This window comes from Vibrio sp. HENC-03 (genome assembly GCF_000305755.2).
Classification (GTDB): Bacteria; Pseudomonadota; Gammaproteobacteria; order Enterobacterales; family Vibrionaceae; genus Vibrio; species Vibrio owensii.
Genome location: NZ_JH976125.1, coordinates 1 through 115,343, shown reverse-complemented (window position 1 = coordinate 115,343; position 115,343 = coordinate 1). Strand labels below are relative to the sequence as shown.

Annotated in this window: 101 protein-coding genes, 4 tRNA genes and 1 other annotated feature (1 of these 106 running past the window's edge); of the genes, 59 read left to right on the top strand and 46 right to left on the bottom strand. The window is 45.5% G+C overall.

The features are described from left to right. Positions 1 to 274, top strand: the 3' end of a protein-coding gene (gene metE, locus VCHENC03_RS07960) for a 5-methyltetrahydropteroyltriglutamate--homocysteine S-methyltransferase (protein ID WP_009706928.1). 2,009 nt of this gene lie to the left of the window's left edge; the window shows 274 of its 2,283 coding nt (coding positions 2,010–2,283); its start codon lies beyond the left edge, outside the window; the stop codon is at positions 272 to 274. Between the two features lie 93 nt (positions 275 to 367). On the opposite strand, the gene VCHENC03_RS07965 is transcribed toward metE, so the two are convergent. The 15 genes from VCHENC03_RS07965 to VCHENC03_RS08035 all read right to left on the bottom strand — a co-directional run bounded on the left by VCHENC03_RS07965 (position 368) and on the right by VCHENC03_RS08035 (position 15,324). Continuing rightward, complete coding sequence (locus tag VCHENC03_RS07965; RefSeq protein ID WP_009706927.1) at positions 368 to 769, bottom strand: GspS/AspS pilotin family protein; 402 nt, start codon at positions 767 to 769, stop codon at positions 368 to 370. A 3-nt stretch (positions 770 to 772) separates the two neighbouring features. Continuing rightward, positions 773 to 1,069: a YciI family protein gene (locus VCHENC03_RS07970; RefSeq protein ID WP_005434977.1), complete on the bottom strand. Its 297-nt coding sequence runs from the start codon at positions 1,067 to 1,069 to the stop codon at positions 773 to 775. A 120-nt stretch (positions 1,070 to 1,189) separates the two neighbouring features. After that, the gene (gene yciA, locus VCHENC03_RS07975; protein WP_009706926.1) at positions 1,190 to 1,585 is read right to left on the bottom strand and encodes an acyl-CoA thioester hydrolase YciA; all 396 of its coding nucleotides are present in this window, start codon (positions 1,583 to 1,585) and stop codon (positions 1,190 to 1,192) included. 143 nt (positions 1,586 to 1,728) lie between these two features. Continuing rightward, positions 1,729 to 2,301 (bottom strand): septation protein A, encoded by a 573-nt coding sequence (locus tag VCHENC03_RS07980; RefSeq protein ID WP_009706925.1) that lies wholly within the window; start codon positions 2,299 to 2,301, stop codon positions 1,729 to 1,731. Between the two features lie 130 nt (positions 2,302 to 2,431). Further along, positions 2,432 to 2,674 carry a hypothetical protein gene (locus VCHENC03_RS07985; protein ID WP_009706924.1) on the bottom strand — a complete coding sequence of 81 codons (243 nt, stop codon included), beginning with the start codon at positions 2,672 to 2,674 and terminating at the stop codon, positions 2,432 to 2,434. A gap of 94 nt (positions 2,675 to 2,768) precedes the next feature. Next, positions 2,769 to 5,318: a quorum-sensing autoinducer 1 sensor kinase/phosphatase LuxN gene (luxN, locus tag VCHENC03_RS07990; RefSeq protein ID WP_009706923.1), complete on the bottom strand. Its 2,550-nt coding sequence runs from the start codon at positions 5,316 to 5,318 to the stop codon at positions 2,769 to 2,771. Further along, on the bottom strand, positions 5,311 to 6,510 hold the full coding sequence (locus tag VCHENC03_RS07995) for an acyl-homoserine-lactone synthase (RefSeq protein ID WP_009706922.1): 1,200 nt from the start codon (positions 6,508 to 6,510) through the stop codon (positions 5,311 to 5,313). The genes luxN and VCHENC03_RS07995 overlap by 8 nt, the downstream gene beginning before the upstream one ends. Before the next feature lie 162 nt (positions 6,511 to 6,672). Further along, positions 6,673 to 7,932, bottom strand: a complete 1,260-nt coding sequence (locus VCHENC03_RS08000) for a dicarboxylate/amino acid:cation symporter (RefSeq protein ID WP_009706921.1) — start codon at positions 7,930 to 7,932, stop codon at positions 6,673 to 6,675. 337 nt (positions 7,933 to 8,269) lie between these two features. Next, complete coding sequence (trpA, locus tag VCHENC03_RS08005; protein ID WP_009706920.1) at positions 8,270 to 9,076, bottom strand: tryptophan synthase subunit alpha; 807 nt, start codon at positions 9,074 to 9,076, stop codon at positions 8,270 to 8,272. After that, positions 9,076 to 10,266 (bottom strand): tryptophan synthase subunit beta, encoded by a 1,191-nt coding sequence (trpB, locus tag VCHENC03_RS08010; RefSeq protein WP_009706919.1) that lies wholly within the window; start codon positions 10,264 to 10,266, stop codon positions 9,076 to 9,078. Before trpB ends, trpA begins: the two co-directional genes overlap by 1 nt. 64 nt (positions 10,267 to 10,330) lie before the next feature. Continuing rightward, positions 10,331 to 11,770: a bifunctional indole-3-glycerol-phosphate synthase TrpC/phosphoribosylanthranilate isomerase TrpF gene (trpCF, locus tag VCHENC03_RS08015; RefSeq protein ID WP_032802903.1), complete on the bottom strand. Its 1,440-nt coding sequence runs from the start codon at positions 11,768 to 11,770 to the stop codon at positions 10,331 to 10,333. A gap of 13 nt (positions 11,771 to 11,783) precedes the next feature. Then, on the bottom strand, positions 11,784 to 12,794 hold the full coding sequence (trpD, locus tag VCHENC03_RS08020) for an anthranilate phosphoribosyltransferase (RefSeq protein ID WP_005530485.1): 1,011 nt from the start codon (positions 12,792 to 12,794) through the stop codon (positions 11,784 to 11,786). A gap of 37 nt (positions 12,795 to 12,831) precedes the next feature. Further along, positions 12,832 to 13,440, bottom strand: a complete 609-nt coding sequence (locus tag VCHENC03_RS08025; protein ID WP_009706917.1) for an aminodeoxychorismate/anthranilate synthase component II — start codon at positions 13,438 to 13,440, stop codon at positions 12,832 to 12,834. A gap of 16 nt (positions 13,441 to 13,456) precedes the next feature. Continuing rightward, positions 13,457 to 15,022, bottom strand: a complete 1,566-nt coding sequence (locus tag VCHENC03_RS08030; protein WP_009706916.1) for an anthranilate synthase component 1 — start codon at positions 15,020 to 15,022, stop codon at positions 13,457 to 13,459. A 126-nt stretch (positions 15,023 to 15,148) separates the two neighbouring features. Beyond that, positions 15,149 to 15,252: a sequence feature (Trp leader region), on the bottom strand. Continuing rightward, positions 15,199 to 15,324 (bottom strand): tryptophan operon leader peptide family protein, encoded by a 126-nt coding sequence (locus tag VCHENC03_RS08035; protein ID WP_009706915.1) that lies wholly within the window; start codon positions 15,322 to 15,324, stop codon positions 15,199 to 15,201. Its footprint overlaps the feature before it by 54 nt. Positions 15,325 to 15,419: 95 nt before the next feature. On the opposite strand from VCHENC03_RS08035, the gene rnm reads away from it, so the two are divergent. Beyond that, positions 15,420 to 16,298, top strand: a complete 879-nt coding sequence (gene rnm, locus VCHENC03_RS08040) for an RNase RNM (protein ID WP_009706914.1) — start codon at positions 15,420 to 15,422, stop codon at positions 16,296 to 16,298. 38 nt (positions 16,299 to 16,336) lie between these two features. After that, positions 16,337 to 16,957, top strand: a complete 621-nt coding sequence (locus tag VCHENC03_RS08045) for an L-threonylcarbamoyladenylate synthase (RefSeq protein ID WP_005434958.1) — start codon at positions 16,337 to 16,339, stop codon at positions 16,955 to 16,957. 95 nt (positions 16,958 to 17,052) lie between these two features. On the opposite strand, the gene VCHENC03_RS08050 is transcribed toward VCHENC03_RS08045, so the two are convergent. Then, positions 17,053 to 17,763 (bottom strand): calcium-binding protein, encoded by a 711-nt coding sequence (locus tag VCHENC03_RS08050; protein WP_009706913.1) that lies wholly within the window; start codon positions 17,761 to 17,763, stop codon positions 17,053 to 17,055. Positions 17,764 to 18,109: 346 nt separating this feature from the next. Here VCHENC03_RS08050 and rluB point away from each other — a divergent pair, with 346 nt between their 5' ends. After that, entirely contained in the window at positions 18,110 to 19,048 is a 939-nt protein-coding gene (gene rluB, locus VCHENC03_RS08055; protein WP_005434955.1) for a 23S rRNA pseudouridine(2605) synthase RluB, read from the top strand. Positions 19,049 to 19,214: 166 nt separating this feature from the next. Here rluB and VCHENC03_RS08060 read toward each other — a convergent pair whose 3' ends face one another. Both VCHENC03_RS08060 and efpL read right to left on the bottom strand, forming a co-directional pair. Further along, a complete protein-coding gene (locus VCHENC03_RS08060) occupies positions 19,215 to 19,535 on the bottom strand; it encodes an HI1450 family dsDNA-mimic protein (RefSeq protein ID WP_005431208.1) in 321 nt (106 codons plus the stop codon). Between the two features lie 2 nt (positions 19,536 to 19,537). Next, complete coding sequence (gene efpL, locus VCHENC03_RS08065) at positions 19,538 to 20,104, bottom strand: elongation factor P-like protein EfpL (protein WP_005431209.1); 567 nt, start codon at positions 20,102 to 20,104, stop codon at positions 19,538 to 19,540. A gap of 187 nt (positions 20,105 to 20,291) precedes the next feature. On the opposite strand from efpL, the gene VCHENC03_RS0126085 reads away from it, so the two are divergent. Next, positions 20,292 to 21,059, top strand: coding sequence for a nucleotidyltransferase (locus VCHENC03_RS0126085; protein ID WP_032802900.1), 768 nt, complete (start codon positions 20,292 to 20,294; stop codon positions 21,057 to 21,059). Between the two features lie 39 nt (positions 21,060 to 21,098). On the opposite strand, the gene VCHENC03_RS08070 is transcribed toward VCHENC03_RS0126085, so the two are convergent. Beyond that, the gene (locus tag VCHENC03_RS08070; RefSeq protein ID WP_009706911.1) at positions 21,099 to 23,462 is read right to left on the bottom strand and encodes a DNA polymerase II; all 2,364 of its coding nucleotides are present in this window, start codon (positions 23,460 to 23,462) and stop codon (positions 21,099 to 21,101) included. 433 nt (positions 23,463 to 23,895) lie between these two features. On the opposite strand from VCHENC03_RS08070, the gene uvrY reads away from it, so the two are divergent. The 10 genes from uvrY to nspC all read left to right on the top strand — a co-directional run bounded on the left by uvrY (position 23,896) and on the right by nspC (position 34,356). After that, the gene (gene uvrY, locus VCHENC03_RS08075) at positions 23,896 to 24,540 is read left to right on the top strand and encodes a UvrY/SirA/GacA family response regulator transcription factor (RefSeq protein WP_005434947.1); all 645 of its coding nucleotides are present in this window, start codon (positions 23,896 to 23,898) and stop codon (positions 24,538 to 24,540) included. A 1-nt stretch (position 24,541) separates the two neighbouring features. Further along, on the top strand, positions 24,542 to 26,374 hold the full coding sequence (uvrC, locus tag VCHENC03_RS08080) for an excinuclease ABC subunit UvrC (protein WP_071226582.1): 1,833 nt from the start codon (positions 24,542 to 24,544) through the stop codon (positions 26,372 to 26,374). Positions 26,375 to 26,420: 46 nt separating this feature from the next. Then, entirely contained in the window at positions 26,421 to 26,978 is a 558-nt protein-coding gene (pgsA, locus tag VCHENC03_RS08085; RefSeq protein ID WP_009706909.1) for a CDP-diacylglycerol--glycerol-3-phosphate 3-phosphatidyltransferase, read from the top strand. Positions 26,979 to 27,379: 401 nt separating this feature from the next. Beyond that, positions 27,380 to 27,453 (top strand) — tRNA-Cys (locus tag VCHENC03_RS08090). A gap of 21 nt (positions 27,454 to 27,474) precedes the next feature. Further along, positions 27,475 to 27,550 (top strand) — tRNA-Gly (locus VCHENC03_RS08095). An 80-nt stretch (positions 27,551 to 27,630) separates the two neighbouring features. Continuing rightward, a tRNA-Leu gene (locus tag VCHENC03_RS08100) sits at positions 27,631 to 27,717 on the top strand. A 10-nt stretch (positions 27,718 to 27,727) separates the two neighbouring features. Beyond that, a tRNA-Gly gene (locus VCHENC03_RS08105) sits at positions 27,728 to 27,803 on the top strand. A 916-nt stretch (positions 27,804 to 28,719) separates the two neighbouring features. Next, positions 28,720 to 31,611 (top strand): pyridoxal phosphate-dependent class III aminotransferase, encoded by a 2,892-nt coding sequence (locus VCHENC03_RS08110; protein WP_009706908.1) that lies wholly within the window; start codon positions 28,720 to 28,722, stop codon positions 31,609 to 31,611. Positions 31,612 to 31,629: 18 nt separating this feature from the next. Continuing rightward, positions 31,630 to 32,883: a carboxynorspermidine synthase gene (locus tag VCHENC03_RS08115; RefSeq protein ID WP_009706907.1), complete on the top strand. Its 1,254-nt coding sequence runs from the start codon at positions 31,630 to 31,632 to the stop codon at positions 32,881 to 32,883. Between the two features lie 339 nt (positions 32,884 to 33,222). Next, entirely contained in the window at positions 33,223 to 34,356 is a 1,134-nt protein-coding gene (nspC, locus tag VCHENC03_RS08120; RefSeq protein WP_009706906.1) for a carboxynorspermidine decarboxylase, read from the top strand. 81 nt (positions 34,357 to 34,437) lie between these two features. Here the strand turns inward: nspC and VCHENC03_RS08125 are convergent, their stop codons facing one another. Next, on the bottom strand, positions 34,438 to 34,950 hold the full coding sequence (locus VCHENC03_RS08125; RefSeq protein ID WP_005444052.1) for a glycine cleavage system protein R: 513 nt from the start codon (positions 34,948 to 34,950) through the stop codon (positions 34,438 to 34,440). A gap of 241 nt (positions 34,951 to 35,191) precedes the next feature. Beyond that, positions 35,192 to 36,094: a DUF3943 domain-containing protein gene (locus VCHENC03_RS08130; RefSeq protein ID WP_005444051.1), complete on the bottom strand. Its 903-nt coding sequence runs from the start codon at positions 36,092 to 36,094 to the stop codon at positions 35,192 to 35,194. 199 nt (positions 36,095 to 36,293) lie between these two features. Between VCHENC03_RS08130 and VCHENC03_RS08135 the strand changes: the two genes are divergently transcribed. Then, positions 36,294 to 37,526, top strand: a complete 1,233-nt coding sequence (locus VCHENC03_RS08135; protein ID WP_009706905.1) for a CinA family nicotinamide mononucleotide deamidase-related protein — start codon at positions 36,294 to 36,296, stop codon at positions 37,524 to 37,526. A gap of 77 nt (positions 37,527 to 37,603) precedes the next feature. On the opposite strand, the gene yfaE is transcribed toward VCHENC03_RS08135, so the two are convergent. From yfaE to ubiG, 4 genes are all read right to left on the bottom strand, one after another. Beyond that, positions 37,604 to 37,882 (bottom strand): class I ribonucleotide reductase maintenance protein YfaE, encoded by a 279-nt coding sequence (yfaE, locus tag VCHENC03_RS08140; protein WP_005443370.1) that lies wholly within the window; start codon positions 37,880 to 37,882, stop codon positions 37,604 to 37,606. Further along, on the bottom strand, positions 37,882 to 39,015 hold the full coding sequence (nrdB, locus tag VCHENC03_RS08145) for a class Ia ribonucleoside-diphosphate reductase subunit beta (RefSeq protein ID WP_009706904.1): 1,134 nt from the start codon (positions 39,013 to 39,015) through the stop codon (positions 37,882 to 37,884). The genes yfaE and nrdB overlap by 1 nt, the downstream gene beginning before the upstream one ends. Positions 39,016 to 39,097: 82 nt before the next feature. After that, positions 39,098 to 41,380 (bottom strand): class 1a ribonucleoside-diphosphate reductase subunit alpha, encoded by a 2,283-nt coding sequence (nrdA, locus tag VCHENC03_RS08150; protein ID WP_005443373.1) that lies wholly within the window; start codon positions 41,378 to 41,380, stop codon positions 39,098 to 39,100. Between the two features lie 500 nt (positions 41,381 to 41,880). Next, positions 41,881 to 42,588 (bottom strand): bifunctional 2-polyprenyl-6-hydroxyphenol methylase/3-demethylubiquinol 3-O-methyltransferase UbiG, encoded by a 708-nt coding sequence (gene ubiG / locus VCHENC03_RS08155; RefSeq protein ID WP_009706903.1) that lies wholly within the window; start codon positions 42,586 to 42,588, stop codon positions 41,881 to 41,883. A gap of 309 nt (positions 42,589 to 42,897) precedes the next feature. Here ubiG and gyrA point away from each other — a divergent pair, with 309 nt between their 5' ends. The 3 genes from gyrA to VCHENC03_RS08170 all read left to right on the top strand — a co-directional run bounded on the left by gyrA (position 42,898) and on the right by VCHENC03_RS08170 (position 46,879). After that, on the top strand, positions 42,898 to 45,537 hold the full coding sequence (gene gyrA, locus VCHENC03_RS08160) for a DNA gyrase subunit A (protein WP_009706902.1): 2,640 nt from the start codon (positions 42,898 to 42,900) through the stop codon (positions 45,535 to 45,537). Between the two features lie 121 nt (positions 45,538 to 45,658). Further along, complete coding sequence (locus VCHENC03_RS08165) at positions 45,659 to 46,282, top strand: TPR domain-containing protein (RefSeq protein WP_009706901.1); 624 nt, start codon at positions 45,659 to 45,661, stop codon at positions 46,280 to 46,282. A 42-nt stretch (positions 46,283 to 46,324) separates the two neighbouring features. Further along, positions 46,325 to 46,879: a hypothetical protein gene (locus VCHENC03_RS08170; protein ID WP_009706900.1), complete on the top strand. Its 555-nt coding sequence runs from the start codon at positions 46,325 to 46,327 to the stop codon at positions 46,877 to 46,879. Positions 46,880 to 47,001: 122 nt separating this feature from the next. Here the strand turns inward: VCHENC03_RS08170 and nrfA are convergent, their stop codons facing one another. Next, positions 47,002 to 48,429 carry an ammonia-forming nitrite reductase cytochrome c552 subunit gene (gene nrfA / locus VCHENC03_RS08175; RefSeq protein ID WP_009706899.1) on the bottom strand — a complete coding sequence of 476 codons (1,428 nt, stop codon included), beginning with the start codon at positions 48,427 to 48,429 and terminating at the stop codon, positions 47,002 to 47,004. Between the two features lie 451 nt (positions 48,430 to 48,880). Here nrfA and nrfB point away from each other — a divergent pair, with 451 nt between their 5' ends. From nrfB to VCHENC03_RS08245, 15 genes are all read left to right on the top strand, one after another. Beyond that, positions 48,881 to 49,483, top strand: coding sequence for a cytochrome c nitrite reductase pentaheme subunit (gene nrfB, locus VCHENC03_RS08180; protein ID WP_009706898.1), 603 nt, complete (start codon positions 48,881 to 48,883; stop codon positions 49,481 to 49,483). A gap of 1 nt (position 49,484) precedes the next feature. Then, positions 49,485 to 50,171: a cytochrome c nitrite reductase Fe-S protein gene (gene nrfC, locus VCHENC03_RS08185; RefSeq protein ID WP_009706897.1), complete on the top strand. Its 687-nt coding sequence runs from the start codon at positions 49,485 to 49,487 to the stop codon at positions 50,169 to 50,171. After that, the gene (gene nrfD / locus VCHENC03_RS08190; RefSeq protein ID WP_005443386.1) at positions 50,168 to 51,139 is read left to right on the top strand and encodes a cytochrome c nitrite reductase subunit NrfD; all 972 of its coding nucleotides are present in this window, start codon (positions 50,168 to 50,170) and stop codon (positions 51,137 to 51,139) included. The genes nrfC and nrfD overlap by 4 nt, the downstream gene beginning before the upstream one ends. A gap of 9 nt (positions 51,140 to 51,148) precedes the next feature. Further along, a complete protein-coding gene (locus tag VCHENC03_RS08195) occupies positions 51,149 to 53,056 on the top strand; it encodes a heme lyase CcmF/NrfE family subunit (protein ID WP_009706896.1) in 1,908 nt (635 codons plus the stop codon). Then, entirely contained in the window at positions 53,034 to 53,567 is a 534-nt protein-coding gene (locus VCHENC03_RS08200) for a DsbE family thiol:disulfide interchange protein (protein ID WP_009706895.1), read from the top strand. Before VCHENC03_RS08195 ends, VCHENC03_RS08200 begins: the two co-directional genes overlap by 23 nt. Beyond that, on the top strand, positions 53,554 to 53,964 hold the full coding sequence (gene nrfF / locus VCHENC03_RS0126080) for a heme lyase NrfEFG subunit NrfF (protein WP_020196500.1): 411 nt from the start codon (positions 53,554 to 53,556) through the stop codon (positions 53,962 to 53,964). The genes VCHENC03_RS08200 and nrfF overlap by 14 nt, the downstream gene beginning before the upstream one ends. A gap of 146 nt (positions 53,965 to 54,110) precedes the next feature. After that, complete coding sequence (locus VCHENC03_RS08205) at positions 54,111 to 54,287, top strand: hypothetical protein (protein WP_009706892.1); 177 nt, start codon at positions 54,111 to 54,113, stop codon at positions 54,285 to 54,287. A 228-nt stretch (positions 54,288 to 54,515) separates the two neighbouring features. Then, positions 54,516 to 55,163, top strand: coding sequence for a GTP cyclohydrolase II (locus VCHENC03_RS08210; protein WP_171371056.1), 648 nt, complete (start codon positions 54,516 to 54,518; stop codon positions 55,161 to 55,163). A gap of 175 nt (positions 55,164 to 55,338) precedes the next feature. Then, the gene (locus VCHENC03_RS08215; RefSeq protein ID WP_009706890.1) at positions 55,339 to 56,601 is read left to right on the top strand and encodes an imelysin family protein; all 1,263 of its coding nucleotides are present in this window, start codon (positions 55,339 to 55,341) and stop codon (positions 56,599 to 56,601) included. 92 nt (positions 56,602 to 56,693) lie between these two features. Continuing rightward, positions 56,694 to 58,076 carry a di-heme oxidoreductase family protein gene (locus tag VCHENC03_RS08220; protein ID WP_009706889.1) on the top strand — a complete coding sequence of 461 codons (1,383 nt, stop codon included), beginning with the start codon at positions 56,694 to 56,696 and terminating at the stop codon, positions 58,074 to 58,076. Between the two features lie 10 nt (positions 58,077 to 58,086). Further along, positions 58,087 to 59,124: an imelysin family protein gene (locus VCHENC03_RS08225; RefSeq protein WP_005386819.1), complete on the top strand. Its 1,038-nt coding sequence runs from the start codon at positions 58,087 to 58,089 to the stop codon at positions 59,122 to 59,124. Continuing rightward, the gene (locus VCHENC03_RS08230; RefSeq protein WP_032802897.1) at positions 59,105 to 60,187 is read left to right on the top strand and encodes a DUF1513 domain-containing protein; all 1,083 of its coding nucleotides are present in this window, start codon (positions 59,105 to 59,107) and stop codon (positions 60,185 to 60,187) included. The genes VCHENC03_RS08225 and VCHENC03_RS08230 overlap by 20 nt, the downstream gene beginning before the upstream one ends. Positions 60,188 to 60,291: 104 nt before the next feature. After that, positions 60,292 to 61,884 carry a L,D-transpeptidase family protein gene (locus VCHENC03_RS08235; RefSeq protein WP_032802896.1) on the top strand — a complete coding sequence of 531 codons (1,593 nt, stop codon included), beginning with the start codon at positions 60,292 to 60,294 and terminating at the stop codon, positions 61,882 to 61,884. Positions 61,885 to 62,054: 170 nt separating this feature from the next. Continuing rightward, complete coding sequence (locus VCHENC03_RS08240; RefSeq protein WP_009706886.1) at positions 62,055 to 62,603, top strand: DUF882 domain-containing protein; 549 nt, start codon at positions 62,055 to 62,057, stop codon at positions 62,601 to 62,603. A gap of 130 nt (positions 62,604 to 62,733) precedes the next feature. Continuing rightward, positions 62,734 to 63,390, top strand: a complete 657-nt coding sequence (locus VCHENC03_RS08245; protein WP_005430620.1) for an MBL fold metallo-hydrolase — start codon at positions 62,734 to 62,736, stop codon at positions 63,388 to 63,390. Positions 63,391 to 63,402: 12 nt separating this feature from the next. On the opposite strand, the gene VCHENC03_RS08250 is transcribed toward VCHENC03_RS08245, so the two are convergent. Beyond that, positions 63,403 to 64,071 (bottom strand): DUF2982 domain-containing protein, encoded by a 669-nt coding sequence (locus VCHENC03_RS08250; protein ID WP_009706885.1) that lies wholly within the window; start codon positions 64,069 to 64,071, stop codon positions 63,403 to 63,405. Between the two features lie 271 nt (positions 64,072 to 64,342). On the opposite strand from VCHENC03_RS08250, the gene VCHENC03_RS08255 reads away from it, so the two are divergent. From VCHENC03_RS08255 to VCHENC03_RS08280, 6 genes are all read left to right on the top strand, one after another. Beyond that, the gene (locus tag VCHENC03_RS08255) at positions 64,343 to 64,705 is read left to right on the top strand and encodes a hypothetical protein (RefSeq protein WP_005438876.1); all 363 of its coding nucleotides are present in this window, start codon (positions 64,343 to 64,345) and stop codon (positions 64,703 to 64,705) included. A gap of 415 nt (positions 64,706 to 65,120) precedes the next feature. Then, positions 65,121 to 66,215 (top strand): TRAP transporter substrate-binding protein, encoded by a 1,095-nt coding sequence (locus VCHENC03_RS08260; protein ID WP_009706884.1) that lies wholly within the window; start codon positions 65,121 to 65,123, stop codon positions 66,213 to 66,215. 131 nt (positions 66,216 to 66,346) lie between these two features. Beyond that, on the top strand, positions 66,347 to 66,886 hold the full coding sequence (locus VCHENC03_RS08265) for a TRAP transporter small permease subunit (protein ID WP_009706883.1): 540 nt from the start codon (positions 66,347 to 66,349) through the stop codon (positions 66,884 to 66,886). A gap of 12 nt (positions 66,887 to 66,898) precedes the next feature. Continuing rightward, on the top strand, positions 66,899 to 68,185 hold the full coding sequence (locus tag VCHENC03_RS08270; protein ID WP_005438870.1) for a TRAP transporter large permease: 1,287 nt from the start codon (positions 66,899 to 66,901) through the stop codon (positions 68,183 to 68,185). Between the two features lie 116 nt (positions 68,186 to 68,301). Beyond that, positions 68,302 to 69,657 (top strand): cache domain-containing protein, encoded by a 1,356-nt coding sequence (locus VCHENC03_RS08275; RefSeq protein WP_009706882.1) that lies wholly within the window; start codon positions 68,302 to 68,304, stop codon positions 69,655 to 69,657. Then, positions 69,650 to 70,288 (top strand): response regulator, encoded by a 639-nt coding sequence (locus VCHENC03_RS08280; RefSeq protein WP_009706881.1) that lies wholly within the window; start codon positions 69,650 to 69,652, stop codon positions 70,286 to 70,288. The genes VCHENC03_RS08275 and VCHENC03_RS08280 overlap by 8 nt, the downstream gene beginning before the upstream one ends. 50 nt (positions 70,289 to 70,338) lie before the next feature. Here VCHENC03_RS08280 and cosR read toward each other — a convergent pair whose 3' ends face one another. Then, entirely contained in the window at positions 70,339 to 70,815 is a 477-nt protein-coding gene (gene cosR / locus VCHENC03_RS08285) for a MarR family transcriptional regulator CosR (RefSeq protein ID WP_005438864.1), read from the bottom strand. Between the two features lie 396 nt (positions 70,816 to 71,211). Between cosR and VCHENC03_RS08290 the strand changes: the two genes are divergently transcribed. Both VCHENC03_RS08290 and VCHENC03_RS08295 read left to right on the top strand, forming a co-directional pair. Then, positions 71,212 to 72,783: a BCCT family transporter gene (locus VCHENC03_RS08290; RefSeq protein ID WP_009706880.1), complete on the top strand. Its 1,572-nt coding sequence runs from the start codon at positions 71,212 to 71,214 to the stop codon at positions 72,781 to 72,783. A gap of 227 nt (positions 72,784 to 73,010) precedes the next feature. Further along, complete coding sequence (locus tag VCHENC03_RS08295; protein WP_009706879.1) at positions 73,011 to 74,894, top strand: methyl-accepting chemotaxis protein; 1,884 nt, start codon at positions 73,011 to 73,013, stop codon at positions 74,892 to 74,894. A gap of 102 nt (positions 74,895 to 74,996) precedes the next feature. Here the strand turns inward: VCHENC03_RS08295 and VCHENC03_RS08300 are convergent, their stop codons facing one another. Together VCHENC03_RS08300 and VCHENC03_RS08305 are read right to left on the bottom strand one after the other, a co-directional pair. Next, a complete protein-coding gene (locus VCHENC03_RS08300) occupies positions 74,997 to 75,716 on the bottom strand; it encodes a 3'-5' exonuclease (RefSeq protein WP_009706878.1) in 720 nt (239 codons plus the stop codon). Positions 75,717 to 75,724: 8 nt separating this feature from the next. Further along, the gene (locus tag VCHENC03_RS08305; RefSeq protein WP_005438856.1) at positions 75,725 to 77,614 is read right to left on the bottom strand and encodes a DUF294 nucleotidyltransferase-like domain-containing protein; all 1,890 of its coding nucleotides are present in this window, start codon (positions 77,612 to 77,614) and stop codon (positions 75,725 to 75,727) included. A 218-nt stretch (positions 77,615 to 77,832) separates the two neighbouring features. Here VCHENC03_RS08305 and VCHENC03_RS08310 point away from each other — a divergent pair, with 218 nt between their 5' ends. Continuing rightward, complete coding sequence (locus tag VCHENC03_RS08310; RefSeq protein ID WP_009706877.1) at positions 77,833 to 78,474, top strand: outer membrane beta-barrel protein; 642 nt, start codon at positions 77,833 to 77,835, stop codon at positions 78,472 to 78,474. 119 nt (positions 78,475 to 78,593) lie between these two features. On the opposite strand, the gene VCHENC03_RS08315 is transcribed toward VCHENC03_RS08310, so the two are convergent. From VCHENC03_RS08315 to VCHENC03_RS08330, 4 genes are all read right to left on the bottom strand, one after another. Beyond that, positions 78,594 to 79,784 carry an amino acid aminotransferase gene (locus VCHENC03_RS08315; RefSeq protein ID WP_009706876.1) on the bottom strand — a complete coding sequence of 397 codons (1,191 nt, stop codon included), beginning with the start codon at positions 79,782 to 79,784 and terminating at the stop codon, positions 78,594 to 78,596. A gap of 182 nt (positions 79,785 to 79,966) precedes the next feature. Beyond that, the gene (locus tag VCHENC03_RS08320) at positions 79,967 to 81,433 is read right to left on the bottom strand and encodes an HD domain-containing phosphohydrolase (protein ID WP_032802919.1); all 1,467 of its coding nucleotides are present in this window, start codon (positions 81,431 to 81,433) and stop codon (positions 79,967 to 79,969) included. 523 nt (positions 81,434 to 81,956) lie between these two features. Further along, on the bottom strand, positions 81,957 to 83,678 hold the full coding sequence (locus VCHENC03_RS08325; protein ID WP_009706874.1) for a solute:sodium symporter family transporter: 1,722 nt from the start codon (positions 83,676 to 83,678) through the stop codon (positions 81,957 to 81,959). Between the two features lie 133 nt (positions 83,679 to 83,811). Next, entirely contained in the window at positions 83,812 to 85,914 is a 2,103-nt protein-coding gene (locus VCHENC03_RS08330; protein ID WP_032802893.1) for an alpha-galactosidase, read from the bottom strand. Between the two features lie 232 nt (positions 85,915 to 86,146). Here VCHENC03_RS08330 and VCHENC03_RS08335 point away from each other — a divergent pair, with 232 nt between their 5' ends. Continuing rightward, positions 86,147 to 87,208: a LacI family DNA-binding transcriptional regulator gene (locus VCHENC03_RS08335; RefSeq protein ID WP_009706872.1), complete on the top strand. Its 1,062-nt coding sequence runs from the start codon at positions 86,147 to 86,149 to the stop codon at positions 87,206 to 87,208. A 143-nt stretch (positions 87,209 to 87,351) separates the two neighbouring features. On the opposite strand, the gene VCHENC03_RS08340 is transcribed toward VCHENC03_RS08335, so the two are convergent. Both VCHENC03_RS08340 and VCHENC03_RS08345 read right to left on the bottom strand, forming a co-directional pair. Continuing rightward, on the bottom strand, positions 87,352 to 87,651 hold the full coding sequence (locus tag VCHENC03_RS08340; RefSeq protein ID WP_005438842.1) for a hypothetical protein: 300 nt from the start codon (positions 87,649 to 87,651) through the stop codon (positions 87,352 to 87,354). 200 nt (positions 87,652 to 87,851) lie between these two features. Continuing rightward, on the bottom strand, positions 87,852 to 88,082 hold the full coding sequence (locus tag VCHENC03_RS08345) for a hypothetical protein (RefSeq protein ID WP_020196940.1): 231 nt from the start codon (positions 88,080 to 88,082) through the stop codon (positions 87,852 to 87,854). Positions 88,083 to 88,258: 176 nt separating this feature from the next. Here VCHENC03_RS08345 and VCHENC03_RS08350 point away from each other — a divergent pair, with 176 nt between their 5' ends. From VCHENC03_RS08350 to VCHENC03_RS08360, 3 genes are all read left to right on the top strand, one after another. Beyond that, entirely contained in the window at positions 88,259 to 89,662 is a 1,404-nt protein-coding gene (locus VCHENC03_RS08350) for an aminotransferase-like domain-containing protein (RefSeq protein ID WP_009706871.1), read from the top strand. An 84-nt stretch (positions 89,663 to 89,746) separates the two neighbouring features. Beyond that, complete coding sequence (locus VCHENC03_RS08355) at positions 89,747 to 89,968, top strand: hypothetical protein (RefSeq protein ID WP_009706870.1); 222 nt, start codon at positions 89,747 to 89,749, stop codon at positions 89,966 to 89,968. Between the two features lie 31 nt (positions 89,969 to 89,999). Next, a complete protein-coding gene (locus VCHENC03_RS08360) occupies positions 90,000 to 90,383 on the top strand; it encodes a hypothetical protein (RefSeq protein WP_009706869.1) in 384 nt (127 codons plus the stop codon). 49 nt (positions 90,384 to 90,432) lie between these two features. Here the strand turns inward: VCHENC03_RS08360 and asnS are convergent, their stop codons facing one another. Next, a complete protein-coding gene (gene asnS, locus VCHENC03_RS08365) occupies positions 90,433 to 91,833 on the bottom strand; it encodes an asparagine--tRNA ligase (RefSeq protein WP_009706868.1) in 1,401 nt (466 codons plus the stop codon). Positions 91,834 to 92,019: 186 nt separating this feature from the next. Next, on the bottom strand, positions 92,020 to 93,645 hold the full coding sequence (locus VCHENC03_RS08370) for a methyl-accepting chemotaxis protein (RefSeq protein WP_009706867.1): 1,626 nt from the start codon (positions 93,643 to 93,645) through the stop codon (positions 92,020 to 92,022). Positions 93,646 to 94,176: 531 nt separating this feature from the next. On the opposite strand from VCHENC03_RS08370, the gene queD reads away from it, so the two are divergent. After that, positions 94,177 to 94,539, top strand: coding sequence for a 6-carboxytetrahydropterin synthase QueD (gene queD / locus VCHENC03_RS08375; protein ID WP_005376896.1), 363 nt, complete (start codon positions 94,177 to 94,179; stop codon positions 94,537 to 94,539). A gap of 131 nt (positions 94,540 to 94,670) precedes the next feature. Here queD and VCHENC03_RS08380 read toward each other — a convergent pair whose 3' ends face one another. Then, positions 94,671 to 95,456, bottom strand: coding sequence for a response regulator transcription factor (locus VCHENC03_RS08380; RefSeq protein ID WP_009706866.1), 786 nt, complete (start codon positions 95,454 to 95,456; stop codon positions 94,671 to 94,673). A gap of 265 nt (positions 95,457 to 95,721) precedes the next feature. Here VCHENC03_RS08380 and VCHENC03_RS27840 point away from each other — a divergent pair, with 265 nt between their 5' ends. Continuing rightward, entirely contained in the window at positions 95,722 to 95,859 is a 138-nt protein-coding gene (locus tag VCHENC03_RS27840) for a hypothetical protein (protein ID WP_009706865.1), read from the top strand. Positions 95,860 to 95,914: 55 nt separating this feature from the next. Here the strand turns inward: VCHENC03_RS27840 and VCHENC03_RS08385 are convergent, their stop codons facing one another. The 5 genes from VCHENC03_RS08385 to VCHENC03_RS08405 form a co-directional block, all read right to left on the bottom strand. Beyond that, positions 95,915 to 96,382 carry a GNAT family N-acetyltransferase gene (locus VCHENC03_RS08385; RefSeq protein ID WP_009706864.1) on the bottom strand — a complete coding sequence of 156 codons (468 nt, stop codon included), beginning with the start codon at positions 96,380 to 96,382 and terminating at the stop codon, positions 95,915 to 95,917. Between the two features lie 107 nt (positions 96,383 to 96,489). Beyond that, positions 96,490 to 98,205 (bottom strand): cyclic di-GMP phosphodiesterase TpdA, encoded by a 1,716-nt coding sequence (gene tpdA, locus VCHENC03_RS08390; RefSeq protein ID WP_009706863.1) that lies wholly within the window; start codon positions 98,203 to 98,205, stop codon positions 96,490 to 96,492. Positions 98,206 to 98,435: 230 nt separating this feature from the next. Then, positions 98,436 to 99,797, bottom strand: coding sequence for an L-serine ammonia-lyase (locus VCHENC03_RS08395; protein WP_005438813.1), 1,362 nt, complete (start codon positions 99,795 to 99,797; stop codon positions 98,436 to 98,438). A 97-nt stretch (positions 99,798 to 99,894) separates the two neighbouring features. Next, entirely contained in the window at positions 99,895 to 101,148 is a 1,254-nt protein-coding gene (locus VCHENC03_RS08400) for an aromatic amino acid transport family protein (protein WP_009706862.1), read from the bottom strand. A gap of 346 nt (positions 101,149 to 101,494) precedes the next feature. After that, positions 101,495 to 102,094: a CoA pyrophosphatase gene (locus tag VCHENC03_RS08405; RefSeq protein ID WP_009706861.1), complete on the bottom strand. Its 600-nt coding sequence runs from the start codon at positions 102,092 to 102,094 to the stop codon at positions 101,495 to 101,497. 124 nt (positions 102,095 to 102,218) lie between these two features. On the opposite strand from VCHENC03_RS08405, the gene VCHENC03_RS08410 reads away from it, so the two are divergent. Together VCHENC03_RS08410 and VCHENC03_RS08415 are read left to right on the top strand one after the other, a co-directional pair. Further along, positions 102,219 to 102,758 carry a heme NO-binding domain-containing protein gene (locus tag VCHENC03_RS08410; protein ID WP_009706860.1) on the top strand — a complete coding sequence of 180 codons (540 nt, stop codon included), beginning with the start codon at positions 102,219 to 102,221 and terminating at the stop codon, positions 102,756 to 102,758. A 6-nt stretch (positions 102,759 to 102,764) separates the two neighbouring features. Next, positions 102,765 to 104,465 (top strand): ATP-binding protein, encoded by a 1,701-nt coding sequence (locus VCHENC03_RS08415; RefSeq protein WP_009706859.1) that lies wholly within the window; start codon positions 102,765 to 102,767, stop codon positions 104,463 to 104,465. Between the two features lie 115 nt (positions 104,466 to 104,580). Here VCHENC03_RS08415 and pabB read toward each other — a convergent pair whose 3' ends face one another. Beyond that, positions 104,581 to 105,951 (bottom strand): aminodeoxychorismate synthase component I, encoded by a 1,371-nt coding sequence (gene pabB / locus VCHENC03_RS08420; protein WP_009706858.1) that lies wholly within the window; start codon positions 105,949 to 105,951, stop codon positions 104,581 to 104,583. Positions 105,952 to 106,224: 273 nt separating this feature from the next. Between pabB and VCHENC03_RS08425 the strand changes: the two genes are divergently transcribed. From VCHENC03_RS08425 to VCHENC03_RS08460, 8 genes are all read left to right on the top strand, one after another. Further along, on the top strand, positions 106,225 to 107,742 hold the full coding sequence (locus VCHENC03_RS08425) for a fumarate hydratase (protein WP_009706857.1): 1,518 nt from the start codon (positions 106,225 to 106,227) through the stop codon (positions 107,740 to 107,742). Positions 107,743 to 107,916: 174 nt separating this feature from the next. Further along, complete coding sequence (locus tag VCHENC03_RS08430; protein WP_009706856.1) at positions 107,917 to 108,102, top strand: hypothetical protein; 186 nt, start codon at positions 107,917 to 107,919, stop codon at positions 108,100 to 108,102. Positions 108,103 to 108,258: 156 nt separating this feature from the next. Then, complete coding sequence (locus VCHENC03_RS08435) at positions 108,259 to 109,635, top strand: YcjX family protein (protein ID WP_009706855.1); 1,377 nt, start codon at positions 108,259 to 108,261, stop codon at positions 109,633 to 109,635. After that, on the top strand, positions 109,632 to 110,672 hold the full coding sequence (locus VCHENC03_RS08440; RefSeq protein ID WP_009706854.1) for a YcjF family protein: 1,041 nt from the start codon (positions 109,632 to 109,634) through the stop codon (positions 110,670 to 110,672). Before VCHENC03_RS08435 ends, VCHENC03_RS08440 begins: the two co-directional genes overlap by 4 nt. Before the next feature lie 100 nt (positions 110,673 to 110,772). Further along, positions 110,773 to 112,317 (top strand): transcriptional regulator TyrR, encoded by a 1,545-nt coding sequence (gene tyrR / locus VCHENC03_RS08445; protein ID WP_009706853.1) that lies wholly within the window; start codon positions 110,773 to 110,775, stop codon positions 112,315 to 112,317. Between the two features lie 65 nt (positions 112,318 to 112,382). Beyond that, positions 112,383 to 112,967: a ribosomal protein S5-alanine N-acetyltransferase gene (gene rimJ / locus VCHENC03_RS08450; protein ID WP_009706852.1), complete on the top strand. Its 585-nt coding sequence runs from the start codon at positions 112,383 to 112,385 to the stop codon at positions 112,965 to 112,967. Beyond that, positions 112,968 to 113,555 carry an HD domain-containing protein gene (locus VCHENC03_RS08455; RefSeq protein ID WP_009706851.1) on the top strand — a complete coding sequence of 196 codons (588 nt, stop codon included), beginning with the start codon at positions 112,968 to 112,970 and terminating at the stop codon, positions 113,553 to 113,555. A 13-nt stretch (positions 113,556 to 113,568) separates the two neighbouring features. Continuing rightward, a complete protein-coding gene (locus VCHENC03_RS08460; RefSeq protein ID WP_009706850.1) occupies positions 113,569 to 114,042 on the top strand; it encodes a DUF2947 domain-containing protein in 474 nt (157 codons plus the stop codon). 58 nt (positions 114,043 to 114,100) lie between these two features. On the opposite strand, the gene VCHENC03_RS08465 is transcribed toward VCHENC03_RS08460, so the two are convergent. Continuing rightward, positions 114,101 to 115,063, bottom strand: a complete 963-nt coding sequence (locus VCHENC03_RS08465; protein WP_032802892.1) for an integron integrase — start codon at positions 115,061 to 115,063, stop codon at positions 114,101 to 114,103. Between the last annotated feature and the right edge of the window lie 280 nt (positions 115,064 to 115,343).

Genomic DNA, 115,343 nt, shown 5'->3' with positions numbered 1-115,343 from the left:
GACATCTCGCTCGAATATGGAATTACTGAAAGCGTTTGAAGAGTTTAATTATCCAAACGAAATTGGCCCTGGCGTTTACGACATTCACTCGCCGAACATTCCAACACAAGAGTGGATTGAAGGTCTGTTGAAGAAGGCAGCAGAGAAGGTGCCAGTACAGCGCTTATGGGTGAATCCAGACTGTGGTTTGAAGACGAGAAACTGGGCAGAGACAGAAGTGGCGTTAGCAAACCTGGTCTCAGCCGCGAAAAAGTTACGCACTGAGCTCGCTTAATGATTACTAGCGAATGGAAATAAAAAAGCGAGGACATTGAGCCTCGCTTTTTTTATCTGATTTCTTACTCATTCTAGTGAACGAGTAAGCGCATTACTGTGGCTGTTGAGTCGCAGTACAAGTTTGCTCTGATACTAGCTCATCTGCCATTAATTGGCCGCGAGAGTTACGGATCTTAATGCGGTACATCAAGCCCATATTGATTTGCTCACGAACTGAAGGCGTATTGCAGTAGGTGTAAATGCTGGTATTCAAAACTTGGTTTAACGGCTTAGCACCCAGTGCATCGTCGTTGTAGATCATCATCATCTCAACCACATTCTTATTGGATGAGATGCGTAAAATCTTAAGAGGGCCGTATTCAAGCGGTAAGCCCGCAGAAAGAACACCCGCACGGTTTGACGCCATCAATTCGAGCTGGCGCTGTTTATCATCGTTCGATGAACAGCCAGCTAAGGCACCAAATGCGAGGAATAGACACAGTAATTTTTTCATAACTTAAAACACTTTCTTGAACGGTTTTACGATGACATTTTCGTAAACACCCGCCGCGATATAAGGATCGGCATCAGCCCATGCTTGAGCATCTTCCAAAGAAGCAAACTCTGCTATAACGGTTGAGCCTGTAAAGCCCGCTTCACCTGGATTATCAGAATCGATCGCTGGCATTGGACCCGCTGTGAGTAGTCGACCTTCGTCTTGAAGCTGTTGTAAGCGCTCAAGGTGTTGCGGTCTAACACTCATACGTTTTTCCAATGAATTCTCGACGTCCTGAGAAAAGATGACGTACCACATAGCATATTTCCTTAATTGGTAGGGTAAAGTCTTAATTTAACGCCTTTTTTGTGTCACTCACAAGCGAACATGAAAAATTGTGAGGTTCTTCCTAGCATTTATTGGTTATGGCGTACTTGATTACTTCTGAATTGGGCGTGGTTTGCCTTCAGTATCGATCGCAACGTAGTTGAAGGTTGCGTCACAAACCATGAAACGGTCTTCAATGCCGTGTTCTTTGATTGGTTTAACCCAAACTTCTAAATCGATGCTCATTGAAGTGCGACCGATTTTAGTACATTCGCCGTAACAACACACAACGTCGCCGACTCGAACGGGTTTTTTAAAAGTGATACTTGATACTGAGACCGTTACGATTCGACCAGAAGAGATTTCTTTAGCAAGAATACCGCCCGCTAAATCGAGCTGAGACATGATCCAGCCACCGAAAATATCGCCATTGGCGTTAGTGTCGGCAGGCATAGCGAGGGTACGGAGCAGCAGTTGGCCGCGAGGGGATTGAATTTCCTGACTCATTTTGACATCCATTAACTCTAGCAAAGCTAGTCTGGGTGGATTGCAATAAGGCAACACCAAAAGTCCAGACAGCAAGAACAAAACAGCGACCCAAAGGTCGCTGTGAATAATCAATATGAGCGAATTATAGCAAAACTGAGTTTTTAATCATCAACCGACACATCGGATGAGTTCTCTTTTTGCTCTTTCTGTTCTTTTGGCATGTGTTTATAGATGTAGAAGCCCGTTGCAATCATGTAAGCGAACGTCGCAATCAACAAACCAAACACTTTGAAGTTCACCCAAACATCTAATGGGAGTTCGAACGCAACGTATACGTTCAAGCCTGCGCAGAACGAAAAGAAGCCGACCCACGCCCAGTTAATCTTGGTCCAAACCGCATCTGGCAGCGTTATCTCTTTGCCTAACATGCCTTTGATTGCTGATTTGCCCATCGCGTGACTTACCGCTAAGCCTATAGCAAATATCACGTAAACAATGGTCACTTTCCATTTGATGAAGTTCTCATCGTGGAGGAATATCGTCATACCGCCAAAGATGGCCACCATGGCGAAAGTGATCAGCTGCATCTTCTCTACTTTTTTGTACAGTACAAACGTCAACACAATCTGGATGGCAGTCGCGGCAATAAGAGCACCAGTCGCAACGTAAATGTCGTACATCTTATAAAGTGCAAAGAAGACGATGAGTGGAATAAAGTCAAGGATTTGCTTCATGCTGCAAAAATACCGAGTTGTTGAGTTGAGGACAGTCTAGCGAAATCTGCGGCAATGTGAACATTTATAGCTTAGTGGAAACAAAAATTGCCGTAATCAATACGGCAATTTTGGGGGGGAGGAGTAGTGGCTACGCGACGTTTTGGTAGCGCGTGATTAATGTCTTAACGTCTTCTAGGTAACCCTCTCTCAGAAGGTTATCAACGGTCGCCTCTAACTCATCATGAGACATGGTAAAACACGTTGATTTTCCGGTCATTAGGCTTAGGTACTGATGGTATTCTTCTTCAGTGTAATGACCGACGCGATCAAGCAACAGTGTTTTGATACCGTGGTGAATCAAGCCGTAATATGTGTGTCGATGAAGCATCATGTTCACTCCTTATCAAGCTGCTCCTCCATCCTGTAGAGGACTTGAATCTGTGGATAATTCGATTTGTACTTCAGCAATGCATATCAGATGCCAACTATTCGTTCTCTTTTTCAAAAGAGTTAGACGCGGCATCTTTATTCAACCAGTTGTTCAAAACATGACGCAAAGCGTTCAATGTCGTTGGCTTTTCTAGTCTCCCGTCCATTAGCTTTTTGATCATGTCTAATTCTCGTTCACCAGACTCACCCGACAAAGCAATGATAGGCGTTTGAGAAGAGAGCGCTTTGATTCTTTGGCTTGCATCAAACCCGTTCATAACAGGCATTTGCACATCCATTAGAACCAAATCTACGTGGTTGTTTTTAAATACTTCTACTGCGTTTTCACCGTTATTCGCTTGTAAGCTGTTGACGCCCAATTGGTTCAAATACATTTGTACAAGCGCACGTTGCACCTCTTTATCGTCGACAATGAGCACTGTTGGTGCTTGGCTATCTATTTGTACGTTGGCCGTGACTTTATGTTCAGTGCTTCGTTTACTGTGTTTCCAGTCATTGAAGTAAGGCGTGCGTAAGGTTTCTGCTTTTGGTGCATTTGGCACAACAGGGAAGTACAAATGAAACTCGGTAAATTCGCCAAGTTTAGATTCGCACTCAATTCTGCCGCCAAATGAACGCATTACACGCTGACAATAACCTAAACCTAAGCCACTACCACCGCTCTTTTGGTAAGAGAAAAAGTCATCAAAGATCTTGTGAGATATCGTCTCGTCGATGCCTGGACCAGTGTCACGGAACACGAGAATGTTTTCGTAAGGACCCGTTTTGGTGCTTATCTCAATTTGACTGTCTGGATACGATTCAAAATAGTAAATTGCATTACGAATCAGATTGAAAATGACAAAGTTAAATAAGGTCTCGTTAAGTTTTGCAACAAAGTCAGTGTGTTGCGGTAAGCGAATTCTTTCAATTATCTTCTCATTTTCAAAACCGTAGTGACTGACGGCTTGGTCGACGGCTTTGTGAATCGAGGTCATCGCGGTAGGTTCATGCTCCGGAGAGCTGTCGCTCACTTCTCGCAAAATGATATCGATAAGTTGTCGGCCACGTTGAATCGCCGCTTGGCCATTCTCTATATCCAATTTGATCTGCTCGACGGAGGCCTGATCTTCGATATGCTGCTTTAGAGCCTCAAATTGTAATTGAACTTGAGCAAGAGGGTTACGCATCTCATGGGCAATTGAGTTTGCTAAAGCGCGACTTTGACGAATGCGGCGGTCGGCCTCAATGGTACTTTGGACTCGCGTGAGCAAGGTCTGCAGTGCGGAGATCTCCTCATTAGAGAACATTTGATTGTTGCTCTTATGTGGAGAAACCAATAAATGCGTCACCGATTTTCCTTGACCAAATAAAGGCATGACCAAAGCTGTGTTGTTCGAGCTCATCTTGTCGTAGAGGGCTTTGAGCGAGCCTTTTGCGGAAACCTTGTAATCCAACTCTTCAGAAAGCTCATCAAGGACCAGCACCGACTTGTTAGAGGAAAGGTAATCTTCGTAGAAGGTCTCGTTGTAGTTACTGGTTACGAGGCGCAACTTGTCATTTGGAATTTGCAGTAGATTCCCAAGGTGACGCATAGCCTCATCGATCGACAGTTTAAAATCTTCTTCTAGCGCTAGGATTTGTTGAACCGGCGTCTTTTTGTTGCCGTAAATCAGGAAAGAAGCGTAACGACTCACTCGTTTGTAGAGTAAATGCCATGTGATACCGATGAGTGCGCAGATTGGTGTGGCGATAAGCCATTGGTTGCTGTCCGTTAGCGGAATGAATATTGCCCCCAGCGGAAGAACAAATATCGCACAAACGAGCAATGCACTCAGGCACATGTAAGCCAGATATTTCACGCTGTAGAAGCGAGAGGTCAACAATGCATAACCGACAAACAACATCTCACTAATGGACAAGGCTGGTGGTAACCAAGTAAGTGAGAAATCCCCCATGAAATAGGTCATTCCAAGGTGAATGGTTGCGGTAGACAGCATGAACACCAAGATACCGGCGATCATGTAATTCGTCTTCGCTAAGGTTAACTTGCTGCTGTTGGCTCTCATCGCAACAAGGTTTACTAGCGTGAGGACAACAAAGCTGACAAGACCAATAAAGAAGTACGAGGTATGAGGCCCAAACTCAATGACGAATTGGCTTGGTCCTACGATGTCCACATGTTCAACCGTCAAATCGGGACGCAAATTGATAAACAGTGAGTAGACCGTAAGAGTAACGAAAATCGCCTGCTGCCATAGATGGACTTTGCCTTTTCGCTGTTCTGCCGCGAGTTGACAAGAGAAGTAGTACGCAAACGCAAAGGCGAAAAACGAGGCGAGGTTGGCAAACTTTGCCATGAATATGCCGGCCTTTGCACCAAGCTGAGGCAATAAGTCGGTATGGAAGTAAGCGTTGCTACTGATCCACGCAATGATACACACTGAATACGCGATGTAAGGCGCGTGGTGTGTACCGAAGATCACTTCATTTTTTTGTTTCAGGCGATAGCAATAATAGAAGAGCCACATCATAACCACGGCGACGGTCGCGAGGAGCGTCACGGCCTTGGCGTAGATTATTGCCTCTAAGCTAAAATCAAACATGCTCATCTCTTTCTAGGGAACCACGTTTTCTGATCTCTCGAACGGCACGTTTATAGCCTCGAAAGTCGGTATCACTGAATGCTTTGACCATCATTTCAAAATTCCAGAATCCACGGTACGTCTCTTTGCCATCGTTATTTAAGTCGCAATAACCTGAATGGAAATACGCTTTTGCGTCGATGGCTTGATAAAAGTTGAGCATGAAAGGTTGCTCGATAATGGTGAAGCCGATTTTATAGCCTGTTTGATGCAACACACTCATCAGTTCTTTTTGAGCGAGGTAGAGGAAGTAGAGTTTTTGTTGAGCATTTCCACTTACTGTCAGGCGCAGCACTTCACATACGGCTTGCGTATCTGCCAATTGTAACTTGAATTCACTATCAAATTCTGGGAGAGAGTAACATTTTAACAGTGCAGATGGTGTAAATAGCTGTAAACGCGTGAATTCGGAGTAGCCATAACTAGGAAAGCAGTAATTCCACTGTTCGTTACTAAACTGCGGCGCGTAGCTGAGCCAAGTATCATGAATGGACCAATCTTGGATAAGTGCAGAAGCAACAAGAGTAGGGCAAGGTTCTTGGTCTGGGTGCTTTAACACGATGAAGTGTTTACCAACTTGGGACAAAAACAGCAGTGGCAGCATTTCGTACCACTTTTCACCTTGTATAAAAAGCTCAAGATTGCTGAGTGCAATCGCATCACTCAATGGCATTGCCTGCGGATGGCTCGGAGCTTGTACCATAAGTTGAGCATCTTCTACGCGCTCAATTAGCGCACCGTAATAAGCGCTGTCTTCAAAGGGAAGTTTGGGCGCTGTTGAAGCGTATTCTTCTAATGGAAACTTGGCTTTAATCGCAGCGATCTCACACTCACACCAAAAGTCCAACCAATGCATATAGCACTGTCCCACAACGCCTTCAAGTAGAGCAATTTCTTCTGATAGTGTGCTTGGATAGCGTTGAATAAGATCGCGATAATCCATTAACTCAAAGAGAACGGAATAGCTTTTATGCTGATGCTCTGGGAAGAGAGAGGTGAGTTGGTTTTTACGGTAATCCGTAATGGTTTGAAAAAGCGCGGTGCGCTCATGTGGTTCATAAGCGTTGATCACAAGATCGAGCAGTGCTTGCTGTTTTTGTTCGATAGACAAACTGTTAGCCGACAGTGAGCCTAAAGATAAGGTTAATTTCATGGGACAACCTAGCCTAGGTTTATTGATTTTTTATGTTTGTGTCGTCCTTATATCACTAAAGAAAAAATATGCTACCGGTTTCTATTTAAACGGTTACGTAAGGCAAGTTTGAGATGAAAAAAAGCCGCTCTTTTGAGCGGCTTGTTTAAATTGCATTCAGGCTTAAGCTTCTTGCTTTTGAAGCTCAACTTGTTGTGCTTCTTCTTCTACTAGAGCATCAACGATAACGGCACATGCTGCGTCACCTGTGATGTTTAGTGCCGTACGAATCATATCGAAGATACGGTCAAGAGCGAACAGTAGTGGTAGACCTTCAATTGGGATACCTGCCGCTAGAAGTACAGCCACAACAAGGAATGAAGGACCAGGAACACCTGCTTGGCCTACTGCGCCTAGTGTAGAAGTTACGATGATCGCAATGTAAGCACCCATGCCTAGGTCGATGTTGAACAATTGCGCGAAGAAAATGGCTACTAGGCCGTAGTAAATCGCGTTACCAGACATGTTGATGGTCGCACCAAGAGGCAGAACAAATGATGCTGTTGAGTTGCGAACACCTAGCTCTTTCTCACACGTATCCATTGTTACTGGCAGTGTCGCCATTGAAGAAGCTGTAGACAGTGCAACTGCTTGTGGCTTTTTCATTGCTGAAACGAACTTCTTCGCCGATGTCTTAGTGAACACGTGCACCATCGCTGGGTAAACCACGAAGCCGAACACTAGGATTGCCGCTACGTAAACAACGAACAGTTTGAATACCACCATCAGAGCACCAAAACCGAACGTGCCTACTGCTTCAGCCATCAGGCCAAATACACCGATAGGAGCGATGATCATCACCTTGTTGATCATCCAAACCATAGCGTCAACGATGCAGTTAACACCATTGATGATTGGCTCGCGACGTGATTTTTCTTGTTTTGAAATCGCGATACCGAAGAACATACAGAACACAAGGATCTGAAGGATGTTGGCTTCGTTTAGTGATTGGAAAACGTTAGTTGGGATCATACCAGTGATGGTTGCCCAGAAAGTAGGTAGCTCACCTTTTGAAGCGTATTCTGCTGAGAACATGCCCTCAACGCCTGAGACGTCGATGCCCATGCCCGGTTGGAATACTTCACCCATGACTAGCGCAAGTGCTACTGCTAGAGCGGATGTCAGGCCAAAGTAACCTAGGGTTACCAAGCCCACTTTACCTGCAGATTGGCTGTTGCCTAGACCTGCCGCACCTGAGATAAGTGCTACTGCGACCAAAGGGATCACAAGCATCTTGATCAGGTTGATAAAGATTGCACCAAGTGGCGCGAATACAGTCGCACTTTGACCCATAAAGGCACCAACGGCAGTACCTACGATCATTGCAATGACGACTTGCACGCCAATGTTGTTTAGCAAACTCTTTTGTTTTAACACTTCCATAACCTCTGTGCTGATAAAATGTAAAATCCTAAAATTACCCACCAATCTAAAGTTGTTATTTGGATAATTATATCGCCTTGCTTTTTACACTTATCATTCACAATTAGCAATACAATTCCGGTACAAACTCACCGACTAATTAGGAATTTCTTGATTAATGATAGTTTTTTAATCAATAGCAATCGTTTGCTATTGCTCGAGGTAATGATTTTGATTGGTGTTGTTTATAAAATGGATGGTAATGGAAGGGCGGTTTTAGAAACTGAATGTTAAAAAAAAGATCGATTCCGAATGTTTAATAAGGAATCGATCTCATATTTTTCAAATCAGTGATACGTTATTTTTGTGTTGCAGCTTTCATTGCTGAAACGAATTCACCTAGCTTGTCGAGCATAATTTGTGGCTGCTCAACGTTCGCTTCAATGATTTTTACCACGGCTGAACCAGAAATTGCACCAGCCGCACCAGATTCTAGTGCTTGTTTCACCTGTGCAGGCTCAGAGATGCCAAAACCAAGTAGCGCTGGTGGTGCATCAAATTGGTTCAGTCTATCGAGCATATGACCTACAGGCATGTTTGCTTTGGTTTCTGCGCCAGTAACACCTGCACGAGAGAGTAGGTAAGTGTAGCCGCCACCCAACTCTGATACTTGCTTCAGTGTTTCATCACTTGCCGTTGGTGGTGCGATGAAGATTGGGTGAATACCAAACTTTTCTGCAGCAGCAACAAATTCAGCACTTTCATTAGTTGGTACGTCTGCAATCAAAACAGAATCGATACCTGCTTTTGCACAACGCTCATAGAAGTTCTCGATACCACGAGAGTAAACAAGGTTCGCGTACATCAGAAGACCAATAGGCAACTCTGGGTATTTAGCACGGATCTTACCGATTTGCTCGAAACAGATATCTGGTGTTGCACCTGACTCTAACGCGCGAATGTTAGCGCCTTGGATGGTTGGGCCATCGGCTAGTGGATCTGAGAATGGAATACCAAGTTCAAGGGCATCTGCGCCAGACTCAACCAGTGTTTCCATGATTTTGTAAGACTGCTCTGCGTTTGGATCGCAAACCGTTACGAACGGTACAAATGCGCCTTGGTTCTTTTCGTTTAGGCGCGCAAACATCTTCTCATAACGGCTCATTAGATCGCTCCTTTTTCTTCTAGGATGGCATGTACAGTGAAGATATCTTTATCACCACGACCTGATAGGTTAACAACCAGCAATTGTTCTTTTTTTGGGTTCTCACGAGCCATACGCAGTGCGTGTGCCACGGCGTGAGAAGATTCAAGTGCAGGGATGATGCCTTCATGGCGGGCAATCTCTTGGAATGCTTCTAGCGCTTCATCGTCTGTCACGTTGTCGTATTCAGCACGGCCAATTGCGTTTAGGTGTGCGTGTTGTGGACCAACTGAAGGGAAATCAAGGCCAGCAGATACCGAGTAAGATTCTTCAACTTGACCGTTAGGATCTTGCATCAATGGCGCTTTCATACCGAAGAAGATGCCTGTTTTACCATGCTTAAGTGGCGCGCCGTGCTGGTCAGTATCGATACCTTTACCTGCTGGCTCAACACCAATTAGGCGAACGCTTTCTTCTTCGATGAAGTCAGCAAACATACCAATCGCGTTTGAACCACCGCCCACACATGCGATAACCGCATCAGGAAGACGGCCTTCACGTGCCAAAATCTGATTCTTCGTTTCTTCACCAATCATGCGTTGGAAGTCACGCACGATCGTTGGGAATGGGTGAGGACCTGCCGCTGTACCTAGTAGGTAGTGCGCATCTTCATAAGTTGCAGACCAGTCGCGTAGCGCTTCGTTACATGCATCTTTAAGTGTCGCTGAACCCGAGTGGACAGGAATAACTTCTGCGCCCATTAGCTTCATACGGAATACGTTCGGGCTTTGACGCTCAACGTCTTTTGCACCCATGTAAACGCGACACTTAAGGCCAAGCAGCGCACACGCTAGTGCCGTTGCAACACCGTGTTGACCTGCGCCTGTTTCAGCGATGATTTCGTTTTTACCCATGCGTTTCGCAAGCAGAGCTTGACCTAGCACTTGGTTGGTCTTGTGCGCGCCACCGTGAAGCAGATCTTCGCGTTTTAGGTACAGTTTGGTTTTCGTACCTTTGGTTAGGTTACGAGTTAGAGTCAAAGCCGTTGGACGGCCCGCATACTCTTGAAGAAGCGTCATGAACTCACTGCGGAATTCTGGGTCTTCTTGCGCGTCGATAAACGCTTGCTCTAGTTGCTCCAGTGCTGGAACTAGAATTTGCGGAACGTACTGACCGCCGTATTCGCCAAAGTAGGCATTCAGTTTTGCCATCGTTATATTCCTTCTCGTATTTTTCGCTACGAATAGCTTTAAATTTTTTAGCTGATATCCAGCTTTAGTAGTTGCGAATAGCGGTGAATGCCGCGAGCAACTTCTGTGAATCTTTTTTGCCTGGTGCGCTTTCTACACCAGAGTTTAAATCTAATCCCAAGCAACCTAGTGTCGCTGCTTGTTGAGCATTTTCTGGCGACAGTCCACCCGCTAGCATAATTTGACTTGGGTCGCCGATCAGTGACCAGTCGAACACTTGACCAGTTCCGCCAGTTTGAGTGCCAACTTGCGCATCTAATAAATGGCGATCAATGTTGTCTGCTAGCAGTTCTGGCTTGGCATTAGTCACGCCGTAAGCTTTCCAAATTTCTACTGTTGTTGGCAGTTCGGCTTTGAGTTGGTTTACGTAAGCTTGGTCTTCTTGACCGTGCAGTTGCACCGCTTTTAAACCCAAAGAGGTCACGACAGAAGCAACAAAATCGATATCGTGATTTTGGAAAACACCTACGTAGTTCAGTGGAGCACCGCTCATGGTTAAGCGAGCACCTTCAAGGTCAACCGCACGCTTCGACTTCTCGACAAAAATCAGGCCACCAAATACCGCGCCAGCTTGATATGCTTTTGCTGCGTCATCTTGATGCGTTAAGCCACACACTTTGTTTTCGCCTAAGGTCACTTTACGTACAGCAAGTTCTAAGTTGTCTTCCGCCATCAGTGAACTGCCAATCAAGAAGCCGTCTGCGTATTCCGCTAAATCACGAACTTGTTGATGTGTATAAATGCCAGATTCTGAGATTACTGTTGCGTTAGGATCCAGTTCGCGAATTGTCGGTGCCAGTTCTTTCGTACGATTCAAATCAGTACTTAGGTCGCGAAGGTTACGGTTATTGATGCCGATAACGCGTGCGCCTAGTTTAACTGCACGATGAAGCTCTTCTTCGTTGCTGACTTCGGTCAAGATACCCATGTTCAGGCTGTGTGCTGCTTCCTCTAGCGCTTTGTACTCTTCGTCATTTAAGACAGAAAGCATCAGTAGCACGGCATCAGCACTGTAATGACGTGCTAGGTAAACTTGGTAGGTATCTACCATGAAGTCTTTGCACAGAACCGGTTGTTTGACTTGACCGCGCACTTGAGGAAGAAAGTCAAAGTTACCTTGGAAGTACTTTTCGTCTGTTAGGACTGAAATTGCATCTGCGTGGTTGTTGTAAACCGACGCAATGTAATCCAAGTCGAAGTGATCACGAATCAAACCTTTAGAAGGAGATGCCTTCTTACATTCGGTGATGAACGCCGTCTTTTCACCACTCAGAGCGTCGTAGAAGCTGCGGTCCGATGGCAGCAAATCAGACTGAAATGTGCTTAGCGGTTGAGACACCTTACGGTCTGCTACCCATTGATATTTATCGCGGACAATTTTCGCCAGTACTTCTGCCATTTCTGCTTCTTTTTTAGAAACGTGCTCAGACAGGTTGTCAGCTTGCTGAGTGTTGAAGTCAGTCATCTTCTTCAATTCCTTAAGCGTGTGCGGCAAGTTGTTGTACCAAATGGTACGCTTTGCCTGAATTCATTGCCTCAATCGCTTGTTGCGTGTTGGCTTTTAAATCTTCGTGGCCGAATAGACGCATTAGCAGAGCAACGTTTACTGCCACTGCACCCAATTGTGCGTCTGTACCTTTACCCGTCAGAATATTGGTAATGATCGCTTTGTTTTCTTCAGGATCGCCACCTTTGATCGCTTCTAGTGGGTGTGCTTCAAGACCGAAATCTGCAGGCGTTAGTTTGTATTCTGTGATCTTACCGTCTTTGATTTCGGCAACGGTTGTTTCACCGTGAATCGCCACTTCATCCAAGCCACTGCCGTGTACTACAGCTGCGCGCTTCATACCCATTTGTAGCATGGTTTCTGCGATAGGACGAACCAGTTCTTCACTGTAAACGCCCATCAATTCGATGTTAGGACGAGCAGGGTTAATCAGTGGGCCAAGAATGTTAAAGATGGTGCGTGTTTTCATGGTTTGACGCACTGGCATCGCATGGCGCACACCACCGTGGTACTGGGGTGCAAATAGGAAAGCAACACCGATATCGTCTACCGCTTTGCGCGTATCTTCTGCGCTCATAGCTAGGTTGATACCAAATGAATCAAGAAGGTCAGAAGAACCAGATTTGCTCGAAACGCTTCGGTTACCGTGTTTCGCTACTTTTAGACCACATGCTGCAGCAACAAATGCCGCAGTGGTTGAAATGTTGATGGTGTTGTGACCGTCACCGCCAGTGCCTACGATATCTGCGAAATCGTAATCTGGGCGAGGGAATGGGTTTGCATTTGCTAGCAGCGCTTTTGCCGCACCTGCAATTTCATCCGGCGTTTCGCCTTTGATTTTTAGTGCAGTCAGTGCTGATGCCATCAAAATTGGGTCTAGCTCACCACGGATAATGATGTCGAATAGCTGTTGGCTCTCTTCCTGAGTAAGCGATTCTTGCTCGTACAGTTTGGTAATAATAGGGTTGATGATTGCTTCCATATTTCCTCTCCTAAATTTCTTATGTGCCAAGTGCTTTTTAAGCAGTGAGTGGGTTCGTTGAAGTTTGTTCTTCAAGTGCCCATTCAATGGCATTGGCCAACAGTGTTGCTCCGTAGGTCGTCATAATAGATTCCGGGTGGAACTGGAACCCGCAAACTTTATCTTCTTCATGTACAACAGACATTACCAAGTCATCCACTTCTGCTGTGATGGTTAGGCTCTCAGGAACCTTGGTCGCAACCAGCGAGTGGTAACGTGCAATTGCAAGTGGTGATGGTAGGTTTTGGTAAATCGCATGGTTTTGGTGCTCCATCATAGAGACCTTACCGTGAATGATTTCGCCCGCGCCAGCAACAGTACCGCCGTACGCTTCAACAATCGCTTGGTGACCAAGACAAATGCCGATCATCGGCACTTTGCCTTTCATACGTTGGATAAGCTCTGGCATTGAGCCTGCCTCTGACGGTGCACCAGGACCTGGTGATAGCAGAACCACTGGGTTTTCAAGCTCGTTTACCGCTTGTTCAATGGTTTGTGCTGGGATGTTATTTCGGTAAATCTTGACTGAGTGACCTAGTGAGCGGAATTGATCCACAAGGTTGTAGGTGAACGAGTCAAAGTTGTCGATAAAAATGATATTAGCCATCTCTGAACCCTATTCCTTATTGTGACTTATGCGCTGCTTGGATAGCAGAGATTACCGCTTGTGCTTTGCCGCGCGTTTCGTCTGCTTCCGCTTGTGGATCAGAATCGAACACCACGCCTGCACCAGCTTGAACTTGAGCAATACCGTTCTCAACGTACGCTGAGCGAATTACGATACATGTGTCGAGTGTGCCTTCACCAGTTAGGTAGCCCACAGCACCGCCGTAGCTACCGCGTCGTGCGCCTTCTACATCGCGAATCAACTGCATTGCACGAATCTTTGGTGCACCAGTGAGCGTGCCCATGTTCATACAAGCTTGGTATGCGTGCAGCGCGTCTAGGTCTTCACGTAGTTGACCAACCACACGAGAGACCAAGTGCATTACGTGGCTGTAGCGGTCGACTTTTAGAAGGTCTGCTACGTGGCGAGTGCCAGCTTGAGCAATACGAGCGACGTCGTTACGTGCTAAGTCAACCAACATCATGTGTTCTGCGTTTTCTTTCATGTCGGTACGCAGTTCAAGTTCGATGCGGCTATCTAGGTCGAAATCAATCTCGCCGTTAGGACGCTTGCCACGGCGACGAGTGCCTGCGATAGGGTAGATTTCAATTTGGTTAGTGTCGGTTTCGTACTTAAGCGCGCTTTCTGGTGATGCGCCAAACAGAGTGAACAGCTCATCTTGCATGTAGAACATGTAAGGGCTTGGATTACTTTGTTTCAGTTCTTTGTAAGCCGCGAGTGGAGAAGGGCAAGGTAGAGTGAATCGGCGAGATGGTACGACTTGGAATACATCGCCTTTCACTACAAACTCTTTTAAGTCGCGAACAGTTTGGCAGAAGTCTGCATCAGATACGCTAGGTTCTACCGTTACGTCAGCGATTTGTTTTGCACTTGGCAGTAGCTTTGGCGCTGCACACTGAGCGCTGATTTCTGCAATACGAGTCTCTAACGCTGATTTCTCTGAACCATCAACAAACAACGTCGCTTGAAGCTGGCAAGATTCCGTTTGATGGTCGACAACAAGCAGTGTTTCCGCGACGTAGAAAACGTAATCTGGGCACTGATTTGTTGCTTCTGCATTACCAAGCGGCTCGAAGTTGGCGACTAAGTCGTAGGCAAACAGGCCACCAAGGAAAATTGCGTGTTTGTCTTGCTGTGAAATATCAAAACTATGCTGAACCAAACGCAGGGCATCGAAAGAAGAGGCTTCACGTAGGCGAGAATCTTCATCTAACGTGTCGCATGGCTGGTCAAATTCTAAAGTTAGCGTTTCGCCATCGAACTTACTCTCAACGTCACCACGGATGTTCTGGTTTAGGTGAGACAGTAGGTTTTTACCGTTGTTGGTCAAGGCGTGCATGCTAACGGTATGGCCGTAGCAGACAATGCGAACCGCTGAATCTACGATCAGCAGGGATTTCAAATCTTGCTTCGAATCGATCTCAGCAGATTCCAGCAACAGGCTGTCAGTTTTGTTCTCACATAAAGTGTGGAACAAACGAGTCGGGTCTTGAGTATAAGGGACGGAAGCCGTTAGCACTTCAAGCTGTCCAAGTTTCTTAATTTCAATGGCCTTGTTCACAAGACCTCCTTATAGCTGTTTTACATCTTCCTGCCGTACATAGTCGCATAAAGCAAACGTTCACCCAATCAAGTTTTGGTCATATCCGATGAATGTTTGAGCAGTTGAATGTGAGATGGACGACAAAACAAAAAGCCCGCTGAAGTAGCGGGCTTTGTGACATTTAATTCTCTAAACTAGAAGTACACGTTCGCCCACCAAGAACTTGTCCAAGTGCGCCACCAAGCAAGGTCAGCAGATTTCATCTTATTCAGACGAACTGCAACTTTCGCTTCCTGGTTTTGGTTAAATTCTTGTAACATGGTGAGCCTTAAATTAGGTACTTCGTATTTGTGTACTAGTTAACTAGTGCAGGGATAAAAAGTCAACCCCAAAACAGCATTAAAACGACAAAAAGATGAGAATTGATTTACACAGTCACACCACCGCGTCAGATGGTCGATTTGCACCACACGATTTAGTGGATAGGGCATTGAGTTTTGATATCGAGGTTTTGGCGATCACGGATCATGATACGGTTGACGGCTTAGCTCCGGCCAAGCAATACGTTGAAGAGAATAGTCTGCCGATAAAAATCATCAACGGTATAGAAATTTCGACTGTTTGGCAGAACAAAGACATCCATATTGTTGGATTGAACATCGATCCAGAAAGTCCTGCGCTGGCTGAGCTGATTCAACAGCAAAAAGCGCATCGTGTTGCCAGAGCAGAGATGATTGCTGAACGTTTGCAAAAAGCGACTCGCGAAGGTGTGCTAGAAGAAGTTCAGCAAATCGCGGGTGATGCGCCGATCACTCGTGCACACTTTGCCAAGTGGTTGGTGGATAATGGTTATGCCAAAAACATGCAGATGGTGTTCAAGAAATTTCTAACCCGCTCTAACCCAGGTTACGTGCCACCAAATTGGTGCTCCATGAAAGATGCGGTTGATGCGATTCATGCTGCTGGAGGCTCTGCTGTTCTTGCGCATCCGGGTCGTTATCAACTGACTGCGAAGTGGGTGAAACGCCTATTAGCCGCGTTTGTCGAGGCGGGTGGGGATGCAATGGAAGTGGCACAGCCTCAACAAGCGCAACAAGAAAGGCGCAACTTGGCTGATTATGCTATACAATACAAACTATTAGCTTCTCAAGGCAGCGACTTTCACTACCCATCTCCGTGGATGGAATTGGGAAGAAACCTCTGGTTACCCGCGGGCGTAGAACCAGTTTGGAAAGATTGGGGTATTGATCCTTCGTTGGATAACGCTCAACAAGACGAAATCGAGAACCGATAAAAATATAGAGCCGAGAGGTTCGATAATGAGGAATTACAATGAGCCAGTTTTTTTACGTTCACCCAGAAAACCCACAGGCTCGCTTGATCAATCAAGCAGTAGCAATCATTCGTAGCGGCGGTGTAGTGGTTTACCCAACCGACTCAGGTTACGCACTAGGCTGTCAGTTAGAAAACAAACAGGCGTTGGAACGTATTTGTCAGATCCGCCGTCTGGATGATAAGCACAACTTTACTTTGTTGTGTCGTGATTTGTCGGAGCTTTCTTTGTATGCACGCGTAGACAACGCGGCATTCCGACTACTGAAAAATAACACGCCGGGTCCTTACACTTTCATCTTCAAGGGAACAAAAGAAGTTCCGCGTCGTTTGATGAATGCAAAACGTAAGACCATCGGTATTCGTGTACCCGATAACCGCATTGCACTAGACCTGTTGGAAGCACTTGGTGAACCAATGATGTCTACGTCACTTATCCTACCGGGTAGCGATGTGACGGAATCGGACCCAGAAGATATTCGTGACAAACTAGAGCATGCTGTAGACGTGATTCTTAACGGTGGCTACTTAGGTGAACAACCTACAACGGTTATCGACTTCAGCGAAGGTGAAGCGGTTGTTGCTCGTGTTGGCTCTGGCGACCCTGCACCATTTGAGTAACTGCTTTTACTCTTAACAAAACAAGAAAGGGAGGCGTGAATGCCTCCCTTTTGTTTTGAATCCGTTTATTTTTGATTCAATGGAATGGTATCAATTTAGGCGAAATCGAAGATGTCGATGCCGTGATGCTCAATGTAGTTGATGTAGCCTGCATCAATACCTTTCAGTGTCACTTCTACATTAAACTCGTCACTTGAGTAGACTGCCCAACCAAAGTCGTTGTAAGACAGTGTTAAGTCGTCTGCCGAGTCCAAGAACGTATCGCGAATACCATCGTTGTTAGTATCTAAACCCATATCAAAGACAAGCTTGTCGTGACAAATGTTAAAATCGAGAATTTCTGATTTCACTTCGATGTCGTTTGAAGAAACAGGCTGATCGGGAACGCCAACAGCAAGACGGTTGGTCATTACGAACGTGTCATCGCCGCAACCGCCCGCAATCACAGAATGACCATCGCCGACAACTACGGTGTCGTCACCCCATCCGGCATTGATAAAGTTGTTGCCTGAGTAGTCGAAAATTGTATCGTCACCACAACCACCAAATAACAGGTCATTACCTAAGCCGCCAGACAAGTAATCATCGCCTGAACCGCCTGAGAGTAGGTCATTCCCTCTGCCACCTAGTAGGGTATCGTCACCACGACCACCGAAGACATAGTCGTTTCCACCAAAGCCAACAAACTTATCGTCGCCGCCAAAGCCGACAAAAATATCAGTCGTGTCCGAGCCTTTTGTGCCGGTCATATTGTCATCTTCTGAGGTGCCAAATATCCAATTTAGGTCAAGATTTGTATGAGACATTTATTATTCCTTTTCATCTGATTAAGGGAGCTAGCAAGCTGTAGGGTTATCTTTCTTATAGCCCTGACAATTTTATCAGGTAGGGGATTTTTTAAGAGGTGGACACAGACCCATAATAGTGCGGTTCTAATACCAATGAGTCTGGTACTAAGTTGGAGAAGATGATGAGTTTAGTGTGAGTTTCCGAAGGACATTCTGCAGTGACAATATCGACGATTTTGCTTACATTAAATCAGAGAATCTCGTATAATGTCCGACCGAAAAAATCCCAATAGGTTGGGTAACTTGCACAATTGAAGACCAATTCTGGTCTCGACGTCTGTGAAGACGACACATAGGTAGATAAATGAGCGAAAAGTTACAAAAAGTATTAGCACGTGCTGGACACGGTTCTCGTCGTGAGATTGAATCGTTAATTAAATCTGGTCGCGTTAGCGTGAACGGAATCGTAGCTAAACTTGGTGAAAGACTAGAAGATGAGAACAGCGTAGTTCGTATCGACGGTCACATTGTGTCTGCAAAGGCACAAGAAGAAGTGATCTGTCGTGTATTGGCTTACTACAAGCCAGAAGGTGAACTATGTACTCGTCACGACCCTGAAGGTCGTCGCACTGTTTTCGATCGTCTGCCAAAAATTCGTGGCTCTCGTTGGATTTCAGTTGGTCGTCTTGATGCGAACACATCTGGCCTGCTGCTTTTCACAACGGATGGTGAGTTGGCAAACCGCCTAATGCACCCAAGCCGCCAGGTTGAGCGTGAATACCTAGTACGCGTATTTGGTGAAGTGAACGAAAAGAAAGTTCGCAACCTAGTAAGTGGTGTTGAACTTGAAGATGGTATGGCTCGTTTTGAAGACGTAGTACATGCGGGTGGTGAAGGCATGAACCACACGTTCTACGTAGTGATTAACGAAGGTCGTAACCGTGAGGTTCGTCGTTTGTGGGAATCTCAAGAATGTACGGTTAGCCGTCTAAAGCGTGTTCGTTACGGTGATATCTTCCTAGACAAGAAACTGCCTCGTGGCGGTTGGATGGAACTAGACCTGAAAGAAGTAAACTACCTGCGTGAGCTTGTAGAACTTCGTCCAGAGAAAGAAACCATGCTTGATCTAAACAAAGACAACACATCACGTAAGCGTGAACGTGCTCGTAGCCAAAAAATTCGTCGCGCTGTTAAGCGTCACGAAGAGCGTGTTAACACACCAAAGGGTCGCAGCAACAACCCTTCTCGTCGTAAGCCGAAGAAGGCTGCCGGTGACCAAGGCGCACGTAACAAGCATCGTTAATCGATAGCAGAAAATCAGAAAGGCTTGCCACATTGGCAAGCCTTTTTCTTATCTAGCGTTTCGCGTTTGCGATCTTTCTTGTTTGCCAATCACAAGTAACTTTGACTTACAGATATAAAAAAACACCAGCGCGAGGCTGGTGTTTTTGATCATGATGAGGAAATCGTTAATCACGTTTCCAAAGCATATGACAGAACTTATGTTCTGGGTCTCGACTGATTAGCATACGAGCAAAAACGTCATCAAGTACGTCATTTTCCTCGTTTACTAAGCCGATTCGAACTTCTGCATACACTTCTTTGTCGATATCGAAGCCAACGTGTTCAACCCAGTCATCACCAGTTTCAACAAGTTCTGCGGCACCACGATCTTCAAATTGCGCAGTAAACAGAATGACATCAGCTGGCTCTAGGTTGTCTGGAGCCATCTCAAGGAAGATGTCGTACGCAGCGTCGATAACGTCGTCGTAAGAAATCAAATCAGACATACTTATGCTCGGCTCATGTATTTACGTTCAGTCGTGTTGATGATTACACGGTCACCAGTCGCGATGTACTCAGGAACTTGAATAACAAGACCTGAAGCAAAGCGTGCAGGCTTAGTACGTGCAGATGCAGATGCACCTTTAATTGAAGGATCAGTTTCTTCAATCACTAGCTCAACAGAAGAAGGAAGCTCGATACCAACAGCAGAGCCGTTGATTAGGATAAGGTGAATACCTTGAGTGTCTTCGTTGATGAACAGAAGCTCATCTTCAACTTCGTTGTGCTTGAATGTGTATTGTGAGTAGTCTTCGTTATCCATGAAGATGTGCTCATCGCCATCAGCGTATGAGTACACAACTGCACGTTTGTTCATTTCTACAGTTTCAACAACGTCATCAGACTTGTAACGCTCGTCTACACGCGCACCAGTGTTTAGATCTGTACAGCGCATTTTGTAGATTTTAGCGCCGCCACGACCACCTGGAGTGGTTACTTCGATGTCTTTTACTAGAAGAGTTTTACCATTAGACTCGATTGCGAAGCCTTTTTTGATTTCACTTGCCTTTGGCATTGTATTTTCCTATTTACACTTATTAAGCAAAACTTGGTGATTATAGCGCTAAGTTGCTTGTCTGGCATCAAAATTCCGCACAGTAATTTGCACGTCAATAAGGGCTTTAATGGGCTTGATTCAAACGCTAGGCTAGTGGATCATATAGCCCATCGTCCGTTAAAAGCTTGAGATCCCGTTTTCTTCAATGTCTCTCCCTGTCATCGACCCAAAGCATCCATTCCAACCTGAATTTGAACCTCTGCTAAGAGAAGTTCTGGCGTGCCTTAAAGGCGGGCTAGGGGCCAATCTTCATAGCGTCTACGTCTACGGCAGTGTGGCACGCAAGTTGGCGGTTGCAGGAAAATCGAATCTCGATATGGTTGTTGTCACCAAGTCGAGTTTTGAAAACAATCGCGCTACTTTGTTGAACACCATCAAATGGCGTGCTCAACAGGGGCACCCTCACGTTAAAGGGGTATCGATTCGTACCGCTTTGGTGAGTGAAGTCGCAAACCTAGACAGCATTTTTACTTGGGGCTTTATGCTCAAACACTGCTGCGTGTGCGTTTACGGAGATGATCTGGCGGATTGTTTTGGCGATTATGTGCCAAGTTGGGAGATTGCGAAGCACTGGAACATGGATGTCGAAGACTGGCTATCGGTGTATCGAACTAAGATAGTACAAGCACAAAGCATTGAAGAGCTGGTCAGTGCCCAAGTAACTATCGCTAAGAAACTGCTTCGTGCGTCGTACTCGCTTGTCATGTATCGAGACAAACGTTGGTTTGATGACCCGCTTGAATGTGGGGAGCAATTTCTACGATACCACCCAGAAAAGCAGCTTGAGATAGAACGCCTTGGCATTTTGCTCTCTGGTCGTGCTATCCCGAAACGTTCTGTGATTGGTTTAATTGACGGTTTTGGTGAATGGTTGGTGGCTCAGTACCAAAAGACCGAATTTCGTATTGGGTAACGTCAGCTAGCGTTAACTCCATTCAATCTAGAATCTGATTTAGAACAGCCCCATCTGCGGCGCAGATAACTGCTCGAAGTCTGTGCCAATGAACGGCAATATCGCATCCGCAACCGGCTTTAGCTGTTTATCAATGTAGTGCTGGTAGTCTATAGGGCTATTGAGGTACTCGTGTGGCTCAGGTCCATTCACAGTAATTAAGTATTCGATTCGACCTCGGTTTTGATATTGCAGAGGGCGACCGAGTTTGGCATTGATGTCGTCGGCTAAACGTGCAGCACGTACTTGTGGCGGAATATTTTTCTGATACTCATGCAATTTGCGTCGCAAGCGCTTTTGATACACCAACTGATCATCAAACTCTCCTGCATTGGTCTTCTCAACCATCTCTCGTACGTAATCACTAGGGTCTTCACCATGGAAGATCATTTGGTACAAGGTGTTTTGGAATCGCTGCGCCAGTGGTGTCCAGTCTGTACGTGCGCTCTCTAACCCTTTAAAGATGATGCGTTCTTGTTCGCCTTCACCAATCAGGCCTGCGTAGCGTTTTTTTGAGCCCGTTTCCGCACCTCGAATGGTTGGCATCAAGAACTTGCGATAATGGGTTTCATATTCTAGTTCAAGAATCGAGTTGAGGTTGTACTCACTGCGCAGATGGTTACTCCACCATTGGTTGATGTAGTCGACCAGTTCATTACCAATCTTGTCAGCGTCAGTTTGGTTATATGCGCCATTTAAAGAAACAAAGGTTGAGTCGGTGTCGCCATAGATCACTTGATAACCTTTGTCCTCAATCAGAACTTTGGTTTGTTTCATGATTTCGTGCCCACGCATGGTGATGCTAGAAGCAAGGCGCGTATCAAAGAAACGACAGCCGGAAGAACCAAGCACACCATAGAAAGAGTTCATGATGATTTTGATGGCTTGTGAGAAGGCTTTCTCATTATTCTTCTTGGCAACATCTCGCGCTGCCCAGAGCTTTTCGATCATCTCTGGCAAGAAGTGCTTTGAACGATGGAACTGACCGCCACGAAATCCCGGTACGGCTTCATCTTCTGCTTTGCCGATTTCAAGCTGCAAACCTTCGACTAAGCCCATAGGGTCAATCAGAAATGAGCGAATAATAGAGGGGTACAGACTCTTAAAATCGAGCACCAATACCGAATCATAAAGGTTAGGGATAGAGTCCATCACATAGCCACCAGGGCTAGCTATCCAGTTTTCTGGATGCAGATTTGGCGCAACATAACCGGCTCGGTGGATTTGCGGCAAATACAAATTAGTAAACGCGGCCACAGAGCCCCCGACGCGATCCAGCTCTACACCTGTTAGGCGAGAGCGTTCAATCGCAAAGTCGAGCAGGTGAGTGTGGTCGAAAACCTTGTTTACCAACACGCAATCTTGCAGGTTGTATTTAGCCAGAGATGGTTTGTCTGAACGGTACATGCGATTGATTTCATCCATTCGGTCATGCACGTTATGGATTTCTTTACCTTCGCCAAGCAGTTCTTGGGAAACGGACTCAAGTGACCACGAGCGGAAGTGGTACGTCGCGGTTTTAAGCGTATCGATACCATCCAGCACCACACGACCGGGAATAGAGATAAAACCTTGTTGGCTTTGCGCGGAGCTACGGAAAAAACTTGGCTGGTCAGCTCGGCCTAACATCAGCTTCATGTTGTGCCATTCTGCGCGTTTATGCAGCAGGCGGAAGTCGAAGTCGATAACGTTCCAACCAACAATCACATCTGGGTCAAATTGCTTAAACCACGCGATTAAAGCATCGAGCAAAGCCTTCTCGTCTTTTACCCATTGAATTGGCGTGTCTGATTGTTCCGGTTCGCCAATCATAATCACGCGTGAATCAACAGGGCTATCTAAACCAATCGAATAAAGAATGCCTTTCTCTGAGCATTCCAAATCTAGAGAGACCACATGCAGCTTAGGTTGGTATTCACCTGTGCGACACTTTGCGTTTTGGACACGTTGGAACCCGTTTCGAGATTGCAGATTCCCGGTAAACTCCATGCTGCCTTTTATAAAGCGTTCCATCAGATAACGATCGGCAAGCCGTACATCACCCTCGAAATGGACTATGTCGTTTTGCTTAAGTTCATCTTGTAGGGCGAACGCGTCTTTTGTTGTCTGGGTATAACAGGCGGCTAAAGGCGTGAGTTGGAAGTTCTTTAACTCTAGCGGGCATATGTCGACAGCAATTTGCTTAGCAGCGGCAAATTGCTTGGTTTGCTCGATTTGCGCTTGTTCTATAAAGAAGACAGGTCTTTCTCCTTGAATCAACAATTGGGTCGGACCATTCTCGGTCGAAAGCCACAACTCTATTTGAGTTTGACCTTTGATGTCTCGGGCTTGGCGAGTGAGAAGGAAGCCTTGTTGGATGTTCAATAGAGAGAAACCTTGTAAATCAGTGAAGAACGTATTCTATCATTAAGAACTGTAAAAATAACCAGTGAAAAGTAATGCTCTATTTTACTGGTTAAATCGTGATGCCGTGGGTGTACAAAAGCTGAGATAGGTCGCTTATAGAATAACCATTTATGGGTGATATTGCGTTTTGCTGAGCAAAGTGAAATCTAGCTGCTTGATTTATTGGAGCTTATGTTGTTAATTAGCTTGTCTTAAAATTCGGCTTTGCACAGAGCACACTCAAATAATAGAGTGGTTTATGAATAAGTTCTTGCCAAACTTTGCGTTTAAGCACATATTCATAGAAAGCAATTTTTTGCCATATGCGTTAGTATATAGGCACTCATACTGATATCCACATTTGACAAATGTTATGTGGGTGCAGAGCCAATAAAAGTGTGGAGATACAAGTTTGATAAATGTTTTCCTTGTAGATGATCACGAGCTGGTTCGCACAGGGATACGACGTATTATTGAAGACGTCCGTGGAATGAACGTAGCAGGAGAAGCTGACAGCGGTGAAGAAGCAGTAAAATGGTGTCGTAGTAATCATGCTGACGTCGTTTTAATGGATATGAACATGCCAGGAATAGGCGGCTTGGAAGCCACAAAAAAGATTCTTCGCGTGAATCCTGATGTAAAAATCATCGTACTAACCGTTCATACGGAAAATCCGTTCCCAACTAAAGTGATGCAGGCGGGTGCTTCTGGTTATTTAACTAAAGGCGCGGGTCCTGATGAAATGGTTAACGCAATTCGTGTGGTTAACAGTGGGCAGCGTTACATCTCGCCAGAGATTGCGCAGCAGATGGCATTGAGTCAATTCTCACCTGCCTCAGAAAACCCATTTAAAGACCTTTCTGAACGCGAACTGCAGATCATGATGATGATCACCAAAGGCCAGAAAGTAACGGATATTTCTGAACAATTGAATTTAAGTCCAAAAACAGTCAACAGTTACCGCTACCGACTGTTTAGCAAGCTGGACATTAATGGTGACGTTGAGTTAACACACTTAGCGATCCGCCACGGAATGCTGGACACCGAGACCCTTTAGTGTGAATCAACCCTTCGATTCGGCTTCCTTTCTCAAGACAGTAACTCATCAGCCCGGCGTTTACAGAATGTACAACGCCGAGGCTGTTGTCATTTATGTAGGCAAAGCCAAAGATCTCAAAAAGCGCCTCTCAAGCTACTTTCGTAAAAAAGTAGATAGCGAGAAAACGCGCGCCCTCGTAAGCAATATTGCTAAGATTGATGTCACGGTCACTCATACCGAGACGGAAGCGCTCATCCTTGAGCATAACTACATCAAGCAATACTTACCGAAATACAACGTACTTCTGCGTGACGATAAATCGTACCCTTACATTTTCATTAGCGGTCATAAACATCCGCGATTGTCTATGCATCGTGGTGCGAAAAAGCGCAAAGGTGAATACTTCGGACCGTATCCGGATTCTGGCGCGGTACGAGAAACCTTGCACCTTTTGCAGAAAACCCTCCCTGTTCGCCAGTGTGAAGACACAGTGTATTCCAACCGAACCCGTCCATGTTTGATGTATCAAATTGGTCGCTGTGCAGGCCCATGTGTGAGCACGATTATTTCGGATGAAGAATACGCAGAGCTGGTGGGCTTTGTTCGTTTGTTTTTGCAGGGCAAAGATAAGCAGGTACTTGAGCAGCTTATTGAGAAGATGGAAGTGGCAAGCCAACAACTTCGTTTTGAAGATGCGGCCAAATTCCGCGACCAGATCCAAGCGATTCGACGCGTACAAGAACAACAGTACGTTTCAGAAGACAGTATGGATGATATGGACGTGCTTGGTTTTGCCCAAGAAAACGGCATTGCTTGTATCCATATCTTGATGATTCGTCAGGGTAAGGTGCTAGGCAGTCGCAGTCATTTCCCTAAGATTCCACAGAACACTAGTCAACAAGAAGTGTTTGATAGCTTCCTTACCCAGTACTACTTGAGCCACAACGAGGCGCGTACTATTCCTTCTCGCATTATCTTGAATCAAGAGCTAGGTGGCGATATCGAGCCGATTCAGCAAGCTCTGAGTGAAGTAGCGGGGCGCAAGGTTCAATTCCATAGTTCTCCAACAGGTTCACGCGGTCGTTACCTCAAGTTGTCCAATACCAATGCATTGACGGCGATTACCACTAAGATTAATCACAAGATGACCATCAATCAGCGTTTCAAAGCACTGAGAGAAGTCTTGGGTATGGAAACCATCGCTCGGATGGAGTGTTTCGATATCTCGCATACGATGGGCGAGAGCACTATTGCTTCCTGTGTGGTGTTCAACAGTGAAGGTCCAGTCAAGCAAGAGTATCGTCGCTACAACATCACAGGCATTACGGGTGGTGATGATTACGCAGCGATGGGACAGGCATTAGAGCGCCGCTATTCGAAGCAACTTGATGTAGAGAAGATACCTGACATTATTTTTATCGATGGTGGCAAAGGGCAGCTGAATCGTGCTCATGAAATCATTTCGCAGTACTGGGGAGATTGGCCAAAGCGTCCGACTATGATTGGTATTGCAAAAGGGGTGACACGTAAACCAGGTCTTGAAACCTTAATTACCGTAGATGGTGAAGAATTCAACTTGCCAAGTGATGCACCAGCGTTGCACCTGATCCAACATATTCGAGATGAGAGCCATAACCATGCAATCGCAGGGCACAGAGCGAAACGTGGAAAAACGCGTCGCACCAGTGCTTTAGAGGGAATTGAAGGCGTTGGACCAAAACGTCGTCAAGCTTTGCTCAAATACATGGGTGGTTTACAGGAATTAAAGCGTGCAAGTGTCGAAGAAATCGCCAAAGTACCGGGAATTAGTCACTCTTTGGCAGAAATTATTTTCCAAGCATTGAAACAATAAGGAAAATCCCGCAACATTAAGCCGCAATGTGTAAGAGAATAATAAAATGCGTTTGAATATCCCGAACATTCTATCTCTACTAAGACTGTTCCTAATCCCAGTTTTTGTGGTTGTTTTCTATCTACCTTACTCTTGGGCTCCTTTTGCAGCAGCAATGGTTTTCTGGGTTGCAGGGTTTACCGATTGGTTAGACGGCATGCTAGCTCGTAAGTTAGGCCAAACCTCTCGTTTTGGTGCCTTCATCGACCCAGTCGCTGATAAGGTCTTAGTCGCCACTGCTCTGATTATGATTACGGAGCACTACCACACGATTTGGGTAACCATTCCTGCGGTAACTATGATAGCGCGAGAAATCATCATCTCTGCATTGCGTGAATGGATGGCAGAAATCGGCAAACGAGCCAGTGTTGCGGTTTCTTGGGTCGGTAAAGTAAAAACCGTGTCTCAAATGTTCGCATTGTGGGTGTTGATTTGGCGTTACGATGATTGGATGGTATGGCTGGGCTTTGGCGCTCTTTATATCGCGACTTTCCTAACGTATTGGTCGATGGTTCAATACTTAGCGGCAGCGAAAGATGATTTGCTTAACGAAGAACACCATTAATCAGACAACACATAAATAGCATTTTAAGAAGCAGGCGACATAGCCTGCTTTTTTTATGCCTCGGATTTGTGATGAAGAAAAATGTGACATGAGTCTTGTTTTTAATCCGACTAAACGCTTAGTGCGGTTTGTTCCTTTAATTATCGACACTTAATATAAGAAGGAACGCCACGGAATAGGTGAAAGGTGTAGCTCGATATTCATGATAAACAAGAGTATTTGGGCTAATCTCAGTATTAAAACTAATCAATTTACCGTCTTTCGCACAAATTCTGGTCAAACGATTTAAAAAAATAAAAATAGTGTTGACTCGATCGTCCGAATCCGTAGAATGCATTCCGTACCCAAGAGAGCACGGCTTGAAAGGGTGGTGAAAGAAGCGATGCTTACTTCACAAATGAGGCGCCTTGGCAGAGTGGCTATGCAGCGGATTGCAAATCCGTGGACCTCGGTTCGACTCCGGGAGGCGCCTCCATCATTCTCTCTAAGAATGAATGCGACACTAGCTCAGTTGGTAGAGCGCAACCTTGCCAAGGTTGAGGTCACGAGTTCGAACCTCGTGTGTCGCTCCAAATAAAAATGATATGGCGTTAAGCGGTATCAGATGATGGTGTTTTACTTTTCTGTAAAGGCATCACAAAGAAATTTGTGTGCCCTGGTGGTGGAATTGGTAGACACAAGGGATTTAAAATCCCTCGACGTTCGCGTTGTGCCGGTTCAAGTCCGGCCCGGGGCACCATCTCAAATCTGCGACACTAGCTCAGTTGGTAGAGCGCAACCTTGCCAAGGTTGAGGTCACGAGTTCGAACCTCGTGTGTCGCTCCAGATTCGGAAAGCCCAGCATTTATGCTGGGCTTTTTCGTTTTTATCGATTCAACTTCAATGAGCTCACTTTTCTCATCCCCAGAGCTTCACACCGCCGATCAGAATCGGTTTCTCACATCTTCAATATTATACCAATCGTAGTAAATAACTGGTCATTCTAGCTTGTTAAAATACTCGATAACTGCGTTGCAATTTTTGATTGTAGAATAACTACTTATCGAAAAATTGCGCCTTGTTCTCAAGCATTTTCCCTACGCTATTTCTGATCACTTATTTACTGTGATTGGTATTAGCTTTAGGGCTTCCTAAGTTTACTGAGTTGCTTCCTTAGCCTTCCTTTGAGCATTTCGGATGATCTACTTCTGACGTTAATTTCTGCGATAGATATCAATATTACGGAAAATGAACTGAGTAAACGTTTGCTGTGATTGTGATCTCAATCAATATGCAACCTGTGAAAACATATTGCCAGAAGATTTTAGTTTGTGATAAATTCGCGCGCAATCTCGGAGCGTATTATTACGACTTTGATTCTCTGGGGGATACGCGTAGTGAACATTCAAGCTGATTGTGACACTACGTAGGGTAGGTATCGGCAAAGCCATTTGTCGATAGACGGGATACTAGTGCTGTAAGAAACAGCATGTTAATGGGAAACCCAACATTGAAACCTTTAAACAAACACACACTAATCAGCTTCATACTGCCGAAATGTCCTGTTTTACAAAACGGGTGCATTACGGAACCTTGATTACTCCCCAATCAAAATAAAAAGTCACGCTCGTCGTGACGGGTTATCTGTATTTGTCATTTAATCGATGACGAATGCGGAGGTGTATCTATATCTCCTGTTATTTAATACTAACGAGAATAAATACAGGAAAGAGAATCATTATAATTCAAGGGATTATGTAGTATGAGCACTGCCTTTGAAGTCGATAACACTATCGCAAATTACTTTTCCTCCCAGGTTCCTGTTGTTGAAGGAATCTACGATTTAACGCCTGATCAAGTTCTTATCGAGCAAGCTGAGCATGAATCTGAGGTTCGTTCTTACCCACGTCGTCTACCAATCGCGATTAAGCAAGCTTATGGCTGTTTGGTTGAAGATACGCGTGGTCAAATTTTCCTAGATTGTCTTGCTGGTGCGGGTACATTGGCTTTGGGTTATAACCACCCAGAGATTAACCAAGCGCTAAAAGAACAATTGGATTCTGGTTTGCCGTACCAGACTCTGGATATCGCAACGTCTGCGAAAACGCATTTCATCAAGTCTGTTAAAGGCTTTTTACCGCAAGAGCTGAGCGACAACTGTGTGATTCAGTTCTGTGGCCCTTCAGGTGCAGACGCGGTTGAGGCAGCAATCAAACTTGCCAAACAAACCACAGGTCGTAACACCATGTTCGCTTTCCGCGGTGCCTACCACGGTATGACGAACGGCACCATGGGTATGATGGGGAACTTGGGCACCAAAGCTCGTCGTACTGGTTTGATGTCAGACGTGCACTTTATGCCTTTCCCTTACAGCTTACGTTGCCCGTTTGGTCTAGGTGGAGATGAAGGTGCGAAAGCAAGCATCCGCTACATCGAGCGTCTACTGAACGACGACGAAGCAGGCATCATGAAGCCAGCAGCAATCATTGTAGAGCCAGTACAAGGTGAGGGCGGTGTGATTCCTGCGCCTGCATTCTGGCTACGTGAGTTGCGCCGCATCTGTGACGATCACGGTATCCTACTGATTTTTGATGAAATTCAATGTGGTGTCGGTAAGTCGGGTTACAACTTCGCATTCGAAGAAGCGGGCATTGTTCCTGATATTTTGTGTTTGTCTAAAGCGATCGGTGGTGGCTTGCCAATGTCACTATTGGTGATCAACAAGCAACATGATACATGGAAGCCAGGTGAACACACCGGCACTTTCCGTGGTAACCAACTTGCAATGGTGTCAGGTGCGAAAGCATTAGAAATCATCCAGCGTGACAACCTTGTTGAGCACGCTAACGTTGCTGGCCAGTACCTTCGTTTTGGTCTTGAGAGCATTCAAAAGCGCGTAAACTGTATTGCAGATGTACGCGGTAAAGGTTTGATGCTTGGCGTTGAAATTAAACATCCAAGTGGCGAGCTAAACAAGTTTGGTGAGCCTTTGTCAGATGGCCAGCTTACTCTTGCTATCCAACGTGCGGCGCTTGAGCGTGGATTGATGGTAGAAAAGGGTGGCCGTGACGGTTCAGTCATTCGTTTCCTTCCTCCGCTTATCATTTCTTTCGAGCAAATTGACTTTGCACTTCGTGTTCTGGAAGACGCTATTATCGCTGCAGGCGGCAGTCACGTTGAACCAGACCCACAGGCAGAGTGGAAAAAGCACTTCATTCAAACTGGTGAACTTGGTGGTACTGAGTTTGCGTCTGTGATGAATCACATGACTGTAGCAATGAAATCGGTGTTTGAGCAGGTGGATGCACCATACTCGGGAATGGAACCTAAACTGCTGGAAGCGGCGATTAACGCCGTCGATCTGGACAACAAAAACGCATCGCTTAAGTCAGTGATTGATGAAGCAGCTGAGCTTGTTGCGAAGAATGCGATTTTCACTCAGCACCCAGATTGCATTGCTCACCTACACACGCCTCCTCTCATGCCTGCGGTAGCGGCAGAAGCGATGATTGCAGCGTTGAACCAATCAATGGATTCATGGGATCAAGCATCGTCTGCGACTTACGTTGAGCAGAAGGTAATTAACTGGCTGTGTGACAAGTACGAGCTTGGTGAGAAGGCGGATGGCATTTTCACTAGCGGTGGCACACAAAGCAACCAAATGGGCCTAATGCTGGCGCGTGACTGGATTGCTGACAAGCTAAGTAACCACTCAATTCAGAAGCTGGGTCTTCCAGAATACGCGGACAAACTTCGTATCGTATGTTCGAAGAAATCGCACTTCACGGTTCAAAAGTCAGCATCTTGGATGGGACTGGGTGAGAAAGCCGTGATGACCGTCGATGCGAACGCTGACGGCACAATGGACATTACTCAGTTAGATCACGTTCTAACTCAGGCAAAAGCAGAAGGTTTGATTCCATTCGCTATTGTTGGCACCGCGGGTACGACCGATCACGGCGCAATTGACGATCTTGATTTCATTGCTGATATGGCAGCGAAACATGAGATGTGGATGCACGTGGATGGTGCTTACGGTGGCGCATTGATTCTTAGCAGCCACAAATCACGCCTGAAAGGTGTAGAGCGTGCACACTCGATCAGTGTCGACTTCCACAAACTGTTTTACCAAACAATCAGTTGCGGCGCGTTGCTGGTGAACGACAAGTCGAACTTTAAGTTCCTGCTTCATCATGCTGACTACCTAAACCGTGAACATGATGAGCTACCAAACTTGGTCGACAAATCTATCGCAACGACGAAGCGTTTTGATGCATTGAAAGTCTTTATGACGATGCAAAACGTTGGTCCTAAGGCGCTTGGCGATATGTACGATCACTTATTGGTACAAACGCAGCAGGTTGCCGACATGGTTCGCAACCACGAGCAGTTTGAACTTCTTGCTGAACCTGCACTTTCTACGGTTCTATTCCGTGCAACCAATGTACGCACAAACAACGCATCTGCAGATTTAGATGAACTGAACAAAGCGTTGCGTCTTGAAGCGTTGACTCGCGGTATTGCTGTTCTTGGTGAAACCATCGTTGATGGTAAGACCGCTCTTAAATTTACGATTTTGAATCCTTGTCTAACGACAGCGGACTTTGAATCTTTGCTCTTGAAAATCAACACGCTAGCAGTTGAGCTAGTTTAATAAAGGTAACGGAAAACTATGGCAGTTCTACAGATTGGTGCAGGCGGCGTTGGCTGGGTTGTTGCACATAAAGCAGCACAAAACAATGACGTTCTGGGTGATATCACAATCGCATCACGTACTATCGGTAAGTGTGAGAAGATCATCGAATCGATTCAGAAGAAAAACAACCTGAAAGATTCAGCTAAGAAACTAGACGCGCGTGCAGTGAATGCTGACGACGTAGATTCTCTGGTTGCTCTTATTGAAGAAGTAAAACCGGATCTAGTGATTAACGCGGGTCCTCCGTGGGTTAACATGCCAATCATGGAAGCGTGTTACCGAGCAAAAGTTTCATACTTAGATACATCAGTAGCGGTTGACCTATGTTCTGAAGGCCAACAAGTACCAGAAGCTTACGATTGGCAGTGGGGCTACCGTGAGAAGTTCGAAGAAGCGGGCATCACGGGTATCCTAGGCGCGGGTTTCGATCCAGGCGTAGTATCAGTATTTGCGGCGTATGCAGTGAAGCATCTGTTTGATGAAATCGACACGATTGACGTAATGGACGTGAACGCAGGCGATCACGGTAAGAAGTTTGCGACGAACTTTGACCCAGAAACGAACATGCTTGAGATCCAAGGCGATTCATTCTACTGGGAAAACGGCGAGTGGAAACAAGTACCTTGTCACTCTCGTATGCTAGAGTTCGATTTCCCGAACTGTGGTTCACACAAAGTGTACTCAATGGCACATGATGAAGTTCGCTCAATGAAAGAGTTCATCCCTGCGAAACGCATTGAATTCTGGATGGGTTTCGGTGACCGTTACCTAAACTACTTCAATGTAATGCGTGATATCGGCCTATTGAGCCCAGACCCGCTAACGCTACACGATGGTACAGTCGTTCAACCTCTTCACGTACTAAAAGCGATGCTGCCAGATCCAACGTCTTTAGCACCGGGCTACACTGGCCTAACGTGTATCGGCACTTGGGTTCAAGGTAAGAAAGACGGCAAAGAGCGCAGCGTGTTTATCTACAACAACGCAGACCACGAAGTGGCTTACGAAGATGTAGAACACCAAGCGATCTCTTACACAACAGGTGTTCCTGCTATCACTGCAGCGCTGCAATTCTTCCGTGGCGAATGGGCAGATAAAGGTGTGTTCAACATGGAACAGCTAAACCCAGACCCGTTCCTAGAAACGATGCCAACCATCGGTCTTGATTGGCATGTTCAGGAATTAGAAGCAGGTCAAGGTTTGCCGCTGATTCACGAACTGAACAAATAAGTTTAACGTCAAACTTATTTAGATTACTCGAGCAGTCATGGCGTGAAGCCGTGGCTGCTTTTGTTGTATTTAAGGTTAACCCCTTCCAGCCTCCCCTTGAAAAGGGGAGGAGCAAAGAAAGGCCGAGCTTAGTTTCAAATCTTCCACTTTTAAAAGGGGGGGAAGTTGAGCCAAACCGAGTACAGTTTCCACTTTCCTTTTTAAGGGGAGTAGCAGAAACAGACTGATCGTGGCTTCAATCTCTCTACTTTTTTGGAAAGAGTAGAGGTGGCTTGGTTTAATCCTCCCCCTTTCTAAGGGGGGAGTTAGAGGGGGTTAATCGTTGATAAATGGTTAGTTATGAGCAAAGAACAACTGAAAACCCCGTACTTCATGATCAATGAAGACAAGTTGGTTGAGAACTTAGAGAAAGCAAAACAGCTGAAAGATATCTCTGGCGTGAAACTGGTGTTGGCACTGAAGTGCTTCTCAACATGGGGTGTGTTCGACATCATCAAACCTTACCTAGACGGGACAACCAGCTCTGGCCCGTTTGAAGTAAAGCTTGGCTACGAAACTTTCGGTGGTGAGACGCATGCATACAGCGTTGGCTACAGCGAAGATGATGTCCGTGAAGTAGCAGATATCTGCGATAAGATGATCTTCAACTCTCAGTCACAGCTGGCGGCATACCGTCATATTGTTGAAGGTAAAGCATCGATTGGTTTGCGTTTAAACCCAGGTGTAAGCTACGCGGGGCAAGATTTAGCGAACCCAGCACGCCAATACTCTCGTTTGGGCGTACAAGCTGACCACATCAAGCCAGAAATTTTCGATGGTATTGATGGCATGATGTTCCACATGAACTGTGAGAACAAAGACGTAGACGCATTTATCGGCTTGCTTGATTCGATCTCAGAGCAGTTTGGCGAGTACCTAAACAAGCTAGACTGGGTAAGCATGGGCGGTGGTGTATTCTTCACATGGCCGGGCTACGACATCGAGAAGCTAGGTCTTGCGCTGAAAGCTTTCTCAGAAAAACATGGTGTGCAAATGTACCTAGAGCCGGGTGAAGCCATCATTACCAAGACCACGGATCTTGTCGTGACTGTGGTAGATATCGTTGAGAACGTGAAGAAGACAGCGATTGTGGATTCGGCAACGGAAGCGCATAGACTAGATACCTTGATTTACAATGAGCCAGCGTCAATTCTGGAAGCGTCTGAAAGCGGCGAGCACGAATACGTCATTGGTTCGTGTTCTTGTCTGGCTGGTGACCAGTTCTGTGTGGCGAACTTTGAGCAACCACTAGAGATTGGTCAGCGTCTGCATATTTTGGATAGCGCGGGTTACACCATGGTGAAGTTGAACTGGTTTAACGGTCTACGTATGCCATCTGTGTACTGCGAGCGTTCAAGCGGCGAGATTCAAAAATTGAACGAGTTTGATTACTCCGATTTCAAACGTTCGTTGTCTCAATGGACAGTCAAGTAACCACCAAATTGTCCAAGACAAAACGAAAAAGAGCAGCATAACGCTGCTCTTTTTATTGGATGAAAGAATAGGAACAGTGCGTTAACCTTCCACAATAACGCGCGTATCTTCACTTAATGCTTCTAGCTCATTCGCTACGTCATCGATGCCTAACTCACTTGGTAACTTAATCGCCATTTTGGCACTGAATAGACTTGAGCTGACACCGCCGCCGCCAGCAATAAACACACGTTGGCAATCCATATCAAGAATAGAGATACCTTGCCCGTCTAGGACATGAGTGATTTCATTGACGATACCAGCTCGGTCGTTGGCATCCAGACGCAATTGAAAAACCGTCTCCTGAGCGTGAGCATGCGGTTCTGAATCAACAAATCTCACTACCAATGTTTGGCAAGCAGAGAACGCCTCTTTAACGATATCTACGTTCTTTTCAGGAAGTTCAACCTTGATAACACCGGCGACCTGATCCTCAATAAAGTTCACTTTACTGATTAACCATTTGCCGTCGTTTTCATGTGTAACCGCTGCTAGCTGTTTAATGGTTGCGGGTGATGCCTGACCAACAAAATTAACGATAAACACTGTGTTCATAATGTCCCCTCCCGGAATAAGGTTTGGGTGCGGCACGGTTAGACGTATCGCTGTAGTGATTTGAGCTTAAGGTTTAAGAACTTAAGTTATTGGAATTTTTCCTTAATTTCAGTGTAGGTGCTGGGGGAGGGTTATGTTTGACGAAGGTCAATTTTTGACGCTAATTCGTGATGCAAATAATGAAAACTATGCTTGGGGCACAAAAAAAGCAGCCCGTGAGCTGCTTCTTAAATGTTTGGTTTTAGAAGGTTACCTTCATTTCGAAACCGTAGAAGACGTTGTCGTAGCTTGCGCCAGCGTCCATCGCGAATTTCGCTGCGTCTTGGTTGCCGAACCAAGGAGATGAGCTGAACTGGAATTCTGCGCTACCACCCCAAGCATCGGATACCCAATAGTGGATATGACCTACAGGGTTTAAGAAGAACAGAGATACATCACCCATTGTCTCTGAGCCCATCACTTCACCGCCGCCGGCAATAATGTCTTGCTCGGCTGTTAGCATCATTTCACCGACCACGGCACCAAAAAATGGAGTAATAAACAAGTCTTGCCATGATGGGACTTCAGCAAACGCTTCGACACCGTATTCCCAGAAGAAAGTCGACATGGTCGCTGAGTATAGGAACGATTCAAACTCGTTGTAACCCGCGTGACGTGCTGCCGTGTAGTAAACACCACCAAAGTAAGGGTGCATGATGTAGTTTAGGAAGTGTTCATCACGATCCCAAACTGGACCGTCTGAAACGTTATCTTTCCACTTACTACCGAGCTTACTCATGTCACGGTCTTCTTCGTCCCATTTAGTAATGCTTTCTGGTAGTAACGTCATCAAACCAACAGTCGCCACACTTAAACCGAGAATGGTATATGTTTGACCCATTAGGTAATCCCAATCTTTGTCTTTTGGCACGATCATGTGCTTTGGTTGAAGACCTGCGTCGAGATTTAAGGAATCATCGCTATCCAACCCCATAGCAAAGCTACGATTTTGTGGTTCGAAGCTATACAGAGTAGTCGTTTCGCAGTAACCTGACAGGCAATCAGGCGTGTAAGAGAACTCGATATGGTTACTCATATCGTACTGGCTCGCGTTCGCCGCAGCTGACGCAGTCAGAACAAGACCACTTAGAGTTTTCTTGAACATGGATGATTTTGACACAGAGGTCTCCGAGTTGTTGGTTTGATGATCGGGCTCACAATTATCCCTTAAAAGAACAGCCATTTAAATACTTGACCTACATTTAATCTCAACAAATTAACTAAGAGATTAGTCTAATAAAATGAAAACGATATAGGCACAATGTCGAAAAAATGTGGATTTTGCCTATTTTCAGGAGTCAGTTGTGAAAATTGCTATGCTTAGTACCGGTGAAGAAGTCCTTCACGGTGATATTGTTGATACAAATGCTGCTTGGCTGTCGAGCTTATTTTATCAGCATGGATTTGGCTTAACGAAACGCTCAACCGTTGGTGACAAGCAGTCGAGTCTAATTGAAGAATTCTTAATGCTCAGCTTCAATAACGATGTGGTCATCGTTAATGGTGGCTTGGGTCCAACCACCGATGACATGAGTGCGGCAGCAGCAGCAAAAGCCGCTGAGTGTAAACTTGTGTTGTTCAAAGATTGGTTAGAGCATCTAGAGGCAATGTATGCGCGTCGTGGTATTCCAATGCCAGACAGCAACCTAAAACAAGCGATGTTGCCAGAGACGGCAGAAATCGTAGATAACCCAATTGGTACTGCTTGTGGTTTTAAGATGCTGATCAATGATGCTGTCTTTTATTTTACCCCGGGCGTACCAAGCGAATTTAAGCTGATGGCAGAAACGCAAATTTTGCCAGATTTGAAAAAACTGTTCCCTGAAGTCGAAAGTTCGTCTTGCAGTCGAATTTATACCTTTGGTCTGTCGGAGTCTGGTATCTCAGATAAGCTAGACCAAATGAAACTGCCACAAGGTTATGAGCTTGGCTATCGCTCGTATTTACCTTTTATTGAAGTGAAGCTGTTTGGCCCATCGAATCAAGTTGAACAGCGCATGAAGCTCATGCAGATCATTCACAAGCACCTTGAAAGCAATACGGTGAGTGTCGATATGCCAATGGTCGACCACGTAGGTCAATTGCTGGTGGATAAAGGATTAACCTTATCCGTTTCAGAGAAAAGCAGTGCAGGGTACTTAACCTATTGGCTTAACGGTGATGAGAACGTTGAAAAGCAATTTGGTCATGGCTGGGTATTAGCAAGTAAGAACCAAACCATTACAGACGAAGGTGATCCGTTAGCGGCGACGTTTGCGCTGGCGGGTGCGACGCGTGAGAAGTGTGGTACTGATTTAGCGTTAGTCACAGGTAAGCTTGATGAGGGCGTTTTCTCTATCGCACTTTCGACTTCTACGGGAGAGTGGGGGGCGTTGTACAAGCTATCGAGAAAATATCAACGCGACGATCAAGTCAAAGTCATCAGTGCGGCGGCGTTAGATATGTTGCGTCGTTATTTAGAGCGAAAGCCAATGTCAGCGCAATACGCTTTCTTAGAGAAAGTGAAAGAGATGCACATTCCGAGCAGCGCACTTTAATAATGTTGCTTTAAAACGGTAGATAACAAAAAGCCAAGGCACATGCCTTGGCTTTTTAGTATTCACTGCTGCTAAATCTACGCGCGTTTCTCTTTCATCGCGTAGTTCACACCACTGAGCGAAACACTGGATTTCGCTTTGCAAATACATGGCAAAATCTCATCTGGCTGAGTATAAGCCATAGCAAAACCAACATACTCCACTTCACCTGACTCTAACTTACAGCGGCAAGCACCACAGTGTCCGTCACGGCAGTTGTATTCAGGAAGTAAGCCAGCTTGTTCCATCGTCTCCAAAATCGTATTGGATGGGTTGGACTCAATGCTGACGAGTTTGTTGATTTTGATGCTTGGCATTACAGCTCAAATCCTTCGAAGTCGTGTGCGCTTACTTCGTTGTCAATCTGACCAACAAGGTAAGATGAAATTTCTGCCTCTTGTGGCGCAACCTGAACGTTATCCGATGACAACCAAGCGTTGATCCATGGGATAGGGTTTGAAGTTGCTTCAGGGTATGCCATTGGTAGACCTACCGCTTGCATACGGATGTTGGTGATGTACTCAACGTATTGGCTCAGGATATCTTTGTTCAGACCGATCATTGAACCGTCTTTGAATAGGTATTCTGCCCATTCTTTTTCTTGCTCAGCCGCTTCTTTGAAAAGATCAAAACAGTCTTGTTTTGCTTCTTCAGCGATTTGCATGAATGTGAAGTCATCTTGGCCGTTACGTAGCAAGTTGATCATGTGCTGTGTGCCGTTCAGGTGAAGGGCTTCATCACGAGCGATCAGCTTGATGATTTTCGCGTTACCTTCCATTAGCTCGCGCTCTGCGAAAGCGAATGAACAAGCAAAACTTACGTAGAAGCGGATTGCTTCTAGCGCGTTTACTGACATCAGACACACGTACAGTTTCTTCTTCAGGTCGTACAGGCTAACTTTAACCGTTTCGCCGTTCAGAACGTGCTCACCTTCACCGTAACGGTGGTAGTCATTTGTCGCTTGGATTAGGTCATCGTAGTAGTGTGCGATGTCTTTAGCGCGCTTTAGGATGTGCTCGTTTTCAACGATGTCGTCAAACACCACACTTGGATCATTCACGATGTTACGGATGATGTGTGTGTATGAACGAGAGTGAATCGTTTCAGAGAAAGACCAAGTCTCGATCCAAGTTTCTAGCTCAGGCAGAGAAACAAGCGGTAGCAGCGCTACGTTTGGGCTACGACCTTGAATTGAGTCAAGCAGCGTTTGGTACTTCAGGTTTGAGATGAAGATGTGCTTCTCGTGGTCTGGTAGCTTGTTGTAATCGATGCGATCGCTTGATACGTCCACTTCTTCCGGACGCCAGAAGAAAGACAATTGCTTTTCGATTAGCTTTTCGAAGATCTCGAATTTTTGTTGGTCGTAACGAGCAACGTTCACTGATTGACCTAGGAACATTGGTTCCTTTAGTTGGTCGTTTTTGTTCTGGTTAAAAGTACTGTAAGCCATAATGCCTCAATTCCTTTTAGACCTCCCCAAGCGGGGGAGGTGTTCGATTGTTTGTTTCTACGGATTGTTAGGGTGGGTAAGATTAAATCTTACAACCGCCGCCTGCACAATCGTCATCTTGTGGTTGAACTGCGTCTTTCTGGTCGTCTTTCGCGCCGTCACGAGTGTTATGGTAGTAAAGTGTCTTCACACCAAACTTGTACGCAGTTAGAAGGTCTTGAAGAAGTTTCTTCATTGGAACCTTACCGCTCTCGTAACCAGAAGGGTCGTAGTTTGTGTTTGCAGAGATCGCTTGGTCAACGAATTTCTGCATGATGCCCACAAGGTGTAGGTAACCGTCGTTAGAACCGATGTTCCAAAGCAGTTCGTAGTTGTCTTTCAGTTCAGTGAAATCTGGCACAACTTGCTTCAAGATACCGTCTTTCGACGCTTTAACAGATACGAAACCACGTGGTGGCTCAATACCGTTTGTCGCGTTAGAGATCTGAGAAGAAGTCTCAGATGGCATTAGCGCAGTCAGTGTTGAGTTACGTAGACCGTGTTCCATGATCTCTTGACGTAGGCTATCCCAATCGTAGTGCAGTTCTTCTTCACAGATTAGGTCAACGTCTTTCTTGTAAGTGTCGATTGGCAATAGGCCTTTCGCGTAGTTCGTTTCGTGGAACGAAGGACACTTACCTTGTTCTTTTGCTAGCGCTACAGATGCTTTCAATAGGTAGTATTGAATCGCTTCAAACGTGCGGTGAGTTAGACCGTTAGCGCTGCCGTCAGAGTACTTAACGCCGTTCTTCGCTAGGTAGTATGCGAAGTTGATAACACCAACACCCAACGTACGACGGTTCATTGTCGACTTGTATGCCGCTGGTAGTGGGTAATCTTGGTAATCAAGCAGTGCATCTAGTGCACGTACTACAAGCTCAGATAGTTCTTCGAAGTCATCTAGAGACTTGATAGCACCAAGGTTGAACGCAGATAGCGTACACAGAGCGATCTCACCTGAATCATCTTCAACGTTCTTCAGAGGTTTCGTTGGCAGTGCGATTTCCAAACATAGGTTTGATTGACGAACTGGCGCTACTTCTGAATCGAATGGGCTGTGAGTGTTACAGTGGTCCACGTTCTGAATGTAGATACGGCCTGTTGATGCACGCTCTTGCATTAGCAGAGTGAACATTTCGATCGCTTTAACCGTTTCTTTCTTGATTGAAGGATCGTTCTCGTATTTCACGTATAGACGTTCGAATTCTTCTTGGTTTTCGAAGAAAGCGTCGTACAGACCCGGTACGTCTGATGGTGAGAACAACGTGATGTTGCCACCTTCTACTAGGCGTTGGTACATCAGTTTGTTCAACTGAACACCGTAGTCCATGTGACGAACACGGTTCTCTTCAACACCACGGTTGTTCTTAAGAACCATTAGCGAACGAGCTTCACCGTGCCACAGTGGGTAGAACACAGTCGCTGCACCGCCACGAACACCACCTTGAGAACAACACTTAACGGCTGTTTGGAAGTATTTGTAGAATGGGATACAACCTGTGTGGAATGCTTCACCACCACGGATTTCAGAACCTAGCGCACGGATACGACCTGCGTTGATACCGATACCAGCACGTTGAGAAACGTAACGTACGATTGAGCTTGCTGTCGCGTTGATAGAATCAAGGCTATCACCACACTCGATAAGTACACATGAACTGAACTGACGAGTAGGGGTACGCACACCAGACATGATTGGTGTAGGTAGAGAAATCTTAAATGTCGACGTCGCATCGTAGAAACGCTTGATGTAGTCAAGACGTGTTTCTTTCGGGTAGTTAGCGAATAGGCAAGCAGACACTAGGATGTATAGGAACTGCGCACTTTCGTAGATCTCACCAGATACACGGTTTTGTACGAAGTATTTGCCTTCTAGCTGTTTTACTGCTGCGTAAGAGAAATCTAGATCGCGCTTGTGGTCAAGGTACGCATCAAGTTCGTCCAGTTCAGCTTTCGTGTAGTCTTCTAGAATGTGTTGATCGTACTTACCCATATCAACAAGACGAGCTACGTGGTTGTACAGCGTTGGCGGCTCGTATTGGCCGTATGCTTTTTTACGTAGGTGGAATACCGCTAGGCGAGCAGCTAGGTATTGGTAATCCGGTGTCTCTTCAGAGATCAGGTCTGCTGCAGACTTGATGATAGTCTCGTGGATATCTGTCGTCGTAATGCCGTCGTAAAACTGGATGTGAGCGCGTAGTTCTACTTGTGATACCGAAACGTTATTAAGGCCTTCTGCAGCCCATGTAATAACGCGATGGATTTTTTCCAGATCGATAGTTTCTTTGCGGCCATCACGCTTAGTGACGGTAAGTTGTTGGTTCATTCTGCTTTATTTCCCTAAGAAAACTGATAAAAGCCGTGTTTTTGTTTGTTTATGTGCAAAACTTGTAAAATTTGCGGCGGCTTTGTGATCAAAGTCTATCTATATATTGTAGTCGAAACACAACATATAGGGGTTCATTTGTTTGCGAGTTACAAGATAGTGCTATTACCCTGAGTTTTCAAGGTACAGGTTTGGGATGACTTGTGGATAACTAACAAAATAAAAAAAATCAGTAAGTGAACACTAACCGATGAGAAAAGGGCTGACTTGAATGGGGAAAATTACGTTTTTCAGATCGGTTCATAAATAACCGCATGTAAAAATATTTTCCTTGATCTTTGACAGTTTTTGTTTGTTAAAAACAGATTGGTCAAAATGGAATCTAGAGCACTTTTTTTCTACAGAAATTGACAAAAAAAGCGGCGCTTCTGTGCTACCGCTTTTCAATAAATTTCATATTACTGTTCGCCAAACTGGCGAGGCAATAATGATTCTATTAATCAATATTTAGCAGTGTGAACGATGTAGTTCACATCTACATTACGGCCGAGTTTGTAGCTGTCGTTAAGAGGGTTGTAGTGCAAACCCGTAATGCCCATTTCTGTTAGGTCGGTTTGGTCAATCATCTTCATCATTTCTGCCGGTTTGATGAACTTCTCATGGTCATGAGTGCCTTCAGGAACAATCTTGAGTAGCTTTTCAGCGCCGACAATCGCAAATAAGTAAGATTTGATGTTGCGGTTTAAGGTAGAGAAGAATACGTGGCCACCAGGTTTTACCAATGCCGCGCAAGAGCGAATCACAGACAGTGGGTCAGGAACGTGCTCAAGCATCTCCATACAAGTCACGACATCATAAGTACCTGCGTTTTCGGCAGCGTGGTCTTCGATAGTGCTTTGGATGTAAGTCAGCTTAGTACCGGTCTCAAGCGCATGAAGACGTGCCACTTCTAATGGCTCTTTGCCCATATCAAGACCGGTAACGACGGCGCCTTCTTTTGCCATGCTTTCCGCAAGGATGCCACCGCCACAGCCAACATCGAGCACTTTTTTACCAAATAGGCCGTCAGCTTTCTCTAGGACATAGTTCAAGCGAAGCGGGTTAATTTGATGAAGTGGTTTGAACTCGCCTTCTAAATCCCACCAACGAGAAGCCATCTCTTCGAATTTCTTAATTTCACTTGGGTCGACGTTTTGTGCTTTTGTCATGATAGTTATATCGCTTCGCTAATAGTCCTTTGGAAGGCGTGATTATACTCCAATGGTACGATACGTTAAAACTGCTTCTTTTCTCACAATCGCTACAGGAGAGATTTTTGAGCGGTGTTGGTGGAAATATAGTCAGTTTTCATAAAGATATGGGATGAATGTGCAAATTCTCTTCATTTAACTCATAACGAAGCTCACAACCTGATAAAACGAGTGGGAAAGTGATGCCCCGTTGATGAATTGTGTGTTATATTTTTGCACCTTACACGTATCGTAATTACGATCAGATAATAGAGGGATAATGGCTCTATGAGCGATTTAGCTAAAGAGATCACGCCCGTAAACATTGAAGATGAGCTTAGAGGTTCATACCTAGACTACGCGATGTCAGTAATCGTGGGTCGTGCTCTTCCAGATGTGCGTGATGGCCTAAAACCAGTACACCGCCGCGTTTTATTCGCGATGAACGTACTAGGCAACGATTGGAACAAACCATATAAAAAATCAGCCCGTGTTGTTGGCGACGTAATCGGTAAATATCACCCACACGGTGATAGCGCTGTGTACGACACAATCGTACGTATGGCTCAGCCGTTCTCACTTCGTTACATGCTGGTCGATGGTCAAGGTAACTTTGGCTCGATCGATGGCGACTCTGCTGCGGCAATGCGTTATACCGAAGTACGTATGGCGAAAATTGCCCACGAACTTCTGGCTGACCTAGATAAAGAAACCGTGGACTACGTACCTAACTACGATGGTACGGAGCAAATCCCAGCGGTTCTTCCAACTAAAATTCCTAACCTATTGGTAAACGGTGCTTCTGGTATCGCGGTAGGTATGGCAACCAACATCCCACCGCACAACCTTGGCGAAGTGATCGATGGCTGTCTTGCGTTCATCAATAATGAAGAAATCACTATTGATGAGCTAATGGATTACATCCCTGGTCCTGATTTCCCAACGGCAGCGCTAATCAGCGGTCGTAAAGGCATTGTAGACGCGTACAAAACTGGTCGCGGTAAGATCTACATGCGTTCAAAAGCGGAAATCGAAGTGGAGAAGAATGGTAAAGAAACCATCATCGTCACTGAAATCCCTTACCAGGTAAACAAAGCTCGTTTGATCGAAAAGATCGCTGAGCTAGTTAAAGATAAGAAAGTAGAAGGCATCAGTGCACTACGCGACGAATCTGATAAAGACGGTATGCGTATTGTTATTGAATGTAAGCGCGACGCTGTGGGTGAAGTTGTTCTGAACAACCTTTACGCACAAACTCAGCTTCAAACGACTTTCGGTATCAATATGGTTGCGCTAAACAACGGCCAGCCACAGCTATTCAACCTAAAAGACATGTTGAAGTGCTTCGTTGACCACCGTCGTGAAGTTGTAACTCGTCGTACTATCTTCGAACTACGCAAAGCGCGCGAACGTGCTCATATCCTTGAAGCATTGTCTCTTGCTCTTGCAAACATCGATGAAGTTATCGAGCTAATCAAAAACGCACCAACACCAGCAGAAGCAAAAGTTGGCTTGGTATCGCGTGGTTGGGATCTTGGTAACGTAGCATCAATGCTTGAGCGTGCTGGTACTGATGCAGCACGTCCAGAATGGCTAGAAGATCAATACGGTATTCGCGATGGTCTGTACTACCTAACTGAGACTCAAGCACAAGCTATTCTAGAACTTCGTCTACACCGTCTAACCGGTCTAGAGCACGAGAAGATTCTTGATGAATACAAAGCACTTCTAGATGAAATCGCAGAGCTAATGCACATCCTTGCAAGCACTGAGCGTCTAATGGAAGTGATTCGCGAAGAGCTTGAAGCAGTTCGCGATGGTTACGGCGATGCTCGTCGTACCGAAATCACAGCAGCTACCCATGACATCGACATGGAAGAGCTGATTGCTCGTGAAGACGTAGTAGTAACTCTGTCTCACGAAGGTTACGTTAAGTACCAAATTCTAAGCGACTACGAAGCTCAGCGTCGTGGTGGCAAAGGTAAGAGTGCAACGAAGATGAAAGATGAAGACTTCATCGAACGTCTACTTGTTGCAAATACTCACGATAACATTCTGTGTTTCTCAACTCGTGGTAAGACTTACCGTCTGAAAGTTTACCAATTGCCTCATGCAACTCGTACTGCACGTGGTAAGCCAATCGTAAACATCCTTCCTCTAGAGGAAGGTGAACGTATCACTGCAATTCTTCCTGTTGATGAGTTCTCACCAGAGAAATTTATCTTCATGGCGACAGGCGATGGTACGGTTAAGAAGACCCCACTGAACCAGTTTGCAAACGTACGTTCAAACGGTCTAATCGCTGTGAACCTACGTGATGATGACTCACTAATTGGTGTTGATATCACAAACGGCGATAGCGACATCATGCTGTTCTCTAAAGCAGGTAAAGTGGTTCGCTTCAGCGAAGACAAAGTACGTGCAATGGGTCGTACAGCGGCAGGTGTTCGCGGTATGAAACTAGCAGACGAAGACCAAGTTGTTTCTCTAATCGTTCCATCTAACGAAGGCGATATCCTAACGGTTACACAAAACGGCTACGGTAAGCGTACTGAACTAGCGGAATACCCAACGAAAGGTCGTGCAACTCAGGGCGTTGTGTCTATCAAGGTTTCTGAGCGTAACGGTCCAGTTGTTGGCGCGGTACAAGTAGAAGAAGGCGACGAGATGATGATGATCACCGATGCTGGTACTCTAGTACGTACACGTGTAGCGGAAGTGAGCCAAGTTGGTCGTAACACCCAAGGTGTGACACTTATCCGTACAGCTGAAGACGAATCAGTAGTTGGTCTACAACGCATCGACGAAGTTGAAGAAGTTGAATTGCCAGAAGGCGAAGAAGCAGAAGCAACAGAGGAGAACGCAGAAGGTCAAGCTCCTGAAGCGCCAGCAGCAGACGATGCAGCTGAAGGTTCAGAAGAAGAGTAAGCTTCTTCTTAATCGCTAAATTTGAAAGCCGGGCATAACGCTCGGCTTTTTTGTATCTGTATCAACGCAATAAAAGTCAGAAACCAGTACACTGGCGTTATCTTTATTCATAGGTTGCTTTATGTCTTTTTGGTTTTTCGTTGCCATCTCTTTGATGGGCTTGTTCATCGTCCTCTTATCACTGAGTGCATCAAAAGTGAAACCTACCCAATGGTTCGGCTTTTGTCTGTTAGTGCTTGTCATAACCAGTGCAAGCTTCTTATTGCTGCGTCAAACTCCACCTCAACCGATGCAAGCAGAAATGTCACGTATGATGACTGCTCGTGACATCATGCAAGAGATTCAAGACCAGTTGCGAGAGGATCCAAACAACGCTGAATTGTGGTTCCAACTCGGGCAGGGCTACCTACTAGAGGGTGAATTTGACGGTGCGTTGATCTGTTTTGACTACGCGATCCAACTGACTGAACCTGTCATTGCCACGCAACTTGCTGCAAAGGCGACCACTTTATACTACATCCACCAACAATCTATGACGCAAGAAGTCAGCCTGCTTCTGGAACAAGCTCTACAGATAGAACCGCACAATGAAGCGGCTTTGTCTTTGATCGCAAATGACCATTTTCTGTCATTCCGCTTTCAGGAAGCCATTGATACTTGGGTACTATTATTAGATTCTAATGATCCAAATTTAGATAGAGTGCAAATCATTAACTCTATCAACAAAGCAAAAGAGCTGTTGTAAGCGTACAATTTAATAAGCAGTAGAGGGAAAGGTGGGCAACGAATGAAAAATAAGGCACTAAGCATATTGGTTTTGCTGTGCGGCTCTGTATTGGCGGGTTGTAGCTCTTCCGATCATTCTGGTTCTTCCTCCTCGGTTTATTATTCTTCAGGTTATTACGATCCGTGGTGGTACGATCATGACGACTATTGGATTTATTACTATCCGGGTTGTTGCGACAACGACGACGAATACAAAGAGAAACTGGAAGAGTGGTGGAATGGTTTAGATGAAGACCAACAGCAATCCATCAAAGACAAAGTCGAGGATTGGAAGGACGATGATATGTCCGCCAATATCGATAACATGAAACGCCAACTCGACGATCATTGGCAATCATTGCCTGACGAGCAAAAGCAAGAGATTCAAACCAAATGGGAGAATCGTCCGGAGCGTATTGAGCCAGCGGCTTTACAAGACAAAGCGGTAAAAGAAAAGGTTCAACAAAGAAAAGCATTACCGGAAACGAAGATCCAACGCCCAGTTGCTCGTCCAAATGTGCAGATGCCTAAGGCACGTCCAAATATTCAACCGAGGCCGAGGCTTCCTCGTCGCTAGTACATTCGATTTTGTCTCTCGATAGAATCGAGGATGAAGAAATAAAGATAACAAAGAAACAAAAAAACGGGGCGTTCAGTACGCCCCTTGTTGTATCTATAAATTAACCGCTGCCAGTTAGACTAATACGTGGCTTCGCGTTCAGCTGCTGCTTTATCCCACTCTGGCGCTACTGTTTCTAGGAAGTGTTTCTTGTCTGCGTTCATCTTATCCATATCCATGCCCAGTGCTTGTTGTGCTTTGGCTTTGGTCGAGATATCTGGAATTTGAACAGGGTCAGTAATGCCTTTGGTTGCCAGTAAACGAACCAACTTGGTACGGGCGTCAGCGGCGCGATCAACTGCAGTACCTAGTACTTCAAGTGCCACCTCAGGAGCATGCATGTGGACACCATGAGAAGCAATCGCGTAGTCCCAACGCCATTGTGCATGGCGAATATCTTGTAGGATAGGCTCCATCTCTGCTTCTGTTGCGCCTGCTTTCCAAGCTGCGCCTGCTTCAAAGTGTGCCGCTACGATTTGCTTCTCGGCGGTGAGCTTCATGTTCAATACTTGCGCTTTGCGAGTCGAAACGATGCCTTGTAGCTGCTCTTTAGTTTGGGTATGACATTGTGCACAGGTGTCTTCGAAGCGGTCAAATGGATTACCCACTTTGTGGTCTGTGTACACCGTGCCGTCTTCTTTGGTTACTTTAGGCATGTGACAATCCACACACACCACTTTGTTTTTGCCATGGATGCCATCGCGCCATGTTTCGTAACCTGGGTGTTGTGCTTTTAGCATTGGAGCTTTAGATACTGCATGCGTCCAATCTTTGAAATTCAACGCGTCGTAGTATTTCTCCATGTCATTAACGGTGGTGCCCATATCCCATGGGAACTTAACCGCTTTAGTCGGGCCGGTGAAGTAGTATTCAACATGACATTGAGCGCAGACCGATGCTTGCTTATCTAGGCGAGATTGTTCATCAAAGTTTTTACCAATAGTATCAAAAGCACGCTCAACATAAGGGCGAGTTACCGCCAGTGCTGGTTCGCCTTTCTTAAACTCTTCAGAGCGAGTGTCGTGACAGTCAGAACAACCGATAGGGTTGACGATTTCTGAGCCCAAGCGTGCCCATTTACCTTCGAAATAACCGTCTTCACCACGTTCATCAATCACGCGCGCAACGTCAGGGCTTTTACAGCTCCAACAGGCCATTGGCATGGGGCCGGATTTTTCATCAGTCGGTGCGCCGGTACGTAAGGTTTGACGAACATCATCAAGTGCGTAAAAGTGACCGCGCGCTTTGTTGTAGTCTTTTGCAAAGCCATAGCCAGCCCATAAGATCACCATGTTTGGGTCTTCACTTAGGGCGTCTTCAATGTGTTCGCTTTCGGATGTTGCTTTCCAAGAGTGGTATTGGTCGGGATGGTTCTGTTCAAAGGCGTCATTACGAGGATCGATGAGGCCTTTTTCTTCTGCCGCCAACGGAGCGCCGACCAAAAATAATTGGCTGGCGAATAAGGTCGCAACCGCGATAGGTGCGCTCATCCAGTGTTTTATGCTCACGGTGTTATCTCCATATTCGTTTTTATTAGCAGCGTTGTGAGAAGCTATTCCAAATAAGAACTGGAGATCTACGATTAATAATATGGCTTAATTGGATAGATGAAATAGTGAGCGAATCTTGTCTTGTTTTAGATCAATTTACACCAGTGATCTCAGTCATGTTTGAATTTATATACCCCTAAAGTGGTAGTGGCTAAGTCCTTGTCCGTCAATGTTTTGGGCTTTTAACCTTTTTAAAAATAGGGTGATTTAGTTCGCTTTTTGAACAGGTGTTTCTACCCCTTATGAATAATAGAGGTATTATAAATATAGGTTTAGCGTTGTGGCTTTCCGAAATAAGAATTGATGTCATTTGAAGATTTGAAAAAATATCTTCAGAGGAAATTAATTGTCGCTCAAATAAATAATTGAGAATAGTTATCAATTATTATCGAGCTAAGGAAAGAACAATATGGGCAATATAAAATTGACCATAGAGACAATGCTGAAACTTCTCTTCGTCTTTGCTATCTATGGTTTCTCCATCGCCGCCCATGCGACTTCTTCAGAGCCGATTGAAGGTGCTCAAGCTGAGCGTCATCAAGTCGAGTTGATCCGTGACCGAGACTACAAGTGTCTGCAATGTCATAAGGATGCTAAAGAGACTCTGAACCTTTCGCATGACCCGCAAGCGCTACTCAGTCAAGGGAAGCAACTTAATTGCACCAATTGCCATAGCAACATTGGTCCCGACCATCGTGAAGGCGCGCCTGATGTGATTAAGTTTTCTGCCGCGCAATCGAAAGAGGTACACGACAAAGTGTTCCTTGATCCAAGCATGATTCTTAAAGCTAACAGCCAATGTGTGGATTGCCACGCACCGACACAGCTGAGAGAAAGCCACTGGACGCACGATGTGCACGCCAAAAACCTCACTTGTTCAAATTGCCACGATGTACACGCAGCGAAAACCAAAGCCTTGTCGTACGACAGAAAACAACTGATCAAGCAGTGTGTGGATTGTCACTCTGAATTTGCCGTCGAACCTGAACTTGCCAAAGAAGAGGAGAGATAGCATGAAATGTTCGAGAAGAAACTTTTTAGCCAGCAGCGGCGCGTTGATTTTAACTACAGGCGTTGCAGGCACTTCCGTTGTTAGCTCCTCTCTTTATGCCAGCAACAGTGAACAAGCGAAACGTATGGGTATGGTTCATGATGAAAATGCCTGTATTGGCTGTACCGCCTGTACTGATGCTTGTCGCGAAGTAAATAAAGTCCCTGAAGGCGTAACGCGACTTAAAATTCATCGCAGTGAACCGATTGGCGAATACCCAGATGTGGAATACCAGTTTACTCGCGAATCCTGTCAGCACTGTGATAACCCACCATGTGTATACGTTTGTCCAACAGGCGCTGCATATAAAGATGAAGCGACCGGCATCGTGGATGTACACAAAGAGAAATGTGTCGGATGTGGTTATTGCCTTGCTGCTTGCCCTTACCAAGTGCGCTTCTTTAATCCAGTCGATCACTCTGCGGATAAATGTAACTTCTGCCGCGATACCAACCTGGCACAAGGTAAGCAGCCAGCTTGCGTGGAGTCTTGCCCAACAAAAGCACTCATCTTTGGTGATTTAAATGATCCAACTAGCGAGGTGAGCAAAGCTATTGAAAGCCATGTTGTCTATCGCGATAAATCGCACTTAGGTACCCAACCTAAACTGTACAAAATTCCGCATAGCAAAGGGGAGGTGTCATCATGAACGGCTTCGAAAGTGCATTCCACTTTGACTCGTTAGTCTGGGATTGGATCATCGCGATTTACTTGTTCCTTGCTGGGATGTCAGCAGGTGCGGTGATGATTTCTATCTACTTAAAACGCAAAGTGATTGAAGGTGATCCCGCAAACAACGGCATAATGAAAGCGATGGCTTGGCTCGCACCATTTGGCATCATTGCTGGGTTGGTAATTTTGATTTTCCATTTAACCAAGCCTTTAGAGTTTTGGAAGATCATGATCTACTACAACCCAACGTCGGTAATGTCGATGGGCGTGATCTTGTTCCAAGTGTACATGCTAGTGCTGTTTGTTTGGATCGGCGTTATCTTCCGCCATCAAATCATCAGCTTCTGTGAAGGTAAGTTACCGAGCAAACTGCTGGATTTTGCCGATGGCATTTTGATTAAGGCGGGGAAAGCCAACAACGCAATTGAATTGTTCTTGGGCTTCTTAGCCATCGTGCTTGCGGCATACACCGGCTTTCTGTTGTCTGCGTTGAAGACTTACCCAATGCTAAACAATCCAGTACTGCCAATCTTGTTCCTGTTCTCTAGTTTGTCCTCGGGCGCAGCAGCATGCTTGATGTTTGGCATTTTGGTGTTTAAAGAGTCGACCAGCAGCCCAAGTGTGTCTTGGGTACACGGATTTGAACGCCCGGTAGTATTGTTTGAGCTGTTTGTCTTAGTGACTTTCTTTACTGGACTGATCTTCAGCGGTGGTCAGAACGAAGTCGCGGCTTGGAATGCTATTTCGAGTGGATTCTGGGCTCAATGGTTCTGGGTTGGGGTAGTGTTCATCGGCATGATAACGCCTTTGACTCTCAATTGGTTGACGCCTTCTGAAGTGCGCCACAAAGGCAGTTACGTTTTTGTGGTCACGACGTTGAGCTTGGTCGGCGTACTTATGCTGCGTACTTTCATTCTCTATGCCGGTCAAATGACCATAGTGTAAGGGGGAGAAATGGAGGCTGAGCTAGGGTTTTTCTTACTGATATTGGTGGCTGTAACATCGACTTGTGCATCGCTTCTGCATTGGCTACGTCGTGCTATGGGTAAGAAGGTGACATTGCCGCATCAAGTCGCGATGTCCCACATCATTAGCTTAGCTTCCATCATTTGTTTAGCACTTCTGATCGTCTGCTTCGTGCAAGACAACTTCGCGTTGGAATATGTTGTTACGCATTCCAACAGTCAACTTCCCGTGGCGTTCAAAATTGCTGCCGCTTGGGGTGGGCACCAAGGCTCCATGTTGTTTTGGGTCGTCACCCTGAGTTTATGGGCGTCGTTTATTGCATTTAAGTCACCGCTCAACGCCCAATATACTTGTGACTGTTTAGGAATCATGAACGTTCTGATTGGGACGTTTGCATGGTTCACGTTAATGACCTCTAACCCGTTCGAATATGCCCAAGTATTGGCGTCCGAAGGGCGAGATCTAAACCCAATGCTGCAAGATGTTGGGCTTATCATTCATCCACCATTGCTTTATCTCGGTTATGTTGGTTACGCAGCAATATTAGCTTTTGCATTAGCGGCGTTATTGGGTAAACAACCGATGAGCGATTGGTATGTGGTCGCTCGTAGCGCAGCGTTTTTTGCATGGGGAACGCTCACGTTGGGTATCTTGGTAGGATCTTGGTGGGCGTACAATGAGCTAGGGTGGGGCGGCTGGTGGTTTTGGGACCCTGTCGAGAACGCTTCTCTACTCCCTTGGCTTACTGGTACTGCTTTGTTGCACAGCGGTGTTGTCGCAACACGTAACAGAGGCGCAATTTGGAGCACTTATGCACTGGCGTTTGCTACGTTCAGCCTAAGCATTTTAGGGACATTCGTGGTGCGCTCTGGCGTGCTGACTTCAGTGCATGCTTTTGCGGTGGACCCAACTAAAGGTTTGGTGCTGCTTGGTGTATTGAGCTTGCTTATCATCATCACTTTTGGCGTATTGATTGTGCGAGGAGAACAACTCCCTCGCTTCAAACTTCAATCTCTAACGAGCCGAGCTTACACTGCTTATATCGCCAAGGGGCTGCTGATTATTGCGACTGCCATCGTTTTTCTTGGCACTTTTTACCCGATGGTTTATCAACTGCTTGGCTTAGGGAACATTTCAGTTGGCGCACCTTACTTTAATAGTCTGATCTTCCCATTAAGCATACTCGCTCTGATTGTCTTAGCTTTCATGCCGGTGCTGAAATGGACAAAAGGCACAGTACCGAGTGTAAGCGGTGATATCGCGATCAGTATCGCGTTATCTCTAGTCTCTGGGATCGGGTTTATGTTCTCAGTGAATGCACTGCATTTCGAAGCATTGTTAACCATAACATTGGCTACTTGGGTGATTGTGGCGCATCTCGTTATGCTGTTTCGCTGCTCCAATAAGCGTAAACTCATGCCAATCGTGATGGCACATATCGGTTTTGCACTGGCGGTGAGTGGGGCTGTATTCAATAGTCACTACTCTTATGAATACAATTTACGTGTCGAACCCGGCAGTTCTCAACAAAGGGCGGGGATCACTATCGATTATCATGGTATCGAATGGCTGGTGGGGCCGAACTATACCGCAGAACAAGGACAGGTCACATTGCACTTGGAAGATGGCCGCATGCTCAATTTCAACCCGCAGAAGCGCCATTACCCTGTGCGAGTAATGAACATGACCGAGCCTGCGATTCGTTCACTATGGCATGGCGATTATTACGTGACATTGGGTGACAAAGTCGACACTCATGCTTATGCGATTAAAGCTCAGTACCGCGCCGGTATTTGGTGGATATGGTCTGGTGGGCTATTAGCGGTGTTTGGTGCGCTATTAACCGGCCTAAAGAAAAGGAGAGAGACTATCAATGCGATCGAGAAATACGCTTAAACTCGCAGGTCTCGTTGTGGCTGTTGCTGTGTTTGCTGTAGTAACTGCGGTGGCTTTGTCTGAGCGACCACATGTTGAATTGTCCCCACAACGAAATTTAGAGACACCTAATTTTCGCTCTACTTCTCTGATCTCTGATGACATGGTTTCTGAGCAATTGTTCAAAAGCGACGGATATAAATTATTGAATGTTTGGGCATCTTGGTGCGGGGTATGCAAGCGAGAGCATGAAGAGTTATTGCAGTTAGCAGAACTCGGTGTGCCTATTATTGGGCTGAATTATAGAGATCAAAAACAAGCTGCTCGTGAATATTTGAGCTCTAAACGAAATCCATATATTGAAGTAATTAGTGACCCTAATGGAAAGCTCGCTGTGGAGCTAGGCGTTATAGGAACACCAGAAACTTACTTGATTGATCAAAATGGTCGTATATTGATCAAATATCGTGGAGAGCTAACGGCAGATAAATGGAACGATATATTTTCAGGGTATTTGAATGTTTCGATTTAATAGTCTTCTCCTCACAATAATCCTATTTACACTATTTTCTCCTTTCACGAGAAGTGCGGATTTAGAACAGAATGTTGATCTGTTTGAGTTTCATTCTGTTGAAGTGCAACAGCGCGCAACCGCATTAGCCAAGACATTACGCTGCCCGCAATGCCAAAACCAAAACCTTGTAGAGTCCAACGCACAAGCCGCCAAAGACCTTAGATTGAAGGTGTACACCATGGCTAATCAAGGCAGTTCAAATCAAGAAATAAAAGACTACCTAGTCGCTCGTTATGGGAATATTGTTCTGTATCAGCCGCCATTTAATTATACCACTGCGTTACTGTGGATCTTTCCTGCTCTATTTTTGATCCTTTTTGTCTTATATTCGATCCGAATGGTAAAGCGCAATTAATGTGACCGTTATTCCACTATTAAAAATAAATTGTGCACATAACAAGCAGAATGTTATCATTTTCTCGAATTTATGAAGGCTCCAGTGAATAGCAGACCATAAAAATTGAGCTGGAGGAGTAATAAAAGAATGAATAGGTGTACGCAGTGGATTCAGTTATATCGCAATTAAAAAAGGACTTTTATTCGCAGATTCGTGCATTGCAGTCACCGAAGCTGCCACAAGTCACTTCTACACTCGCCGTTTTAACCGACGAAGAGATTCAAGAACTTGAAGCGGTTTGGATTGAGCTCGCCGTATGGAAGCGAAGCCAAACGCACTAAAATCAATTCTTCAACTAACGCTTTCGAAACCCCAGGCAAATTTGTCTGGGGTTTTTTATTGTAGTTAATCATAAATGTTATATTATAACATTTGTAAAGTCGGCTAGCGGGAAGTGTCCGAACAGGATTTCCTAGCTTGTCATGAATAAGAATAGGGTTCTTTGTGATCTCAACATTGAAAAATGCGGTATCAATCCCCATAGTTGAAGAGCAAATGAGAGCAATCCCATGAATGCGATAACGAAAATGCATCAAGCAATAAATCGAGTGAGTGTAGATATGGCGGAAGTACGTGCCAGAGTAGATTTTAAAGTCGGGGCTAAAAGTAACATTGATGCCGAAATCCTGTCTTTCCATGGTCTGAAGACAGATAAAGAGCATGTAGCGATTATCTTCAAACAAGCAGACCAAACTCAGGACATGCCATTAGTTCGCATGCATTCTGAGTGTTTGACTGGCGATGTGTTCCACTCTTCACGCTGTGACTGTGGTGAGCAACTAGAAGAGACCATTAATCGTATGGGCGAATCAGGTGGCATCATCCTTTACCTTCGCCAAGAAGGGCGCGGTATTGGTCTATACAACAAGATTGATGCTTACCGCTTGCAAAGCCAAGGCATGAATACCTACGAAGCGAATAATCATTTGGGTTTCGATGATGACCTGCGTGACTTCACAGAAGCAGCACAAATGCTAGAAGCACTGGGTGTTAGCAAGATTCGTTTGGTAACGAATAATCCTAAGAAGATCCGTGAGTTATCGGAATACGGAATCGAAATTTCAGAAGTTGTCAACACTTCTGCGCACATCAAAGATGGCAATGAAAATTACCTGAAGGCAAAAGTTTCTCACGGGAAACATAACCTAAAGGTTTAATTATAAAGATAAAATTGACAATAAAGCATATGAAAAGCCTCATTATTATGAGGCTTTTTTTGTATCTGGAGTTGCAAATAAATTGTAAATTTGTATTATCTCGGGACTAAAGTGCAAATAAGAATAATTAGCACTACCAATACGATAATTAAAATGCTCAACAAGGATGCTTCAGATGAATGCAAAAAAAGTTTTAGTCCAATCTATTGCTGCATCACTCCTCATTGCCAGTGGTTCTACCGTTGCTGCTACAGTAACTAAACAACAAGTTGTCGAACATTACGCGGACGTTGCCCATGCTGTGTTTGCTGATTCAGTAACAACAGCGAAAGCGCTGGATGTAAAAATCGACGAATTCCTAAAATCACCATCAGCGAAAAAGCTTGAAGAAGTAAAACAAGCTTGGCTCGATTCTCGCGTTCCTTACCAACAGTCTGAAGTTTTCCGTTTTGGTAACGCGATTGTTGACGATTGGGAAGGTCAGTTAAACGCATGGCCACTTGATGAAGGTCTGATCGACTACGTAGCGGCGGATTACCAATACGAATTGGGTAATGAAGGCGCGGCTGCAAATATCATCGCAAACACTAGCTTACAGATTGGTGCTTCTAAACTGGACGTTTCAAAGATTACGCCAGAATTGCTAGCAGATCTAAACGAAGTTGGCGGTTCTGAGGCAAACGTTGCATCAGGTTACCACGCGATTGAATTCTTGCTTTGGGGTCAAGACCTAAACGGCACTAACGCGGGTGCAGGTCAACGTGCTTACACTGATTTCGTTGTCGGTTCTGAGTGTACGAATGGTCATTGTGATCGTCGTGGTGAGTACCTAAAAGCGGCCGCTGATCTACTGGTTCAAGATCTTGAGTGGATGGAAAAGCAGTGGTCTGCTGAAGTGAAAGGCAACTACCGTGAAGAGCTACTAAACGAATCTGCTGACAATGGTCTTCGTAAGATGCTATTCGGCATGGGTTCTCTTTCTCTAGGTGAACTAGCGGGTGAGCGCATGAAGGTGGCACTAGAAGCGAACTCAACTGAAGACGAGCACGATTGTTTCTCAGACAACACGCACAACTCTCATTACTACAATGAGCAAGGCATCTACAACGTTTACACAGGTACATACAAAGGTGTAAACGGCAAAGAACTTTCTGGTCCAAGTATCGCTGACCTTGTTGCTCAAAAAGATAAGAAAGCAGCGGCCGAAATTCAAAAGCAGTTTGATACAACACGTAGCCAAGTTGGTGAGCTAGTGACTTCTGCCGAGAAGAATAACCAGCACTTTGACCAACTTATTGCGGCGGGTAACGCGCAAGGCAACGCGCTAGTAAACGACACCATTATGTCGTTGGTAGCCCAAACCGGTGCGATTGAGCGAGCGGCAAACATTGTCGGCATCGACAGCCTAAGCCCTGATACTGCTGACCACGAGTTTTAATAAGAAAACCATAATAAATAAGGGCTCTTTGTGAGCCCTTTTGCCGTTTGAGCTCGTTGTTATCACCCTTGTTGTATATGTAGAGCAATGATATGAAGCCATACCTAATTTCTGCGCTAGCCGCGATCCTTTCTTCTTCTGCCATGGCTTACGATGTTAAGTCTGGTGGCAAAACCAGTGTTAAAAAAGATGGCGCGAATGCCTATTCTCTTCCTGCTGCCAACCTGCCGATGAGCAAGCGCCTCGACTTTAGCGTAGGTAACAGCTTTTTCCGTAACCCTTGGGTACAAGCGCCAGCATCAACGGACGCTCGTGATGGCCTAGGCCCGCTTTTTAATACCAATGGTTGTCAGAACTGCCACATCAAAGACGGTCGTGGTCATCCGCCAGAGAAAGATGATTTACATGCCGTGTCTATGTTAGTGCGCTTGAGCATTCCTGCGATGACGCCAGAACAAAAGAAAGCCTACATCAAAGACGGTGGCATACCTGAGCCAACTTATGGTGGCCAGCTTCAAGATTTCGCCCTGCAAGATCAAACGCCAGAAGGCAAAATCAATATCAGTTACACCGACGTGCCAGTTACTTTTAAAGATGGCACCAAGGTCGTACTCAGAAAGCCAGTGCTGCAAATTACGGATTTAGGTTATGGGGCGATGCACCCTGATACAGAGTTCTCTGCGCGTGTTGCCCCGCCAATGATCGGTCTTGGTTTGCTGGAGAGCATTCCCGATAAAACGTTGCTGGCTTGGGCTGACGAGCAAGATACAAACAAAGATGGTATCTCTGGAAAAGTGAATAAAGTGTGGGACATCGAAAAAGACGATTTCTCAATTGGTCGATTTGGCTGGAAAGCAGGGCAACCGACGCTAATGCAGCAAAATGCGGCGGCGTTCAATGGTGATGTGGGTCTGACGAGCCATTTATTCCCGAACGAAAACTGCACCTCGAAACAAAGTATTTGTGACGACATGCCAAATGGCGGTAAACCAGAAGTGAGTGAAAATATTCTCGACTTCGTTGAGTTTTACAGCCAGCACTTAGCAGTACCTATTCGCCGTAATATCAATGATCCTAATGTGAAGCTTGGTCAGCAAATCTTTGCAGCGTCTGGCTGTGAAAGCTGCCATAAGACCAGTGTTAAAACGGCCAAGCGACCAGAGTTACCAGCGCTTTCTGAGCAGCTTATCCACCCATACACAGACATGCTTCTGCATGACATGGGTGAAGGCTTAGCCGATAACCGTCCGGAATACTTAGCAAACGGCCGTGAATGGCGAACGGCACCGCTATGGGGTATTGGTTATACCGAAGAAGTAAACGGACACACTTACTTCTTACATGATGGCCGCGCTCGTAACCTGATGGAAGCGGTGTTGTGGCACGGCGGCGAAGCTGAAACGGCGAAACAAAACGTTTTGGCACTGAACAAAAAAGAACGTGACGCATTGATTGCGTTTCTGAACTCTCTATAAGGAAGCAACCATGAAAAAAACACTGTTAGTGAGTGCGATTGCTGCAACGTTAAGTTTGGTTGGTTGCCAATCGACCGTCGGTTCGAGCTCAGCCAAGCCTGAGAGTACAAGCCATATTTCTCAAAGCGTGTACGAGGTCGAGTTTCAATCAGCGCAGACGTTTTTAGCGCAAACCACAGAACTTGAACAACGCTTCGCGGATTACTGCGCATCAGAGTCGAAAGATGATGCACAAGTAAAACAGCAATGGCATCAAACTATGCTTGCGTGGATGGCGTTACAAGGTCAAGAACGTGGCCCTGCTATGGCGTTGGAGCAAAGCTGGAATGTTCAGTTTTGGCCAGATAAAAAGAACACCACTGGTCGTAAGATGTCTGTACTGACGAAATCTGATCAAGCTTGGAGTGCAGAAGATATTTCCACCCAAAGTGTCACCGTGCAAGGTTTAGGGGCACTGGAATGGCTGCTTTACGATAAAGCGTCGACCTTATCTAGCAACAACAATACTTGTGCGACAGGCGTTTCGATTGCAGAAAACCTCGATAACAAAGCGCAGATCATTGCGGATTCTTGGGCAGAGAATCCTTGGAAATCGCTAGAGATGACGGAATGGGAATCTGAGTACATTTCACTGCTCTCTAATCAGCTTGAATACAGCATGAAGAAGTTGAGTCGACCGCTAGCGAAGATTGGCAAGCCTCGCCCGTATTTCTCAGAATCGTGGCGTTCAGAGACCTCGCTTTCAAACTTAAAAGCCAACCTTCAAGGGATGGAAGCGTTGTACTTTGCTAACGGGAATGGTCTAGATGCGCTACTAAGAGAGCAAGGCCATGAAGATCTCGCAGACCGTGTTGTTCATCAGTTTGAAATGGCGTTAGAAACTTGGCCAGAAGATAAGAGCTTGTTTGCTGCACTACAAACAAAAGAAGGCTATCGCATGGTGCTCGCTCAGTACAATAAGCTAGAGCAATTGAAGTACCTGATTCACGAAGAAGTGGCGATCGAGCTTGGCGTGGTTATAGGATTTAATGCAACCGATGGTGACTGATCAAACCCGCCGAAACTTACTGAAAGCCGCTCTATTCGGGGCGGCTACACCTATGATGCCATTTGGTTGTGCTTCAACAAGCTCACGTGAGCCTGCGTTGATCGGCTGCTCTATCATTGGCCGAGATAAATATGCAGCGGTGGTAGCGGATGAGCATGGTATACCGCTATCTTCATTGCCGATTCCTGAGCGTGGACATGGTGTGGCAACAAACCAACAAGGCCACGCCGTAGTTTTTGGTCGTCGGCCAGGTACTTTCTTCATGGTGTTTGATTATCGCTCAGAGCAGATGATCAAACTGCAACTAGCAAAGCCAAATCGCCATTTCTATGGGCATGGCGTTTACTCCCATGATGGCACGTTGCTATTTGCCACAGAAGGGGAGAGGGGGACAAGTCGTGGGATCATTGGTGTTTATGATGTGCAGAAGCAATATCAAAAAATCGATGAGTTAACGGGTTTTGGCCTTGGCCCTCATGAAGTGATCATGATGCCTGATGGCGCACTAGCGATTGGCGTCGGTGGCGTACACACCAACGGCCGTGAACCTCTCAATCTTGATAGCATGAGACCGAGCCTGAGTTACCTATCACAGGAAGGTGAGCTACTGGATCAAGTGTCTTTACCGGATCATAAGTTGAGTATTCGCCACTTAGCCCATGATGGTGCGGAAACCGTGCTTTGTGGTCAGCAATATCGTGGTGAGCCGGACGAGTATCCAGCCCTGATAGCCATGCACACGCGTGGTGGTGAAATGCAAGATCTTCAAGCTGAGCCTGAAGAGTGGGCGCGTTTCAATCACTACGTTGCGAGTATTGCAGCAACCGATGAATGGATCTTAGCCACTTCGCCTCCGGGCAGTTGTTATGGTATATGGTCTAAATCTACTGGCAAATTGGTAGAGCTAAGTGCGTTACCAGACGCCTCTGGTGTTGTGATCTACGGTGATGAATTCCGAGTCAGTTCTGGCGCGGGAAAAGTGGTCGAGCAAAGGCCTGAAGAGTCAAAAAATACCTTCGCAAGCGGTGTGCAATGGGATAACCATTGGTCGAGAATTATCTAGAAAGATCATCGAGTAAGCACTTATTGAGAATTTTGTTGTCGTTTTCGTCTTCAGATTCTTAATTTTAAAGCTGCAACCCGTGAGATATTTGCCATACTTTTTTTATGGCATGTAACGGAAGGATCGTTTCAGTGATTGCTAGACTCCTAATGATAACGGCACTTTTGGTGCCGTTTTGCAGCTTTTCAACAGTAGTTTCTCTCGATGCTTCTGCACAAACAGAGCAAGAGGGGGCGGTTGATCAGCTGTCTGTAGAAAAAATGATCCATTACCCAGATGTAATTGATCAACTGTATCAAAGCACTAATTATCGCTTGAACTGGGAAAACGAAAGCGATGTAGAACAACTCCTTTTTCAGCTTAAGCTCGTTGCATTAGCAGATGTGACTCAAGAGTTTGACAACCAACTGCGCCGCATAGAACAAGTGCGTGAACAAGGCGACAAGCTTGATTTCGATCTTGTAATGAGTGACTCACTGCTCATGTATCTTTCGTACCTAGAGCAGGTTCCAGCAGAGGGCATCAATTGGTTATTTGCGAACAAAGGTAATGTTAGCTTCCCTGCGCCGAGTATTGAGACGCTCTCGTTACTGAGTAATGAAATCACAGTCGGAAAGTTAGACGAGTTTCTTGCTGAGTTGCGCTCACCTTTGCAAATGGACGAATCGTTCAATACAGCGTATGCATCTTTGTCGACTTACGCTAAGTTTGAGTTCCCTCTTTATCAACAAGATCAACGCTTAGCCCGAGTAGGGGATGAGTTGTTTGATAAAGCCAGCATGATTGCTCGAATGCAGATTGTGGGTGTTGATGTTGGGCATTTGGATACTGAAACCACACTCTATGATGAAAACCTAGAGTTAGCAGTGATGGAGTTCCAACGTATTCATGGCTTGAAACAAGACGGCATCATCGGTCCAAATACCATTCGTTGGATTAACTTCTCACCACAGCAACGTTTGCACTCATTAGCCTTAAACGCCGAGCGTTCCCGTATTTGGGCAAAAGAGCGCGACAACGTGGTATTCGTAAACGTTCCCGGATATGAAGTGACTTACTGGCATGATGGACAGCCGCTGTTTGAATCTAAAGTTGTCGTAGGGAAAGCATCACGTAAAACGCCAATCATGACAGGGACATTAGACTCAGTGATCTTAAACCCTACTTGGAATGTGCCGTGGAAGATCATGGTGAAAGACATCATTCCAAAGGTGAAACGCAATCCGATGTATCTGATGCAACACAACATCCAGATTATTCGCTCTTGGACATCGCGCGAGATCATTGATCCAACAACCATCAACTGGGCTACCGTGAACCCAAGAACTTTCCCATATCGTATGAGACAGTCATCTGGTTCACACAATGCTTTAGGTCTGTATAAGTTCAACATGCCGAACCCACAAGCGATCTACTTGCACGACACACCAAGTAAAAACCTGTTCAATCAAGATCGTCGAGCGTTCAGTTCTGGTTGCGTTCGTGTCGAGCATGCTGACCAATTGGCGGAGTTACTCTTCAAGACTCAAGGTCTGGAAGAAAGGCTAGCGAAGAAGCGTCAAAATGGTCGTCGTTCTAACACCTCAGTACCGCTTAGTGAACGAATTCAAGTGCATATCATCTATCAAACCGCATGGTTAGAAGAGGGCACCTTGTACTACCGTGATGATATTTATCAATACGATGATCAAGGGTGAGATTCGTTCTCAATTTAAAAAAATTTACAATTGATAAAATCTGTTTTCTGTTCAATAAGTAAACAGAAAAACTAGCCTAAAAACGACAAGCCGGACCGATTTATGCATTTGACGCGTTAAATTGGTTTCGGTAATGTCCGCTGCTCGTACAGTAATTGAGCAGTATTTTCATGGTAAGTCGTAATTTTTCCCGTCGTGATTTTCTTAAAATGACCGCTGGTGGTGTCGTTGTTGCTTCAGCAATGCCAAGCATGTCTTGGGCATCTCTGCCTGATGAACCTCGTGTGCTCGCGATGAATAATCTCAATACTGGTGAGCTATTGGAGTCGTGCTACTTCAATGGAACAAATTATGTCGACGAAGAACTGAAGCGTCTTGAGCAGTTTTGTCGTGATCATCGCCGTAATGAAGTTCATCCAATGGACCGACGTCTGTTCGATCAAATCAGCCAAATCCAAAAGTTGATTGGCACGGAAGCAGAGGTGATTGTGATCTCTGGTTACCGCTCTCCATTGACTAACGCATCATTGCGTAATGGTTCTTCAGGTGTGGCGAAAAAGAGCATGCACATGGAAGGAAAGGCGATTGATTTCCGTTTAGATGGCGTGAAGCTTTCAACGGTTCGAGATGCGGCATTAAGCCTAAAAGCCGGTGGTGTGGGTTATTATCCACGTAGTAACTTTGTTCATATCGATACGGGTGCTGTTCGTTCTTGGTAGTGTCAAGTTGAGACAGGGTTCCTCGTCTCAGAACGTCGCCTATTCCCCATGGTACAAAGCTTGAAGTCACTAGGGCTTAGTGTCATAGTTGCGGCAGTTTTCATGCAAATTTATTCGGTATAGGTTATCTATGGCTCTGAAATACCAAGTTGTTCCAGTAACATCTTTCTCTCAAAACTGTTCTATCGTCTGGTGTGACGAAACCATGAAAGGCATTGTGGTTGATCCAGGTGGTGATGAAAAGCAACTCGCAATGCTAATCAAAGAACTGGGTGTTGAAGTAGTAAACCTAGTGCTAACACACGGCCACTTGGACCACGTTGGTGGTACAGAGCCACTGTCTGCACTGTTAGGTGGTACTGAGATTGTCGGCCCTCACAAGGCAGATAACTTCTGGTTGCAAGGTTTAGAAGGCCAAAGCCAAATGTTTGGTTTCCCACTGACTGAAGCGTTTGAACCGCATCAGTGGTTAAATGAAGGTGACAAGGTCACTTTTGGTAATCAAACCCTAAACGTGATTCACACTCCGGGCCATACACCGGGTCACGTAGTGCTTTACAGCGAAGAAGCACGCTTGGCGTTTGTCGGCGACGTTCTGTTTAACGGTAGCGTTGGTCGTACAGACTTCCCACAAGGTGATTTCAACACGCTGATTAGCTCGATCAAAGAGAAGCTATGGCCGCTTGGCAACGATGTTACTTTCGTACCTGGTCATGGTCCACAATCGACATTTGGCCACGAGCGCAAAACTAACCCGTTCGTTGCTGACGAAATGCCGCTTTACTAAGGCGTCTCTGAATTAAGCATCTGGCTCGGCGGCTGCTAGGTAACGTCGAGCCAATCCCACAAACTCTTCCGCTTCTCTATCCAAATCACTGGCTGAGATAAACACGTCGTAGCCATAAAACTGTCTTTGATATTTCATTCTGTTCGCTAGCATCGCTTGTAGGCCTTCATAGTGCATCCCCTCTTTATTGATGTAAGGAGCAGGGTCTAACACCATGTCTTCAAACTTTGTTTCGCAATTATTTTGTCTTGCTCCTAAATAAAGCAGGGCTCTTTGCCCAAGCAAGATTTCTGTCGCGATACGTGGACAAATCGCGTTGAGATAAGGTGAGTAATGCTTCAACCGAATCCCTATCCAAGGAAGGGGTTGGTGCCAGCCTTCTTGTTCGTATGTGCAAATGCCGATGGAGTCGATATCTTTCCAACGTACCACCCAACCGCCTTTAAAGAGGTGTTGTTGAAAGTGGGAGGCGGTAAGGGTGAAGGAGACTTGGCTCTTTTTTATCATGATGATGGCGAAACCAACGATGATGGCCATCAGTACGACCGACAACATCGCTTGTTTCCATCCCGGCGCAATCAAAACCAGAAACATGGTGATGGTGACGACCATAAACATGATCAGTTTGTTGATGGGGGAGTCGGATTTGAAATGTGAGTTACTTAGATGCAGCGTTTCCATGCTTTCAACCTCAATGAACAATGGCGTTGAGACACATGTTTCTTGATATTCACTTGTTTGCCTATCAAGAACAAAGAACCTCTGTTTTTATACCCAGTATTCAATAAATCCGTTCACAATTTATCTGATTAAATAGTAGACGTTCTATGCAGTGAGCGCATTTTTCATCGCGTTTCGCCGCTAAAACCTACAAATCGCTGATGAATTTTGGTATAAAACGCGCTTCAAATTTTCATCCCTGCTGAGATGCAGTGAACTGGAGAAATATTCAATGAGACTTGCTCATAAGCGTAAAGTGCAGATGAAACTGCAAAAACGCATTAAAGCGACAGTAGCAAACGTAGCTGCGGCACCAAAAGCGGCAAAACCTGTTGCTGAGAAAGCAGTAGCTGAGAAGAAAGTAGCTGCAGCGAAAACTGTTGAGGTTGCACTAACTCCTAAGCAACAACAAGTTCTAGATATCGTTGTAGCAAATGCTGAAGGTATCAACCCTAAAGGTATTGGTCTAGCTGCAGGTCAAGAAGACACTAAAGCGGCATCATGGGCTACTGGCGCACTGAAGAAGCTTCTTGAAGAAAACCTAGTTCAAAAAGAGCAGTTAGCAGGTAACAAAGTTATCTATAAAGCAGTTTAATTACCGCTGTAATTCTGTTTGTTAATTGAATACCTCGACTCCAGTCGGGGTATTTTTTTGCCCAAAAAACGCTTTTCGCTCATTTCTAACTGAGTATTCTAACTATACAATTCCGTCATTTGTCACATTTTGTTAAATACTGTGTAAATTCTTTCGCAGTCAACTACGTACGTGCTTTATCAGATTTTGGTGATATGGCTTATCAGTTAACTATCTGAATAATAAAAACTCCTGCAATTTGATATTAAAAAGATTACGTATAACTACGTAATACTAATGGCTAAGGCTCGCGTTTAAGTGCATTTTTGTTGCGTGTTCATGCCCATTTCTTAGTTCCATGTAATGTCCCATCTTCTATAGCGAATCCTTATGTAATGGATGACAACAATAACCTTGGTGACAAAGGACGTGAACGATGAGTCTTATCCAAAAATCTCTGAAACGAGTGCTCAAGGCGACAGCAATGGTCGCGACGATGGCATTCGTAGCAACTTCTGCTCATGCTGCTGATGACAAAGTATACCGCCTCAAACTCGCGGAGACGTGGGGGCCAAACTTCCCTATCTTTGGTGACGCAACAAAGAACATGGCAAAAATGGCGGAAGAAATGTCAAACGGACGCTTACAAATCCGCATTGACTCTGCAAACAAACACAAAGCACCACTTGGTGTATTTGATATGGTGAAATCCGGTCAATACGATATGGGTCACTCGGCTTCTTACTATTGGAAAGGTAAAGTACCAAACACCCTTTACTTTACCTCTATGCCTTTCGGTATGTTGCCAACAGAACAATACGCATGGTTCTACTACGGTGGCGGTATGGAGTTGATGGAAAAAGTTTACTCCCCGCACAATCTATTATCTTTCCCTGGTGGTAACACGGATACCCAAATGGGTGGCTGGTTCCAGAAAGAAATCAAATCAGTCGATGACCTACAAGGTCTGAAAATGCGTATTCCGGGCTTCGCAGGTGAAATCCTTGCTGAGCTAGGTGCGAAGCCAACTAACATTGCACCGGGCGAACTATACACCTCGCTTGAGCGTCGTACGATTGATGCATTGGAGTGGGTAGGTCCTTCTCTTGATTTACGTATGGGCTTCCACAAAATTGCGCCTTACTACTACACAGGTTGGCATGAGCCGGGTACTGAGCTGCAGTTCCTAGTGAACAAGCGTACTTGGGAACGTCTACCTGATGATTTGAAAGCGATTCTTCAAGTGGCGATGAAAGCTGCCGCGTACGACATGTACACTCAGTCTAAGCACGAAAGTGGTAAGAACTGGGCATCAATTCAATCAGAATACCCTGATGTTCAAGTAAAAGACTTCCCACCTGAAGTTATTTCAGCGCTACGTGAAGCGAACGAACGTCTACTTAAACAGCACGCAGAAAAAGATGCGCTAGCGAGAGAGATTCAAGAATCTCAAGCAAGCTACATCGAGCAAGTGCGTCCTTGGTCTGATATCTCACACCGAGCTTACCTAAACAGCCAAGCTCAGCAATAACTTCGACATGCTGGCTAGTTCGAACGATTTAGTCAGCAAAAGAAGCCCAAGAAAAACTTCTCTTAGAGAAGACTATAACAAGTGCTCCGCGAACCAGCGGAGCCAATCCCACACGTTCCATGGAGTTCGGAATGAGAAGCCTTATTTATATTGAGCGAATCTTTAACCGCTTCGGTGATTTTCTGGGGTGGTTATCCAGCATCCTATTTATTTTGTTATTAGCGAACGTGGTGTACGACGTTGTTATGCGCTACGTGTTTAATGACGTATCTATCGCCTTCCAAGAAATGGAGTGGCATCTATTTTCCGCTGTGTTTTTATTGGGTGTGCCATACGCGATTAAATCCGGTGGTCACGTTCGAGTCGACATTTTCTATGAGCGCTTATCGTATAAAGCGCAATCCATCATCGATATCTTAGGCACGTTACTTTTTCTTTTCCCATTCTGCCTATTGGTTGCTTGGTTCGGTATCGATTTTGCCAAGGAGAGTTACGCTCTCGGAGAAACGTCTGGAGACCCTGGTGGTTTACCATATCGATGGATCATAAAAGCCATGATTCCGCTCTCATTCTTGTTTATGGCGATCAGTGGCATGGGCTTACTGCTTCACTCCATCAATAAAATTGTTAACCCTCATCTTATCTATGCCGGTAACAACGGTAAGTCGTAAAAGGAAGTCAGCATGATCGGTATAGTGATGTTTTTTGTAGCGCTGTTTGCGTTACTACTCGGTTTCCCTGTTGCCTTTACCTTTGGCGGCATTGCATTAATTTTCGGCGTATGGGCAGAAGGCATTGAGATGTTTGCATTCATGCCATATCGCATTCAATCCATCATGGAAAACACGGTATTAATGGCAGTACCACTGTTTGTCTTCATGGGGTTGGTTTTACAAAAGACCCGATTGGCTGAGCAGTTGCTTGAGTCGATGGGGCGTTTGTTTGGTGGTATTCGTGGCGGTATCGCTATCTCAACGGTTTTGGTTGGTGCGCTGCTTGCGGCCTCAACGGGCGTGGTTGGTGCATCTGTAGTGGCAATGGGGTTGATCTCTTTGCCAGTGATGCTCAAGTACAACTACGACAAAGGTTTGGCATGCGGCACTATTTGTGCGTCAGGCACGCTTGGGCAAATCATTCCGCCTTCTATTGTTCTAATTCTTCTTGGTGATGTGCTGGGGGTTCCAGTCGGAGACCTTTTCCAAGCCGCGGTTTGGCCGGGTTTAATGTTGGTTGGTGCGTACGTTATCTATATTTTGATTTACGCTAAGCTCAACCCAGAGGCAGCTCAACCTATCGAACGTGATGAATCCATCAGCCGCAAGGAAGAGGTGATTACCGCGCTCAAAGCCGTTTTGCCACCTTTAGCGCTGATCATTGTGGTTTTGGGCTCTATCTTTGCTGGTATTGCTACTCCGACCGAATCAGCGGCGCTAGGCGGTGCTGGTGCGATTGTTCTTTCGCTACTTTACAAACAGTTCAGCTGGTCAATGGTGTACGAAGCCTCAAAAGAGACGGTAAAAGTCACAGCGATGGTTTTCGCGATTCTACTTGGTGCAACGGCATTCTCGATGGCATTTACCTACACGGGCGGTGACTACTTGGTAGAAGAGTGGATGCTAGAGCTTCCGGGCGAGAAGTGGGGCTTTTTGATCATTACCATGTTGGTGATTCTTATTCTCGGTTTCTTTATCGACTTTGTAGAGATCTGTTTCATCATCGTGCCGATCATTGCGCCTGTGGCTGAGTTAATGGGTATCAACATGACGTGGTTTGCGATTTTGATTGCCATGAACCTACAAACCTCATTCCTCACGCCACCATTTGGATTTAGCTTGTTCTATTTGAAAGGTGTAGCACCAACGGGTGTGACAACTCGTGATATCTATCGAGGCGTTATGCCATTTATCGCGATTCAAATCGTGGTTCTGGCTTCCCTGTTGTTCTTCCCTGGCTTTTACGGCATGTCATAAAAGCCATGATGTCATCGGTGAACGAAGTTTTTGTGACCTGAGAGTTTTTACCTTTTGAGACAAGTTGTTAAGCTGATTAGTTATTAAGCTAATCAGCGTTTCATTGGAGGAAAGGGATGCCTCTCAAAGCCAAATTAATCTTGCTGGCATTGATCCCAGTGGTGTTGGTATCAGCAAGCATCAGTTGGATTTCCATCTACCAAGCGAAAACGTTGGGTCAACGCGAAGTGGAGATCTTTCACCAAAGTCTGATCCAATCAAAAGAAGTGGCATTGAAAGATACCGTTGATCTGGCTTTCGATGCGATTTCTCATATCTATAACGACTCTACTATCGACGAGCATGTTGCCAAAGAACGTGTAAAAGCCATTCTGAACCGCCTTCGATATGGCTCAGATGGTTATTTCTTTGCTTACGATAAACACGGCACGAATTTAGTCCATCCGATATTGCCTGATCTCGTGGGGCAGAACTTACTTCACATTCAAGATGAAAACGGCGATCACCTGATTGAGGCGTTACTTTATCAAGCCCAACTCGGCGGCGGTTTCCACCAATACCTTTGGCAAAAGCCCTCCACAGGTGAAGTCGTGCCTAAATTAAGCTACGCGGCATGGCTTGATAAGTGGGATTGGATGATTGGCACGGGGTTGTACATAGAGGACGTGAGCCGTGAAGTAGCCAACATGCGTGCGGCGGTGAATCAGAATATCGAAACGACTTTCTTTACCGTTGTTGTGATTTTGGTTGTGACGGTCGCCGTGATCATTGTTTTAACCCTCGCTATCAACCTCCATGAACATCGCTTAGCGGATAAAAACCTTAAAGAACTGGCGCACAAAACGGTGATGTTCCAAGAAGATGAGAAAAAGCACCTAGCGAGAGAGCTGCATGATGGTATCAATCAGTTGTTGGTTTCAAGTAAATGCCATCTTGATTTGATGGGGCATCGTATTGAAGATGAAAAGCTTAAATCCCACCTCGACAAATCACAGCGCTCGTTGATCACCGCAATTAATGAAGTGCGTCATATCTCCCATCAACTTCGCCCGAGCGCCTTGGATGACATCGGCCTAGAGGCGGCGCTTTCTACGTTATTGCAGGACTTTCATTCCCATTCTGGTATGGACATCGACAGCCATTTCGATACTGGGCTGGTTAAGCTGAAATCGGAAGTGGCGACCACGTTATATCGCGTCGCTCAGGAATCGTTGAATAATATTGAAAAGCACGCCAAGGCAAAAAAGGTCACCGTTATTTTGCAAAAAATGGGCAATATGCTGCAATTACTGATACGGGACGATGGTATTGGCTTTTTGGTTAATCAATCGGTACACCGCCAAGGGATTGGTCTGCGTAACATGCGTGAGCGTGTCGAGTTTATTGGCGGTGAGTTTGAATTGATGAGCGAACCAGGGTTGGGGACGGAGATCACCGTATTGTTAGATTTGGATGGATTAGTTTATGGATAAACCAATTAGTGTGGTGATTGTGGACGATCATCAGGTTGTACTGGATGGGTTTATGGCACGTTTGGAATTGGAACCTGACATTGATGTGATCGGCACTGCAAGCAATGGGCTTGAGGCTATCGAAGTGTCAAAAGTGCTCAACCCGGATGTCATCTTAATGGATATCAGCATGCCTATTATGAATGGGATAGAAGCCACCGGCGTGATAAAGGAAGAACGCCCGGAAAGTAAAATTCTGATGCTGACTATGCATGACAATCGCGAGTACATCATGAAGGTGATGCAAGCCGGAGCGGTCGGTTATATGTTGAAAGAAATCTCAGCCGACAAGATGGTTCAAGCGATCAAAACCGTGAATCAAGGTTCGACGTATTTTTGTGAATCTGTCACCCAAACACTGTTTACTCAAGATGTTGTACCTGCGGCACAAAAGCCCAATCCACTGAGTCGCCGCGAAGAAGCGGTACTTAAATTAGTCGCACAGGGGAATAGTAGTAAAAAGATTGCTACGCTTTTGGATATCAGTTATCGAACGGTGGAAACGCATCGTCACAACATCAAACACAAGCTGGACTTACATTCGACCGCTGAGCTAGCGAAATATGCGTTTGAAACAGGATTGATTGAGTAAGAGGGCAGTAGCGCTCATCACGGGTGGGAGTCATGAGCGCACAGAGAAGCTTATTCTGGTTTGGTGATGCTACCTAGTTCAAGCATTGGCGCAACATCGATGTCTTCTGCGTTCATCATGGTAGAGATGCGCTGAACAGAAGATAGCAGCAAGCTTTGTTCCCACTCTTCAAGCTTTTGGAAGCGACTGATGAAGTGCTCTTGCAATGGCGTCGGAGCTTGTTTAAGCGCTTCTTGGCCTTTTTCCGTCAAGACAGCATGAACTTTACGTTTGTCTTCTACGCTACGGCGTCGTTCGACAAGTTGATTGCGCTCTAAACGGTCAAGGATAGTCGTAGCCGTTGCCTGACTCATGTTGGTATGGCTAGACAATTGCTTGATAGTGACATTATCAAGTTCACTAATAGCACGCATTAGAATCAGCTGAGGAGCCGTCAAACCAGACTCTTTGCTCAACTTCTTTGAATGTAAATCAATAGCGCGGATGATCTGACGAATCGAGACCAAGACTTCTTCGTACTTTTCCAATTTCGTAATCCAGTCATTAAGGGATCATGTAACGAGGCGACACTAACTCAAAAGCGTTGTTATTAAAAGGGCTTAGTTAGGGATCGCGACACCAATTTTCAATTATTTGCCTTGGCTCTCCTTATTGTTTTTAAGGGTATTCGGCGGGTAAAAAAGTAACGGCTAAAATTATTATAGTAATAAATGTTTGTGGTCTAATTATTGTCGTGGTTGTTTTCGCTTTTTTTGGTGGATTTTTCTGATTGAAAAGTAAGTTATTGGATTTTTTATCAGCAAAAGATAGACAAAAACGCCTCAAATGGTAGGATCTTCCACTTTCATGGAAAATAAAATGTATCGTGTTCGAATGAATTTTTGGTTTGCTGCCGAAAAACTAGAACACAAAAGAGAGGAACAATGACAAAAGGTATAGATAAGTACAGTATCGACAGTACCGACTATACGGTTGGTCAAGACAACGTCCAGAAATGGGGTTTTGACGTACATAATCCTGTTTTTGGTATTAGTGCTGGTTTCATTGCACTATTTCTAATTGCTGCACTTGTACTAGATGCACACACCGCGAAAGCGGCATTGGATGGCCTTAAGTGGAAGATCATCGGTTCTTTCGACTGGCTGTTCATCCTTTCAGGCAACATCTTCGTAATCTTCTGTTTAGCTTTGATTGTGTCACCAATGGGCAAGATTCGCCTTGGTGGTAAAGATGCGGTTGCCGATTACTCGTTCGTATCTTGGTTGGCGATGTTGTTCGCAGCAGGTATGGGTATCGGTCTGATGTTCTGGAGTGTGGCAGAACCAGTAGCTTACTTCACTGGTTGGTATGAAACTCCGCTAGGCGTAGAAGCAAATACCCCAGAGGCTGCAAAGCTTGCACTGGGCGCGACAATGTTCCACTGGGGTCTACACCCATGGGCAATCTACGGTGTCGTAGCACTTTCATTAGCTTTCTTTACTTACAACAAAGGCCTTCCGCTTTCTATGCGTTCGATCTTCTACCCATTGTTGGGCGATCGCGCGTGGGGCTGGGCAGGTCATATTGTTGATATCCTTGCAGTACTAGCAACGCTATTTGGTCTTGCAACGTCTCTAGGTCTTGGTGCACAACAAGCAGCGAGTGGTATTCACCACGTGTTTGGTGTGGAGCCGGGTCTAGGCCTACAGATCGTCGTTATTACGATTGTGACGTTACTTGCGGTTGTTTCGGTAATCCGTGGTATCGATGGCGGTGTAAAGGTCATCAGTAATATCAACATGGTTATTGCGTTCCTACTGCTTATCCTTGTTGGTTTGATTGGTTGGGCAGTGAGCTTAGGTTCAATTCCTACCACCTTTATGGCGTACATAGAAAACTTGGTTCCACTGAGCAACCCGTTTGGTCGTACTGACGAAGCTTGGTTCCAAGGTTGGACAGTATTCTACTGGGCTTGGTGGATTTCATGGTCACCATTCGTAGGTATGTTCATCGCTCGCGTATCTCGCGGCCGTACAGTTCGTGAATTCATCACAGCGGTATTGATTGTTCCTACAGCGGTTACTCTAGTTTGGATGTCAGTATTCGGTGGTCTAGCTATCGATCAAGTGATAAACAATGTGGGTGAGCTAGGTGCAAACGGTCTAACTGACGTATCACTAGCGATGTTCCAAATGTTTGATGTTCTGCCATTCGGTAACATGCTGTCTATCATTGCTGTTGTGTTGGTATTGGTATTCTTCATCACTTCATCGGACTCTGGCTCACTGGTTATCGACAGTATTACTGCTGGTGGTAAAGTGGATGCGCCAGTTCTACAACGTGTATTCTGGGCATTTATGGAAGGTGCGATTGCGGTGGCACTATTGTGGATTGGTGGTTCAGAAGCGGTTCAAGCGCTGCAAGCTGGTGCTATCTCTACCGCGTTACCATTCACATTCGTATTGCTTGCAATGTGTGTCAGCCTATTGATGGGTATGAGAACAGAACGTCAATAATTGATGTGATTTATAAATATCGTTAAATATTAATGAGTTAAAAAGCCAGCGGAATGCTGGCTTTTTTTGTGCGATTTTTCTGACGCTTGCCAAAAAAATGACGAGGTAAATTCTTTATTTTACAACAGGTTATTGTCTTAATTTTGTGAATAATCTTCGTGATTACTTTGTCAGAAATGTGTAATATTCAGCCACCTTAACTGTTCTCCCAACCTCTTATAATAATTATGAAATTATCATTAAAACAAAAGCTAATTGGCGCAAGCCTATCTGCTGTTGTAGTGATGGCAACAGCACTGACTTGGCTGTCGGCTGGTCAATTGTTTGATCAGACGCGTTCAGGTGTCTATTCACGAGCACAAAGCCTAAGTAACGCAGCATCAGAAGGTATTTCTGACTGGGTTGCGATTCGCAAAGACATTGCAACGGCTTTCAACGACTACTCAACAGAGCAAGACGTGGTGCCTTTCTTACAACAAGCGCGCAAAGCGGGGGGCTTTGACGATATCTTCCTAGGTACTCCGGAAGGTGGCATGTACCGTTCTCATCCAGAACGTAACCGTGCAGACTATGATCCTCGTACTCGCCCTTGGTACAAAGATGCAAATGCAGCAGGTAAGCAGATCATCACTGAAGCTTACCAAGATGCGATCACTAACGCGCTACTGGTAACCATTGCAGAACCTGTAATGAAAAACGGTAAGTTTGTTGGTGTTGTTGGTGCTGACGTTCTGATTGATCAGTTGATCAATGACGTTATCAGCTTAGATGCGGGTGAAAATGCGCACGCAATGCTGATCGATATGAATGACGGAACTTTCCTTGCACATCCAAACAAAAGCTTAACGCTTAAGCCAATCACTGACCTATCTAAAGAATTTACGAAAGATTCTATTGAGCGTGCAGCAAACACGGGTTCAATTGAAACGGCAACCATTCAGGGCAAAGATAAGCTTTATTACTTCAGTAAAGTACCTGGTACAAACTGGATGTTCGCGATTGAAATGGACCGCGCAACAGAAGAAGCAAGCCACGCGCAACTGCTACGTGAAATGCTGATTACTGCGGTACTGATTACGATCGTGGTGATTGTGGCCGTATCTTGGCTAGTGGGCTTCTTGTTCCGCGACCTTGGCCGAGTATCACAAGCTCTTGAAGAGATTGCATCGGGTGAAGGTGACCTAACGCAACGTCTTGAACCACGCAGTGATGATGAAGTCGGTAAACTGGCAGACAACTTCAACCGCTTTGTGGGCAATATGCACACGATGGTCACCAAGTTAAGCCATGTTTCATCGGCACTTTCTGAGCAAGCACGTACAACGGCTCAACAAGCTGAAGAGCGTAGTCAGCGTATTTCGTACCAGCAAGACGAAATCAACATGGTCGCGACGGCTGTTAACGAAATGGCAGCAGCGACACAAGAGATTGCAGGCAACGCAGACAACACAGCATCAAGCTCTGAAGAAGCGGTTCAAGCATGTGTTCACGGTTCTGGCCAAGTGACTCAAACGCAAGGTTCTATCCAAAACCTAGCGCAAGAAGTACAAGTAGCAACCAACGTGATCCAAGAGCTAGAAGCACACGGTAACGCAATCAACACCATTCTTTCGACTATCCAAGGCATTGCAGAGCAAACTAACCTACTAGCACTAAACGCAGCTATCGAAGCGGCGCGTGCAGGTGAGCAGGGTCGTGGTTTTGCTGTAGTTGCGGATGAAGTTCGTGTTCTGAGCCAACGTACTCATGCTTCTACTCAAGAGATTCAAGAAACGATTGAGATGCTACAAGGCACAACAGCGAAAGCGGTCGGCATTATGGACGACAGTCGTCGTCTAGCAGACACCAGTGTTGATGATGCAAACTCAGCAGCAGTAAGCCTTACTCAAATTCACTCAGCGGTAGAGCGTATCAGCGATATGGCAACGCAAATTGCGTCTGCAGCGGAAGAGCAAGCGTCTGTGACAACAGAAATCACTCGTAACACTGAAGGCATTCGTGACGTGTCTAACGAGCTTTCTGTTGAAGCGCACCAAGCAGCAGAGCAAGCGGCGCATCTGTCAGAGCTTTCTTACGAGCTAGAGCAAGAGATCAAACGCTTCAAGCTGTAAGCTGAGAATGTTAGCTAAGCGCTGATATTCGCGTTTAATGGAAAGAGAAAAGGAGCCAATTGGCTCCTTTTTGTTTTATCTAGAGATAATATTTTCGCTTCTCTACAGCCACAAGCTACTGATGGGTTGCTCTTCACTGTAGTGGTGGGCAATTTGCGCTTGAAGTAATTCAGCGGTGGCAATGGCATCCGTTAACGCATGGTGTGGCGTGTAATCCGGAAGGCCATAACGACGTCGTGATTGTGCTAAACGTAAGGATTTCGGCTTGTTACCCTTTAGCTTATTCCACAAACCACCAGATGTTCTTTGTTGAATGTCCTCTTCAATTTGCAACGTATCCAGCACAGGGAACTCAATGCCTTCGCCGATACGAGTACGCAGTGCTTGAGCGAGAAACTCTCTTTCAATACGGCGATAATGTACCACGACAATCTTTCCCGCCAAGCTTTCAAGTAATGGTCCGAGAATCTCCCCCAAATCCGGAGCATCAATCAATTCACTGTGAGTGATACCATGAATGATGACCGATTCCTCATCGAGTTTTTCTTGTGGGCGTACTTTCCAATGTTTCGCTTGGCGCAAGAAAATTCGATTGAGATTAAAAGGCACCAAACCTATGGTGATGATGCCATTTTTCTGCGGATTTAAGCCCGTCGTTTCGAAATCGAGTGCCACGAATTCCACTTGGGACAACGGGGTTTCCGGCACGGGTAACGCCTTTCCATAAAAGGCAATTAACCGATCATCTTTCGCTTGCTCCAACTTGTGTTGAAACTTGGTATGCCATTGAATGGTCGGCTTTTGAAACAACTTTTTTATCATTCCACGCCTCACTTAAACTTGTTGCTGGCCTGATAACGGAACTTAAGGAAGTTCTGACCATTGCTGAGGATCTGGAACGCATCTTTTAGGTTGCGGCGTTCGAAGTCCGACAGATTTTCAGGCTCAATGTTGTTATCTGGTTCAATACCCAATTCAACATCGATCGCTTGGTGACGGATACGCACCATAGAGATGAACTCCATCGCGTCTTTCAAATCCTGAGCACGGCCTTTTGGCAAAATGCCCGCATCAATGATGTCATCGAGTCGTTCAAATGAGTTCTGAGCGCGTGATCCCACCGCCAACGAGTGAACGCGTATTAAGTCCACAAGAGGAGCTGTGCCACGACGTTTCAAGTTGATCGAGTTTTTGTGCTGGCCATCTTTTTCCATCACAAAGTCTTTAAAGAAGCCCAGTGGTGGGGTTCGGTTCAACGCGTTGCGAGCCAAGCACGCTAGGAAGCGGTTGTTCTTACGCGCGCGTCGAACAATGAAGCTCGTTAATTGTTCTGCCCATTTTAAACGACCATAAACGCCATCCAAATCGAAGAAGATTGATGCATTGAGCAAGGCTTTCGGGTTCGGGTCGTCAATCCAATCGGCGAAGCACGCTTCCCACTCTGAACGTGTCATGCGCCACTCTGGGTTGGTCGCCATGATGTCACCGGTACAATATTTGTAGCCACACACGTTCAAACCATCACTAACGTATTGCGCGAGTGCTTCGAAGTATTTCCCGTGTTTTTCCTCTTGATAGGTATCGTCAAGAATGATTGCGTTGTCTTGGTCTGTGACCAGTAATTGCTCATCACGGCCCATGGAACCAAGGGCTAGGAAACAATAAGGGATTGGCGGTGGGCCCAATTCTTCTTCTGCCATTTCGAGCAGGCGTTGCTTGAAGCTTCGGCCAATAACGGACATCGCGCTGCCGACCATGTGAGAGTTGGCGTCTTCGTTAACCAGACGAACAAAACTGCTTTTCACTTCGTCAGCGACAATGGCCAAATCTTCAATGGTTTGTTGTTGGAAGATACTACTTACTAACAACAGTGAGTTTTGCGATTCGTAACGAACAATGTCGGTCGCTTCGATGATGCCAATAGGCATTTGATCTTTTACAACCGGCAAGTGGTGAACGTTGTACCGAAGCATGGTCAGCATCGCTTCATAAACGTAAGCGTTGTGATCGAGAGAGATAACCTCGGTCGTCATGACCGTTGATACTTCATCGAGGGGCGACAAACCTTCTGCCAAGACGCGGGTACATAAATCGCGGTCGGTGATAATGCCGACGACAGGGGATTGTGGATCGTCTTCATCGAGCACAAAATCAGGGTCAACGATCAGCAATGATGACACATTATCTTGCGCCATTAACTGTGCGGCTTCTTGAATCGTTTGGCCACGCTCGATGGTTGGCGCGTCACGTGTGAGGAGCGTTTTTACTTTCGAGGTCGTTAGATCGTTCGCGTCGTTGTTCTCTGAAACCGCTTGGCGCAAACGAGCGCTGTTTTCTACTTCAACAAAATCTGCGAATGAATCGAAGTTGTCGTACAGTTCTTGGAAGATATCTTGAGGAATACAGTAGAGCAGGGAGTCTTCAATCGCTTTTACTGGAAAGCGAACTTTGTTGTTGGTAAGAAGACCCATCTGACCAAAAAGGTCGCCTTCGTCGAGCCGGTTATACAGTTCACCTTTACGTCGATAGACTTCAACTACACCGCTGCGAACCATGTAAAGATCGTGGATCTGATCGCCGAAATGAATGATAGGGGTGTCTTGACGGTAGTAAGAGATTTCGATGTTCTCTGTCACTTTGGTGAGCGTTTCTTCCGGAAGCTCGTTGAATGGGGGATACTTGGCGAGAAAGTTATATATCTCGAGAAGTTCTGCTTCCATTAAGGTGCCTTTTGGTTTGCAAGTGATAGGGTAATCTTAACTTAGTTTTAAAACAGAATCTTATCGGATCACTGTTTTTCGTGCGCAATGATAAGATTCAGACAAGTCGCACGGCAAATCCTAATTAATTCGGCTACGCTGTCATCAAGATGCCGAATTAAATCAATACAATGGCGTTTATAGAAGAGTTTTGGATGACACTCATGGAAGGAAGTAGAATGGTAAGACTATTACTCGCTGCACCTCTTGTAGCATTACCAATAATGAGCGTTGCCTCAGAAGCAGAACAAGCAGAAAAATTTGGTTACGAGCACATCAATTTAGATGTCGGTGCCGGAACCACAAATGAAGAATGGCTAGATAATTCCAACGCCACGACGCTAGGGTTGGGCGGCAATTATTTGATTCGTGATAATTGGCTACTCAATGTGGATTATTCCGCACAATTTTTCCACCCAGACGATTTCACTTTGCGTATCGACCGTTTAATGTTTGGTGGTGGTTATCGTTATGGCATCAATGAGCAGCTTGATGTGTATGGTATTTACGGCCTTGGTGCGATCAAAGCGAAAGCAACGGATGACAACACAGACCGTACCATTTCATCTGACAGTGAGTTTATTCAAGGTGTCACCATTGGTGCGAATTATCTATTCAGCGAGAAGCTAATGGCTACGGCGGAAGTACATTTAAACCGCAGCGATATTGTTGACGAGAACAACTACAAAATTGGCTTCAACTACCAGTGGCATCATGTTATCGGCACGGGACTTTACTACCAATTCCGCGACACGGATTATGAAGGCCAACCCTCTGATCATATCAATGAAGTAGGCATTAGCTTCAAGTTTATTTACTAGTAGCAGAAGATAAAGACATCGCGATTTCTATCGCGGTGTTTTAAACAAAACAGCAGAAACTAAAAAGGTCAGCAATTGCTGACCTTTTCTCATTCTAAGCGGTTTTCGCTAGAGAGCGATTATAGAACCGCAGCGATACCTTTACATAGAGGACCCATGTTTGACTTCGTCATGCCTGCTACGCTGATACGGCCAGAGCCAACAATGTAGATTGCAAACTCTTCCTTCAGACGGTTCACCTGCTCTTTAGATAGGCCAGAGAACGAGAACATACCGTTTTGGCGCTCGATGAAGCTGAAGTCCGCGTCTACACCTTCTGCTTTCAGAGTTGCAACGAACAACTCACGCATCTCTTGGATACGATCACGCATTTCTGCTACTTCAGCTTCCCATTCTGCGCGCAATTCTGCATCGCCAAGAATGTGAGTCACAACCGCACTGCCGTGCGCTGGTGGGTTAGAGTAGATAGAACGGATGATCGCTTTCACTTGCGAGAATGCAGTTGTTGCGACTTCTTCTGATTCAGCAACTAGAGTGAACGCACCTACACGCTCATTGTAAAGACCGAAGTTCTTAGAGAAAGAGCTCGCCACAAGGATTTCTTTGTTGTATTTCGCGAAAATACGAAGGCCAGCTGCGTCTTCTTCTACGCCTTTTGCAAAGCCTTGGTATGCAAAGTCAAATAGAGGAAGCAGTTTCTTGTCTGCTACTAGTTTAGCCAGTGTTTCCCACTCTTCTGGCGTTGGATCGATACCAGTAGGGTTGTGGCAGCAGCCGTGCAGAAGAACGACATCACCTTCTGATGCAGCTTGCAGATCTGTCAGCATCGCATCAAAGTCTTTGTCTTTTGTTTCAGCGTTGTAGTAGCTGTATTGCGCGGTCTCAATGCCAGCAGCAGTGAATACGCCGTTGTGGTTTGCCCAAGTTGGGTTGCTGATCCAGATCTTAACTTCGCCAAGTTGACGCTTGATGAATTCACCAGCAACGCGCAGAGCGCCTGTACCACCTGGTGCCTGTGCTGTTTTAGCGCGCTTACCAGCAACGATTTCAGCATCTGCGCCGAAAAGCAGTTTTTGCACTGCTAGACCGTATTCTGCTGTACCTTCGATTGTTAGGTAAGATTTGGTTTTTTCAGTTTCAATCAGTGCGGCTTCGGCTTTTTTAACAGTCGCAAGAACAGGGGTTTCGCCTTGTTCGTTCTTGTAAATACCAACGCCTAGGTTAATTTTTTCAGCGCGAGCATCTTTTTTAAACTCTTCAGTGAGTCCAAGAATAGGGTCGGCCGGAGCGGCAACTACTTTTTCAAACATAATCTTCATCCATGTTAATCGAAGGGGTCTGCTGACATTTATACCTTTCAGCAATATTCGTTACAACAGTTAGTGAAAAGAAAACTTAAAAAAGTTTTGATTTGAAACAGAAATCTAACATAACCAATGCTTTTGACATAAAAACCCCTCTTAAGATGCGTTATAAGAGGGGGGATAAGTAACTAAGCGGCTATGTTTTGTTCATCTTGATATTGATGAGCGATATGTTGAAATTGTGTTTCGACAGCGAGAAAAGCATCGACGATTTGCGGGTCGAAATGTTTGCCACGGCCTTCAAGAATGATCGCTTTCGCCTTGTCATGACTGAACGCTGGCTTGTAAACACGTTTTGAAATTAGCGCGTCGTAGACATCTGCCAACGCCATGAGTCGACCAGATAGTGGGATTGCTTCTCCCGAAAGTTGGTTCGGATAACCGCTTCCATCCCACTTTTCGTGGTGTGTTAGCGCGATCTCTTTCGCAACTCGCAAAAATGAGCTACTTCCTAGCTGTTTTTCAGCAATTGACAACGCTTCGGCACCAATTTCAGCATGACCCTTCATGATCTCAAATTCTTCGTCGGTCAATTTACCCGGTTTGAGTAACACACTATCAGGCACGCCGACTTTACCAACGTCGTGAAGTGGAGCCGATTTATACAACAGTTCAATGTAATTGGGAGTCAGTAACATACGATGTTGTTCAAACTGGCTTAAGTGCTCTGCCAGCACTTTGACGTATTCCTGCGTTCGCATAATATGCGCGCCAGTTTCGTTATCGCGAGATTCTGCCAAGGCGGATAGGCTGACAATGGCAACGTCACGCGTCGTTTTCACCTCGTCTTGCGAAACTTGCAAGCTGTCTAGCATTTGGTTGGTGAGACAGGCCATTGAGCCAAGCTCATCATGTTGGAATACAGGAAGGCGTTGAGTCACCTTGCCTTGAGTGACTTCCAATAATGCTTGTTCTTGGCTAAACAAAATCTTCCGCATTAAGCGAGTCCAAAGAATCATTATCGCGATCACATATCCACCAACGACAAGAGCTATGTAAACCAGCTCCTTAATGAAACTAATTTTCCCTAATCCATTGGCGATTTGTTCCGGATTCTGTTCTAGCCAATAAATGTCTTTTACAGCGACCATGGTCAAAATCGCCGTTAAGGTAACCAGCAAAGCGATCATCATTCCGATCATCTGTTTGACCATAGATTGACGTTGCCCTGAGAGGACAAAATCGAATTGGTTTTGCTGGCGCAAGTCATTAAATTGAGACAATTTGCTTTGCAGTTGGAGGATAGAACCTGTCAGGAAGCCAAACAGCCCCATGCCAAACAAGACTTTTACATTACTATCGAACGTAAAGTCATACTGAAGGTTGTAATAAGCCGCGAAAGGGATGCTAACCGCAGTAAACAAAATCGTATCTAGCTTAGCTTGGCGGTTTTGTGCAATTAACGGGTGTGTTGCGAGAATGAAGTGGCGCACTAAATAGATGAAGGTAAACACCACGGCGCAGTGCAAAATGACTTCGTAAACGCTGAGCGTACTGAGCATCGGACATACGCGTCCGCCATAGGTGCCAAAAAAGAATGCAGCGGCCAAATAAAGTTGCAATGTAAGCGGTGTGTTGTAGTTAGTATTCGCCATGATTAACCTTTCTAGGAACATCCTCAACATCATTATTTTCACTCTTGGTTGCGCTTCTAGAGAGGAATTTGGTTATGTTATCGATGCTGTTGATTGATCTGTCACTTGTAAAATCAAAGACCTGCGATTCTAACGATAGATTTCATAAAGCGCTATAAGGACAGAGAAAGGGAAACGGGGTGCATCTTTAACTTGAAAGTAAAACCGCACTTCGACTTGCCTCAAAGGGACTTCATGAATGTGAACAGAGCGGCGAAGACAAGGTTGCATGAATATCGAGATTTCTAGGTTTTATAAAGCCTGATGATGTATTTGTGTAATTTATTTAAAGTTGTATTTGAATTACATTGCTCTATGTATTTGTTCTTCCAATGTTGCGTTTACCTCGAAAAATCCGAAAGGTTAAAAATGACCTCGAGGAGACATTTCTTTCCTCAAAAGCTCGTTGTTGATGACGAAGTTTCGGTAGAAAACAAAAATCGGAGTTAGTGCTCCGATTTTTATGTGTGCAATCTAAGTCGACTTAAGGCATGTACATGTCATTAAGCTTTGACACTTCTTTGTGCTTTCTACGTTTGATGAAGTAGTTAGAAGCCACACCGAACATCAAGACCAGACCACAGAAGCCGTACACTTGCATGATGGTCGGATCGCTTGAGACAAAACCAAAGTCTGAGAACATTACGTAAGCGCCCAATACCATGTAGATGATGACCGCTGATGCTTCAAAGCGGAATGACCATGGAGTCACATCGATATTCTCATTTACTGGCATTACGTAGTCTGTATCACGTGGCATGAAGTGACCAATCGCAAACATCAGAGCAGTACACACGACGAATAGAATCGCCAATTGGTGTAGGAAGTGGATTGGTGTACCAAAAACCAATTGCATCGCAGCGTAAGAACTAACAAACACGACCAAAGCAACTTTAGCGGCAATAGCAGGAACACGCTTTGAAATGTAGCCCACAAACACGATAGTGAAGATCGGCACACTAAAGAAGCCCGCAACCATTTGTAGGTATTGGAACAAGCCTTCTGGTGCGTACATGATGAAAGGCGCAATACAGACCGAAATGATCGCAATGATAACGCCGAAGATACGACCTTTCCCGACTAACTCCTCATCCGATTTGTCTTTGCCAAATAATGGTTTGTAAACGTTCAAAGCAAACAAGGTTGTTGAACTGTTCAATACGCCGTTAAAGGTACTTAGGATTGCGCCGAACATGACCGCAACGAAGAAACCAACAAGCGGCTTAGGCAATACTTCGTTCACCAAGCGTGTGTACATCGTATCTGGGTTGCCCGCATCTGCACCAAACATATGGAACGCAATGATGCCCGGAATGATTAGGAAAAGTGGAGAGATAACTTTAATCGCACCCGCCAGAATCACGCCTTTCTGACCTTCTTTCAGGTTCTTCGCGCCAAGTGCACGTTGGATAATAGATTGGTCAGTACCCCAGTAGTACAAGTTCACCAACAATAGACCTGTGAACAGGGTAGAGAACGGCAGTGGATCGGTTTCTTTACCCACGGATTGTAGCTTTTCTGGTGCGGCTGTCAGCAATACGTCTAAACCTTCCATAAAGTTACCGCCGCCTAATGCCATCAGACCAAATACAGGGATCATCAAACCGCCGGTGATCAAGCCTACGCCGTTGATCGTGTCTGCAATTACCACGGCTTTTAGACCGCCGTAAATCGCGTAGAAGAAACCCAGCAAACCGATAGTGGCAGAAATAAGGGCGATAGAGCTGAACTCAGAAATGCCCAGTAAACCTTGTACATCAAAGATTTCACCCAGTACCACTGCGCCAGCGTAAAGAGTGGTAGGTAGAATGTTGATGACGTATTGGCACAAGAACAACAGGGTAACGAACTTCTTCACCGACATGTCGTAACGGCTTTCTAAGAAGTCAGGAATGGTGGTGATGCCTTGCTTGAGGTAGCGAGGAACAAGCAGCAGCGCAATGATAACCAGTGTGACGCCAGAGGCCACTTCCCAGCCCATCACACTCATGTTGTGGGTGTAAGATTGCGCACTCATACCAACAAAGCTGGTGGCACTCAGGTTGGTTAGAATCAAGGAGCTGGCAATCAGACCGCCTGTTAAGCTTCGTCCACCAAGGAAGAAGCCGTCTTGAGAGGTGTTTTTATCGTTTTTAACTTTGCTGTAAGTGAACACCACAACAAAGCCTGTAAACAGCAAGAACGAAAGTAATACTGTAATAGACATTTTGTTTCCTTAACAAGTTAAGCAATTAAGTTTTGCTTGTTAGTTGCAGGGTGTCCCTCTAGCGCGTATAGGAGTGTTTTATCAGGAACAACGCGAAGTTGAAACCCGGTCGCTAGAGGGCACAGGTAGAGGTTTAAATTTTCTTAAGATGAACAATGAGCGCCGATTCTGGATCGAGAATCGGAAGCGTCACCCCAATTTCCTTTAAGTTATCGCCACTTAACGTCAGGGTTTTGTCTAGCCATTGCGGACGTTGTTTCATCAACTGGAAGCTGGTTTTTGGCATTTCAACAATCTTGACTTCGTAACGGGCGTTTTCATCCGCACAGCTAACGCGAAGTGGAGATGGCAGCGCATGATTTGGCATGGCCAACTGACACACCGTAATCAGCATTTCTTGTCCGTTCTCAACGCCATAGATGTTCTGGTTTTGATCGGCAGGATCAATTCGGAAAGTACGTCCCGAATGAAGCAAATCGCGATACTGTTTGTGCAGTTGAATGTAATGAGCAAACGCTTGTTTTTCTTCCGCGCTTTCTTTTACTGGATCGAGCTCCACACCCATGTGACCACTTAACGCCGTCACGCCACGCATGTTGATCGCATGGCGACGATTGGTTGAGTGACACTCTGCAGGACCAATGTGAGCGCCCATGACTTCAGGTGGGAAGAAGTAACTCATACCACGTTGAATCGCTTGACGTTCCAGCGCATCGTTACAATCAGAAGCCCAGAAACGGTGAGTTCGTTTAAGGATTTCAAAATCAATACGACCACCACCCGAAGAGCAAGACTCAATTTCAACCGCAGGGTGCGCTGCTTGAAGCTCGTCCAGCAAGCGGTAAAGCGCTTTAGTTTGACCATGCACAGCAGGTTTACCTTGATGTCCTGGTTGAACCAATTCACGGTTCATGTCCCATTTCAGGTAGCCGATGTTGTAACGAGTCAGTAAGTCATTCAAACGCTCAAACAGGTAGTTGAAGCAATCTTGATTTTGCAAATCCAACACGTATTGCCAGCGACCTGAAGGCTGGTGGTAGCCTTGCAGACTCAATACCCAATCTGGATGTTGGCGATAGAGGTTTGAGTCTTGGCTGACCATCTCTGGCTCTACCCAAAGACCAAACTCCATGCCTTTGTTGTTTACGTGCTCGATGACAGGCTCAAGACCATTCGGGTACTTCGTCTCATCTAAGTACCAATCACCAAGCGCTGCGCGTTCGCCATCACGGCCTATGAACCAACCATCGTCAATGATGAAGCGCTCGACACCCATTTCAGCGGCTTCGGTTGCCATCTGCATGATGTATTCAGGTTTGTGATCGAAGTAGATGCCTTCCCACGTGTTTAAGTGAACAGGGCGAGGTTTGTTGTTTGGAAATTGGATAATATTGGCACGAACAAACTCGTGGAATCGCTCTGATATTCCATTCAACCCCGAGTTACTGTATGTCGCGTAAAGCCATGGTGATTGGTAGGTTTCACCGCTTTGTAGACGCTTTTCACCAGACAGTAACAGTTCACCAGCTTGAACAAAGCGACGACCGTCACTGCGAACGTCGGCACGAAGTTGGTGGTTACCACTCCAACCAAGATGGAAGCCCCAAACTTGCCCCAATTGCTCACTAAAGCCATTAGTGCCCGCGAACAAACTTGGGAAGTTTTCGTGAGAGGTGCGACCGCGACGGTTTTCTTGCATAAAGCCACCATGCTCAAAGCTCAAACGCTGAGTTTGAAACTCATGACACCAACGCCCGTGGAACGTCATCAGCTCGTTTGCATGGTTAGGAAGTGGCAGGGTAGAGGAGAGCTTACCCAAGCAATACTCACCGGCAGTCGTGTTTTTCACGGTGATGCGTTTTTGTAGCACATCACTGTTAAAGTCCAGTTGTAGCTCAATCAATAATTCAAGACCAGAAATGTCATCTTGCAGAGTAAATGTCGCGCTGTTGTCATTGTGCTCAATGGATGTGGTTGTGAACACTGGCGCCCAGTCTTCGCCATTGCGATGCCCCTCAATCCCAGGCGCATTAAAGTGACCGCTACCCAACTCAGGGCAGAGTGATAACGGTACGTCGACATCAAGGCGAGCCTGCGAGATAGGACGCTCGGTTGAGAGCATTAAATCGGGATCGATTTGAGCGATCTTTGTGCCCCAATGAAGGATTTCAGGAACACGATCCACTTTAATGATCATGCTGTGATTCTTGGATTTTAAGTGAACAATTTTTTGCATGTTGTTTCTCTGTTTTCGCAAACATTTAATCTGCAAATAATCATGCGCTTGTTTGGTTTTATTTCGATTAAATAGCCGTTTAAATGTGACTTTGAACAGGTTTTAGAACGCGGTTTTGTGTGCTAGATCTGCTGTTTTCGGGAACATTTTTTCATGTTTTTTACGACATTGTTCACGAGAACATTCGAATGAATTTGGTAGAGTGAACAGCAAATCAGAATAGGAGAACGCAGTGGCAGTTACGTTTAAAGATGTTGCACGGTTAGCTGGGGTTTCGACGCAAACCGTATCGCGCGTAACTAATGGCGCAGATAACGTCGCAGAAGAAACACGAAAACGAGTCAACGACGCAATCAAAAAGCTTGGCTATGTGCCGAACAAAGGGGCACAAATGTTGAGCCGAGCGAAGTCGCGGATCATCGGTATTGTTTCTTTGGATATCTCACTGCACGGTGTGGCTCTTATTGCTAATGGCGTGCGCAACCAAGCGCATGAGATGGATTACGCGACGGCGCTGGCAGTGTTAGGTGACAACTCCATTGAGGAATTCCGTAGTGCAATCCGAGAGCTTATTGCCCAACAAGTTGATGCCATTATCATCAACGCCCCGGTAACCAGAGAGATGGCAGAGAATCTAGTGGAGCAGTTCAGTCAGCTCACGCTGGTTTTTATTGATGTACCAGAGGGGACACCCGTCAACTCTCTCAGTTGTGATCATAAAGCTGGGGCAAATTTGGCTATCTCTCATTTGATTGAGCACAAGCGCGAATCCTTTGTGTGCATTTCTGGCCCCAAGGCATCCACCGCTTCTCAGATTCGTTACCAAGAGTGGCAATCACAGATTCAGCAACATGAACTGGTGCAAGCGGCGTACTATGAGGGGGATTGGCAAGCAGCCAGTGGCTATAACGCAGTTAAAGACGCCGTGTTAAAAGGTGTACCTTTTGATGCTGTATTGGTGGCGAATGATCAGATGGCGCTTGGCGTGTTATGCGCGCTTTCGGAGGCGGGTATTAATGTACCTAAAACCGTGTCTGTGGTTGGGTTCGATGGTATTCAAGACAGCCAGTTCTTCTCACCTCCTCTGACTACGGTTAAGCAAGATTTCAACGAACTTGGACGAAGGGCGGTCAAACTAGTACTGAGCCAGATGGAGAAAGGGCAAGGCGTTGTGTCAGAAGTTTTGCCTGTCAGCTTGGTTGAGCGACAAAGTACATCAGCAAAGGCGGACACGCTTTATGACAAGCAAGAAATACTGGCGCACTTAGAGAACATTCGCCGTCTGTTACCATAGTGGGCCTTTCTGCCACTGAGCCAATCTATGAAGGTTCAATGTTGGCTGGAGTGAAACTAGGCCAAAAATGATATCGGCAGACAGAAGAAAGCCCCGACATTGCGGGGCTCTATTTTTGTCTCTGATGTTAACAAGCGCAGAGCTTATTTCTTCAGATTCATTTCAGATTCGTGTGCATTGGTTTCGATGTCTGGGTTAGAAGACAGCTTACCTGTTGCCCAGTCATTCATGTGTTTAAGGATCGCTTTTAGGGCATGCTTTTCTGTTGGCGCTTCAGAAGCTTCTACTTCTAGTTTTTGCTTAGGGTGAGAACCTGTTGCGTCTTCAGCTACGTGCAGCCAATCTGGGTGCCAGTAATAAGGCTGACCTGACGAAGTGCTCCAAGAGTGAACACCGTTAGATTCGCCTTTGTATTGGATATCGTTTTCGTTGTATTTCGTCATTATTATCGTCTCTCATAGTCATGAGTTGAGGTGTGCGTCACCATTACACTATAAATGTAACAGATGTTATCGGAATTAATGTGACTGCTATCGATTTATCTTGCTGATAAATAAGCCAATCCGCTGCACAGCTCTCATTCAGATAGATTTATTGATTCTTCATGGCAATAACCACCTGAAAAATAGGTACTTAATTTACCCTATTGCCCGTTCAGATGTTTGATGATCGCCGCTTTCGCATGTTCTTCTGTCGCGGTTTCACCCTCAGGTACCTCTAACTCAGCCTTAGGGTGAACGCCCAGTGCGTCTTCTGCAATGTGAAGCCAGTCTGGATGCCAGTAGTAAGGGTTGTTGCCTTCTGGGTGATCCCAACTGTGAACGCCTTTATGTACACCTCGATAAGAGAGGTCATCCATCGTAAACATTTTCATCATTTCCTCCCGCAGAATTTCATGCCTTTGAAAGTATGGAACATAAATTCTCATTTCGTAACGGGAATTGATATCACTAAGATTGATTAATTACGTTTCGAGTTTGATAAGTGTGATGTCGTTATAAAGGCGCGAAGTATGCTAATGTGCGCTCGATAGTCAGGAATGAGGGAAGCATGAACCGATATCGCCAACTGGCTGAGTTGTTTAAATCTCAGATCCAACAAAATACTTGGAGAGCAGGAGAAAAACTGCCCTCGGTGCGAATGACGAGTCGCAACCATTCGGTGAGCGCAGGAACAGTACTGCAAGCTTATCAATTGCTCGAAGCGCAAGGTTGGGTGGTTGCTAAGCCTCAGTCTGGTTACTTCGTTACTGCGGAGTTGGATAGGCTAGAACCAAAGGGGGCAGAGAAAAACGCTTATCGTGACTCGGTTAATGATGAGCTTTATGATTTTTTGAAGCATCAAGGGTCACCAGAGTCTATCAAGCTTGGTTCGGCTTTTCCTGATCCAGCCTTGTTTCCGTTGGAAGCGTTAAACCGTAACCTCGCCAGTTCTGGGAGAAAAATGGGGCCAGATACGCTGTTAGATAATCTTCCTCCAGGCAGTGAATCGCTACGCCGCTTGATTGCGCAGCGCTACATTCAACAAGGCTTGAACCTAACCCATGACGATATCGTGATTACTTCGGGCGCATTAGAGGCACTGAACCTTAGCTTACAAGCAGTGACTCGCCCTGGAGATACGGTTGTGATTGAATCGCCGACCTTCTATGGGGCACGGCAAGCGATTGAGCGACTCGGTTTGAACGTAATTGAGATCCCTGTTGATGCGCAGCATGGCCACTCAATAGAGCAACTAGAATGGGCATTTACCAATAGCGATGTACGCGCTTGCTGGTTGATGACGAACTTTCATAATCCGACAGGTACTTCACTTTCTGAGCAGAACAAGCAGCGTATTGTCGAGCTTGCGAACCAGTATGATGTGTATCTGATCGAGGATGACGTCTACGCTGAGCTCTATTTTGCGGATAAAAAGCCAGCATCACTGAAAAGCTTCGACACCCAAGAGCGAGTGCTCCACTGTGGTTCACTATCAAAAAGCCTTTGTCCCGGTTATCGATTGGGGTGGGTGGTTAACAAACGCTTTAATGAACCGATTCAAAAACTGCAGTTAATGTCGACGCTCTCTGGCAGCGCGCCTATCCAACAGGGCGTGGCGCATTATCTTCAAAACGACAGTTACGATAATCATCTAAGAAAGTTACGTAGAACGTTGCAGCAGCGACAAGAACGCTTCGTTGCCCTCATCAAAACATACCTTCCTCAGACAGTGAATTATCACCTACCTTCGGGTGGGTATTTCTTGTGGCTAGAACTGCCTCAAGGTGTGGATAGTAAACAACTTTATCAAACACTCTTGAAAGAGCAGGTGACCGTGGCTTATGGAAAATTGTTTTCTGTCGACGAGAAGCTTGAGCACTATTTGAGATTGAATACTTCTTTTTCTGATAGCGAGCATTTAGAGAGTGCGATCAAAAAGTTAGGCAGTCTTGTGCGTGAAGCAACTGTTTAGTGTTTTTTTGGTCAAACTGTATCAGCGCTTTTCTAACCAGCTGTGCTTCAATCATCACTAGAAACCTCTATACAAGGAGTGATGATGAAAAAGCAGTTGGTAAAACATGAGTTACGATTGATCGCAGTAGCGGTTTTTAGCGCTTTCTTGTTGGTGTTTGCTCACCTTATTTTAGCGAAATCTTTTTCTCATATGGCGTGGACGGAGTACACAGCCGCCGTTATTCCCTTTATTATGTTTGGCTTGTGCGTGTTAGGTGTGAAGTATGCAGCTAACGCTGATAAAGATGATGAGAGTGAGCCATAACGACTCATTACAAACAATAGGGAAGAGCGGAATGAAGAGAGTGTTATCACTTGCGCTGTGCCTTGCGGCATTTGGTGCTTCAGCAGGTCAAAATAGTGAGCCTAAGTCAGTCACGTTGAACTATGACCAAACCCAGCTTGTTGCTGAGATTCAACCAGACAATCACTTTGAAGCACGAATTGACAATGAACAAGAACGCATCGACTTTTCTGGTTCTGTCGATAAGCTCCATCCAGATTACACGCTGGAAGTGTCCGTGATACAAGCAAGTAAGCTTCAACGCTCTACCGCTCAGGTCAATACGAAAGTACTGATAAAGCAAGGTGAAAGACAATCGCCTTTGACCATCGGCAGTGTTAACGGCAAGAACGTGAGTGTGTCACTTAATGAGTTACGTTCGCTAAAGACAAAATAAAAGACCTCCACATGGGAGGTCTTTTTAATTCTGTATCACTCAGTGGTGATTAGAAGTTCGCAGAGCGAGGAGTACGTGGGAATGGGATCACGTCACGAACGTTGCCCATACCTGTTACGTAAGATACTAGACGCTCGAAGCCTAGACCGAAGCCTGCGTGTGGCACTGTGCCGTAACGACGTAGGTCGCGGTACCAGCTCATGTGCTCAGGATCGATACCCACTTCACGCATACGTGCATCTAGGATGTCTAGACGCTCTTCACGTTGAGAACCACCGATGATTTCACCGATGCCTGGTGCTAGTACATCCATCGCTGCAACTGTTTTACCGTCATCGTTAGCACGCATGTAGAATGCTTTGATGTCTTTCGGGTAATTCTTAACGATTACAGGCGCTTTGAAGTGTTCTTCAGCAAGGAAACGCTCGTGCTCAGAAGACATATCGATACCCCATTCAACTGGGAATTCGAACTCACGACCTGAATCAAGAAGGATCTGGATTGCGTCAGTGTAGTCAACTTGCGCGAAGTCAGAAGAAACGAACTGCTCTAGGCGAGTGATCGCTTCTTTGTCGATGCGTTGAGCAAAGAACTCAAGGTCATCACGACACTCTGCAAGCACTGCTTTGAACACGAACTTCAGCATGTCTTCAGCCAGTTTAGCCACGTCGTCTAGTTCTGCGAACGCAACTTCAGGCTCAACCATCCAGAATTCCGCTAGGTGGCGGCTCGTGTTTGAGTTTTCAGCACGGAAAGTAGGACCGAACGTGTAAACTTTGCTTAGTGCACAAGCGTAAGCTTCTGCGTTTAGCTGACCAGATACAGTTAGGAACGTTTCTTTACCGAAGAAATCTTCGTTGTAATCTACTTTGCCTTCTTCAGTGCGAGGTAGGTTTTCCATGTCTAGCGTAGATACGCGGAACATTTCACCAGCACCTTCAGCATCTGAAGCAGTGATTAGTGGCGCAGATACCCAGAAGTAACCTTGCTCGTGGTAGAAGCGATGGATCGCTTGAGATAGACAGTTACGTACACGTGCTACTGCACCGATTACGTTTGTGCGCGGACGTAAGTGCGCTACTTCACGTAGGTACTCGATAGAGTGACGAGTTTTTGCCATTGGGTAAGTGTCAGCATCTTCAACCCAGCCTACAACTTTAACGTCTGTTGCTGCTAGTTCGAAGTCTTGACCTTTCGCAGGAGAGGCAACAATCTTACCAGTTACTTCAACAGAGCAGCCAGTAGTTAGCTTTAGTACTTCGTTGTCGTAATTATTAAGATTATTAGGGACCACGGCCTGAATCGGGTCGAAACAAGAGCCGTCATAAATGGCAAGGAAAGAGATTCCAGCTTTGGAATCACGACGTGAACGGATCCAGCCACGAACAGTTACTTCACTGTCTACTGCTAGCTGACCTTTCAAAACGTCTGATACAGGCGCGTAAGTCATGTTTTCAATATTCTCCATTGAGGTAAAAATTCAACTCAACACTTAAAAGTGCCTGTCTCTAAATAAAATTGTGCAAAAAACAAGCGAAGTGTTGAGTTGGATAGAATTTTTTAGATTCATCGAAACATATTACCTGTCAAATCGTCAGCTTCAACCTTTATATTCATTTTGGAGGGGAGAATTTTCCTATTTATTCCTCCTTTGTTCCTCCGACAGGGTAAATTGGTTAAGTAATGACTCCAAACGTTCAGAAAGGTGCTCCAAATCGACGCTGATCTCGCGAGTATGCGATGCGGATTGAGAGGTCTCGTTTGCGTGTAAGGTAATCGTATCGACTTTGGCTTGAATGTGTTTACTCACACCGGAAGTGGTTTGAGTCTGCTGCTGAATGTTTTCGGCATGCTTCAACACTTGATGCATTTCATCTACTACATTTCTCATTGTTGCCGACAATGCTTCGACATCGAGAGAGCGTTGATGGGCAAACTCACACACACTATCGACCGAACTGAGAGACTCTTCACTGCCTTGTTGGAATTGCGAAATGATGGTTTCGATATTGCTGGTGGCTTCCGCTGTACGGGAGGCAAGATTACGCACTTCATCAGCGACGACAGCAAAACCTCGGCCTTGGTCACCTGCGCGCGCTGCTTCTATTGCTGCGTTTAATGCGAGTAAGTTTGTTTGTTCAGCAATGCCTTTGATCACACCAAGAATCGAAGATACCTCTTCCGTTTGTTGATTTAACGTCGTTATCTTTTCACGCACTTTGTCGATGTCGGTGACTAAGCTCTTAATGTCTTCGCTGACATGATGCGCTTGGCCAGCGCTGCTTGTTGCGACATCGACGGTGTGATTGACTAAAGTTGTGGCGTCAATAGTCGCTTGCTCGACAACACTTTGTTGGTCAAGCATTCCTGTAATGTTGGCCTGGACTTCGTTGGTTTCTACTTGTTGGTTATCGGCGGCCTCATCAGTGGATTGAGCAACATCGGTGAGTCTATTTGCTGAACCTGCGAGGGAATGTGAAGTCTCACGAACCTGTTCGAGGCTTTCACAGACCGTATCCATAAAGGAATTAATAGAATCGGACAGTTGTCCAACTTCATCCTTTTGACTGTGTTCCAAACGTTTACAGAGATCTTTGCTAGCACTCACGTTAGACATAAATCGCGAGGTTCTCTGAATAGGGCGAACAATGATCTTGCGAATCAGCCCCATGGTGATCAAGAAACCGACAAACGCGATCACCGACATGATGCCCATTGCAAACATGGCTTGCTTGTTAATCAGCGAGTTGACGTGGTTCATATTGTACTCAAGACGAATCGCACCGAGTACTTCACCCTCAGGAGCGATATGACAAGAAACACAGTTCGTACCACGGTAGTTTTCGCTCGACTTCATCGGTAACGCAACAACCAAGCCTTTTCCCCAGTCTGCACTGATTGGCTCAATTACTAACTCTCCGCTAAGTGCACGTTGGTCTATATCATCAACAGGCTTTTGATTGGCATCACCAGGACCATAGAATTTAGAGACGGTATCAGCACGTAAGACGCGTACCTGCTCTATGCCTTCCTGAGCTAGGGCTTTTTGACGCAACGTTTCTTTCTGCGACATGGTGCCGGTTAGCATCATCATATTTAGGCTATCGAAGTAGTTGCTCGCCTTATCGTGGAGCTGTTCACTAAGGACATCATTGATGAGCGTTTTTTGTTGATAATATTGGTAGCCCGTCGATACCGCTAGTACACAAGTGAACACCGCAATAAGAGCGAGTAGGAGCTTAAAGGTTATAGTTGAGCGCATATTTTTATAAGTGTATTTGGAACGAACGCCACAATATTAAGGGGTTAGCGAAATTTGAGCGATGAATAGCCCGAATGAATGTGACCCCAAACAGAGTAGGGTTATGTAAATGTGATGTAAGTAGTGTGTAATCAATTGTTTGGCGTGGTGCCAAAAATGCGACAGTGAAAAAAAGGGGCTCAAATTGGGTCAGTAATTTACGCCTTTAACCCATCGTTAACCCGAAATAGGTTAGGGTAGCGTCCGTTTTCACACGTTTACTTCAAACGCGCGTGTGAAGGCACGGGTAATCTAACCACCGGCCCTGCGTTAGATTCCTAAACCATCACTTTTCTGGCATTTTCCAGACTTTGGCAATCATCTCCTCATAGGTGATTGCCTTTTTTATTTTTGAGTATTTTGTGTGATGACATCCTCGCTGACCGACTTTAACGATTGCGCTCGTAAGCTTTGTGGCAGCTATTGATAAAGGTTGTCATTAAAGGGTGAATTCCTTAGTATTGCGTGTCTTTTTAAAGCCTGAGAATCAAGATGAAAACAGAATTATACAAAGAGTTTATGTTCGAAGCGGCACACCACTTGCCACACGTACCAGAAGGTCACAAGTGTGGACGCTTACACGGGCACTCTTTCCTTGTTCGTCTTTATGTAGAAGGTGAAGTAGATCCGCATACAGGTTGGGTTGTTGATTTCGCAGAGATCAAAGCGGCATTCAAGCCGATTTACAACCGCCTAGACCACTACTACTTGAACGATATTGAAGGTCTAGAAAACCCGACTAGTGAAGTACTAGCGAAGTGGATTTGGCAACAACTTAAGCCAAGCCTGCCTCTACTGAGCAAAGTAGAGATCAAAGAAACTTGTACAGCCGGTTGTATCTACAAGGGTGAGTAAGTTCCCTTTGCATTCCTATTAGAAAGGCAAGCCACTCGGCTTGCCTTTTCTTTATCTGTTTATCTGGGTTTGCTCTTTTTTAGCAAGGCTAAATGGCTAACCTAGACCAAATGTCGACAGAGTAAGATGCGTTAGTAACCTATGCCATTGCGAAGCGCGAACTGCACCAAATCTGCATGGCTATCGAGCTCTAACATATCCAGCAGTCGGTACTTGTGTGATTCGATGGTTCGAGGGCTCAGGTTCAACTCGGTGGCAATCTCTTTTGCCGATAAGCCTTTCGCCAACAAACCCAGCACATCACATTGACGGTGGCTCAACCTTAGCATTCGATGGTTTTCGTTATCCGTCTTCATATCTGGGCGATGCAAACTGCGGTGAAGCTTTGAGTGCTGCCAGAAGGATAACCACATATGGGAAATGAACGTCACTTGCTCCAACTGCGTTTCGGTTAATCCACAGCGGCCGCTACCAAACAACGTAAAAGACAGTCCGCCCCAGCGTTGACCAAATTGAGTTAATGGAATCGTATAGTGGCAACATGCGCCTTGGGCAGAAAGCATACGCAAAACGACAACATCACTAGAGGCGAGCTTGTCTTTGTCGAAGATTTGAATCTCTTCAGAGTTGCCAATCAGGCGCAGGTAGCGCTCACCGTCTTCCACGCCGACCTGCTCAGCAGTCAGGATCTTGTGAGGTGCTCGCGCAACGGAAAGGGTTTTCCCTTGATTGAAGAAAAGCATGGAGTTCGGGAACATCGTCATGCGATCGATCTCAAACCAATCCATTGCTTCAAGCATGAATTGTTCGAGTTGGCTTTGACATTCATCTGCATGAGAAGTCGTCAAACTCTTCGCTTGACGCATCATGAGTGCTTCAAAACTGGTTCCTGTCGTTTTACCTATATCGCTGCCCATAAAAACTGGCTCATCTTATCGTTTTTTATAAATGCAGTAATTTTACTCTACATCCTGTTCATATCATTCTGCAGAATGGCTCCCGCATTAATTCGAAGTTTTTCGAATAACATACACTATATCCGTTTTATCTCAAGGAGAGAGTTCACGCACGTATGAGCAAAGAGCTCCAACTGCATGGATATCGTGGCTTTTTTTAAAATTATAGTTATTGGTGAATGGCGAGCAAGTCTCCGCCGCTTAATCATAGTCCGGAGAGGTTTTAATGAAAATGGTAAAACTGCGTTACCGCACAGGTTCACACAGTAGGTGGGTTGAAGTGGTAGTATCAACGTTTGTTGCTGAAGAATTAGCAAAAGAATACACAGGTTACGGCTGGCAAGCGGAAGTAATGGCAGTATGACTTAGTAAATAGGCAGGCTCATAAAGAACCTGCCTATTTTCATTTAAGGGGCAAATCAGCTTAATGCGTGGCGCAAGATCAGCGCTTTTCCACTCTCTTCATAAATCGTTTTCTGGGTGTTTTCAAACCCCGCCGACTCAAACAGTTTAATACCGACTTTATTTTGGTTTGCGACCGTTGCGCACACCGAATTGCTTTCCGCATCAATCGCGTAGCCATACATCATCAACTTTTGCAGTGTCGACGTACCAATTCCTTGTTGTTGGAATCGCTTGTCGATCATGATGTAACTCAGGCCCAATTCATGACGCTTCGCAAAAGGGGCGTGTTGAGCAAACGCTTTATCAATCACCAAGTACCCGACAGTTAAGTAGTCGTGGAAGATGGTGTAAAAGACTTCTGATTTCGTCCTATTTTGGTAAGCCTGTTCAAATGGCTTAAAAAATCCTTTTTGATTTTCATGCACTTCCAATTGCATCAAGCTAGCAAAATCCTTTAGCTTGGCAGGTTTAATGGCGATCATGTTCTGAATCTATTCAGAGGCGGTAAACACAGTACCGCCATTATAGTTGTGGATATTAAAAGTACGCAATCTGGTTATGTACAGATTTTGTCAATAAATTGAGGGAACTAGCGGCAAAGTGGATAGTAGAAACCTTGATGGATGTGGGCGCCCAATGTGGTGAGGAGATGCGCACATTCTGCCGTTTCAACCCCTTCTACGATAACCGTGCAGTGATAGGTATGACCCATGGCAATCAACTGGCGCAGTGTCTCAACCTTCTTGTCATCTTGCTTCAGGTTCATCACAAACAAACGGTCAATCTTAAGGTAGTTGGGCGTGATGTGGCTGATAAGCTCAACGTTGTTATTCCCAGTACCAAAATCGTCAATACTGATCTTGCAACCCATCTCTTTGAGCTTGCTGATGTTGTCGAAGATTTCTCGGGTGTAATACATTGAGGCGTTCTCGGTGATTTCAATGGTCAGCAATGAGCAATCGAGTTGGTTAAGCTGTCGATACAAGCGAGTAAAGTTATGGCCTTCAAGCAGAGAAGGGCACACATTAATGCTCAATGGCGCAAGGAGCGATTTCGAGTCACCGAAGACGGTTTTGATCACCAGTAGCGTGTGGTTTATCAGCAATCCGTTCGCTATCAAACTCTCTATAAATCGTTGAGTGTTTCTAACTTTAAAACGGGACAACACCTCGTAATGGATATTCTGCCGGTTAGACGTATTGTGGATTGGTTCTAGCTTGAGATTGAACTCGCGGATTGCCCACATGTAAGTCAGCAGTGAGCGCAGCTTTTTATGCCTGATAGCGAACATTAGTATGAAGCTCAAAATCAAGATGCTCGTAATAGGGCCAGAGACGTAATAGATCTCTTTATAGCCATTGTCGTTGACGTTGTAGAGGAAGGATTGCCCACGAGTATCACCGATTTCTAACGCTGTACCGGTGTTAGTACACACTTTCATCCCGGATAAGAACATGCGAGACATGTGACTCTCAATGTTATTCGACAAATTAATGTTCTTTACCCGAACAAGAACTTGAGCTCCATCGAAAACAAAAGAGTGTGTGGTGTAACTGTCGTTATTTAACCAAGTCTCACGGTCTCTTTCGTTGACCGGAACCACAGCTTCTGGCGTGACTAAGCAGCGAATATTGTGCTTGTCTGTCATTAAAGCGGACTCAACCAATTGCACGTTATCGAATAAACCACGAAGCTGGTCTTCATGTTCAAAACAGCTACGCTGAGCAAGGTCGTGGGCAAATTCCATCGCGCCATCGAAATAGTTTTGTCTGACGATGGTGCTGATGGTGTAAAAACACACCGCGACATAAAGCAGCATGGTAAACGTGATAAAAAACAGCAGATTGAAGTAAAGCGCTCGGCTTCGCAAACAAATGCCTATCGCCATTCTAACGCTGTGCAGTGCGTGTTCGTGGATTCTTGATTGCTGCAGTAGTCCATCTTTTTGCGCGTGTTGGCTATCGTAAGGCACAAAATATCCCTTTCGGTGGATGTTTTCGATAAGAGACTTTTGCGTCTCGACGTGGTTCTTCGTCAGTTGTCTGAACTTCTTTCGTATCGACGCAACAGCGTTCTTAAATCCATTTTCCGGCAACATCAAGTGATGTTGCGATGACAACTTCTTTTCGATTTTCCTCTGACTGATAGGCGCGTTTAAGCTACCAAAAGCGGCAATGGTGCTGAGGATTAAATATTCAATTCTGTTGACGGGGATAGCGGAGTGAATGGAGTTATTGAGCTGTAATGAAAGTTCTTTTTCGGACAAGCAAACGCAGATTTGGTTTCCAAGTTCAAACCTAATCATGTGTTAAAGCGCTCCAGGATTATTTTTTGAATACGTTATCAATATTGGGTTAGCAGGTATGTGACCTTCTACGGGCATATCCTAAACTTCTGGATATAGTCGTAATTTTAGATTTTTTTATAAAGCTCAATCTAGAGGGAATTTTTCTTAGGTGGGGTTTTAAAGGAAAAAAGCAAATGAAAAAAAGCCCGAGCACATGGCTCGGGCTTTTCAATTCAGAGAGGAGGGGATTAGCAAATCACTTTGATTGCTAGACCGCCTTGAGATGTCTCACGGTATTTCGCGTTCATGTCTTTACCTGTTTCTAGCATGGTTTCGATAACCTTATCTAGAGAAACAGTTGGAGCTGAAGAACGACGTAGTGCCATACGAGTCGAGTTGATCGCTTTTACTGCCGCGATACCGTTACGCTCGATACATGGAACCTGTACCTGACCTGCAACTGGGTCACATGTTAGACCTAGGTTGTGCTCCATTGCGATTTCTGCAGCCATACATACTTGCTCAGGGCTACCACCCATAAGCTCAGCAAGGCCAGCTGCCGCCATAGAACATGCCACGCCAACTTCACCCTGACAGCCAACCTCTGCACCAGAGATAGACGCGTTGCGCTTGTAAAGACCACCGATTGCGCCAGAAGCCGCAAAGTAACGGATGTAGTCTTTTTCAGTCACAGTTTGGATGAACTTATCGTAGTAAGCCAGTACCGCAGGGATGATGCCACACGCACCGTTCGTTGGTGCTGTAACAACGCGACCACCTGCTGCGTTCTCTTCGTTTACTGCGAAAGCGAACATGTTTACCCAATCAACAACCGACATTGGGTCGTTCGTTGTTTTTTCAGAAGTAAGCAGTTGCTGACGAAGTGCTGCTGCACGACGAGGCACGCGTAGTGGACCAGGCAGAATACCTTCTTCGTTCATACCGCGATCCATACACTCACGCATTGTGCGCCAGATGTTTGCGAAGTATGTACGAGTCTCTTCATCAGAGTGCAGAGAGTGTTCGTTCTTCATTACCAATGCGCTAATAGAAAGACCGCTTTCTTTACACTGGTGAACAAGCTCTTCTGCAGTTGTGTATTCGTAAGGAACCTTGATTGGGTTCTCTACTTCTTTACCGAAGTTCTCTTCATCAACGATGAAACCGCCGCCGATAGAGTAGTAAGTCTTTGAGTACACTTTTTCGTCTTCGATCCACGCGTGGATCTGCATGCCGTTTTCGTGAAGCTCAAGGTTAGTAGTATGGAAGTTCATACCACCATCTTTCGGGAACGATACTGTATGACAGTGCATGCCAACAGGTAGGCGCTCAGTTTCTTCTACGCGAGCGATAAAGCCCGGAATAGAGTCGATATCTACTTTCTCAGGGGAGTTGCCTGCAAGACCCATGATGATCGCGATATCCGTGTGGTGACCTTTCCCTGTCAGTGATAGTGAACCATAAACGTCAACGGTGATTTTAGTGATGTCGCGCAATTTTCCCATTGAGCGTAAATCATCAATAAATTCTTTACCCGCTTTCATTGGACCTACAGTGTGTGAGCTTGAAGGACCAACGCCGATCTTATAGATGTCAAAAACACTAATCATATCGATTACCTCAGAACAAAGCCTCCCAAGGGGAGTTGGGAGGCTTTTTATTATCGTTATATTCTTGAATTAATCACGCTTTTATAGAGAGCGGTGATTAAAGAGCGCCGTAGATTACAGAACTAATTGCTGCAAGACCACAGATTGCTGTGAAAATCTGTACAGGTGCTGAAGTTTTGTACTTCGCCATTGCTGGAACTTTGTTCATAGCGAATACAGGCATCAAGAATAGGATTGCAGCGATCATCGGTGCACCCATTGTTTCAATCATGCCTAGGATGCTTGGGTTAACGATAGCAACGATCCAAGTAGTTACAACGATGAAGATTAGTGATGCTTTTTCGATCTTGCTCTTAGGAGTTTCAGAGCGAGATTTGATTAGACCAACTAGACCTTCGTGCGCGCCTAAGAAGTGGCCGAAGTAGCTTGAAGTGATTGCTGCGAACGCCACTAGAGGACCCATGTAAGAGATAAGTGGAGACTCGTGAACGTTAGCTAGGTAAGACAGTACTGAGATGTTTTGTTCTTGCGCAGATGCTAGTTGCTCTGGAGAAAGAGAAAGTACTACAGAGAATACGAAGAACATTACAAAACCCATTAGCATCATCGCTGCACCGCCAGTGATCGCGTCAGTTTTCTTAACTGCGTCATCACCGTATACACGACGTTGTTCTTTAGAGAACTGAGAGATGATTGGGCTGTGGTTGAATGAGAATACGATGATTGGAATCGCTAGCCAAACGATTGAAGGCATTTCGCCCCAGTTTGGAGACACTTCCATCATTGATGTATTCCAGTCAGGAATTAGGTAGAAAGAAAGCGCTAGTAGGATGAATACTAGAGGGTAAACCATTGCTGATGTTGCTTTCAGCATTAGCTCTTTACCGAATACTACACCCGCAGTCATAGCAGCGATTAACGCGCCAGATAGTAGCCAGCGAGGGATAGACTCCATACCCATTTGGTTAACTAGGAAAGAGTCAACCGTGTTTGTGATACCAACACCGTAGATTAGTACGATTGGGTAGATAGCGAAGAAGTAAGCAAAAGTAATAAGGTTTGCGCCAGTTTTACCGAAGTGCTCTTCTACTGTGTCAGTGATATCAGCTTCAGGGTTTTTCGCAGAAAGTACGAAACGAGCTAGAGATTTGTGTGCGAACCAAGTCATTGGTGCCGCGATTAGAGCTAGGATAACTAATGGCCAGAAACCGCCAGCACCTGCTTTAATTGGAAGGAAAAGTACACCTGCACCTACTGCTGTACCAAATAGGGACAAACACCAGGTGAAGTCTTTGTAAGAAAACTTACTAGACGATTGTGCGGTTGAAGCCGCAGAAGTAGTTGTATTCATTTTTGAGTTACTCATTTTGGGAACAGGAAATAAGTCGGGGCCAATTTTGCAAGATTTTGCACTAGGAAAATTAGATCTAAATCATGTATTGCTCGAGCTTATTGAATGATATGTCAAAAACCTGCTTTTTATCACGAAAATGGCGTGCTACACGTGATTATTGCTAATGAGTGGAATTAGAAAAACTTATCTGAAGCGGTTGGTGTATAAATTTTTCTCACCGCAAGCGTTTGCCTTATAAAAATCAAATTAAACTAATGTGAATTGATGTTTGAAAAATAACTTTTTATTAATATAGATGCACATAATGTTTGGCTTGATGGGTGAGCTGCCATTGATAAAGCAGTTAGTTAGAAATGATGTGTTTTTGCATCGATTCGATAATTTGTGCTGTCATTCCCCAGATAAAATGACGCTGGTAGGGGATTGCAAACACGCGGTGACTTGTCTTTCTTAGGTTGAATCTTGTACTGTAAAGCTTCTCTGGGTTCAAAATATGGTTGGCTGGCACTTCAAAAACTTCCGCGACTTCATTTTGGTCAATGCGAGTTGTGTAGTCTGGAGAAACGAAGGCCAAAAATGGCGTCACATTAAACTGGCTAATAGTAGGTAGCTTAGGTAACTGACCAAAAACCTGTATATGCGTTTGGTGAATACCAATTTCTTCTTCTGCCTCTCTAAGAGCGGTATTGACCAAGGTGTGATCGTCATTCTCATATTTCCCTCCAGGGAAGCTGATCTGCCCCGGATGATGCCTCAGATGCTCGGCTCGCTTGGTCAAAATGACTTGAAGACCGTCTTCACGTTCGACAAATCCAATCAAGACAGCGGCATCTCGTAAGGTATTTTCTTTGAGGTGAGCTAAGCGCCCTAAAGACTCACGGTGATAGCCCGTCGGCATTTGTAGTTGGAAGTTCTGTAGCAGTGTTGATTTATCGATGACCAAAGCGAAATCCTTATCCCCAAGTTGAGTGTGCTTTTGATGGTGTTGTGCGCATATTAATTTGAAACTTATAGAGTTATACACCATTCTTTATTTTAAGACGTCACTATAAGGTTAGTTGAAGACGATGAAAGGGATAATTTTCACAGAGTTCATGGAGTTAGTGGAGGACAAATTTGGTCTGGAAGTGCTTGACCAAGTCTTGGACCTGTCTAACGATGAAGGCATTTACACCTCGGTAGGCAGTTATGACCATCGAGACCTTGTTAAGTTGATCGTTAACCTCAGCAAAGTATCTGACATTCCGCCAGAAAAGCTTCAAGAAGTGTTTGGTGAGTGCGTATTTCAAAATCTACTTAAGTCCATTCCAAATCATGCCAGTCTTCAACAGTGCACCACCACGTTCCAATTTGTGCGCCATGTAGAAGACTTTATTCATGTCGAAGTGAAAAAGCTTTACCCAGACGCCAATCCACCGCAATTTGATTTTATTAATGAAACAGAATCAGAAATGGTGTTTGATTATCGAAGCGCACGCTGTATGGCGCATGTTTGTGTCGGCCTGATACAAGGTTGTGCGAACCACTTCAATGAGAGTGTCGTTGTCAAACATCAAAACCAATCGGATGACGGAAGCCAAGTACGTTTTTGGCTGGAGGCTCAATAAGGCAATATGACGGGAAGTTCCTCACTAGAAAGGAAACTCAAACGAGAAGTCGCGTCACGAAAAGCGGCAGAAACACTGTTAGAGCAAAAGAGCTTAGAGCTGTATGAGTCCAATCAGCAACTGAGCGTCGCATTGAAAAAACTCGAGATGAAGTCTGAGAACGATTTACGTAAATTCGAGTTTGAAGAACAAATCGATGCAACGCTGATCAAGTTTGGACGAACGTTCCTTTCTAGCACCTTTGATGAGACCATGATTGCCAGTTTCTTGGAGCAACTGACATCAAACTCGGTGGTTTCCGGTGCCTACTTATCTCTGAGCCAAGCGCATCTCTCATCGTTGCGTCGCCATCAATTTGGCCATCTCGTGCTCGCTCATGAAAACGCGATACAAACCAAGCCTCATTGGATCGAGAATCGCCTCTATTTACCCATCATTATTGACTCAGCGATCTTGGGTGAGCTGATCTTTTCTGTCGCTCTTGATCAAGTCGATCAAGAGTTCACTTCCAAACAAATGGTGTTGGTTTCCGATCTAGTGCACGGCGTCATCAGCCGACATTTGAGCTTAGAGCGAGAGGTTGAGTTGCGTAAACGGGCAGAAGCGTCTGAGAAAGCAACCAAAGAATTTGTCGCGATGATCAACCACGAGCTTCGTACTCCGTTAAACGGCGTATTGGGCAGTGCAGAGTTGCTGAGCAAAACCGAACTGGGGGATGAACAGCAACAATACCTTGGTAACTTGATCCAATCCGGTGATTTACTCCGTGTCATCATTAATGACTTGCTCGATTTCAGTAAAATGAACGCGGGTATGATGGAAATCATCGATAAAGTTTTTGCTTGGAAAGATTTAGAGAACGCATTAACCGGTGTGTTTGCTGCGAAAGCGGCGGAAAAGCGCATTCATTTTTCGATCGACAAAAAGCTCGGCATTCCAGAATTTCTTGTGGGTGACTTCGAACGCATCACCCAGATTTTAGTGAACCTAATCGGTAACGCGATTAAGTTCACTCATCTCGGTGGCGTGGTTCTACGCGTCGAGTGGGTCGATGGCTATGCGCATTTCGAAGTGGAAGACACTGGTATTGGTATTCCGTTAGAAGCACAGAAAGCACTGTTTGACCCTTTTGTACAAGCTGACCGTTCCACGAAGCGAAGCTTTGAAGGCTCTGGTTTAGGTTTGGCAATCTGCAAGAACTTAGTCGATTTGATGGATGGTGAAATCAGTTTCGTCAGTGAGCCACGCAAAGGCACTACCTTTAAAGTCGTTGTACCGCTTAAGCAAGGCGAAGCGCAGGGAAGCGCTGCCGGTGACGTGTCTGTCGGTAAATATATCGAACTGGCAGGACGCTCGGTGTTGGTGGTAGACGACATTCGTATGAACCAAGTGATCGTCACGCAAATGCTCAAAAAGCTCGATATCAAACCAGATTTAAGAAACAACGGCCTAGAAGCGCTCGACGCGGTAAAAGAGAAAGATTACGAGTTAATATTTATGGATTGTCGTATGCCAGAAATGGACGGTTATGAAGCGACGGTACATTTGCGCGAAGACGGCTTCACTAAGCCAATCATAGCGCTGACTGCGGGAACAACTCTAGAAGAGAGACAAAAGTGCATTGAATCTGGCATGGATGACATTCTTACCAAGCCTTATACCGCTGCTGATATAGAACAAATCATGTGTAAGTGGCTCGACGAATGATGCGCAAGGCCCCTTGATTAACAAAACCCATTTATTAACAGAAAGCATTAATAAACAAAAACGGCTCTGTCATTACTGCAGAGCCGTATTTCTGAGTACTTAAAAGCGCTGTAAGTTACTTCAGCGCTGGTAAAATCTTAGATAGCTTATCTAGTGTCTCTTGATATTCTGCTGCGCAATCACTGTCTGCCACGACGCCGCCGCCAGCCCAAGCGTAGAGCTTGTTATCTTCTGCAACCAGAGTACGAATCGTGATGCTGGTATCCATACGACCATGACGCGAGATATAACCGATACTGCCACAATAAGCGCTGCGACGGTGCGGTTCTAATTCTTCGATGATTTGCATTGCACGTACCTTTGGCGCACCAGTAATTGAACCACCAGGGAAGCAAGCTCGAAGCAGATCGGCTGCGCTGTATTGCGTATCCAAATCGGCGCGGATTGTACTGACTAAGTGGTGTACCGCAGGGAAGCTTTCAATATCAAATAACTTTGGCACATGAACGCTGCCCGGTGACGCGACACGGCCAATGTCATTACGCAGCAAGTCGACGATCATTAGGTTTTCGGCCTGATCTTTTTCTGCCGTCTGCAAGTCATGGGCGTTGGCTTGGTCAAGCTCAGCATTTTGGCTACGTGGACGTGTGCCTTTGATTGGCTTGGTTTCAATGACGTTATCTTTCAGTTCCAAAAAGCGCTCTGGTGACACGCTTATGATTGCTGAATTAGGCATACGAATAAACGCAGAGAAGGGGGCTTGGTTAGCCGCTTCTAGTTTTGTGTAAGCTTGCCACTCGCTTCCTTTATAAGGGGCGTTAAAACGTTGGGCTAAGTTTATTTGGTAACAGTCACCACTCAACAAATATTCTTGAACACGGTCAAAACGTGAAGCGTAAGACGTTTGCGTCATGTTCGATTGCCAATCGCCAATCAGCTTAAAGTCTTCAACATCAGCTGGAGATTGTGAATTTAGCCATTGCCACGCTTGCTCAATGTTTTGGCCTACCAGACAAGCTTTTTTTAGTTTGTGGTCTACCACCAATGCCCATTCATACAACCCAACAGCCATATCTGGCGTTTGAAGGTCTTTAGTTGCAAGTTCTGGCATAGATTCTACACGGCGACCTAGGTCGTAACTGAAATAACCCAGCGCACCGCCGACAAACGGTAGATCCCAATCTGCGCCCAACTCAAGGTTTGGCAAAAGCTGTTGTTGAAGCTCGTCTAACAGCGAGAACGGGTCATCTTGAGAGACGAATTCTTGCGTGTCTGTTTTGATTTGCGTTTCGCCAGCGACGGTCTCTAGCGTTGTGATTGGATTGGCGACCAATACATCAAATCGGCTGTCGATGTGCGTCTCAGAAGCGGAGCGTAAAAGCATCGCCCAAGGCTGCTGTTCGATACGAGAAAATAGGGAAATAGCGAGGTCGTTGGCGTAATCCAATGCCTTAAAATCAAGCAATTGCGTATCCATGTTGTTCATTTGTTTAAATTGTGACAAAGAGTTCGTTCACTGCATGGCATGTCATGGGCAGCAAGAGTATCATATTCATCTGTATAGCCAAACTACCTCTATACAAAGGCTTTGAGGTGGTTTTACTATATGAGAAGGCGACTTCAATAACTCGTGTGTCGATATCAGCCGTTCGACAATTGTTTACATAAAACGAAGCTCATTTAAGGGCAATAAGCTCAACAAACACGACAGAAGCCAAGCCAATAATGGAAGCAAAGCATAACAATAATGAGGCATGCAATGACGGTAATACGCACGCAGGATGTCATCAGCAGTGTTGCTGATGCGCTACAGTATATTTCTTACTACCACCCGCTAGACTTTGTTCAAGCCCTTGAAAAAGCCTACCACCGTGAAGAGAGCCAAGCAGCGAAAGATGCTATCGCTCAGATCCTAATTAACTCCCGTATGTCGGCAGAAGGCCATCGACCGATTTGTCAGGACACAGGCATAGTGACTTGTTTCGTGAACATCGGTATGGGCGTTCAATGGGATTCGACCGACATGACGGTTCAACAAATGGTGGATGAAGGCGTTCGACAGGCTTACACGAATCCGGATAACCCATTGCGTGCCTCGGTTCTGATGGACCCTGCGGGCAAGCGAATCAATACTAAAGACAACACGCCAGCGGTCGTACACATCAATATGGTGCCAGGCGATAAAGTCGAAATCCAAATCGCAGCAAAAGGCGGCGGCTCTGAAAACAAAACCAAGATGGTGATGCTAAACCCATCTGATGACATTGCAGAGTGGGTAGAGAAAACCCTACCAGCAATGGGTGCTGGTTGGTGTCCACCGGGCATGCTTGGCATTGGTATTGGCGGTACTGCTGAAAAAGCTGCGGTACTGGCCAAAGAATCTCTGATGGGGCACGTTGATATTCAAGACTTGATTGATCGTGGCCCTCAAAACGCAGAAGAAGAGCTTCGTCTTGATATCTTCAATCGTGTGAACAAGCTTGGTATTGGTGCGCAAGGCCTAGGCGGTTTAACAACGGTTGTTGACGTGAAGATCAAAACTGCGCCAACACATGCTGCTTCTAAGCCAGTGTGTTTGATTCCGAACTGTGCGGCAACGCGCCACGTTCACTTCACACTTGATGGGAATGGTCCAGCAGAGCTAACACCACCGAAGCTAGAAGATTGGCCAGATATCACTTGGGAAGCGGGCGAGAACACACGTCGCGTGAACCTAGATACCGTGACCAAAGAAGAAGTTCAAGAGTGGAAAACCGGTGAAACGGTTCTGCTGTCGGGCAAAATTCTAACGGGTCGTGATGCGGCACATAAACGCATTCAAGGCATGCTAGAAGCGGGTGAAGGTTTACCTGCTGGCGTTGATTTCAAGGGTAAGTTCATTTATTACGTTGGCCCGGTTGATGCCGTCGGTGATGAGGCAGTAGGTCCTGCAGGTCCAACAACTTCAACACGTATGGATAAGTTCACAGACATGATGTTAGAAGAAACTGGCATTATGGGCATGATCGGTAAAGCAGAGCGCGGTCCTGCAACGGTTGAATCCATCAAGAACCACAAAGCGGTTTACTTAATGGCAGTTGGCGGCGCGGCGTACCTCGTTGCTAAAGCGATTAAGAAAGCCCGCGTGGTGGCATTCGAAGACCTAGGCATGGAAGCGATTTACGAGTTTGAAGTCGAAGATATGCCAGTAACGGTGGCTGTGGATTCAAATGGCGCGAATGCTCACCAAATTGGTCCTGATACTTGGAAAGTGAAAATCCAAGAGATGGAAGCGTAATCGACTTGGTCATCATTCGAACGTCTCAATTGAGAGAATGTGACAAAGTGCTGATTTACCTAGCAAACATTTGACAAAAGTGCAGCGAAAGCTGCACTTTTTGTCTATATAATCAAATATAAACTTATAGGCATAGCAAATCTCACTGTTATGCTGACATGATTAGGAGACGGCATGCCTCGTTTTATTCAAATTCTACAAATAGTTCTTGCTGTTGTGATCGGTAGCTTTGTTGGCTACGACTTGATTCTTCACGGCATCAGTATCTTCGATGAAAAATACGTCACCATCACTTGTGTGTTATGGCTGATTCTGGAAGTTTGCCTATTCGTTATCTACAAGTTGATTGAAGACGATTAGACTTCACGTAAAGACATTAAGATCGCTAAGCCTCTGAAATTCTCAGGGGCTTTTTCGTTTTTGGAAATAGGTTTTGCAGTGAATACTTTGTTCATCTTTGATTAAGGTTGGTAAAATTACACTGCGTAGCAAGAATTGATGAGATAAATAAAAACGATGAAAACAATAACACAAGAAGTGAATGACTTTATTAGCCGTGGTATGGACTCTAATGTCCGTATCGCCGTAACGGGGTTGTCGCGTGCGGGTAAAACCGCGTTTATTACTTCTCTGGTTAATCAATTACTGCATACCGCGACTCACGACAATTTGCCGTTGCTTAATGCGGCGCGCGACAAACGTTTAATTGGTGCTAAACGTGAGCCTCAATCCAATATGATGGTTCCACGTTTTGCTTACGATGATGCGATGAACCAAATTCATGCGACGCCACCACAATGGCCAGTGCCGACCCGTGACGTGAGCGAGATACGACTGGCTCTGAAATACAAGCCAAACAAAACCACCAAAAAGCTGCTGAGTAAAACTGCCGTGCTGAATGTCGATATCATCGACTATCCGGGGGAGTGGCTATTGGATTTGCCTTTGCTCGATATGGATTTCGCGACGTGGTCACAAACCCAATTTGAGGCGTTAAAGGGGCTGCGTAGCGAGCTTGCTGCCGACTGGCTGGCAGAGCTAGAAACGCTGGATTTAGCTGCGGAATTGAATGAAAAGCAGCTAGAAAAAGTCGCTAAAACTTACACCGACTATTTGCATGCTTGCAAAGACAGCGGTTTACATTGGGTTCAGCCGGGTCGCTTCGTCTTGCCGGGTGAACTAGAAGGGGCGCCAGTATTACAGTTCTTCCCATGTCGATTTGATGCCGATGTGAAACCAGTTAAGGGCAGCAACTTGGCAATGCTAGAAGCCCGTTATCACGAGTATCAGCAGAAGGTGGTTAAGGCGTTCTACAAGCATCACTTTGCTACGTTTGACCGCCAAATCGTGTTGGTAGATTGCTTACAACCGCTAAATGCTGGTGATGAAGCCTTTTACGATATGCGCCAAGCGCTTGAACAGATCATGCACAGCTTTCGATATGGCCGAAGCAGTTTCTTGCGTCGCTTGTTCTCGCCAAAGATCGACAGAGTATTATTTGCTGCGACAAAAGCCGATCACGTGACGCCAGATCAACATCCGCATTTGGTCTCTCTGCTGCAACAGATGGTGCATCCTGCGTGGCAGACTGCTGCGTACGAGAACATAGAAATGAGCTGTATGAGTATCGCTTCGATTCAAGCGACGACTTCAGGTTTCATTGCTTCGGGAGATAAGACCGTGCCAGCTTTGCAAGGTACAACGCTTGATGGGGAGTCGATGACGATGTTCCCTGGTGAAGTACCGAAGAAGTTACCTAACGCAGCTTATTGGCAAAACAGTGGCTTTGATTTTACTTCTTTCCGACCAATGCCTTCAGAAAGCGACGAGCCGATGAAACATATTCGCCTCGATAAAGCATTGGAATACCTATTGGGAGACAAATTGAAATGAGCGAATTAAAACAAAAACAAGTCTTCTCAGAAAAAACGATGCACAGCGATGAAGAGAGTGTTTCCCCTGAATTGACGGCTCAAAAGACGTTTTCAGAAAAAGAAACCTTTGTACCTGTCGCGATTGAAGAGCAACAGGAAGAAACCGAACAAGAGTTGCAGCTCGAACAGGTCATCCGTCCGAAATCGGGTCGAAAATGGCTGACAACGGGTCTCTTTGCCACCTTTGCCGGTTTAGTTGGTTGGCAGGCGGTCGATTCTGTCGTTACCGCAGTACAAACTTCCGATTGGTTGGCGCTAGGCTGGGCTGGCTTTATCGCCACTATTGCCTCTTTTGGTTTGGGCGCATTAGGCAAGGAGTTATGGAAGCTGCGCAAACTTCGTAACCACTTTAGTGTGCAAGAAGAAAGTGAAGCGCTTATCGATAGCCAAAGCGTCGGCAAGGGCAAAGCATTCTGTGAAAAGGTTGCAGAACAAAGTGGAGTGCTGGCGGAGAATCCTGGCTTTGATCGTTGGAAGAACAGTGTGAACCCTGCTCATAGCGATGCAGAAATCCTTGAGATGTACGATTCTATGGTTGTTAGTCAGCAAGACAAACTTGCAACCAAAATTGTTTCTCAGCACGCTACTGAGTCCGCCGCTTTGGTGGCAGTCAGCCCCCTAGCAGCTGCTGATATGTTGCTGGTGGCATGGCGTAACTTCAAAATGATCGACAACCTTTCTAAGGTGTATGGCGTGGAATTAGGTTACGCTTCTCGCATCAAGCTATTGCGCGCTGTGTTCGTGAATATGGCAGCAGCGGGTGCGAGTGAACTTGCTATTGATGCCAGCATGGATTTGATGTCGATGGATCTCGCCGGAAAAATCTCCGCGCGAGCAGGGCAGGGGTTAGGTGTGGGCATTTTGACTGCGCGTCTCGGTCTAAAGTCCATGGCACTACTTCGTCCTTTACCTTGGTATCCAGAACGCCAAGTGAAACTCGGTGCCATTCGTAAAGAGGTAGTGGCGAAAGTTGCATCAATTACGATGAAACCGTAACCAATATCACCTTTGACGGTGAGGATTGCTTGACGCCATTCCAAGCTTGGTAGAAACTACTGTCAACTTTTCCTGACAGTTGTGAATTGGGATATTTTCAGTGCGTCTTGAAGTCTTTTGTGAAGATAGACTCGGTCTTACCCGAGAACTGCTCGATATTTTAGCGTCTAAAAGCATCGACCTACGTGGTATCGAAATTGATATCAGCGGCATCATCTACCTAAACTGCCCAGATATTGATTTTGATACCTTTAGTGAATTGATGGCCGAGATCCGCCGTATTCCGGGGGTCAAAGACGTACGTAAAATCCAATTTATGCCAATGGAGCGCCATAACACAGAGCTGCTTTCATTGGTGGATAACTTACCTGACCCAGTGTTTGCTATCGACCTCAAAGGCGCTGTCGATATGGCGAACATGTCCGCACTTTCTCTTCTTGGTCAGCACAAACAAGATGTTATCGGCACGCAAATTGGCATGTTATTGCCGAGTGTTCGTTTTAACCGCTGGTCCGAAGGCGTGAACGCTCGCACTCGCGAAAGCCTAGTGATCGATGGCTTGGATTACATTCTTGAATTGATGCCGGTCTACATCAAAGACGAGGCGCAAAACTCAACACTTGCTAGTACCTTGATGACGATTCGTTCGAGCCAACACGGTGCGCAAATCGAAGAAATACTCCCTCTTCATAATCAACTTGGCTTTGAGCATTTTGTTGGCTTATCAAATCGCCATAAAGCGCTAATGAACCAAGCGAAGAAGCTATCTGTTCTCGATCAACCTCTATTGATTGAAGGTGAAACGGGAACAGGTAAAGAGATGCTGGCGAAAGCATGTCATAGTCGCTCTGGCCGAGCGAGCAAACCTTTCCTTGTTTTAAGCTGTGCATCCATGCCTGATGATGTGGCCGAAACCGAGTTGTTTGGTCATGCGCCGGGTTCGTTTAATCACGAACAAGGTCACAAAGGTATCTTCGAACAAGCAAACGGCGGTACCGTCTTTCTTGATGAAATCGGTGAGATGAGCTCGCATCTGCAAATCAAACTGCTGCGCTTCTTACAGGATGGTAACTTCCGTCGAGTAGGTGCTGAAGATGAAATGCACGTTGATGTCCGCATTATTGCCTCTACCAAGCACAACCTTGCAGAACTTGCTGAGGCTGGCAAGTTCCGTGAAGATTTGTATTATCGCCTTAATGTTCTGACCTTAAATATTCCGCCTCTGCGTAAGCGCTCGAACGATGTAGCGCCGTTGCTGGACTTGTTCGTAACGAAACACGCTCAGCAACTTGGCATCGACAAGCCTGAACTGGATGAAGAACTGGTGGATGCATTAGCGAACTACCAATGGCCGGGTAACATGCGTCAATTGGACAATATGGTTCTGCGCGCACTGACTGAGATGGATGGACATATCCTCAAGGCTGAAAACTTCAACTTGCCTCAGCCACAAGCTATGGGTGGTGGCAGCGCGACATTGAACCTTGACGGCTCGCTTGATGAGATCATGCGTGATTACGAATCTCAGATTTTAGAGCGTTTGTATCAATCATTCCCATCGAGTCGTAAGCTTGCTAAGCGTTTGAATGTTTCTCATACCTCTATCGCAAACAAACTGCGTGATTATGGTATTCGTAAAGTCTAGAGTCGCGGTAAATACTGGGCTATCTGTAAAATGACCCCGAAATTAAATGGACGTTGTTATTCATAATGGAAGATAAAAGTTCTTCAATCGCCGTTCACAAGTTGGACGGCGACTTGCTTCTCCGTACTGCAGAAATTGGCGATGCCGATATGATTGCAGAATATTTTCAAAGCAATCGCGACTACTTAAAGCCCTTCGAACCGAAGCGCGAAGAAGCGTTTTTCTCGGTAAATGGTTGGCTTCAAAAGCTGATCAAATTGAATGAATTACATCGCATGGGACTGGGATACTATTGTCTGCTTGTTCATGCCGAATCTGGTAAAATGCTTGGCACGCTCTCTTTTAGCAACCTGACTCGTTTTCCATTCTATGCCTGCAACGTGGGTTACTCCCTTGCAGAAGACGCGCAAGGATATGGCTATATGCGCCGCGCGTTAAAAATGGCCTGTGATTACATGTTTGAAGTGCAAAAGATACACCGCATTCAAGCAGGTTATATGCCGCATAACAAGCGCAGTGAAGCGGTGTTGCAGCATGTTGGGTTTGAGAGAGAAGGCTACGCTAAAGATTATTTGTTGATTAACGGTGAATGGCAAGATCATGTGCTTACATCGTTAACTAACCCAAACTGGAAAGCTGAGGCTCGATAAATGGAAAGATTGGAAAAGCAGTTAGCACTTCTCATTGAATTGGATCAACTAAAGAGTGTGCTTCGTCGTACTCGGGTAAAAAGTGCCGACCGACGCTTAGAGAATAGCGGTGAGCACAGTTGGCACGTTGCGTTGATGGCGGTATTGATGCAAGAACATGCCAATACGCCAATCGATATTGCTCGAGTGATGAAAATGCTGCTTATCCATGACGTCGTAGAGATCGACGCGGGCGATACCTTTGTTTATGATGTCGCTGCTTCAAAAGAACAAGAAGAGAAAGAACTGAAAGCGGCAGAGCGTCTGTTTGGTATGTTGCCAAGCGATCAGGGTGATGAGTTGTTTTCCCTGTGGAAAGAATTTGAAGCAGCCCAAAGTGATGATGCGAAATACGCCAAAGCGTTAGATCGCCTTATCCCGATGCTACTCAACTACCACAATGATGGTCAAAGTTGGAAAGAACATGGTGTAACACGAGAGCAAGCGTTAACCATTAATAAAAGAATTGAATTTGGTTCTGTCACCCTATGGGACAAGGCCAAAGAGCTGATTGAAGAAGCCACCGAGAAAGGTTGGTTGAAGTCGTAAGAAAGGAGACTGAATGTCTTATTTGCCTTTGGATGAATACCAAAGAAAATGGATTTTTACTCACCAGTCAATGCCAGTGCCTGAAGAGGACCTCGAGTTTATCAAGCCGATGAGTCAAGCTCGCGCCGCGCAGTTCTGGAAAGAGAACATTAGTGCACAAAGTCCTGATATGGATCGTTTGAGCTCGTCCGATTGGCCAATGAAAGAGTCTAATTGGTCAGAAGAAGTCGACTGGATGGCAGCTTGGGAAGCCGATGAACCCGAGTTACCAGAAGAAATTGCGACGTTTATTGATTGGCAAGATGACGTCACGGTGTACTTCTGTTATGAGAAATACAACGTAATCGAGACGAAGTGGTCAACGTTCAAAAAATATTGGAAGAACTTTCTGTTCTATGATGATGGCCCGATCCTGCTCGGTCGCCGTCGCGCTCAAGCACTTTGGTTTGATTCCAAAGGCAACGTCAAATTGGGCGAGCGTCACTAAACCAATTAAATGTGAAAGCCACCGGAGTACTTACTGTCACTCGGTGGCTTTTTCTTTTTCATAAGCTAGATAACGGGCTCAAGACGCCTCCTGCACCGCGCTCGATGACGTGCGTGTAGATCTGAGTCGTTTTCACATCAGTATGTCCTAGCTGTTCCTGAACGGTTCTAATATCAGCGCCAGATTCTAAAAGATGAGTCGCGAAACTGTGTCTCAGGGTATGGCAAGTCACTGATTTTTCGATTCCTGCATCTTTTGTCGCTCGTTTAACAGCTCTTTGTATTGCGCTCTCATTGATATGGTGTCGTCGAAACTCTCCGGTATCGTCATCAACGCTTAATTTGGTTGATGGGAAGAGAAAGTGCCAATTAAAATCCAATTCTGCGCCGGGATACTTCCTGCGTAACCCATCAGAGATATAAACACCAGCATAACCGCCCATGTGACGGTCTTTCTGATAATAATCTCTCGCTAAACTGGCTTGTGCTTTTAGTGGTTCATGTAACTCTTTGGCTAATGTGACCGTTCTATTTTTACCGCCTTTTCCTTGCCATACTCTGAGCGCACCATAGTCGTAATCAATATCTTGGATCCTTAATCGTAAGCACTCCATGATTCGCAAGCCAGAACCATACAAAAGCTGGATGTGGAGTTTGTATTTCGGGTCAATATGTTGAACAAATCGGCGTACTTCGTCTCTTGTTAGCACAACAGGTAGCTTTTTCTCAGTGAGTGATTTTTGAAACCTCATATTCAATGAAAGTGGCATCTGGAAATACTCTCGATACAAAAAAGATATGGCGTTTAACGCAAGTGCCTGTGTTTTGACTGCCACTTTTTCATCAATAGCGAGATGACTAAGAAAGCGTTCGACATCGTCTTCAGAAAGCTTTGAAGGGTGGACAAGCTGGTGGAAGATGATGTAACGCTTTATCCAAAACAAGTAGGTTTCAATGGTTTTCTTCGCATAGTGACGCGAGATCATATGCTCTTTAACACTAAGTAAAAACTGACTTTTCATAGTTATAATTTGACTGGTTGTTTATACAGTTTTATTAACTTAGCCCCTTATGGACAATTAGGCGCCAATACGCCGTCTAATTGCGTGTGTGAGCACACAGATTCATACTGATTTTCTATTTGTTTCATAAAGATAAGTGCTAGCATGCATACTTTCTTTTGTAGTGAAAGAAGGCGGTAGCGTGCCTGAAGAGTGGCTGAAGGCCGTATAGAAAGCGTTATAACTCAAGGGGAAATTGTGAAACTGAAGAATATCAAAGGTGTGGCAAAGAACTTTACAC

What these genes read in the sequence shown, in the direction of transcription:
- VCHENC03_RS07965 (WP_009706927.1), bottom strand. Translation starts at nt 769, where the DNA reads ATGAAAAAATTACTGTGTCTATTCCTCGCATTTGGTGCCTTAGCTGGC.
- VCHENC03_RS07970 (WP_005434977.1), bottom strand. Translation starts at nt 1,069, where the DNA reads ATGTGGTACGTCATCTTTTCTCAGGACGTCGAGAATTCATTGGAAAAA.
- yciA (WP_009706926.1), bottom strand. Translation starts at nt 1,585, where the DNA reads ATGAGTCAGGAAATTCAATCCCCTCGCGGCCAACTGCTGCTCCGTACC.
- VCHENC03_RS07980 (WP_009706925.1), bottom strand. Translation starts at nt 2,301, where the DNA reads ATGAAGCAAATCCTTGACTTTATTCCACTCATCGTCTTCTTTGCACTT.
- VCHENC03_RS07985 (WP_009706924.1), bottom strand. Translation starts at nt 2,674, where the DNA reads ATGATGCTTCATCGACACACATATTACGGCTTGATTCACCACGGTATC.
- luxN (WP_009706923.1), bottom strand. Translation starts at nt 5,318, where the DNA reads ATGTTTGATTTTAGCTTAGAGGCAATAATCTACGCCAAGGCCGTGACG.
- VCHENC03_RS07995 (WP_009706922.1), bottom strand. Translation starts at nt 6,510, where the DNA reads ATGAAATTAACCTTATCTTTAGGCTCACTGTCGGCTAACAGTTTGTCT.
- VCHENC03_RS08000 (WP_009706921.1), bottom strand. Translation starts at nt 7,932, where the DNA reads ATGGAAGTGTTAAAACAAAAGAGTTTGCTAAACAACATTGGCGTGCAA.
- trpA (WP_009706920.1), bottom strand. Translation starts at nt 9,076, where the DNA reads ATGAGCCGTTATGAGAAGATGTTTGCGCGCCTAAACGAAAAGAACCAA.
- trpB (WP_009706919.1), bottom strand. Translation starts at nt 10,266, where the DNA reads ATGGCAAAACTGAATGCCTACTTTGGCGAATACGGCGGTCAGTACGTT.
- trpCF (WP_032802903.1), bottom strand. Translation starts at nt 11,770, where the DNA reads ATGACTGACTTCAACACTCAGCAAGCTGACAACCTGTCTGAGCACGTT.
- trpD (WP_005530485.1), bottom strand. Translation starts at nt 12,794, where the DNA reads ATGGAAGCAATCATCAACCCTATTATTACCAAACTGTACGAGCAAGAA.
- VCHENC03_RS08025 (WP_009706917.1), bottom strand. Translation starts at nt 13,440, where the DNA reads ATGGCTAATATCATTTTTATCGACAACTTTGACTCGTTCACCTACAAC.
- VCHENC03_RS08035 (WP_009706915.1), bottom strand. Translation starts at nt 15,324, where the DNA reads ATGTTACAAGAATTTAACCAAAACCAGGAAGCGAAAGTTGCAGTTCGT.
- rnm (WP_009706914.1), top strand. Translation starts at nt 15,420, where the DNA reads ATGAGAATTGATTTACACAGTCACACCACCGCGTCAGATGGTCGATTT.
- VCHENC03_RS08045 (WP_005434958.1), top strand. Translation starts at nt 16,337, where the DNA reads ATGAGCCAGTTTTTTTACGTTCACCCAGAAAACCCACAGGCTCGCTTG.
- VCHENC03_RS08050 (WP_009706913.1), bottom strand. Translation starts at nt 17,763, where the DNA reads ATGTCTCATACAAATCTTGACCTAAATTGGATATTTGGCACCTCAGAA.
- rluB (WP_005434955.1), top strand. Translation starts at nt 18,110, where the DNA reads ATGAGCGAAAAGTTACAAAAAGTATTAGCACGTGCTGGACACGGTTCT.
- VCHENC03_RS08060 (WP_005431208.1), bottom strand. Translation starts at nt 19,535, where the DNA reads ATGTCTGATTTGATTTCTTACGACGACGTTATCGACGCTGCGTACGAC.
- efpL (WP_005431209.1), bottom strand. Translation starts at nt 20,104, where the DNA reads ATGCCAAAGGCAAGTGAAATCAAAAAAGGCTTCGCAATCGAGTCTAAT.
- VCHENC03_RS0126085 (WP_032802900.1), top strand. Translation starts at nt 20,292, where the DNA reads ATGTCTCTCCCTGTCATCGACCCAAAGCATCCATTCCAACCTGAATTT.
- pgsA (WP_009706909.1), top strand. Translation starts at nt 26,421, where the DNA reads ATGCGTTTGAATATCCCGAACATTCTATCTCTACTAAGACTGTTCCTA.
- VCHENC03_RS08110 (WP_009706908.1), top strand. Translation starts at nt 28,720, where the DNA reads ATGAGCACTGCCTTTGAAGTCGATAACACTATCGCAAATTACTTTTCC.
- VCHENC03_RS08115 (WP_009706907.1), top strand. Translation starts at nt 31,630, where the DNA reads ATGGCAGTTCTACAGATTGGTGCAGGCGGCGTTGGCTGGGTTGTTGCA.
- nspC (WP_009706906.1), top strand. Translation starts at nt 33,223, where the DNA reads ATGAGCAAAGAACAACTGAAAACCCCGTACTTCATGATCAATGAAGAC.
- VCHENC03_RS08125 (WP_005444052.1), bottom strand. Translation starts at nt 34,950, where the DNA reads ATGAACACAGTGTTTATCGTTAATTTTGTTGGTCAGGCATCACCCGCA.
- VCHENC03_RS08130 (WP_005444051.1), bottom strand. Translation starts at nt 36,094, where the DNA reads ATGTTCAAGAAAACTCTAAGTGGTCTTGTTCTGACTGCGTCAGCTGCG.
- yfaE (WP_005443370.1), bottom strand. Translation starts at nt 37,882, where the DNA reads ATGCCAAGCATCAAAATCAACAAACTCGTCAGCATTGAGTCCAACCCA.
- nrdB (WP_009706904.1), bottom strand. Translation starts at nt 39,015, where the DNA reads ATGGCTTACAGTACTTTTAACCAGAACAAAAACGACCAACTAAAGGAA.
- nrdA (WP_005443373.1), bottom strand. Translation starts at nt 41,380, where the DNA reads ATGAACCAACAACTTACCGTCACTAAGCGTGATGGCCGCAAAGAAACT.
- ubiG (WP_009706903.1), bottom strand. Translation starts at nt 42,588, where the DNA reads ATGACAAAAGCACAAAACGTCGACCCAAGTGAAATTAAGAAATTCGAA.
- gyrA (WP_009706902.1), top strand. Translation starts at nt 42,898, where the DNA reads ATGAGCGATTTAGCTAAAGAGATCACGCCCGTAAACATTGAAGATGAG.
- VCHENC03_RS08165 (WP_009706901.1), top strand. Translation starts at nt 45,659, where the DNA reads ATGTCTTTTTGGTTTTTCGTTGCCATCTCTTTGATGGGCTTGTTCATC.
- VCHENC03_RS08170 (WP_009706900.1), top strand. Translation starts at nt 46,325, where the DNA reads ATGAAAAATAAGGCACTAAGCATATTGGTTTTGCTGTGCGGCTCTGTA.
- nrfB (WP_009706898.1), top strand. Translation starts at nt 48,881, where the DNA reads ATGGGCAATATAAAATTGACCATAGAGACAATGCTGAAACTTCTCTTC.
- nrfC (WP_009706897.1), top strand. Translation starts at nt 49,485, where the DNA reads ATGAAATGTTCGAGAAGAAACTTTTTAGCCAGCAGCGGCGCGTTGATT.
- nrfD (WP_005443386.1), top strand. Translation starts at nt 50,168, where the DNA reads ATGAACGGCTTCGAAAGTGCATTCCACTTTGACTCGTTAGTCTGGGAT.
- VCHENC03_RS08195 (WP_009706896.1), top strand. Translation starts at nt 51,149, where the DNA reads ATGGAGGCTGAGCTAGGGTTTTTCTTACTGATATTGGTGGCTGTAACA.
- VCHENC03_RS08200 (WP_009706895.1), top strand. Translation starts at nt 53,034, where the DNA reads ATGCGATCGAGAAATACGCTTAAACTCGCAGGTCTCGTTGTGGCTGTT.
- nrfF (WP_020196500.1), top strand. Translation starts at nt 53,554, where the DNA reads ATGTTTCGATTTAATAGTCTTCTCCTCACAATAATCCTATTTACACTA.
- VCHENC03_RS08210 (WP_171371056.1), top strand. Translation starts at nt 54,516, where the DNA reads ATGAATGCGATAACGAAAATGCATCAAGCAATAAATCGAGTGAGTGTA.
- VCHENC03_RS08215 (WP_009706890.1), top strand. Translation starts at nt 55,339, where the DNA reads ATGAATGCAAAAAAAGTTTTAGTCCAATCTATTGCTGCATCACTCCTC.
- VCHENC03_RS08220 (WP_009706889.1), top strand. Translation starts at nt 56,694, where the DNA reads ATGAAGCCATACCTAATTTCTGCGCTAGCCGCGATCCTTTCTTCTTCT.
- VCHENC03_RS08225 (WP_005386819.1), top strand. Translation starts at nt 58,087, where the DNA reads ATGAAAAAAACACTGTTAGTGAGTGCGATTGCTGCAACGTTAAGTTTG.
- VCHENC03_RS08230 (WP_032802897.1), top strand. Translation starts at nt 59,105, where the DNA reads ATGCAACCGATGGTGACTGATCAAACCCGCCGAAACTTACTGAAAGCC.
- VCHENC03_RS08235 (WP_032802896.1), top strand. Translation starts at nt 60,292, where the DNA reads ATGGCATGTAACGGAAGGATCGTTTCAGTGATTGCTAGACTCCTAATG.
- VCHENC03_RS08240 (WP_009706886.1), top strand. Translation starts at nt 62,055, where the DNA reads ATGGTAAGTCGTAATTTTTCCCGTCGTGATTTTCTTAAAATGACCGCT.
- VCHENC03_RS08245 (WP_005430620.1), top strand. Translation starts at nt 62,734, where the DNA reads ATGGCTCTGAAATACCAAGTTGTTCCAGTAACATCTTTCTCTCAAAAC.
- VCHENC03_RS08250 (WP_009706885.1), bottom strand. Translation starts at nt 64,071, where the DNA reads ATGGAAACGCTGCATCTAAGTAACTCACATTTCAAATCCGACTCCCCC.
- VCHENC03_RS08255 (WP_005438876.1), top strand. Translation starts at nt 64,343, where the DNA reads ATGAGACTTGCTCATAAGCGTAAAGTGCAGATGAAACTGCAAAAACGC.
- VCHENC03_RS08260 (WP_009706884.1), top strand. Translation starts at nt 65,121, where the DNA reads ATGAGTCTTATCCAAAAATCTCTGAAACGAGTGCTCAAGGCGACAGCA.
- VCHENC03_RS08265 (WP_009706883.1), top strand. Translation starts at nt 66,347, where the DNA reads ATGAGAAGCCTTATTTATATTGAGCGAATCTTTAACCGCTTCGGTGAT.
- VCHENC03_RS08270 (WP_005438870.1), top strand. Translation starts at nt 66,899, where the DNA reads ATGATCGGTATAGTGATGTTTTTTGTAGCGCTGTTTGCGTTACTACTC.
- VCHENC03_RS08275 (WP_009706882.1), top strand. Translation starts at nt 68,302, where the DNA reads ATGCCTCTCAAAGCCAAATTAATCTTGCTGGCATTGATCCCAGTGGTG.
- VCHENC03_RS08280 (WP_009706881.1), top strand. Translation starts at nt 69,650, where the DNA reads ATGGATAAACCAATTAGTGTGGTGATTGTGGACGATCATCAGGTTGTA.
- VCHENC03_RS08290 (WP_009706880.1), top strand. Translation starts at nt 71,212, where the DNA reads ATGACAAAAGGTATAGATAAGTACAGTATCGACAGTACCGACTATACG.
- VCHENC03_RS08295 (WP_009706879.1), top strand. Translation starts at nt 73,011, where the DNA reads ATGAAATTATCATTAAAACAAAAGCTAATTGGCGCAAGCCTATCTGCT.
- VCHENC03_RS08300 (WP_009706878.1), bottom strand. Translation starts at nt 75,716, where the DNA reads ATGATAAAAAAGTTGTTTCAAAAGCCGACCATTCAATGGCATACCAAG.
- VCHENC03_RS08305 (WP_005438856.1), bottom strand. Translation starts at nt 77,614, where the DNA reads ATGGAAGCAGAACTTCTCGAGATATATAACTTTCTCGCCAAGTATCCC.
- VCHENC03_RS08310 (WP_009706877.1), top strand. Translation starts at nt 77,833, where the DNA reads ATGGTAAGACTATTACTCGCTGCACCTCTTGTAGCATTACCAATAATG.
- VCHENC03_RS08315 (WP_009706876.1), bottom strand. Translation starts at nt 79,784, where the DNA reads ATGTTTGAAAAAGTAGTTGCCGCTCCGGCCGACCCTATTCTTGGACTC.
- VCHENC03_RS08320 (WP_032802919.1), bottom strand. Translation starts at nt 81,433, where the DNA reads ATGGCGAATACTAACTACAACACACCGCTTACATTGCAACTTTATTTG.
- VCHENC03_RS08325 (WP_009706874.1), bottom strand. Translation starts at nt 83,678, where the DNA reads ATGTCTATTACAGTATTACTTTCGTTCTTGCTGTTTACAGGCTTTGTT.
- VCHENC03_RS08330 (WP_032802893.1), bottom strand. Translation starts at nt 85,914, where the DNA reads ATGCAAAAAATTGTTCACTTAAAATCCAAGAATCACAGCATGATCATT.
- VCHENC03_RS08340 (WP_005438842.1), bottom strand. Translation starts at nt 87,651, where the DNA reads ATGACGAAATACAACGAAAACGATATCCAATACAAAGGCGAATCTAAC.
- VCHENC03_RS08345 (WP_020196940.1), bottom strand. Translation starts at nt 88,082, where the DNA reads ATGAAAATGTTTACGATGGATGACCTCTCTTATCGAGGTGTACATAAA.
- VCHENC03_RS08350 (WP_009706871.1), top strand. Translation starts at nt 88,259, where the DNA reads ATGAACCGATATCGCCAACTGGCTGAGTTGTTTAAATCTCAGATCCAA.
- VCHENC03_RS08355 (WP_009706870.1), top strand. Translation starts at nt 89,747, where the DNA reads ATGAAAAAGCAGTTGGTAAAACATGAGTTACGATTGATCGCAGTAGCG.
- VCHENC03_RS08360 (WP_009706869.1), top strand. Translation starts at nt 90,000, where the DNA reads ATGAAGAGAGTGTTATCACTTGCGCTGTGCCTTGCGGCATTTGGTGCT.
- asnS (WP_009706868.1), bottom strand. Translation starts at nt 91,833, where the DNA reads ATGACTTACGCGCCTGTATCAGACGTTTTGAAAGGTCAGCTAGCAGTA.
- VCHENC03_RS08370 (WP_009706867.1), bottom strand. Translation starts at nt 93,645, where the DNA reads ATGCGCTCAACTATAACCTTTAAGCTCCTACTCGCTCTTATTGCGGTG.
- queD (WP_005376896.1), top strand. Translation starts at nt 94,177, where the DNA reads ATGAAAACAGAATTATACAAAGAGTTTATGTTCGAAGCGGCACACCAC.
- VCHENC03_RS08380 (WP_009706866.1), bottom strand. Translation starts at nt 95,456, where the DNA reads ATGGGCAGCGATATAGGTAAAACGACAGGAACCAGTTTTGAAGCACTC.
- VCHENC03_RS27840 (WP_009706865.1), top strand. Translation starts at nt 95,722, where the DNA reads ATGAAAATGGTAAAACTGCGTTACCGCACAGGTTCACACAGTAGGTGG.
- VCHENC03_RS08385 (WP_009706864.1), bottom strand. Translation starts at nt 96,382, where the DNA reads ATGATCGCCATTAAACCTGCCAAGCTAAAGGATTTTGCTAGCTTGATG.
- tpdA (WP_009706863.1), bottom strand. Translation starts at nt 98,205, where the DNA reads ATGATTAGGTTTGAACTTGGAAACCAAATCTGCGTTTGCTTGTCCGAA.
- VCHENC03_RS08395 (WP_005438813.1), bottom strand. Translation starts at nt 99,797, where the DNA reads ATGATTAGTGTTTTTGACATCTATAAGATCGGCGTTGGTCCTTCAAGC.
- VCHENC03_RS08400 (WP_009706862.1), bottom strand. Translation starts at nt 101,148, where the DNA reads ATGAATACAACTACTTCTGCGGCTTCAACCGCACAATCGTCTAGTAAG.
- VCHENC03_RS08410 (WP_009706860.1), top strand. Translation starts at nt 102,219, where the DNA reads ATGAAAGGGATAATTTTCACAGAGTTCATGGAGTTAGTGGAGGACAAA.
- VCHENC03_RS08415 (WP_009706859.1), top strand. Translation starts at nt 102,765, where the DNA reads ATGACGGGAAGTTCCTCACTAGAAAGGAAACTCAAACGAGAAGTCGCG.
- pabB (WP_009706858.1), bottom strand. Translation starts at nt 105,951, where the DNA reads ATGAACAACATGGATACGCAATTGCTTGATTTTAAGGCATTGGATTAC.
- VCHENC03_RS08425 (WP_009706857.1), top strand. Translation starts at nt 106,225, where the DNA reads ATGACGGTAATACGCACGCAGGATGTCATCAGCAGTGTTGCTGATGCG.
- VCHENC03_RS08430 (WP_009706856.1), top strand. Translation starts at nt 107,917, where the DNA reads ATGCCTCGTTTTATTCAAATTCTACAAATAGTTCTTGCTGTTGTGATC.
- VCHENC03_RS08435 (WP_009706855.1), top strand. Translation starts at nt 108,259, where the DNA reads ATGAAAACAATAACACAAGAAGTGAATGACTTTATTAGCCGTGGTATG.
- VCHENC03_RS08440 (WP_009706854.1), top strand. Translation starts at nt 109,632, where the DNA reads ATGAGCGAATTAAAACAAAAACAAGTCTTCTCAGAAAAAACGATGCAC.
- rimJ (WP_009706852.1), top strand. Translation starts at nt 112,383, where the DNA reads ATGGAAGATAAAAGTTCTTCAATCGCCGTTCACAAGTTGGACGGCGAC.
- VCHENC03_RS08455 (WP_009706851.1), top strand. Translation starts at nt 112,968, where the DNA reads ATGGAAAGATTGGAAAAGCAGTTAGCACTTCTCATTGAATTGGATCAA.
- VCHENC03_RS08460 (WP_009706850.1), top strand. Translation starts at nt 113,569, where the DNA reads ATGTCTTATTTGCCTTTGGATGAATACCAAAGAAAATGGATTTTTACT.
- VCHENC03_RS08465 (WP_032802892.1), bottom strand. Translation starts at nt 115,063, where the DNA reads ATGAAAAGTCAGTTTTTACTTAGTGTTAAAGAGCATATGATCTCGCGT.